99 protein-coding genes, 3 tRNA genes and 1 pseudogene (2 of these 103 cut by a window edge) are annotated in these 115343 nt (G+C 39.7%); 34 read left to right on the top strand and 69 right to left on the bottom strand.

Features of this window, described 5'->3' with window-relative positions; genetic code table 11:
* Positions 1-860 carry the 3' end of a M1 family metallopeptidase gene (locus DQ356_RS04920; protein WP_114303360.1) on the top strand. The gene continues 985 nt to the left of window position 1, outside the view, so only the last 860 of its 1845 coding nucleotides appear in the window; its start codon lies off the left edge, out of view; the stop codon is at positions 858-860.
* Between the two features lie 2 nt (positions 861-862).
* Complete coding sequence (locus DQ356_RS04915) at positions 863-1618, top strand: type III pantothenate kinase (RefSeq protein WP_114303359.1); 756 nt, start codon at positions 863-865, stop codon at positions 1616-1618.
* Positions 1619-1624: 6 nt separating this feature from the next.
* Here the strand turns inward: DQ356_RS04915 and DQ356_RS04910 are convergent, their stop codons facing one another.
* From DQ356_RS04910 to DQ356_RS04900, 3 genes are all read right to left on the bottom strand, one after another.
* Entirely contained in the window at positions 1625-2056 is a 432-nt protein-coding gene (locus DQ356_RS04910) for a nucleoside deaminase (protein ID WP_114303358.1), read from the bottom strand.
* Between the two features lie 28 nt (positions 2057-2084).
* Positions 2085-2783 (bottom strand): C40 family peptidase, encoded by a 699-nt coding sequence (locus tag DQ356_RS04905; protein ID WP_114303357.1) that lies wholly within the window; start codon positions 2781-2783, stop codon positions 2085-2087.
* Positions 2784-3165: 382 nt separating this feature from the next.
* Positions 3166-5367: a glutamine synthetase III family protein gene (locus DQ356_RS04900; protein WP_114303356.1), complete on the bottom strand. Its 2202-nt coding sequence runs from the start codon at positions 5365-5367 to the stop codon at positions 3166-3168.
* 337 nt (positions 5368-5704) lie between these two features.
* Here DQ356_RS04900 and DQ356_RS04895 point away from each other — a divergent pair, with 337 nt between their 5' ends.
* Positions 5705-7381: a DUF6909 family protein gene (locus DQ356_RS04895; RefSeq protein WP_114303355.1), complete on the top strand. Its 1677-nt coding sequence runs from the start codon at positions 5705-5707 to the stop codon at positions 7379-7381.
* 36 nt (positions 7382-7417) lie between these two features.
* On the opposite strand, the gene DQ356_RS04890 is transcribed toward DQ356_RS04895, so the two are convergent.
* The 13 genes from DQ356_RS04890 to DQ356_RS04830 form a co-directional block, all read right to left on the bottom strand.
* On the bottom strand, positions 7418-7945 hold the full coding sequence (locus DQ356_RS04890; protein WP_114303354.1) for a 2'-5' RNA ligase family protein: 528 nt from the start codon (positions 7943-7945) through the stop codon (positions 7418-7420).
* Positions 7946-7960: 15 nt separating this feature from the next.
* The gene (gene ypfJ / locus DQ356_RS04885) at positions 7961-8809 is read right to left on the bottom strand and encodes a KPN_02809 family neutral zinc metallopeptidase (protein WP_114303353.1); all 849 of its coding nucleotides are present in this window, start codon (positions 8807-8809) and stop codon (positions 7961-7963) included.
* A 178-nt stretch (positions 8810-8987) separates the two neighbouring features.
* Complete coding sequence (locus DQ356_RS04880) at positions 8988-11069, bottom strand: LTA synthase family protein (protein WP_114303352.1); 2082 nt, start codon at positions 11067-11069, stop codon at positions 8988-8990.
* Positions 11070-11099: 30 nt separating this feature from the next.
* Entirely contained in the window at positions 11100-11609 is a 510-nt protein-coding gene (gene ribH / locus DQ356_RS04875) for a 6,7-dimethyl-8-ribityllumazine synthase (protein ID WP_114303351.1), read from the bottom strand.
* 15 nt (positions 11610-11624) lie between these two features.
* Positions 11625-12320, bottom strand: coding sequence for a YfgM family protein (locus tag DQ356_RS04870; protein ID WP_114303350.1), 696 nt, complete (start codon positions 12318-12320; stop codon positions 11625-11627).
* A gap of 104 nt (positions 12321-12424) precedes the next feature.
* A complete protein-coding gene (locus tag DQ356_RS04865; protein ID WP_114303349.1) occupies positions 12425-12961 on the bottom strand; it encodes an adenine phosphoribosyltransferase in 537 nt (178 codons plus the stop codon).
* 1 nt (position 12962) lies between these two features.
* A complete protein-coding gene (locus DQ356_RS04860; RefSeq protein WP_114303348.1) occupies positions 12963-14102 on the bottom strand; it encodes a hypothetical protein in 1140 nt (379 codons plus the stop codon).
* A gap of 200 nt (positions 14103-14302) precedes the next feature.
* The gene (locus DQ356_RS04855) at positions 14303-15634 is read right to left on the bottom strand and encodes a quinol:cytochrome C oxidoreductase (RefSeq protein ID WP_114303347.1); all 1332 of its coding nucleotides are present in this window, start codon (positions 15632-15634) and stop codon (positions 14303-14305) included.
* A 15-nt stretch (positions 15635-15649) separates the two neighbouring features.
* On the bottom strand, positions 15650-16357 hold the full coding sequence (locus tag DQ356_RS04850; RefSeq protein WP_114303346.1) for a c-type cytochrome: 708 nt from the start codon (positions 16355-16357) through the stop codon (positions 15650-15652).
* Position 16358: 1 nt separating this feature from the next.
* Positions 16359-16880 (bottom strand): DUF3341 domain-containing protein, encoded by a 522-nt coding sequence (locus DQ356_RS04845; RefSeq protein ID WP_114303345.1) that lies wholly within the window; start codon positions 16878-16880, stop codon positions 16359-16361.
* Positions 16867-18261, bottom strand: a complete 1395-nt coding sequence (gene nrfD, locus DQ356_RS04840; RefSeq protein ID WP_114303344.1) for an NrfD/PsrC family molybdoenzyme membrane anchor subunit — start codon at positions 18259-18261, stop codon at positions 16867-16869. The genes DQ356_RS04845 and nrfD overlap by 14 nt, the downstream gene beginning before the upstream one ends.
* Positions 18262-18279: 18 nt before the next feature.
* Positions 18280-21330: a TAT-variant-translocated molybdopterin oxidoreductase gene (locus tag DQ356_RS04835; RefSeq protein WP_114303343.1), complete on the bottom strand. Its 3051-nt coding sequence runs from the start codon at positions 21328-21330 to the stop codon at positions 18280-18282.
* Between the two features lie 23 nt (positions 21331-21353).
* On the bottom strand, positions 21354-22724 hold the full coding sequence (locus DQ356_RS04830) for a c-type cytochrome (RefSeq protein ID WP_114303342.1): 1371 nt from the start codon (positions 22722-22724) through the stop codon (positions 21354-21356).
* Between the two features lie 196 nt (positions 22725-22920).
* On the opposite strand from DQ356_RS04830, the gene DQ356_RS04825 reads away from it, so the two are divergent.
* Positions 22921-23424 carry an SPOR domain-containing protein gene (locus tag DQ356_RS04825; RefSeq protein WP_114303341.1) on the top strand — a complete coding sequence of 168 codons (504 nt, stop codon included), beginning with the start codon at positions 22921-22923 and terminating at the stop codon, positions 23422-23424.
* A 23-nt stretch (positions 23425-23447) separates the two neighbouring features.
* On the opposite strand, the gene DQ356_RS04820 is transcribed toward DQ356_RS04825, so the two are convergent.
* On the bottom strand, positions 23448-24716 hold the full coding sequence (locus tag DQ356_RS04820; RefSeq protein ID WP_114303467.1) for a DUF6080 domain-containing protein: 1269 nt from the start codon (positions 24714-24716) through the stop codon (positions 23448-23450).
* Between the two features lie 35 nt (positions 24717-24751).
* The gene (locus tag DQ356_RS04815; protein WP_114303340.1) at positions 24752-26293 is read right to left on the bottom strand and encodes a protein adenylyltransferase SelO; all 1542 of its coding nucleotides are present in this window, start codon (positions 26291-26293) and stop codon (positions 24752-24754) included.
* 229 nt (positions 26294-26522) lie between these two features.
* Between DQ356_RS04815 and DQ356_RS04810 the strand changes: the two are divergent.
* A pseudogene (locus tag DQ356_RS04810) lies at positions 26523-26792 on the top strand (HU family DNA-binding protein); the annotation flags it as partial.
* A 36-nt stretch (positions 26793-26828) separates the two neighbouring features.
* On the opposite strand, the gene DQ356_RS04805 reads toward DQ356_RS04810, so the two are convergent.
* The 3 genes from DQ356_RS04805 to DQ356_RS04795 are packed head-to-tail and all read right to left on the bottom strand — an operon-like array spanning position 26829 to position 30965.
* Positions 26829-29204: a transglycosylase domain-containing protein gene (locus DQ356_RS04805; RefSeq protein ID WP_114303338.1), complete on the bottom strand. Its 2376-nt coding sequence runs from the start codon at positions 29202-29204 to the stop codon at positions 26829-26831.
* Positions 29205-29212: 8 nt separating this feature from the next.
* Positions 29213-29677, bottom strand: coding sequence for a gliding motility lipoprotein GldH (locus DQ356_RS04800; protein ID WP_114303337.1), 465 nt, complete (start codon positions 29675-29677; stop codon positions 29213-29215).
* Entirely contained in the window at positions 29670-30965 is a 1296-nt protein-coding gene (locus DQ356_RS04795) for a PSP1 domain-containing protein (RefSeq protein ID WP_114303336.1), read from the bottom strand. The genes DQ356_RS04800 and DQ356_RS04795 overlap by 8 nt, the downstream gene beginning before the upstream one ends.
* Before the next feature lie 210 nt (positions 30966-31175).
* Between DQ356_RS04795 and DQ356_RS04790 the strand changes: the two genes are divergently transcribed.
* The 5 genes from DQ356_RS04790 (at position 31176) to DQ356_RS04770 (ending at position 36970) form a co-directional block, all read left to right on the top strand.
* Complete coding sequence (locus tag DQ356_RS04790; RefSeq protein ID WP_114303335.1) at positions 31176-32408, top strand: OmpP1/FadL family transporter; 1233 nt, start codon at positions 31176-31178, stop codon at positions 32406-32408.
* 6 nt (positions 32409-32414) lie between these two features.
* The gene (locus DQ356_RS04785; protein WP_114303334.1) at positions 32415-33866 is read left to right on the top strand and encodes an SGNH/GDSL hydrolase family protein; all 1452 of its coding nucleotides are present in this window, start codon (positions 32415-32417) and stop codon (positions 33864-33866) included.
* Positions 33867-33956: 90 nt separating this feature from the next.
* Positions 33957-34895 (top strand): ribose-phosphate pyrophosphokinase, encoded by a 939-nt coding sequence (locus tag DQ356_RS04780; protein WP_114303333.1) that lies wholly within the window; start codon positions 33957-33959, stop codon positions 34893-34895.
* Between the two features lie 92 nt (positions 34896-34987).
* A complete protein-coding gene (locus DQ356_RS04775; protein ID WP_114303332.1) occupies positions 34988-35623 on the top strand; it encodes a 50S ribosomal protein L25/general stress protein Ctc in 636 nt (211 codons plus the stop codon).
* A 120-nt stretch (positions 35624-35743) separates the two neighbouring features.
* The gene (locus DQ356_RS04770) at positions 35744-36970 is read left to right on the top strand and encodes an aminotransferase class V-fold PLP-dependent enzyme (protein ID WP_114303331.1); all 1227 of its coding nucleotides are present in this window, start codon (positions 35744-35746) and stop codon (positions 36968-36970) included.
* A gap of 6 nt (positions 36971-36976) precedes the next feature.
* Here DQ356_RS04770 and rodA read toward each other — a convergent pair whose 3' ends face one another.
* The 5 genes from rodA to DQ356_RS04745 are packed head-to-tail and all read right to left on the bottom strand — an operon-like array spanning position 36977 to position 42621.
* Positions 36977-38206, bottom strand: a complete 1230-nt coding sequence (rodA, locus tag DQ356_RS04765; protein ID WP_114303330.1) for a rod shape-determining protein RodA — start codon at positions 38204-38206, stop codon at positions 36977-36979.
* Positions 38203-40221, bottom strand: coding sequence for a peptidoglycan D,D-transpeptidase FtsI family protein (locus tag DQ356_RS04760; RefSeq protein ID WP_114303329.1), 2019 nt, complete (start codon positions 40219-40221; stop codon positions 38203-38205). The genes rodA and DQ356_RS04760 overlap by 4 nt, the downstream gene beginning before the upstream one ends.
* On the bottom strand, positions 40218-40724 hold the full coding sequence (locus tag DQ356_RS04755; protein ID WP_114303328.1) for a rod shape-determining protein MreD: 507 nt from the start codon (positions 40722-40724) through the stop codon (positions 40218-40220). Before DQ356_RS04755 ends, DQ356_RS04760 begins: the two co-directional genes overlap by 4 nt.
* Positions 40717-41571 carry a rod shape-determining protein MreC gene (gene mreC, locus DQ356_RS04750; RefSeq protein ID WP_114303327.1) on the bottom strand — a complete coding sequence of 285 codons (855 nt, stop codon included), beginning with the start codon at positions 41569-41571 and terminating at the stop codon, positions 40717-40719. The genes DQ356_RS04755 and mreC overlap by 8 nt, the downstream gene beginning before the upstream one ends.
* A gap of 24 nt (positions 41572-41595) precedes the next feature.
* The gene (locus DQ356_RS04745) at positions 41596-42621 is read right to left on the bottom strand and encodes a rod shape-determining protein (protein WP_114303326.1); all 1026 of its coding nucleotides are present in this window, start codon (positions 42619-42621) and stop codon (positions 41596-41598) included.
* Between the two features lie 260 nt (positions 42622-42881).
* Between DQ356_RS04745 and hemA the strand changes: the two genes are divergently transcribed.
* From hemA to hemE, 4 genes are read left to right on the top strand one after another with little or no spacing between them, the layout of a single operon-like run.
* The gene (gene hemA / locus DQ356_RS04740) at positions 42882-44156 is read left to right on the top strand and encodes a glutamyl-tRNA reductase (RefSeq protein ID WP_114303325.1); all 1275 of its coding nucleotides are present in this window, start codon (positions 42882-42884) and stop codon (positions 44154-44156) included.
* On the top strand, positions 44143-45054 hold the full coding sequence (hemC, locus tag DQ356_RS04735; RefSeq protein WP_114303324.1) for a hydroxymethylbilane synthase: 912 nt from the start codon (positions 44143-44145) through the stop codon (positions 45052-45054). The genes hemA and hemC overlap by 14 nt, the downstream gene beginning before the upstream one ends.
* 5 nt (positions 45055-45059) lie before the next feature.
* Positions 45060-45752, top strand: a complete 693-nt coding sequence (locus DQ356_RS04730; protein WP_114303323.1) for a uroporphyrinogen-III synthase — start codon at positions 45060-45062, stop codon at positions 45750-45752.
* Positions 45753-45754: 2 nt separating this feature from the next.
* A complete protein-coding gene (hemE, locus tag DQ356_RS04725; protein WP_114303322.1) occupies positions 45755-46780 on the top strand; it encodes a uroporphyrinogen decarboxylase in 1026 nt (341 codons plus the stop codon).
* A 38-nt stretch (positions 46781-46818) separates the two neighbouring features.
* On the opposite strand, the gene DQ356_RS04720 is transcribed toward hemE, so the two are convergent.
* Complete coding sequence (locus DQ356_RS04720) at positions 46819-47223, bottom strand: OsmC family protein (RefSeq protein WP_114303321.1); 405 nt, start codon at positions 47221-47223, stop codon at positions 46819-46821.
* A gap of 20 nt (positions 47224-47243) precedes the next feature.
* Positions 47244-48092: a hydroxymethylglutaryl-CoA lyase gene (locus DQ356_RS04715; protein ID WP_114303320.1), complete on the bottom strand. Its 849-nt coding sequence runs from the start codon at positions 48090-48092 to the stop codon at positions 47244-47246.
* A gap of 184 nt (positions 48093-48276) precedes the next feature.
* Between DQ356_RS04715 and pepT the strand changes: the two genes are divergently transcribed.
* The 3 genes from pepT (at position 48277) to DQ356_RS04700 (ending at position 51671) form a co-directional block, all read left to right on the top strand.
* Positions 48277-49536 carry a peptidase T gene (gene pepT, locus DQ356_RS04710; RefSeq protein WP_114303319.1) on the top strand — a complete coding sequence of 420 codons (1260 nt, stop codon included), beginning with the start codon at positions 48277-48279 and terminating at the stop codon, positions 49534-49536.
* A gap of 115 nt (positions 49537-49651) precedes the next feature.
* The gene (locus tag DQ356_RS04705) at positions 49652-50062 is read left to right on the top strand and encodes a BrxA/BrxB family bacilliredoxin (RefSeq protein ID WP_114303318.1); all 411 of its coding nucleotides are present in this window, start codon (positions 49652-49654) and stop codon (positions 50060-50062) included.
* A gap of 88 nt (positions 50063-50150) precedes the next feature.
* On the top strand, positions 50151-51671 hold the full coding sequence (locus DQ356_RS04700) for a GH3 auxin-responsive promoter family protein (protein ID WP_114303317.1): 1521 nt from the start codon (positions 50151-50153) through the stop codon (positions 51669-51671).
* Between the two features lie 2 nt (positions 51672-51673).
* On the opposite strand, the gene DQ356_RS04695 is transcribed toward DQ356_RS04700, so the two are convergent.
* The 7 genes from DQ356_RS04695 to DQ356_RS04665 form a co-directional block, all read right to left on the bottom strand.
* The gene (locus DQ356_RS04695) at positions 51674-51889 is read right to left on the bottom strand and encodes a hypothetical protein (protein ID WP_114303316.1); all 216 of its coding nucleotides are present in this window, start codon (positions 51887-51889) and stop codon (positions 51674-51676) included.
* On the bottom strand, positions 51886-52869 hold the full coding sequence (locus DQ356_RS04690) for an endonuclease/exonuclease/phosphatase family protein (protein ID WP_114303315.1): 984 nt from the start codon (positions 52867-52869) through the stop codon (positions 51886-51888). The genes DQ356_RS04695 and DQ356_RS04690 overlap by 4 nt, the downstream gene beginning before the upstream one ends.
* Positions 52866-53597, bottom strand: a complete 732-nt coding sequence (locus DQ356_RS04685; protein WP_114303466.1) for a rhomboid family intramembrane serine protease — start codon at positions 53595-53597, stop codon at positions 52866-52868. Before DQ356_RS04685 ends, DQ356_RS04690 begins: the two co-directional genes overlap by 4 nt.
* A gap of 7 nt (positions 53598-53604) precedes the next feature.
* Complete coding sequence (gene mutL / locus DQ356_RS04680) at positions 53605-55374, bottom strand: DNA mismatch repair endonuclease MutL (RefSeq protein WP_114303314.1); 1770 nt, start codon at positions 55372-55374, stop codon at positions 53605-53607.
* A 98-nt stretch (positions 55375-55472) separates the two neighbouring features.
* Positions 55473-55556 (bottom strand) — tRNA-Leu (locus DQ356_RS04675).
* Positions 55557-55568: 12 nt separating this feature from the next.
* Positions 55569-55641: transfer RNA gene (locus tag DQ356_RS04670), tRNA-Gly, on the bottom strand.
* 36 nt (positions 55642-55677) lie between these two features.
* Positions 55678-55759, bottom strand: a tRNA-Leu gene (locus DQ356_RS04665).
* A 162-nt stretch (positions 55760-55921) separates the two neighbouring features.
* On the opposite strand from DQ356_RS04665, the gene DQ356_RS04660 reads away from it, so the two are divergent.
* From DQ356_RS04660 to DQ356_RS04650, 3 genes are all read left to right on the top strand, one after another.
* Positions 55922-56305, top strand: coding sequence for a DUF3127 domain-containing protein (locus tag DQ356_RS04660; protein ID WP_114303313.1), 384 nt, complete (start codon positions 55922-55924; stop codon positions 56303-56305).
* Between the two features lie 62 nt (positions 56306-56367).
* Positions 56368-57012 carry a leucyl/phenylalanyl-tRNA--protein transferase gene (gene aat, locus DQ356_RS04655; RefSeq protein WP_114303312.1) on the top strand — a complete coding sequence of 215 codons (645 nt, stop codon included), beginning with the start codon at positions 56368-56370 and terminating at the stop codon, positions 57010-57012.
* The gene (locus tag DQ356_RS04650) at positions 57009-57890 is read left to right on the top strand and encodes a DMT family transporter (RefSeq protein WP_114303311.1); all 882 of its coding nucleotides are present in this window, start codon (positions 57009-57011) and stop codon (positions 57888-57890) included. The genes aat and DQ356_RS04650 overlap by 4 nt, the downstream gene beginning before the upstream one ends.
* Before the next feature lie 56 nt (positions 57891-57946).
* Here DQ356_RS04650 and DQ356_RS04645 read toward each other — a convergent pair whose 3' ends face one another.
* From DQ356_RS04645 to DQ356_RS04615, 7 genes are all read right to left on the bottom strand, one after another.
* Positions 57947-59317 (bottom strand): tetratricopeptide repeat protein, encoded by a 1371-nt coding sequence (locus DQ356_RS04645; RefSeq protein ID WP_114303310.1) that lies wholly within the window; start codon positions 59315-59317, stop codon positions 57947-57949.
* Between the two features lie 172 nt (positions 59318-59489).
* Positions 59490-60872: a phosphoglucosamine mutase gene (glmM, locus tag DQ356_RS04640; RefSeq protein WP_114303309.1), complete on the bottom strand. Its 1383-nt coding sequence runs from the start codon at positions 60870-60872 to the stop codon at positions 59490-59492.
* A 231-nt stretch (positions 60873-61103) separates the two neighbouring features.
* Positions 61104-63140 carry a ferrous iron transport protein B gene (gene feoB / locus DQ356_RS04635; RefSeq protein ID WP_114303308.1) on the bottom strand — a complete coding sequence of 679 codons (2037 nt, stop codon included), beginning with the start codon at positions 63138-63140 and terminating at the stop codon, positions 61104-61106.
* An 18-nt stretch (positions 63141-63158) separates the two neighbouring features.
* Positions 63159-63389, bottom strand: a complete 231-nt coding sequence (locus tag DQ356_RS04630; RefSeq protein ID WP_114303465.1) for a FeoA family protein — start codon at positions 63387-63389, stop codon at positions 63159-63161.
* A 162-nt stretch (positions 63390-63551) separates the two neighbouring features.
* Positions 63552-64433: a GLPGLI family protein gene (locus tag DQ356_RS04625; protein WP_114303307.1), complete on the bottom strand. Its 882-nt coding sequence runs from the start codon at positions 64431-64433 to the stop codon at positions 63552-63554.
* A 58-nt stretch (positions 64434-64491) separates the two neighbouring features.
* Positions 64492-65376 (bottom strand): GLPGLI family protein, encoded by an 885-nt coding sequence (locus DQ356_RS04620; protein WP_114303306.1) that lies wholly within the window; start codon positions 65374-65376, stop codon positions 64492-64494.
* A 39-nt stretch (positions 65377-65415) separates the two neighbouring features.
* Positions 65416-68076, bottom strand: coding sequence for a TonB-dependent receptor (locus DQ356_RS04615; RefSeq protein ID WP_185123766.1), 2661 nt, complete (start codon positions 68074-68076; stop codon positions 65416-65418).
* 143 nt (positions 68077-68219) lie between these two features.
* On the opposite strand from DQ356_RS04615, the gene DQ356_RS04610 reads away from it, so the two are divergent.
* Positions 68220-69104: a cupin-like domain-containing protein gene (locus DQ356_RS04610; protein WP_114303305.1), complete on the top strand. Its 885-nt coding sequence runs from the start codon at positions 68220-68222 to the stop codon at positions 69102-69104.
* Between the two features lie 8 nt (positions 69105-69112).
* Here the strand turns inward: DQ356_RS04610 and DQ356_RS04605 are convergent, their stop codons facing one another.
* The 5 genes from DQ356_RS04605 to DQ356_RS04585 all read right to left on the bottom strand — a co-directional run bounded on the left by DQ356_RS04605 (position 69113) and on the right by DQ356_RS04585 (position 73091).
* Positions 69113-69400 carry a hypothetical protein gene (locus DQ356_RS04605; protein ID WP_114303304.1) on the bottom strand — a complete coding sequence of 96 codons (288 nt, stop codon included), beginning with the start codon at positions 69398-69400 and terminating at the stop codon, positions 69113-69115.
* 54 nt (positions 69401-69454) lie between these two features.
* Positions 69455-71251, bottom strand: coding sequence for a translation elongation factor 4 (lepA, locus tag DQ356_RS04600; RefSeq protein WP_114303303.1), 1797 nt, complete (start codon positions 71249-71251; stop codon positions 69455-69457).
* A 112-nt stretch (positions 71252-71363) separates the two neighbouring features.
* Positions 71364-71975: a hypothetical protein gene (locus DQ356_RS04595; RefSeq protein WP_114303302.1), complete on the bottom strand. Its 612-nt coding sequence runs from the start codon at positions 71973-71975 to the stop codon at positions 71364-71366.
* Between the two features lie 17 nt (positions 71976-71992).
* Positions 71993-72529: a hypothetical protein gene (locus DQ356_RS04590; protein WP_114303301.1), complete on the bottom strand. Its 537-nt coding sequence runs from the start codon at positions 72527-72529 to the stop codon at positions 71993-71995.
* 10 nt (positions 72530-72539) lie between these two features.
* On the bottom strand, positions 72540-73091 hold the full coding sequence (locus DQ356_RS04585) for an RNA polymerase sigma factor (protein WP_114303300.1): 552 nt from the start codon (positions 73089-73091) through the stop codon (positions 72540-72542).
* Between the two features lie 97 nt (positions 73092-73188).
* Here DQ356_RS04585 and DQ356_RS04580 point away from each other — a divergent pair, with 97 nt between their 5' ends.
* The 4 genes from DQ356_RS04580 to porW all read left to right on the top strand — a co-directional run bounded on the left by DQ356_RS04580 (position 73189) and on the right by porW (position 77636).
* Complete coding sequence (locus DQ356_RS04580) at positions 73189-73938, top strand: Rossmann-like and DUF2520 domain-containing protein (RefSeq protein ID WP_114303299.1); 750 nt, start codon at positions 73189-73191, stop codon at positions 73936-73938.
* Positions 73928-74446 (top strand): KdsC family phosphatase, encoded by a 519-nt coding sequence (locus tag DQ356_RS04575; protein ID WP_114303298.1) that lies wholly within the window; start codon positions 73928-73930, stop codon positions 74444-74446. The genes DQ356_RS04580 and DQ356_RS04575 overlap by 11 nt, the downstream gene beginning before the upstream one ends.
* 27 nt (positions 74447-74473) lie before the next feature.
* Positions 74474-75037 carry a Maf family nucleotide pyrophosphatase gene (locus DQ356_RS04570; RefSeq protein WP_114303297.1) on the top strand — a complete coding sequence of 188 codons (564 nt, stop codon included), beginning with the start codon at positions 74474-74476 and terminating at the stop codon, positions 75035-75037.
* A gap of 88 nt (positions 75038-75125) precedes the next feature.
* Positions 75126-77636, top strand: coding sequence for a type IX secretion system periplasmic lipoprotein PorW/SprE (gene porW, locus DQ356_RS04565; protein ID WP_114303296.1), 2511 nt, complete (start codon positions 75126-75128; stop codon positions 77634-77636).
* 427 nt (positions 77637-78063) lie between these two features.
* Here porW and DQ356_RS04560 read toward each other — a convergent pair whose 3' ends face one another.
* From DQ356_RS04560 to rpiB, 9 genes are all read right to left on the bottom strand, one after another.
* A complete protein-coding gene (locus DQ356_RS04560) occupies positions 78064-79272 on the bottom strand; it encodes a PepSY-associated TM helix domain-containing protein (protein WP_114303295.1) in 1209 nt (402 codons plus the stop codon).
* Between the two features lie 53 nt (positions 79273-79325).
* On the bottom strand, positions 79326-81461 hold the full coding sequence (locus tag DQ356_RS04555) for a TonB-dependent siderophore receptor (RefSeq protein WP_114303294.1): 2136 nt from the start codon (positions 81459-81461) through the stop codon (positions 79326-79328).
* 583 nt (positions 81462-82044) lie between these two features.
* Entirely contained in the window at positions 82045-82713 is a 669-nt protein-coding gene (gene tsaB, locus DQ356_RS04550) for a tRNA (adenosine(37)-N6)-threonylcarbamoyltransferase complex dimerization subunit type 1 TsaB (RefSeq protein WP_114303293.1), read from the bottom strand.
* 59 nt (positions 82714-82772) lie between these two features.
* The gene (locus DQ356_RS04545) at positions 82773-83144 is read right to left on the bottom strand and encodes a YraN family protein (RefSeq protein WP_114303292.1); all 372 of its coding nucleotides are present in this window, start codon (positions 83142-83144) and stop codon (positions 82773-82775) included.
* Positions 83144-84073 (bottom strand): S66 peptidase family protein, encoded by a 930-nt coding sequence (locus DQ356_RS04540; RefSeq protein ID WP_114303291.1) that lies wholly within the window; start codon positions 84071-84073, stop codon positions 83144-83146. The genes DQ356_RS04545 and DQ356_RS04540 overlap by 1 nt, the downstream gene beginning before the upstream one ends.
* Positions 84070-84759: a LysE family translocator gene (locus DQ356_RS04535; RefSeq protein ID WP_114303290.1), complete on the bottom strand. Its 690-nt coding sequence runs from the start codon at positions 84757-84759 to the stop codon at positions 84070-84072. Before DQ356_RS04535 ends, DQ356_RS04540 begins: the two co-directional genes overlap by 4 nt.
* Before the next feature lie 10 nt (positions 84760-84769).
* Positions 84770-85297, bottom strand: a complete 528-nt coding sequence (locus DQ356_RS04530) for a hypothetical protein (protein ID WP_114303289.1) — start codon at positions 85295-85297, stop codon at positions 84770-84772.
* Positions 85298-87451, bottom strand: coding sequence for a ribonuclease R (gene rnr / locus DQ356_RS04525; RefSeq protein ID WP_114303288.1), 2154 nt, complete (start codon positions 87449-87451; stop codon positions 85298-85300).
* Between the two features lie 19 nt (positions 87452-87470).
* Positions 87471-87899, bottom strand: coding sequence for a ribose 5-phosphate isomerase B (rpiB, locus tag DQ356_RS04520; RefSeq protein WP_114303287.1), 429 nt, complete (start codon positions 87897-87899; stop codon positions 87471-87473).
* Between the two features lie 618 nt (positions 87900-88517).
* Between rpiB and DQ356_RS04515 the strand changes: the two genes are divergently transcribed.
* Positions 88518-89708 carry a phosphoglycerate kinase gene (locus DQ356_RS04515; RefSeq protein WP_114303286.1) on the top strand — a complete coding sequence of 397 codons (1191 nt, stop codon included), beginning with the start codon at positions 88518-88520 and terminating at the stop codon, positions 89706-89708.
* A gap of 92 nt (positions 89709-89800) precedes the next feature.
* Here DQ356_RS04515 and DQ356_RS04510 read toward each other — a convergent pair whose 3' ends face one another.
* From DQ356_RS04510 to DQ356_RS04485, 6 genes are read right to left on the bottom strand one after another with little or no spacing between them, the layout of a single operon-like run.
* Positions 89801-90616: a class I SAM-dependent methyltransferase gene (locus DQ356_RS04510; protein ID WP_114303285.1), complete on the bottom strand. Its 816-nt coding sequence runs from the start codon at positions 90614-90616 to the stop codon at positions 89801-89803.
* 39 nt (positions 90617-90655) lie between these two features.
* On the bottom strand, positions 90656-92518 hold the full coding sequence (gene mnmG, locus DQ356_RS04505; protein ID WP_114303284.1) for a tRNA uridine-5-carboxymethylaminomethyl(34) synthesis enzyme MnmG: 1863 nt from the start codon (positions 92516-92518) through the stop codon (positions 90656-90658).
* A 38-nt stretch (positions 92519-92556) separates the two neighbouring features.
* The gene (gene ybeY, locus DQ356_RS04500) at positions 92557-92970 is read right to left on the bottom strand and encodes an rRNA maturation RNase YbeY (protein WP_114303283.1); all 414 of its coding nucleotides are present in this window, start codon (positions 92968-92970) and stop codon (positions 92557-92559) included.
* Between the two features lie 3 nt (positions 92971-92973).
* Positions 92974-95118 carry a patatin-like phospholipase family protein gene (locus tag DQ356_RS04495; RefSeq protein WP_114303282.1) on the bottom strand — a complete coding sequence of 715 codons (2145 nt, stop codon included), beginning with the start codon at positions 95116-95118 and terminating at the stop codon, positions 92974-92976.
* The gene (locus DQ356_RS04490) at positions 95115-97562 is read right to left on the bottom strand and encodes a bifunctional UDP-N-acetylmuramoyl-tripeptide:D-alanyl-D-alanine ligase/alanine racemase (RefSeq protein ID WP_114303281.1); all 2448 of its coding nucleotides are present in this window, start codon (positions 97560-97562) and stop codon (positions 95115-95117) included. Before DQ356_RS04490 ends, DQ356_RS04495 begins: the two co-directional genes overlap by 4 nt.
* Entirely contained in the window at positions 97559-98152 is a 594-nt protein-coding gene (locus DQ356_RS04485; RefSeq protein WP_114303280.1) for a thymidine kinase, read from the bottom strand. Before DQ356_RS04485 ends, DQ356_RS04490 begins: the two co-directional genes overlap by 4 nt.
* Before the next feature lie 59 nt (positions 98153-98211).
* Here DQ356_RS04485 and DQ356_RS04480 point away from each other — a divergent pair, with 59 nt between their 5' ends.
* From DQ356_RS04480 to DQ356_RS04445, 8 genes are all read left to right on the top strand, one after another.
* A complete protein-coding gene (locus DQ356_RS04480; RefSeq protein WP_114303279.1) occupies positions 98212-99126 on the top strand; it encodes a hypothetical protein in 915 nt (304 codons plus the stop codon).
* Between the two features lie 31 nt (positions 99127-99157).
* Positions 99158-100534 (top strand): UDP-N-acetylmuramate--L-alanine ligase, encoded by a 1377-nt coding sequence (locus DQ356_RS04475; RefSeq protein ID WP_114303278.1) that lies wholly within the window; start codon positions 99158-99160, stop codon positions 100532-100534.
* Positions 100534-101208, top strand: a complete 675-nt coding sequence (gene rsmI / locus DQ356_RS04470; RefSeq protein ID WP_114303277.1) for a 16S rRNA (cytidine(1402)-2'-O)-methyltransferase — start codon at positions 100534-100536, stop codon at positions 101206-101208. Before DQ356_RS04475 ends, rsmI begins: the two co-directional genes overlap by 1 nt.
* Before the next feature lie 67 nt (positions 101209-101275).
* Positions 101276-102019 carry a 3-oxoacyl-[acyl-carrier-protein] reductase gene (gene fabG, locus DQ356_RS04465; protein ID WP_114303463.1) on the top strand — a complete coding sequence of 248 codons (744 nt, stop codon included), beginning with the start codon at positions 101276-101278 and terminating at the stop codon, positions 102017-102019.
* Between the two features lie 1383 nt (positions 102020-103402).
* Positions 103403-104806 carry a nucleoside recognition domain-containing protein gene (locus DQ356_RS04460; protein WP_114303276.1) on the top strand — a complete coding sequence of 468 codons (1404 nt, stop codon included), beginning with the start codon at positions 103403-103405 and terminating at the stop codon, positions 104804-104806.
* 88 nt (positions 104807-104894) lie between these two features.
* The gene (locus DQ356_RS04455) at positions 104895-105086 is read left to right on the top strand and encodes a hypothetical protein (protein ID WP_114303275.1); all 192 of its coding nucleotides are present in this window, start codon (positions 104895-104897) and stop codon (positions 105084-105086) included.
* Between the two features lie 107 nt (positions 105087-105193).
* Complete coding sequence (locus DQ356_RS04450; RefSeq protein WP_114303274.1) at positions 105194-106234, top strand: PA0069 family radical SAM protein; 1041 nt, start codon at positions 105194-105196, stop codon at positions 106232-106234.
* Between the two features lie 50 nt (positions 106235-106284).
* The gene (locus DQ356_RS04445; RefSeq protein ID WP_114303273.1) at positions 106285-108117 is read left to right on the top strand and encodes an ABC transporter ATP-binding protein; all 1833 of its coding nucleotides are present in this window, start codon (positions 106285-106287) and stop codon (positions 108115-108117) included.
* A gap of 6 nt (positions 108118-108123) precedes the next feature.
* Here the strand turns inward: DQ356_RS04445 and DQ356_RS04440 are convergent, their stop codons facing one another.
* The 7 genes from DQ356_RS04440 to rsfS all read right to left on the bottom strand — a co-directional run.
* Entirely contained in the window at positions 108124-110262 is a 2139-nt protein-coding gene (locus tag DQ356_RS04440; protein WP_114303272.1) for a cation:proton antiporter, read from the bottom strand.
* A gap of 11 nt (positions 110263-110273) precedes the next feature.
* A complete protein-coding gene (locus tag DQ356_RS04435; protein WP_114303271.1) occupies positions 110274-110843 on the bottom strand; it encodes a hypothetical protein in 570 nt (189 codons plus the stop codon).
* A gap of 74 nt (positions 110844-110917) precedes the next feature.
* Positions 110918-111571 carry a phosphatidylserine decarboxylase family protein gene (locus DQ356_RS04430; RefSeq protein WP_114303270.1) on the bottom strand — a complete coding sequence of 218 codons (654 nt, stop codon included), beginning with the start codon at positions 111569-111571 and terminating at the stop codon, positions 110918-110920.
* Between the two features lie 2 nt (positions 111572-111573).
* On the bottom strand, positions 111574-112446 hold the full coding sequence (locus DQ356_RS04425; RefSeq protein WP_114303269.1) for a phosphatidate cytidylyltransferase: 873 nt from the start codon (positions 112444-112446) through the stop codon (positions 111574-111576).
* Between the two features lie 24 nt (positions 112447-112470).
* Positions 112471-113052 carry an LUD domain-containing protein gene (locus DQ356_RS04420; protein WP_114303268.1) on the bottom strand — a complete coding sequence of 194 codons (582 nt, stop codon included), beginning with the start codon at positions 113050-113052 and terminating at the stop codon, positions 112471-112473.
* Positions 113053-113167: 115 nt separating this feature from the next.
* Positions 113168-115183, bottom strand: a complete 2016-nt coding sequence (gene ftsH / locus DQ356_RS04415; protein ID WP_114303267.1) for an ATP-dependent zinc metalloprotease FtsH — start codon at positions 115181-115183, stop codon at positions 113168-113170.
* A gap of 18 nt (positions 115184-115201) precedes the next feature.
* Positions 115202-115343, bottom strand: the end of a protein-coding gene (gene rsfS, locus DQ356_RS04410; RefSeq protein WP_114303266.1) for a ribosome silencing factor. The gene runs 221 nt beyond the window's last position; 142 of the gene's 363 nt are visible here — the last part of the coding sequence; its start codon lies off the right edge, out of view — the gene reads right to left on this strand; its stop codon occupies positions 115202-115204.

Genomic DNA, 115343 nt, shown 5'->3' with positions numbered 1-115343 from the left:
GAATGGAATATGGAATGACGACCCTGATTCTGGGTGAAGCAAAATCTCTGGAAGGCTTGGTGGGACTCATGTTTCATGAGGCAGGACATATGTGGTTTCAGCAAATGATAGCCACTAATGAAAGCACAAAGCCATGGCTGGACGAAGGCTTCACCAGTTATGCGGAAAACATGATCATGCATCAGCTTTTTCCTCCGGAGACGCCACAACCACATCCTTTTACATCCAGCCTAAACCGTTATATTAATTTTACAAAAACCGGAAAGGAAAGTCCAGCCGTTTGGCTTGCAGATCATCATGACGATGGTGGTGCATACGGAATTGCAAGTTATTATAAAGGTGAACTCTTTCTGGTTCAACTCGGATATATTGTAGGTGAGGAGAATCTTTCTGCTATTTTAAAAGAGTTTTTCCAACAGTGGAAAATGAAACATCCTACCGATCGGGATTTTCTTCATATTGCACAGAAACACACAGGAATGGACTTGAAATGGTTTCATCATTATTGGATCAATACCACAAAAACAATTGATTATGCAGTGAAAAATGTGGAATACGGGTCTAATTCCACTACTGTTACCCTTTCCAACAAAGGTTCCGTTCCGATGCCGATAGATTTCAGTATTTTAACTTCGGATAAAAAAGTAATTAACTATCATATTCCCATGAACATGACCCGGGTATGGAAGAAAAAAGATATTTACGGTGATTTTGAAACCTTGAAATACTGGCCATGGACACAACAGGAATATACTTTCAATATTCCTTATACCAAAGATCAGATTGCGGCTTTAGGAATCGATTTTTCCCAGCGATTGGCCGATGTAAATCCTGAAGATAATTTTGTCGAAAATAAATAGTAATGACTGCTATTGTAATAAACATTGGCAATACCAACATCCGTTTTGGGTTTTTCCAAAACGATGATTGCGATATTTCCTGGGTTTTAAATACCAAACCTTACCGAACCAGCGATGAATTTCAGATACAGTTTATGATGATGTATCAAACTCACAATATTGATCCGGCAAGTATCGACCGTATAATTATGGGTTCTGTAGTTCCGCAACTCACCTACGATGTAGCCAGAGCTATTGAAAAAATTCATAAGAAAAAACCCGTGATTGTCGGCCGGGATACCCCCTCGGATGTTCTGCCGAAATCCAAACAAATGGGAACGGATATTTATGCTAATCTGGTAGCTGCACATCATCTTTATTCCGGCAAAAAAATTGTTTTTGATTTTGGCACCGCGCTTACGGCCAGTTGTATCGATGAAAATGGCGAAACCATTGGAGTCATTATTGCACCCGGAATTATTACGTCTTTAAATTCTCTCATTCAGGACACCGCACAACTTCCTGAAATTGAACTTGTAAAACCGAAAACCGTTTTAGGGTTGGACACGGTATCCTGCATGCAGAGCGGAATGGTATACGGATTCCTCGGAATGGTGGAAGGTTTTATAGACCGGATTAACCGGGAAGTGCAGGACAATTGTTTTGTTATCGCCACGGGCGGCGTGTCGCATGTGTACCAACCTTTAACTGAGAAAATTCACGTTGCAGACCGGCTCCATACGCTGAAAGGGTTGTATTTTCTTGGGAAAAGTTTTTGAGATATTTTACCGTTTAGATTTAAAAAAATCCAGAAGCAACTGCGAGCTTTCATTTTCCAGAATTCCTGTGACAACTTCTGTTTTTGGATGTAGCGAAAGATTCTTGTTGATAAATCCCCGCTTTTCATCTCTTGCACCAATTACCACGCGAGAAATCTGCGCCCAATTCAACGCACCGCAACACATGACACACGGCTCCAAAGTAACGTACAGAGTACAGTCGATTAGATATTTCCCACCCAAATATCCAGCCGCAGAAGTAATCGACTGTATTTCTGCATGAGCTGTTACATCATTCAGGGTTTCGGTTAAATTATGGGAACGGGCGATCACGCGATTGTTGGAAACGATAATGCATCCTACGGGAACCTCATCTTTCTCCAGAGCAGCAACAGCTTCCTGAAGAGCAAGTTTCATGAAATATTCGTCAGTAAACATAGGACTGTTGCTGACCATTTCAGAAAAATTAATTAATAATTGTAGCTAAATTTTCCGGAGCAGACACTGATTCAGGCGTAATAATTCTTTTGGCGAATCTATATCTCGGACCCCAATATTTATCTGTTAAGGAAGAAATCATCACTCCTTTTGAAGTTGCAGCATGGATGAATTTTATTTCACCTTCATCGGTCACTTCTTCAACGATGCCCACATGTGAAATTCTGCTTCTGCCTTGTGAGAAAAACAACAGGTCTCCTCTTTGCAGTTCAGATTTTTCTACTTTTTCTCCTTCGTTGGCTTGGGAAGCAGCTACTCTTGGAAGAGCGATTCCTGCTGCGGAGCTAAAAACAGAAAGTACAAATGCAGAACAGTCGATTCCGTTTCTTGTCATTCCCCCGTAGCGGTAAGGTGTTCCAAGATAGGTTGCAGCTTCTTCCAGAATTCCATCGATTTTCTTAGCAAATCTGATGGCTCTGGCAATTTCAGCGTTCTTTTCAAGTGTGTTGACGGCTGCCATTTTTGCATTGCGTTCTGATGCAAAACTGTTGATTAAAGTTTGTTTATTCTGTTCCAGTCTTTTAAGCTCAGCTACAGAGCTTTTGGCATCTGTTTTGTATTCTTTGTCGAGAATAGATGGTGCAGAAACCGTATAATTCGTAACGCAAGATTGTAAGAAAAATATCGAAGTAATTACAGTCAGATTAATTAAAACTCTTTTCTTCATATATATTGATTATCTGTGTTAATGGGTCTTTGTTATTTACTCAAATGCAAAACAAAAGTAGATAAAACCACTGAAACCGAGCTTTTATAAGAAATTTCTGGCAGGCCTTTTAACACAATTTAACATATTTCTCAAGTATGTTAAAAATTTGTAAGCCGTAAATCCCATTAATAGGGTTTTGCGGCTTCTTATTTCATTAAGAAACATTAACATTTATCGCTGTTATCTATTAATTATATAAAGGTTGATCTATAATTATATAAGGTATTAAGTATCAACGGATTGAATTTTCAAGTGAGTTAAGAAGTGGAGATTTGGGAAAAAAATCAATGGAAAATTACCATATTCATAAAAAATCCCGCTCATTAGCGGGACTTAAAATTTATCTTGTGAAAAGCAATTCTCTGTATTTCGTCATCGGCCAGAGTTCATCGTCCACCATCATTTCCAGCGCATCACTCGCTTCCCTGATTCTATCAAATTTCGGTTTTACTTCATTGCAATAGATCTCAGCCTGCTGTTGGCCTGCATTCATACTCCTCGCTCTTTCTTTGGCCTCCAAAAGTTCGTCTACTCCAGTTTTAATCTGCGACACGTTCTTTGAAATCTCCCTTATCAACTCCATTTGTTCATTGGCCAAAACTTGAAATTCCTCATCTTTAAAAATTTCTTTTAACCCTTTAACATTGTCAATCAGTCTGTTCTGATAGTTCAAGGCGGCAGGAATTATATGATTTCTGGCAATATCTGAAAGTACTTTCGCTTCAATATCAATAACAGTTGCATATTTTTCAAGCTTAATTTCATTTCGAGCTTCAAATTCTCTATGATTGTAAATTCCCAACTCTTCATAAAGCGCAATAAACCTTGGATCGAGCTCTTGTTTCAGAGCTTCAGGCGTCGTTCTCAGATTATTGAGGCCTCTTTTTTTTGCTTCTATCGCCCAGTCTTCAGAATATCCGTCACCTTCAAACATAATGTGTTTGCACTCCTTGATGTATTCTCTAAGAATATTGAATATGGCTTCGTCCTTTTTTAGGTTTTTATTATCTATCAATTGATCTACTTCCGATTTGAAAGTTTTCAACTGCTTTGCCACGATAGCGTTTAGCACCGTCATTGGTTCAGCACAATTGGCAGAAGAACCCACTGCTCGAAATTCAAACTTATTTCCTGTGAAGGCAAAAGGTGAGGTTCTGTTCCTGTCTGTATTATCCAGTAAGATCTCAGGAATTTTACCCACTACGTTCAGTTTCAATTCTGTTTTTTCTTCTGGGGAAAGTTTCCCGTCAGTTACTTTTTCTAGTTCTTCCAGAACGCCGTACAGCTGACTTCCGATAAATGCTGAGATAATAGCAGGCGGCGCTTCGTTAGCTCCCAGTCTGTGATCATTATTTGCGGATGCGATGCTGGCTCGCAAAAGATCAGAATATTCGGAAACTGCTTTTAGGGAATTAACGAAAAAGGTGAGGAACTGTAAATTCTTTTTGGGATTTTTCCCGGGGCTAAGAAGGTTTTCTCCAGTATCTGTGGCCAGCGACCAGTTATTATGTTTCCCACTTCCATTCACCCCTTTGAAAGGTTTTTCATGAAAAAGAATATGAAAGTGATGTTTATGAGCCACCCTTGCCATAATATCCATGAGTAAAGAGTTATGATCCACTGCCACATTGGTCTCTTCAAACATCGGCGCCAGCTCAAACTGATTTGGTGCTACCTCATTATGCCTTGTTGTGACAGGAATTCCCAGTTTCATGCATTCGATTTCCAGTTCCTTCATGAAATTCATCACTCGTGTTGGGATGGAGCCAAAGTAATGGTCGTCTAATTGCTGTCCTTTAGCCGGAGCGTGTCCCAATAATGTTCTCCCGGTGAACACAAGATCCGGCCGGGACTGATACAATGCAGTATCAATGAGAAAATACTCTTGTTCCCAACCTAAAGTTGCTGTTACCTTCGTTACATTTTTATCAAAATATGCTTTACAAACCTCTGTAGCGGCTACATCTACTGCCTGAAGTGCTCTGAGAAGCGGTGTTTTGTAATCAAGCGTTTCCCCGGTGTACGAAATAAAAATGGAGGGAATACAAAGCGTTGTTCCAATAATAAATGCTGGAGAAGTAGGATCCCAAGCTGTATAACCTCTTGCTTCAAACGTATTTCTGATACCTCCGTTAGGAAACGACGATGCATCCGGTTCCTGCTGTATCAACATACTTCCGTTAAATCTTTCAATAGCCCGATCGCTTTCAAAAGGAGTGAAAAAACTGTCGTGTTTCTCTGCTGTCGTACCCGTTAAAGGTTGAAACCAATGGGTATAGTGTGTTGCTCCTTTGGATAATGCCCAGTCTTTCATGGAGACTGCAATTTGATCTGCGATATTCCTTGGCGTTTTTGTACCTCTTTTAATAGCATCCTGTATTGAAGTGAACGCTTCTTTAGTAAGATAATTCCGCATAGTTTCTTCTGAAAAAACATTCTCGCAGAATAGTTCAGAAAGTTTTTTTGGCACATCTACAGCGTTGTCCTTTCTATAATTTCTGAAAGGAAGTTCGGCTAAAGCTTTGAATCGTAATGTTGACATAAGATGAAGATTTATTGTGCAAATTTAAATTATTTATATGTTCAAAAATTAAAATGCATCAAAAATTTTAGGGTAATGACTAAAATTAACATAATTAAATAAAAAACCACCCCCAAATTCACAGGGTAATCTAAAAAGATATGACAAAAGCTCACAAGACTATTTTTTTACGCCAGCACCATTTATAATAAAGCGGAAACTATTATTTGTAAAAGCTGAAATTCCTTACTTTTGTTTTATGACTCCGAAGAACTTTTGAAGTTTGAAATCAAATCAATTTTAATTCGTTAACTTTGTGTGTCATTAATTATATATTCAACAAATACGCACATAATTTATGGCAACAAACTTACGGGCGCGCGAAACCACAGAAGCCATCGAAAGGCTGTATGTAACCATGCGACACCTCTTCTATAGAGGATTCTTCAAACCGGGAGGCGTTTCCGGAGAAACAATAAGAAACCTGCTCATGACGATTTCTCCTGAAATCTACGGATCTATGAGCATTCCCAATAAGATAGAACTTGATGGTTTGCTATACGTCCTGGACAGGCTTCCGGAAGGGATAGAGGAAACCGCTTTTGTGCACCTCACTTCCGACGAAGGTTTTGAAAAGGGCAGTTTTGAAATCATCGTTCCTAAAAAAAGACGAAGAAACTGCTACAGAATTGATGAACACCAGATGAATATTGAGGTTCTACTCGGCCGTTCAGAAATTTACGATATTCTTACCCATCTTACATTTCTTTATATAGAAGCAGATAAAATACGGGAATTAGCCCACAATAAAGATGAGAATTATAAGCCCACCCGAACGTGGAGAATTATAGAGGAAGTAGCCAAAGGCGAACGGAAAATGAGCCGAAAAGAAAAAGAAGTAGCACTCATTCATCTGTCATCACTTTTGGGAAGAACTTTTGATGAAGTCCTGAATGCTTATAACAATTTCGGAAGCGACAAAAATCCAGACAGGCTTTTTAAGATTATTTACTATCTCGGAAATGTAAGCTTAGAGGACATGAAAGGCAACCGCGAACGGGAAATTTTCTTCAGTGCTGTTTTGAGAGAGCGTGTCGGACATCATCTTTTCGGGGAAAAATGGGCCAATAAAGTGAAAGAAGTTTTGGCTGAGAATGATCTCCAAATGCGAAATCTACACATCATTTCAGCGAATATGCATTCTGTGAAAAACATGCTGTTTGCCAATGATGCGATCGGAAAAAGTGCTACCAAGGAAGTGGATTATTCACTTTATGAAGAAATAAGCAATAAAAAAACACTTCAGGAAAAAGTTCTAGATCATTCGTTAAAATCTGGACTTATATATATTAATGATGACAGCGGAAGTAATATTGATGTTCAGATCATTGATTTGAGCAAAACCAACCTGAAGAATACTCCTTTTTCCGGCATAAAATACAGCGGAGATGATGTGATTTTGGTATTTGATTACGCCTTCGGCGAACAAGCTTTTGAGGTGATGGACGAATTGCTTCGACCTTATGAACACAATCAGGAAGTGTACACGATGCACGTGAAATCCATCTCCATTATGGGAAAAGCAGGAATTCTGACCGGAGCTAAAGGTGATATTATGATTCCGACTTCTCATATTTTTGAAGGAACTGCAGATAATTATGTTTTTGAAAACGCTTTGAAGCTGGAAGATTTTGAAGATAATGAAATAAAAGCGTTTGAAGGGCCAATGATTACGGTTCTGGGAACTTCACTTCAGAATAGAGACATTCTCACTTATTTCATGAATACAACATGGAAAGCCGTCGGACTGGAAATGGAAGGAGCTCATTACCAAAAAGCGATACAGGTGGCTTCCAGTATCAGACATCATATTTCCCCCGATCTTTTTCTCTGCTACGGCTATTATGCTTCCGACAATCCTTTGGAAACCGGAGCCACATTATCCTCCGGTGGATTAGGCCTTACCGGAGTAAAACCCACATACATGATTACGCTGAGAATTCTTGAAAAGATTTTAAAATCATCAGATCAATAATAATACAATAAAAGCCATCAGTTTTCTGGTGGTTTTTTACAATATTTTAGATGCTATTTCGTTCCATTTCCTGCCGTCATGCTTATAGAGTTTCACAGCATTCACTTCAAAGCGATCCCGAAAGGTCTTCGTTTGGTATTCCATCCATGATTTTCGGTAGTTTTCCGGTGACAAATCGCGGTATGCCACGGTAAGATGCGGACGAAATTTGGAAACTTTGTAGTCGAAACTTTTCATCGCTGAATTTATTTCGTTAAAAAGTGCTGTGAGTTCAGATTCATTTTCAGGTTTAATGAAAATCGCCGGGTTTTTAGAATGAGGAAACGATCCAAAGCCATTCAGATATATCTTAAAATGTTTTATTGTAAGAGAAATGTTCTTAAATTTTGAAATGAGTGCTGTTTCTTCATCCTCATGAAGAGAAAAAGGCGGGATAATCGTTATATGTGGAAAATTTCTGTACGATTTGGATGAAGAAAACCGCTCGACAAAATCTTTTTGTATCGCCCGGATTTTGTCGATCAATTCGCTATGAGGCTCGACTGCAATGAAATACAGACTCATATTTATGGATAAATTTTATTTCAGTAGTGCGCTGAAAGTATCTCCCTGTGTAATATCGCCGGTATTGTAGCCTTTCATAAACCACTCTCTTCGCTGTGCCGACGAACCGTGTGTAAAACTTTCCTGATTTACATATCCCTGTGACCGCTTCTGAATATTATCATCCCCTACAGCTTCCGCAGCGTTGATGGCAGCCTCCAGATCTCCGGGTTCCAGAAAACGTTCGCGGTTTTCCGTATATTTTGCCCAAAGTCCGGCATAAAAATCCGCCTGCAATTCGGTAGCAACAGAAATTTGATTCATATCAGATTGTGAATATCTGCCGCTCCTTCGTAGCTGTTCGGTTTTATTTAAAGTACCGAGAAGATTCTGAACATGATGTCCCATTTCGTGCGCCATCACATAAGCCACAGAAAATTCCGTTACCTGAGCTCCAAAACGGTTCTGCAATTCTGAAAAGAAACTCATGTCCATATAAACCGTTTGGTCGGAAGGACAATAAAAAGGACCCATCGCAGCCTGAGCAGTTCCACAACCGGATTGTGTAGTTCCTTCAAAAAGTACGACTTTCGCGGGATTATATTCCATTCCGTTTTCTGAGAAAATAGCAGCCCAGGTTTGTTCATTCTCGGCGGTAATCATAGAAATGAATTCTTCTATTCTTTTTTCTTCAGCAGTAAGTGCTCTTTGTTCTGTGGGTGCAGAAGTTCCCATTCCGGAACCTAGAATAGCAGAAGGATCTCCTCCAAGAAAAAAAACAATAGCAGCGATGATCAGCGTTCCCAAACCACCGCCAACCAGCATTCCGCCGCCTTTACCACGACGATCATCGACGTTTCCGCTTCTGTCTCCAGTCCATTTCATAAATTGAAAATTAAATTAAATCTTAATAAATCAAATATCAAAATTAATACAGATTTGTATTTTACAGTTGCGGGCAGCTTCTTTATATAATTTTTCCTTTTGAATTTTAACGTTTGACGAAGAAATTAATGATGGCGTGGAAAATCATTTTACCAGTTATCCGTCTTTTTTCTAAATCTTATTTGTTCAGCATATTATTTTTCAACCAATAGGATGTCGATTGATATACCGAAACACTTTCATTCACCAGATTCTGATCAGGTTTATCCATGAGTGTTTCATTATAATAAACATTGATTCCTATGCTGTTTTCCTCTGATTCACTAAGTTTCAGTGAATATTGCCTTACTCTTTTTGTAGGTGAAATAACGGTAAGGCGGTCATTTTTTATCAAACCTAAATCCTGATAAGTGGCAATATACGCTCTTGGAATGTAGGTTTCCTTGCGAACATCTTGGCCAAGAAATTTAGACGTATAACTAAAGTTCAAAATTCCAAAAAGTGTTGGCATCACATCTATCTGAGACATTAATTGATTAAACTGCTGGGGCTGGATAAATCCTGGCGCATAAATCATTCCCGGGATTCTGTATTTGTCCAGCGGCAATTCAGTCTTTCCAGCACTGGAAGCGCAATGATCTGCCACAATAACGAAGACGGTATTGGAAAACCACGGCTGTTTCCGTGCGAGCTCAAAGAATTTTTTGATGGAATAATCGGTATATTTTACACCGCCATCTCTGGATTTGGCAGTTCCCGGAATGTCAATTCTTCCTTCTGGATAGGTGAACGGTCTGTGGTTAGAAACCGTCATCCAATGATGGAAGAAAGGTTTTCCCGATTTCGCATCCTGATTCATCACCTGAACCGCTTTCCGAGCCATATCTTCATCCGCAACACCCCACACATTGGCAAAACTGATTTCTTCCTGAGTAAAATGATCGCGGTCAATAATGGTATAACCATTTCCTCCAAAGAAATCCTTCATGTTATCAAAATAGCTGTAACCTCCGTAAAGATATTTCACATCATATCCTTTGGATTTAAAAACGCTTCCTGTCGTAAATTTATTCTTGTTATTTTTTCTTTTCACAATACTTTCGCCGGCAGTTGGCGGAATGCACATCGTTAACGCTTCCAGACCTCTTACTGTTCGGTTTCCCGTGGCATACAACTGCGTGAACACCAAGGATTCCTTTGACAAACTATCCAGAAAAGGAGTCACTTTATTCTGATTTCCATACATTTCCATGAAATCCGCGGAAAGGCTTTCTACAGAAATTAACACTACATTTTTTGTGATTTCAGGCTGTTCCGAAATAATATTTCTTTTCAAAGAAGGAGGCTGAAACTGTTGCAGGAAATTGCTTTCCGCTTCATTTTGAGCCAATGTTGGATAAAACTGGAAATAATCAAGTTCCTTCTGAGTGAAGGCTTCATAAAATTTTGGGAAGCCGTTCGCCTGAAGTTCTGTTGCAAAAACATTGTCAGATTTTAATTCTGAAAGTTTAGAAATGAAGAAAATACTCACCAAAAACAAAACGCCATAGCTTGCCAGCAAAACCAGTTTCTTAGGAAAAGAAGGAAGTTGAAGGAGTGAATCTTTGGTTTTTCTGTAAATAAAAATAGTTGCGAGACTGGAAATTATAAAAATTCCTGTGAACAAAGGTGCAACCGGATAACTCTCCATGATATTTCCGATCACCTCATTGGTATAAATCAGATAATCTACCGCGATGAAATTGTAACGAAGCCCGAATTCATTCCAGAAGAAAAATTCGCTGACGGCATTGAAAACAATGGCCAGTACATAAATGAAAAGGGTAATAAAATAGAGAACATTCCGTATGTTTTTGCGATATTTTGGGAGAAAAAGCATCAGCCCAAATAAAAAAGTTTTTAAACCGACAAAGATTCCGGCAATTTCAGGAACCGATCCACCGTATTGTTTGAAAATATTGTTGGGATAGTATAATGTGTAAAGTAAAAAGACTAATAAAATCCCGAAAATAATATATCCGTAAGGTTTGTGATATTTAGAATCGGATAAAAAAAGGAAATAAATTGCCAGAAAAGCACTCGCTACCGTGAATACAAAAACATCATTCAGCATTCCGACGAAAAGAATTCTGATCACTTCCATTACACCGAAATCAGCAGTAGTAATAGGATGTGCGAACAGAACAATCCTTAAAATAAATGAAGCAAGAAGATAGAAAATACCGACATAAAGAAAAGGTTTTATTTTATTCAGGTACATCATGAGAAAAAGGTTTAGTTTTTTTAAGCTTTAAAACCCGATATCGGAAACAGTTCCGGAAAGGTTCTTTTTAAAATCAATCATTTGCAAAGCGGTAACCGCAGCTTCCACCCCTTTATTGCCGAGATTTCCTCCGCTTCGGGCGATGGACTGCTCTTGGGTATCATCCGTGAGGACACAGAAAATAACAGGAACATCCGTTAAAATATTACAATCTTTAATTCCCTGTGCGACAGCACTGCAAACGTACTCAAAATGTGGAGTTTCGCCTCGAATCACGCAACCTATGGTAATCACCGCGTCATATTTCCTTTCTTTGCACAATTGCATTCCTGCATAAATGAGTTCGAATGCGCCGGGAACCTGAAAAGTGGTGATGTTTTCTTTTTTCACGCCTTCCTTTTCCAGAATTTCTATGGCAGCATCGCGAAGATTATGGGTTACAAAACTGTTCCATTCAGAAAACACGATGCCGATGTTGAAATCACCGGCATTCGCAATATGAAGTGGCTTGTAATCCGAAAGATTTACTGTGGCCATAAATTTTAAATTTGATTAGAAGTACTTTACCATTTCTATATAAGCATCCGACATTCCGTTATCGTAATCCTTGAATTTCTGATCGATTGTCGTGAAGTGCTTTTTGGCAACGTCTTTTTTGTTAACCCCTAATGCTACCAATCCTGCTTTTCTGGTGAAATAATAATTGGTATAAGGATCATCAGAAGCCGAAATCGCTTTTTCCAGCAAAGAAAGGGTTTCATCATTTTTGTTGAGATTCGATTGAGCATCTGCCATCGCTCCGTATTTCAGAGCCATCAACACTTTATTATCAGAAGAGAATTTATCCAAAAGATCATAAGCTTCCTGATATTTTCCTTCTTTAAACTTCAAAAGTCCGGCATTATAAGCCGAAAGCTTTCCTACATCCGTTCCGGGATAATTCTCATAAGTACCTAAAAATCCGGGGTTTGCAGCAGACTTACCTCCTAATGCTTCAGCATCTTTACCCTCAGCGAGGTTTTTCTGAGCAATTAGATAGCTTTTTGTGGCTTCTTCATTTTTTGGAGCAACAACAAACTGCTGATACAGGAAAAACCCTAGAACGCCCACCACGAGAGCGCCAAAAATAATTCCTAATAACTTTGCATTCCTTTCCAGAAAACGCTCTGTCTGTAAAGCTTCTTTATCCAGATCTTTAAAGAATTCTACTGTTTCTTTACCTTCCTGCTCGTGATTCTTTTTTGCCATATTTTATGAAAATTGAAGTGCAAATTTAATTGTTTCTGAACGATTTACAAAACTTTTAAGCTGATTATAAAAACTGTTGCTTACTTTCCATCAATCTGTTAATCTCAGAATGTCAATATTTTATAGATTTCTGCGTTGAATTGTTCTAATTTTTGTTCACCTTTCAGACCATTCAGCCCAATTAAGAAGCTGAACTGTGTCGCTTTTGCGCCTTGTTTTTCTACCAGTCTCGCTGCTGCTTCTGTGGTTCCTCCTGTGGCCAAAAGATCGTCATGAATCAGCACTCTTTGCCCGGGTTTCAGGTGTCCTTCCCGCATTTCTACTTCGGACGTTCCGTATTCCAGCTCATATTTTTCAGAAATAAACGGAGGTGGCAGTTTTCCTTTCTTTCTGATGAGAACGAAAGGTACGTCCAGCGCAACAGCGATAGCGATACCAAAAAGGAAACCGCGACTTTCAATTCCGCAAACGGCATCTACTTTTCCGCGACTGAAATGGGCAAGATCCTCGATAACTTCTTCATACAGTTTAGAATTTAAAAATATGGGCGTGATATCTCTGAACAGTATTCCGGGAATCGGGAAATCCGGGATGTTTTCAATCGTTTCGTTGAGTTTCTGAATTAAACTTTCCGATGCCATATTAATTGATTTTATAATTGGATATTTTCCATTCTCCGTTCACGTTTTTCAAACCAAATGTTACGTTCACTGCCGAAGTATTTCCGCTTTTGTCGGTTACATCATACGTTGCATTTACACTCGCATTGGTATCGGTTGTAGAAGCAGACGTAATATTTTTAACTGAAAGACTTTTCACACTGCCAAAACCGGAAGTAGGATTTGAAAACTTTTCATAAGAGCCCCAATTGGGATTATCAGACACGTCAAAAGCAGCCCTGAGATTTTGTGAACTCAGGTTGTTCAAAAATTTCTGCACGGTATTCTTAGGATCTGTAGCTGGTAAAGTGCCATTAGTTAAAGGATCCATATTTTCTGACGGAGGAGGAGAAAGACTGTCTTGAACAATAACCGGCTGAGAAGGCTGCGTCATCGCTTTTTGATTAACAGGCACACCAACCTTCGTCATTTTATACGTTTTTCTGGTCGTTTTCACTGTGACGGTAATATCTATTCTTCCATCATTGATTTTATCCGAGGGCAAATTCGGAAAACGAATAGTAAATCCTGTAAAATTATTATTTTGCATGAGGTTTTTTGAGCTGGAAACGAGGTTTCCGCTGCTGTACACTTCCATTATGGTTTCCAGTGCCGCGCCGGAAAAATCAATATTTTTCCCCGCATTATCTACGAGTCTGGGAATGACTTGAAGTGCTTTGGGACCGAGAATTGTATCCACATCAACGGGTCTCGTGGTGATGCTTAATCCTTCAGCAACTATATCATTGGGATCAGATTCCATTGCCGCAACATTTCCGAAAATATTCATTTCGCCTAAGGATGGCGGCCCGGTACTGGTCCAGTCTATTCCGTTTTCAGCGGCTACGGCATCTGCCATCGCAAAAATTTCGGGTACTTTTTTTCCCTCCAAAAGTTTTGCAAGTGCATTCAGTTCCTGAATATCGCCTTCAGCATCTACACCAAATGTTTTGAGTATATATAAAGCTTCATTGAACTTAATCTGCTGCAAAGTGCTGAGACTGGATGCCATGTCATTGATACTGGACTGGAAAGCCTGCATGCTGGTGCCATCTACAGCATCTTTCTTGCAGCCAGTGAAAACAAACAATGACAAAGCAAAGAGTAAAACATATTTTCTCATATGAAATGATTTGTACAAATTTAAAAAAATATGCGAGAGTAAGAGCGGATCAAAATTCCATGTAATCCGTCAGGAAGTTTGGGCATGGAATCAAAGACCTTGGCACAAAACAGAAAAACGAAAATGAATAAACTGCTTTTCATAAAAAAACTGATTAGGGTTGCTAATCAGTCTTTTAATAGTATGTATTGTTACAGATACTAGAAAGGATATTCAAATATCTTGGATTCTTTTAGGAAAGGATTTCCTTCAGGAATTAACTTCAGTTTAGCGAGTGTCATAAGCGTTGTAAGCATGAACAATCCTGAAATGAAAAGGATAGATCCTAATGTCAACAATAACACTTCCGGAGTTCTCCAATAAGGACCTACGGTTCCGGGCATCACCATATTGAAATAATCCCAAAGGTGTCCGAAAATCACTACGAAAGCCATCGCGGTTACTACTTTATAATTTCTTTTGATGCTGGAGCTTACCATTACCAATAAAGGAATTAGGAAGTTCGGTATTAACATTGGCAGAAATGACTCCTCATAATGTTCAAACCTTCCGAAGAAATAATTGGCTTCTTCCGGTACGTTGGCATACCAATACAACATAAATTGAGCAAACCAAGTATAAGTCCAGAGCATACTGGAAGCGAAAAGGTATTTTGCAAGATCGTGCAGATGATTGTCATTGAACTGAGGAAGGAATCCGTTTTTCTTCAGATACACGCTCAGGATAATAACCACGGCAATTGCACTGGCCAGGCAGCTCACCATAGAATACCAAATGTACATAGTAGAATACCAGTGAGAGTCAATAGACATTAACCAATCCCAAGCCCAAGATGCAGAAGCAAGAGAGAAAAATGCGATATATCCGATAGACCATCTGTACAGGTACTGATATTCTCTTGGAGATTTTGTAACATCCACTTTCTTACTTTGTGCTCTTAGTTTCCATGCGAAGAAGGAAGCTCCCACTACGTAAAGGATGTTTCTGAAAACATAGAAAGGAATATTCAGAAATTTACTTTTTTCATAAAGAATGACATCAAAATCCTCATGATCAGGGTTAATGACGTTTGGATCCATCCAGTGGAACAAGTGTCCGTTATGCGTCACATTCAGCACCATGATAATAAGAACTACGGCACCACCCCATGGAATGAAACCTCCGATAGCTTCCATTACTCTGGAGATAATTACCGGCCAGCCGGCGTGCGCTGCATGTTGGATGCTGTAAAAAAACATCACTGCACAGGCTACTCCAAAGAAGAATACAGATACAAAATGAAGTGAAGCTAACGGTTGATTATGAACCTGATGTTTAGCATGTTTCAGATGAGCTTCGTGATCCTGTGGGCCAACTAACTGGCTGGAATGGGTAGGATTGTTATGTCCTGAAGCATTCACCGCTTCCATCATGTGTTCAATCTTAGTGTCGTCAATCGCATGGTTCATGAAATATCCCACACCAAAAAGAACAAGCCCTGCAACAAGTAGAATTATAGAAACTAATCTTAATTTAGGTGAAAAACTATACATTTTAAATTCTTTTTATTAATTGGTTGCTGTAGAATCTGTGGGTGCGACATTACCTGCAGGTGCAGCGGGAACAGATGATGAGGATCCTCCTCCAGCAGAAACACCACCTTTGAAAGCATTCATCACATACATTGCTACTCTCCAGCGGTCTCCGGGAGTCAGTTGCCCTGCGTAAGATCCCATCGCATTTCTACCGTGAGTGAGCACATAATGTACAGATCCAACGGTTATTTCTCTGTCTGCAAACTTCGGAACGCCAAGATAAGCACCGCTTACTACGATAGATCCTTGCCCATCTCCGCCAGTTCCGTGACAGTTGGCGCAGGTTCTATCATACAAGATTTTCCCTTTTTCTACGTCTTTAGTGAGATTCGCGGCAGTTAGCGGCGCAGAAGTAATTCCTTTAGAAGCATCATAACCGCTGTTATATTCTTCCATGGTCATTCTGCCTGCCATATTGGCTTCTACGATTCCGTCCAGGTTATGTGCTACGGTTCCGTCTACAGGAATTAATCCAGTTGCTCCATTATTTTTAACGAATGCCGGAATTTCATTTTCGTGCTTCGAATAAGCATCTTCAGCTTTTTGCAGCGGATCATAAGCTACCGGAAAATACATATCCGGAAAATAAACTAACGGCGGATTATCCTTAGGTCCGCAAGAATTTAATACAACGGTAGCCAAACCAAAGATTGCTGTTATTTTTAAAATATTTCTTTTCATGTTACGCCTCTTTTACAGTTATTTCTTCAACTCCTGTATCTATCAAAACCTGCTTGATGGCCTCCACATCTTCCGAAACGAACTCCATCAGAAACTTATCATCCGTCGTTCTTGGATCGGGATTCTGCGGCGGAGCCATAGGATACATTTTATTTCTTACTAAAAATGTAAGCGACATCATGTGAGCTGCACAAAATACCATTAATTCAAACATTGGTACTACGAACGCCGGCATATTTTCTGCCCATGTAAATGCAGGTTTTCCTCCGATGTTCATTGGCCAGTCATGGTTCATAGTGTACCACGTGAGTAAACTTCCTACCAGGACTCCGTAAACAGCATAGATAAAAGCTGCATCGGAAAGTCTTGTTTTTCTCAGGCCTAAAGCTTTATCAAGACCATGAACCGGGAATGGTGTATATACTTCGTGAATTTTAATTCCGTTCTCATTACACATTTTTACGGCATGCATCAAATCATCATCATCCGCATAAATTCCATATATTCTTTTAGTGGTGCTCATCTTCTTCTTTTGCTTTATAAGTTTCACCTGAAATTTTCAAAATACTCTTCAATTCAGCCTGTGCAATAACAGGGAATGTTCTGGCATACAAGAGGAATAATACTGAGAAGAATCCAATGGTCCCTAAATACACGCCAACATCAATAACGGATGGCATAAACATCGTCCAGGAACTTGGCAGATAATCTCGGGAAATATTAATAACGATAATATCGAATCTTTCGAACCACATCCCGATATTAATAATCAATGCGATAATAAAGGTTGCGATAATATTTGTCCTTATCTTTTTGAACCAGAATAATGCAGGAATGACCAGGTTACAGATAATCAATGCCCAGAATGCCCACCAGTAAGGCCCTGTAGCTGCTCCCGGCGATAAATATACAAAGTCTTCGTATCGTGAACCGGAGTACCAGGCGATGAAATATTCACAAGCGTAGGCTACGGTTACCATTCCACCCGTTACGATAATAACGATGTTCATGATTTCAATATGATACAAAGTAATATAATCTTCCAGATGTGCTACTTTTCTTGCAACAAGAAGAAGGGTTTGTACCATGGCAAATCCCGAGAAAATTGCACCGGCCACAAAGTAAGGCGGATAGATGGTAGAGTGCCAACCTTTGATAACAGACGTTGCAAAGTCAAAAGATACCGTCGTGTGTACAGAGAATACAAGCGGGGTGGCTAAACCAGCCAAAACAAGGGAAAGTTCTTCAAACCTTTGCCAGTGTTTGGCTTTTCCTCCCCATCCGAAAGACAGAAGTGTATAGATTTTCTTGGTCCAGGGAGTTTTCGCTCTGTCACGAATCATAGCAAAGTCAGGAATTAATCCCATAAACCAGAACACGGTGGATACCGAGAAATAAGTAGAAATTGCAAATACGTCCCAAAGAAGAGGTGAGTTAAAGTTCGTCCAGAGAGAACCATATTGATTTGGAATCGGGAAAACCCAATATCCTACCCAAACTCTACCCATGTGAATCACTGGGAAAATCGCTGCCTGAACAACCGCAAAGATGGTCATCGCTTCTGCAGAACGGTTTACGGACATCCTCCATCGCTGTCTAAATAATAATAAAACTGCAGAAATCAGTGTACCGGCGTGGCCAATACCTACCCACCAAACGAAATTGGTGATATCCCATCCCCAGTTATTGGTTCTGTTCAAACCCCATGCTCCAATACCGGTACCGATAGTGTAAGCAATGCAGCCGAATCCATAGATGAAAAGAACAAGTGCAGCGTAGAAAGAAATCCACCATAGTTTTCCTGCTCTTTCCTCGATAGGTTTTGCGATATCTACTGTGATATCATGATAGGTTTTGTGACCAATAATTAAAGGTTCCCGAATCGGGGCTTCGTAATGTGACATTTTTTACCTTATTATTATTTATACTTTGTTTTCTTCTTTTCTGTTTCTCACCTTCACATGATAGAACACGTTAGGTTTGGTGCCGATTTCCTCCAGAAGCGTATATCTTCTGTTGCTATTATAGAGTTTCCGGACTTTCGAAGATTGATCATTCATGTCACCAAACTGTAGAGCCCCTGTAGCACAAGCTGCTGAACAAGCCGTTTTGAATTCTCCGTCTTTTACTTTTCTGCCCTCTTTTTTAGCCTGAAGAATCGTGTCCTGAGTCATCTGGATACAAAGTGAACATTTCTCCATCACCCCTCTTGTACGCACTACTACATCAGGATTCAACACCATTCTGCCCAGATCATTATTCATATTGAAATCGAACTTATCGTTCTGAGCATAATTAAACCAATTGAATCTTCTTACTTTATACGGACAGTTGTTCGCACAATATCTTGTACCTACACATCTATTGTACGCCATTTGGTTCTGTCCCTGCTTACCGTGAGATGTAGCCGCAACCGGACATACCGTTTCACAAGGAGCATGGTTACAGTGCTGACACATAACAGGCTGGAAGATTACATCAGGATTCTTTGCCGGATCAATCAAAATATCATAAACCTGCGGCACATTTAATCCTCTTTCCACTTGTTCTTGTGGATGAATCGTCTCTCTGGAAGAATAGTAGCGGTCAATTCTTAACCAATACATATCCCTTGACATTCTGATTTCTTCTTTACCCACTACAGGAACGTTGTTCTCTGCCTGACAGGCAATAATACAAGCTCCACAGCCGGTACACGCGTTCAAATCTACAGAAAGATTGAAGTGTGGCCCGTCGGTATCGTCAAATTCATCCCAAAGCGAGATTTTTCCTGCGGGTAAAGAACCATTGTAGGTATGATATTCCAGAGGTTTGTTCCATCCTTTTAATTTGTCATCGAAAGGAATATTGATAAAATCTTCTAAAGGTACTTCGCGGGCAATTTCATAACGTCCCATCAACGTATTCTGAAGCTGAATTCCTGCAAACTCGTGAGTTCCGGAAACTTTTTCGATACTCACATTGGAAAGCGCAGTATTCACACCATCAAATAACGGATAAGCGTTAATTCCGGTTGCTGCTACTTTTCCTGAATCTTTTTTTCCATATCCTAATGCAAGCCCGAAAGATCCGCTAGCTTGGCCTGGTTGTACGAATACCGGAACATCTTTAATTGTTGTTCCATTTACAGTAATATTCACGATAGAACCGTTCAGCTGCATTCTGCCGTTCAGATCATTGTCTAATCCTAAGTTTTTGGCATCTTCAGGAGAAACGGTAAGATAATTATCCCAGGCAAGTCTGGTAATAGGATCCGGAAGTTCCTGTAACCAAGGGTTATTGGCTTGAGTTCCGTCTCCAATGGAAGTTTTGGTATAAAGAACAAGTTCCAGATCTGAAGCTTTAAATCTTCCCAATTCTGCCACAGCCTGTGCCGCATTTCCGCCGGTATAAGATAAGTTAAAAGCTTCTGTTGCAACGGGATTCAATCCGTTGTATAATGCCTGGTTGAAACTGGTCCCGCCTAAAATTCCTGTAGCATTTGCTTTCAGGTATTCGTAATAGTTATTCGAAGGACTGTTTTTACCATTGATCCAAACCAACAGCGATTCCTCGATTTGTCTGGATTTATAAATTTTTTGAATCGTAGGCTGCATCAGCGCATATACGCCGGATTGTGGCGTGAGATCGCCCCAGCTTTCCATCCAGTTGGCCACAGGAATTACTGCTTTTGCGGCTTTATAAATTTCATTTTTCTTGTCAGCAACAGCAACAACCGCATTTACTTTGCTTAATGCTGCCTTGAAAGCTTCGCCTTTATTGGATGAATAGATCGGATCAACATTGTTGGTGATCAGTACACCTACCTGTCCGGCATTCATCCAACTCAGGAATTCCTGATATCTGGCATGATCATATTCTTTCAGAAGATTCGTTCTTCCTGTAAAAGCTGTAGATCCTAATTTTTGATTAATTAAATGTGCAAGAACATGTGCCGCTTTAGAACCGTCTGCGAATACAACCGCATTGCTTCCTTTCGCTTGGAGTTCTTTCACAATAGCTGCTGCAACCGCATTAGAAGTTCCGCCACCATTCAGTGCGTTGTAAACTTCTGTCAAAGTTTTATTTACTTCGCTTGGTTTCTGTGGAATTCTTGTATCTGCATTGGCTCCGGTAAGCGTCATATTGGATTCTACCTGAATATGTCTCAGCATCGTTGCACCGGGTGCTTTGCCCAATGCATACGATGTTTCTAAACCGCCACCGTTGTAATCTCCTAAGAAATCAGCCTGAAATGAAACAACAAGTTGAGTTTTGCTTAAATCATAAACGGGAAGTGCTCTCTGGCCAAATACTTCCTGAGCAGCTTCCAAAGCCGCAGTGTGAGGATACGCATCATAAGTAACCAGTTCTGCGGAAGGATATTTTGCTTTGAAATCAGCAAATAATTTTTTGAAAGTGGGAGAAGCGAAAGAATGGGAAAGAAGAACAATCCTCTTCCCTGAGTTTTGAGCAGTTGTCAGCGCATTCAGCACATAATCATCTACCTTGTCAAAAGTCTCATCCTTACCATTCAGCTTAGGTTGTTTAATTTTATCATTGTCGTACAGAGAAAGCACGCTCGCTTGTGCTCTGGCACTTGTTTTACCAAGTTCTCCTGCGGCAGGATTTGGTTCTATTTTGATAGGCCTTCCTTCTCTTGTTTTTACCAAAACACTGGCGAAATCAAACCCGTCAAAATAAGTAGTCGCATAATAATTGGGAACTCCGGGAATGATGCTGTGGGGTTTCACCACATACGGAATTGTTTTAATAACCGGTGCTTCACAAGCTGCTAAAGTAACAGCAGCTGTAGAAAAACCTAACAGTTTCAGGAAATCTCTTCTGGAAGTTCCTCCGCTCTCCTGATTTTCATCTGCCAGAATCTCATCCACCGGAATTTCATTCTGAAACTCTTTCTGAGCCAGCTTTTGCGTCAAAGCCGGATCTTTAAGCTCATGAATACTTCTGAATTGTATTTTGTTTGAAGCCATTTATACTTCGAATTTTTTAGTTATTAATAATGACATTTACCACACTCAAGCCCTCCGATTGCATCCACTGTAATTTTTCCTTCTTTCGATGGATACTGTTGTTTCAGTTTCTCGTGCAAATTTTGGAAGTATTCCTTATTATATGTATTGTTCATATCTACTTCTGTCGTTCTGTGACATTCGATACACCAACCCATGGTAAAATCATTCGCCATGGTAACCACATTCATGGTATCAACAGCACCGTGACAGGCTTTACAAACTACGTCAATTTTGTTGTTGGGGTTTTTCTTATTATGGGAACTGATGATAGCCTGTTCACCAGCAACCACGTGTTGCGCGTGATTAAAGTAAACAAAATCCGGCATATTGTGAATTCTCACCCATTCTACCGGTTCTGTTTTTCCGGTATATTGCTGTGATGCAGGATCCCAGCCTGTAGCTTTATAGATTTTTTGAATTTCAGCATCATAGAACGCTTTGTCTCTTCCCGGTTCAAAATAAGATCCGTTGTATTCAGAGATATTTCTGTGACAGTTCATACATACGTTCATAGAAGGAATTTCAGAAACCTTACCGTATTTCGCTGAAGAGTGACACATCTGACAGTCGATCTTATTATCGCCGGCATGTATTTTATGAGAGAAATGAATGGGCTGTTCGGGCTGATAACCTTTGTAAACACCAATCCACATCAGCCAGTTCCAGACACCATAGAATGCAAGAAGCCCCAGAATTCCCAATGCTATTTTCCCTATATAGTTGTATTTCTGATAAAGTTCGCTGAAAGAGGCAACTCTGGTTTCGTTCAATCCGGAAAGCTCTTCTGTTTGCTGAAGCTTAACCAACTGTCTCAGTTTCAACAAAAGCCAAATCAAAAGACCGCCGATCACCAGAAGGGAAATAAGAATAATTGTTGAATTGATTCTTTCCGCTCTGGCTTTCTCCAAATCCGCTACTGTGGTTTGGCCTGCATCAGCACCTGTTGCCGCAGCCGCAGCTGTTTCTGCTACAGGAGGATTGGTCGTATATTCTAAAATATCATCAATATCCTGATCCGACAGATTCGGAAAAGTGTTCATCGGGGCTTTATTGAACTTCTCGAATACCTCATTGGCATAGGCATCACCGGAACTTCGCAGTGCTTCGTTATCTTTAATCCATTGATGAAGCCAATCGATGTCCAGATTTTGTTCAGTTTTCAGCCTTTCTACAACACCTCCAAGTGCTGGCCCCACCATTTGCTTGTCCAAAGCGTGGCAGGCGGCACAATTCGCCTTAAAGAGTTCTTCGCCCTTTTTAGCATCGCCCTGTGCATAAACAGAAGCACCGGTTGAAAGCAATAATGCAAACGCTAACAACCCTTTTTTGTAATGCTTTTTCCAACTAATCATTTAAATAAACTTGTGTTAGTACTAATTTCTATAATTCAGAGAAATATAATCAGTCCCGCAAAAATAAGACTTTTAACACAATCTTAACGGCGCATTTCAGATACCTGTAGCCTTTTAAGTTAATTTATAATTGTTCTAAATAATAGATTTGGAATAATTTTTTCTTTAGCCTAATTTTGCCACAAATTACTTTTTAATGAAAAACACGTTGTTAGCACTATTCTTCCTCATCAGTTCTTCTTTTTATTATATTGATGCGCAACAAATTGTGAAAACCGATACTTTATCCGGAACGAAACTCACTCTTTCAATGGACAATAGAATTGATAAAGCACTGAGCGAATTGGAAGAATGTTCAAGAGAAACCCCTACGGAATCTGCAGGCACCAGAATTCTCGTTCCTTCCCGGGAACTGAGTACCGCAGAGATTTGTAGAAGAAATCCGCGCATACAAGGGTTTAAAATACAAATCAGTGTTGTGAAAAGCAATGCAGAAGCCAATGAAGTGAAAACAGAATTCCGAAGAAAATTTCCTCAGCTCAAGGTGTTAACTGATGCTTCTTTAAGGCCAAATTATAAATTGTTGGCAGGAAGTTATTTCACAAGACAAAGCGCAGCAGCGGATTTGTCCAGAATAAGACAGCACTTTCCGACTGCAGTTGCCGTTCCTTACAGTATTTTCTGTGTAGAAGGCAAGTAGATTCTAAAAAAATAGACCTGATGTCATCGATAAAATCTCTCAAGGAAATTGAAAAATTCATGCATCCTGAAAATATTATTCAGCAGGAGATATATCATCACTATCAAAAGAATACCGTAAAAAATTGAAATCATCTTTGCAGAATTCCTGTAACCGTAAAAGAGCCAGCCCAGCATCAGCGGGACAACGAATATAAAATGTCCTCCATATATATAAGAGGTGTGAAGCCCGAACTTCAGCACACAATGGATCAAAATATCCACAAAAAAGGAAATCATCACCATCTGAACCCATCGGTTTCTGAAGTTTTTTACATAAGACCACAGCATCAAAACCACTATTAATCCAACAAAAACATAAGAATACGCACTACTGTAAGTATCCATGAACAGGGCTTTGTATTCAAAACCTTTTTTATTGTGATAATCCCGCAATACAAAACCCGGGAACAGCATATTTCCTCCTAAAAACCATGAGCAGATCATGTCCCAAAGAGGCGTAACCTTCGGATTTGAAAACTTCTCGTATTGTTGCTCAGTTTTGGAAAAGATTCTTCCCAATTCAAAGTTCATCCGGTTCAGATATAACAGTAGAAATACCGCTACCGAAAGAACAACGCGAAACAGTACATTTCCAATTTTCTTCCAGTTCCAAAAAAGTTTTCGTTCAAAAAGCAAAGGAATATATACTTTTATAATATTCGTAATGGTGAGTCCGCCAATGGTAACTCCGGCTAAGGTAAGTGCGGTTACCGGGATTTTCCGGTCTTTTTTAAGCATCAAAGCAGAATAATACTGAAACAACACCAGCAAAAATAATGTGTAAGTATAAGTTTCCGGAGTGAAAGACAGCAATATATTAGTGGAAAAGAACGAGAAGAAAAGTACAATGGTCACTGCAAGAATTACGGGAAGCTCAATAATATTTCGCAGATATTTATAGACCTGCACCAGACTCAGACTCATGGTTACGATGCTGAACCATGCTAAAACCAGCCGGAATTTTCGGTCAAATTTACCATCGGAAACCCATAACGCCACTCCGCGTAGCTGATCAAAAAAATAATTGGACAGTGGATGCCGTTCAAATCCGCCGCCCGTCATCACAATAGCACGGTTATCAAAACTGAAATACGCATCCCAGGGAATCCGGTTGTCGAAGATAATCCGGTAATGGTACGCAATATAACTGCCCAAAATCCCGTATCCCAAAACAAAAAAGAGAAAGAGCAACAGTTCAGGCCATGCAGACGGAAAAACAAGTTTCAGCAGGCTTGTGAATTTAGATTTCAGTTTCAATCGTGAATTTTCCACAAAAGTAAAAAAAATCAGGAACTGCAGGAAAGCTGGCTGCAACCCGGCGTCCCGTCATATTCTTCAGGGCGTTTTCGGGAAAACTCCGGGTGCTTTTCTTCATAAGGACTTTGCAAAGCATCCAACAGCTGGTAAAGTTTCTCTTTATTTCCATTGTTCAAATCTTCAATGCATTCATATAAAAGATAATTTCTTAGAATGAATTTGGGATTGTTTTTCCTCATTAAAGCAAGGGATTGCTCTTTTGAAAAAGTATTTTCACCGATTCTCTTCTCATATAAACCTAGGAAATTTCGAAGATCTTCTTCATGTTTGGGTTCATAGCGCAAGTAAGAAACTTCCTGAAGAAAACGGGAAACTTCTCTCTCTTCATGAGGTTTTTCGAGCCAATGGAAAAATAAAGTATAATCCATCCTCAGGCGAATCATCATTTCCTGCCAGTGTTGGAAAAAATTTGCATCTTCTTCTAATAACTCCTCGAAACCGAACTTATCCGCCATCATTCTGTCATGTTTTTGCCAAAAGTACTGGCTGAAATCATCCAACGTCTGCTCCAAAAACTCGGCATCTTTTATTAATGGGAATAAAGCATTCGCCAGTTGCCACAGGTTCCACTGGGCAATTTGAGGCTGTTTCCCGAAGGCATATCTGCGGCCGGGCAAATCCGTTGTGTTGGGTGTGAAGTTTAAATCAAAATCATCCATCATCGAAAACGGGCCATAGTCAATACTTAATCCCAAAATCGACATATTATCCGTATTCATTACCCCATGCACAAAGCCAACACGAAACCAGGCTACCATCAAATCGGCAGTGTTTTTTACAATCTTTTGAAAGAACTCATGGTACTTTTTCGGGCTGTTTTCGTCAATTTCTTTGAAATAATTTTTGATGGCAAAATCGGCTAAAGCCTGCAAAGTAGCGGTTTCTTTCTGTGCAGAAAGCAGTTCGAAATGCCCGAATCTCAGGAAACTTTCGGCGGTTCGGATGATGACCGCACCTTTTTCAGCCTCTGGATTCCCGTCGTACATCATGTCACGTACTACCTCTTCCCCCGTGAAACACAAGCTAAGCGCTCTTGTAGTGGGCACTCCGAGGTGATGCATGGCTTCGCTGATCAGGTATTCGCGAACGGAAGACCGAAGCACTGCGCGACCATCGGCAAAGCGGGAATAAGGCGTGGCTCCGGCACCTTTCCATTGAATTTCGGTGATTTTGCCTTCAGCGTTGGTGATTTCCCCTGCATAAATCGCCCTTCCGTCGCCCAACTGCCCTGCCCAATTGCCAAACTGGTGGCCTGCGTAGGCCGTAGCGTAGGTTTGAATGCTATCAGACAGGCGGTTTCCCACAAGAAAATCCAAGTCTGTTTCAGTAAAACTGCCTAAACCGATTTCTTCGGAAAGCTGGTCATTAAACAAAATCAGTTCAGGGTTTTGAAAACCTACCGGTTTCACGGTGGAGAAAAGCACCTTGGGCGTTTGCCGCTGTATGGTGTTGCCCGAGAAATCTCCCGGAAAGAGTTTAAGATATTGTTGCGTAATATTTTGAACGTTCATCAGGTTAAGATATAAAAATTAAAACAAAATGAGTCCCAAGATGGGTTATTTTCCTGTGCAAAAACCCTGCAAAATAATGATATAAGAACGGTTTAAACAAATCTCTGCAAACCGGCTGTGAGAAGTAGTTTCAAGGGATCATATTAACAATGTTCTTATCATTATTAAAAAACGTCCTGATCTTTTTATAAAAACGTCCTGACGTTTTCAGTAAGATGATCTTGCGAAGCACGCTGCATCAGTTTCTACCGTTTCCAAGGCCGACATTCTGGCGGTGCTGGAGAGTACTTTCACGAAGATTGCTGAAGACATCGCAGAAGGAAAAATTGTATACGTCGGCGAATATTTCACCGTTCAGGCGGGCGGTTCCAGCGAAGGAATGGACACTCCTGAAGCTGTGACCGCATCCAGCATCAAGGCCATTCGCACCATCTTCCGGCCCGGAAAGATGATTAAAGACGCCCTGAAACTGGCTTCTTACAGACGGAAATCGTCCTAAACTAAAGAGGCTGCCTTCATTGGGCAGCCTCTTTTCTTATTTATTGAAATCAATATCTTCTCCTTTATTGATCTTCTCGTTGACGTTTTCTTCCTTTCGGGCGGTGCCTTCTGCGGGAACTTCAATTCTTGGGGTTCTGAGTTCCTCGATGGTCTGAAGATTTCCTTCGTCGCCATATCCGCCGCCCATCCCGTGAAGCCCGGAGCAACCATCGGTCCATTCGGATGGTTTGATGAATTTATCGTCAGGCGTGATACCGAGGGATTTATCTGCCCATACTTTCTTCATAAATATCGCCCAGATAGGAAGCGCCATCTTGGCACCCTGCCCTTCGCCGGTACTTCGGAAGTGTGTGGCACGATCTTCCCAGCCTACCCAAACTCCGGTAGCCAGGTTGGGGGTAATTCCTATGAACCACCCGTCGGAATTGTTCTGTGTGGTTCCTGTTTTGGCGGCTATTTCCACTGCTTTACTGATGCCTCTTCTGCCGAGTTCACCGGAAGCGGTACCAAATTCTGCGACGCCTTTCATAAGTTCGATCATGGTGTAGGCATATTTTTCATTCATTACTTCCTTCATATCGCTTTCCACTTCTTTGATGACGCGCCCGTTGGCATCCTCAATTCTCCAGATCATTTCCGGCTTCATATAATTACCATAGTTGGCAAAAGTGCTGTACGCACCCAGCATTTCATAAATAGTAATATCTGATGAACCCAATGCTACGGCCAATTGTCCTCTCGGGATTTCCTGAGTTACACCCAGATCGCGGGCCAATTGAATAACTTTATCTGTGCCCACCATATCCATCAATCGCACTGCTACCGGGTTCCTTGAATAGGCAAGAGCGTTTTTCAATGTCGGAGTGCCGCCGGTTCCTGAAACGCGATATCCGCGTTCGTTGAAAGTGGCGTTGGAAACCGTGGTGCAAGGCGTCATGCCCAGATTCATAATGGCTGCGGCATACACAAACGGTTTGAATGTGGAACCTACCTGTCTTTTCCCTTGTTTAATATGATCATACTGGAAGTGTTGCCAGTTGATTCCCCCTACCCACGCTTTAATTTCACCCGTTCCCGGAACCATAGACATGAGGCCGGCCTGTGCAATGTGCTTGTGATATCGGATAGAATCCCAGGGCGACATTTCCACTTCCTCCTCACCATTCCAGGTAAACCTCGAAGTTTGTATAGGTGTTTTGAACTCGATCATGATAGAATCTTCGGACACACCAGCAGCTTTGAGCTGTTTGTAGCGGCCGGTTCGCTTCACGGCGGCCATCATAATATTGTCGATTTCTTTCGGGGTAATGTAATAAAAAGGCGCATCTTTTCTACCTCTCTGTTCTCTATCGAAGCTTTTCTGAAGTTCCGTCATGTGTTCCTTAATAGATTCCTCGGCAAACTTCTGCATTTTGGAATCTAAAGTTACATAAATCTTGAGGCCATCTTTGAAAAGGTTCAGCTCCTTTCCTGTCTTTTTCTCATATTCTTTCAGGTAACCATCTATTTCTTTTCTGAGATAGAATTTATAATAAGCAGAATAGCCTTCATCAATAGATTTAACAGGCTGATAGTCTAATTTTATTGGCGTATCAATAGCCTGCTGATGCGTCTCTGCATCAATATATCCCGTTTTCAGCATCTGATCCAGCACGAGATCTCTTCTTCTTTTTGCTCTTTCGGGATTTCTCATGGGATTGTTTCCCACAGGTGCTTCCAGCATGGCTACAAACATCGCCGATTCGGGAAGGGTAAGTTCTTTGGCTGTCTTGTTGAAATAGATCTTGGAAGCCATTTCAATACCGTTGGCATTATAAAGAAAATCAAATTTATTGAAGTATTTCTCGATGATTTCTTCCTTCGTATATCTTTTTTCCAGGCTGACCGCTACTACCCATTCTTTAATTTTCTGAATAACGGCTTTCGCTTTGTTGTTGGATCTTTTCCCTGTGAAAAGCAGCTTCGCCAACTGTTGGGTGATGGTACTTCCGCCGCCTCTTTCGCCCCGAAATGCTACAGCACGCATGACAGCCTGCAGGTCGATCCCAGAATGTTCCTTGAATCGTTCGTCTTCTTTGGCCTGAAGCGCATATACCAAATGCGGAGGCAAGTCCCGGAAATAAACAGGTTGTGTTTTTTCTTTTTCAAATTTCCCTAATAGAACATTATCCGCCGAATAAATCTCTGAAGCGACATAGATATCAGGGTTCTCAAGATCTTTCACATCGGGCATCTCGCCCAAAAATCCTTGTGAAGCACCGAAGAATATCGCCGCGATGCCGATTATTCCTGCAATAAGGGCCATCCAAATGAATCGCACCCATCTCTTCCAGCCAGAATTCCTTTTCTTTTTCGGCGGAAGCGGGAATGTTTTATTGGTGTTTTTTCCTGTATTTTTTTTATTTTCCATAAGAAATGTTATGGTTTTACGGGTTCTACTCTTATTCCAATATCTTCAATTCCGCGAAGCGTATCGTGTCGCATGGCTTGTATCATCCCTATTTTATAGGCTCCGTTCTGCGGGAATTTATAATTCATTCTATACTGGAACAGTGTTTCTTTTGTTTCCCCAAAACCGGTTCCAATCCATTCGCCATTAGGTTTTGCGAGAATATAATTCAGTGTATCGGTCTCTTTTTTCTTGTTTTTAACATCCTCAAAATTGACGATGAGCCTGATATTGCTGTAAGGATAACTGTTATTGTTCCTTACGACAAATATAAGATTTTTAGGATTCTGCGCGTCTTGAATATCAATATCGAAGACCTGTTCCGCTTTCTTATTCCAATTTCCGTTCAAAGGCTTCATCTGCACTTCTCCGGAAGAGGGAATACAGCTGGCCACGGACAGTGAGACTCCAAACAAAAGCAATAATCTATGCATTATCATCCCGTTTCGGTGAGGGTTTTTTCTTGAATTTCTTCTTATGGACTGGTTGTGCTGCACCTTCTTTTGCGATTGGTTTTTCTGTTCTGTTATTGGGCTTTTTATTTCCACGAAACGGTTTTTCTGTGGAATTATTTCTATTTTCCTGAGGTTTCTTCTGCTCCGGTTTCCGGTTTTTACTTTTGCCCCGGTTTTTTCTTTCAAAGCGATCTACACTGCTTTCCTGAATCAAGTCTGTGTTTTTAGATAAAGATTCCGGATGAGCGAGCCTTAATTCCTCTAAAGGCTTGGCTTTCTCTCCTCTTTTATTCAGTGAGATCATTTTTTTCACATCCATGATATCCAGATCGTACCACGCCATGGAACTGTCTACATAAGCAAACCACATTTTCTTTTTGAATACATCGATTTTAATGCAGAAAGCTCTGCCTTTTTCAGTATCCAACATGGTAGAAGTGGAAGGAAAATCATGTAGCGCATCCAAATAACTGTCGAGTTCATAATTCAGACAGCACTTAAGTTTCCCGCATTGTCCGGCCAGTTTTTGTGGATTAATACTCAATTGCTGATAACGTGCTGCATTGGTATTTACCGAACGGAAATCCGTAAGCCAGGTGGAGCAGCAAAGTTCGCGTCCGCAGGAACCTATCCCGCCGATTTTAGCTGCTTCCTGTCGGAAACCGATTTGTTTCATATCAATTTTAGTCCGGAAGGTTCCCGCTAGATCTTTAATCAACTGGCGGAAATCTATTCTGTTTTCCGCTGTATAATAGAAAGTTACTTTCCCGGCATCACCCTGATATTCTACATCTGTTATTTTCATCTGTAGCGAAAGATTCTGCGCAATTCTTCGGGCTTCTATTTTTACGGAATCTTCTTTTTTTCTTGCTTCCTGCCAAACTTCGATATCTCTCTGATTGGCCAATCTGTATATTTTTAAAACGCTCTCCTCGGGAAAATGTTTCTTTTTCATTTGGATTCTTACCAGTTCGCCGGTAAGGCTTACGACTCCTACATCGTGTCCGGAATTTGATTCTACTGTTACGATGCTTCCAATGTGCAGTGGCAAACTATGTACATTCTTAAAAAAGCACTTCCGGTCATTCTTAAATCTCACTTCTACAAAATCACATTTTTGTGAAGAAGGATTCTGAACGTTGGAAAGCCAGTCAAAAACACTTAATTTATAGCTATTACCACAGGTATCTACATTTTCGCAACCGTTTGCGGATTTCGTGCCGCAGTTATGAGCAGAATCTCCGGATGTTTTGCATCCGCAACTCATATTTCTATTGTTTTATATTTGTTAATCTGCAAATTTAGAATAATTTTATTTCTCTTGCAGAAAGATCATGTATTGATTCGGTTTGAAACGCACAACTTATGGCTTTGTATTATTTTCAGCATAATTAAAATATTGTTATTCATCAAAAATATTAAGAAAAATTAACATGGTGTGTAAATATATTTTATATTTGAATACTAAATCTAGTTTATGAAAAGAATTTTAATTTCCACAGCGTTATTAGCAGGTGTTTGCACCTACGCCGGCGGTTTCAGAGTTTCGCTACAAGGCGTGAAACAACTGGCTATGGCTCACACGAGTGCACATGCTGAAGACGCAAGTATAGCGTTCTTCAATCCGGCAGGGATTTCATTTATCCCATCAAAATTAAGTGTTGCAGCAGGTGGTTTTGGTGCCATCTCTTCTGTTACTTACCAAAACTTTGATACTCGACAGACATATGAGACTGATAATCCCATCGGGACTCCTCTGTATGCTGCGGTTGCATATAAAGTATTGGACAATGTTTCTGTAGGTTTCAGTTTCACTACACCTTTCGGAAGTACTATTCAATGGCCTGAAGATTGGGCTGGAAGAGAAATTGTACAGAAAATGTCGTTGAAATCTATGTATTTTCAGCCTATGGTTTCTGTAAAGCTTGCGCCTTGGGCTTCTGTAGGCGTAAGTTACATTTATGCTACAGGCTCTGTAGATTGGGACAAAGCGGTGACAGGATTCAGCGGAACACTTAATATTAAAGACGAAAAAGCGACAGGACATGGATTCGGGATGGGATTCTATTTCCGGCCGGAAGATAATCTGGATCTGAGTATCGCGTATCGCTCTCCTGTGAATATGAAAGCGGAAAACGGGACAGCCACTTTCAATGTAAGTCAGGCAATTTATCCTCTATTAGGCCTGAATGCTAACGGACAAGACAAATTTACTGCTACTCTTCCTTTAGCCGAAGAATATACTTTGGGCGCTACCTATAAAGTAACTCCAAATTGGAAAATTTCGGCCGAAATGAACTATACGGGCTGGGAAAAGTATGAAAAACTGACTCTGGATTTTGAAAACGCACCGGCCGGCAACCAAACAGATCCTACGGTTTTGGTAAATCCTAAAAACTTCCACAATACCCGAACTTACAGACTGGGAACGGAGTATAAATTCAATTCGATGATCGCAGGAAGACTGGGTTGGTACTATGATGAATCACCTTACGAAGACAACAATTTTATTCCGGAAACTCCTTCTTTCGACGCGAATGTAGCAACGGGTGGTATTGGACTGAATTTCGGAAACCTGGGTGTAGATTTAGCGGCTGCCGTATCTTTCCCAAAAAGCCGGACCTTTAACAATCAAAATATTCATTTTGCCGGACAGGCGAAAGCCAGAACTTATTATTTTGGTTTAGGAGTTAATTATAATTTAAATTAAAAAAGCATGAAAAAAATATTCATATCCACCCTCGCGGTATCCCTGATGCTGTTTTCATACAGTTGCGATACTGACTTTGAAAATGACCTGACCCAGATTCCTGTAACCAGCGGCAGTGCCGATTTCAGCAGATATGTTGCATTAGGAAACTCACTTACAGCCGGATACAGAGACGGGGCATTATATATCGACGGGCAAAACGAATCCTACCCTTCTATTGTAGCATCACAAATGAAACTCGCAGGTGGAGGAGATTTCCGGCAGCCTTTGATGGCCGATAACTTAGGGGGAATTCCCTCGGTGGGATTTTCCAATAAGAGAATCCTTACTTCTACCATGGAACTCACCATTGCGCCAGGAGTGGGAGCAACCACTTTAGCCAATATTTTTAGTTCCGGACCTTATCACAATATGGGAGTTCCGGGTGCGAAATCTTTCCACCTTGGAATTGCAGGCTACGGAAATCCTGCCAATTTGCCCAATGCCGCAAATCCTTACTTTATAAGATTTGCTAAAAATCCTACCACTTCTTCCGTATTAACTGATGCGTTAGAATTAAACCCCACATTCTTTTCCTTATGGATTGGGAATAATGATATTCTTTCTTACGCAACAAGTGGAGGTGCGGGTGTAGACCAAAAAGGAAATATGAATCCGGCAACTTATGGCTCGAATGATATTACAGATCCCACCGTATTCGCTTCGGTAATCAATAATTATGTTAATGCACTTACCGCAAACGGAGCCAAAGGCGTTATTGCCAATATTCCCAGTGTTACTTCAATCCCGTTTTTTACAAGAGTTCCCGCAATGCCTATTGCCGGACTGAACGACGCTCAGGTAACTCAATTGAATGGAGGCTACGCACAATATAACAACGCATTGGCACAGGCGAAATCTTTTGCTTTGATTACCGATGCTGAATATCAAAAAAGATTGATAAAATTTGAAACAGGAATCGCCAACGGAGCCGTGATTGTAGATAAAGATCTTACGAATCTTACCGCAATGCAGATCCCTTCTTACCGTCAAACCACTGCGAATGATCTTATTCTGCTCACTGCTTCTGCCGTTCTTACCCCATCAGCAGGAGGAGGTACTTCAGTTCCTCTAAGTGACCAATATGTTCTTACTGAAATGGAAGCAAACAAAGTAACCACAGCTACCACTGCTTATAACGCTTCTTTAAGTACGATTGCACAATCTAAAGGCCTCGCTTTTGTAGATGCGCATTCAAAAATGGTAGAACTGTCCTCAATATCAGGAATACGTTGGAATAATGTGAAATACACTGCAGAGTTCGTTACCGGAGGAACCTTTTCTCTGGACGGAGTACATCTTACCGGAAGAGGAGCGGGGCTGATTGCTAACGAATTTATTAAAGCAATTAATGCAAAATATGGTTCTAATTTACCACTCACGGACATCAACAAATATTCCGGAGTTGCATTTCCATAACGGCCGATTAATTTAATAATTTTAAAAACCATCTGAAATCCCTCAGGTGGTTTTATTTTTTTTAAATTTGCATCATATAAAAAAGTAAAAATGGCTGAACAGTTAAGTTATCTGTTTTCTACACGAACGAGTAAAGATCTTGCCGATAAAATTGCTAAGCATTATGGGCAGGAAATGGGGAAAATAAACTTTCAGGAATTCAGTGACGGCGAATTCGAACCCGTATTGGATGAGTCTGTGCGTGGAGGGCGCGTTTTCCTGATCGGCTCCACTTTTCCTCCGGCAGACAATCTTTTGGAACTCCTTCTCATGATTGATGCTGCAAAACGGGCTTCTGCAAAAAGCATCACGGTGGTACTTCCTTATTACGGGCTTGCCAGACAGGACAGAAAGGACAAACCTCGCGCACCAATTGGAGCAAAACTGGTGGCCAATCTTCTTACAGCTGCCGGTGCAACACGAATCATGACGATGGATCTACACGCCGACCAAATTCAGGGTTTCTTCGAGATTCCAGTGGATCATCTTTACGCTTCTACTATTTTTGTGGATTATATTCATTCTTTAAATCTGGATAATCTCACCATTGCATCTCCGGATATGGGAGGTGCCAAAAGGGCAAAAAATTATGCAGGGTATCTGGGAGCCGAGGTGGTAATCGCCTATAAAGAAAGAAAAAAAGCCAATGTTGTGGAAGAAATGCTCCTGATTGGAGATGTAACCGGCCGCAATGTTATTCTTATTGATGATATGATTGATACTGCAGGAACCCTATGTAAAGCTGCGGAAATACTGATGAAAAACGGCGCAAAATCCGTCAGGGCAATGGCCACACATCCTGTACTTTCGGGGAAAGCGTATGAAAACATTGAAAATTCAGCACTTTCTGAAGTTATTGTTACTGATACTATTCCTGTAAAAACAGAACTTTCATCAAAAATTAAAGTGCTCTCCTGTGCATCCCTTTTTGCCGATGTAATGAAAATGGTACACGAACACAAATCCATCAGCGATAAATTTATAATTTAAAAATAACGAACCTTCTTCATAAAAAAGTAGGTTTTTTTTTGTCGCAAATATTATTATCTTTGCAACCTTAAAAAAATCAAACATTTTATCTAATGAAATCTATTACAATTCAAGGTGCAAAAAGAGAAAGCGTGGGCAAAAAGTCTACAAAAGCTTTACGTGATGCTGAATTAGTTCCTTGTGTTGTTTACGGAGGTAATGGACCTTTGAATTTCTCTGCAGAAGAGAAGGCATTCAAAAATCTGGTATATACCCCTGAAGCACACACGGTAGAACTGGTTATTGACGGAGAAACGATTCCGGCAGTACTTCAGGACATTCAGTTTCATCCGATTACCGATCAAATTCTTCATGCAGACTTCTATCAATTATCTGAAGACAAGCCGGTAGTTATAGACGTTCCTGTTCGTATTACAGGACGTGCAAAAGGTGTTGTTGCGGGTGGTGTGTTGCGTCAAACCTTCAGAAAACTGAAGCTGAAAGCGATTCCTGCTAACTTACCGGATGAGATCGTTGTGGATGTTACTCCTCTCAAAATAGGAAATAAGCTGTACATCGGCGATATCAAAAACGAAAACTATACATTCATGCATCCTGACAATGCAGTTATAGTTGCTGTGAGAATGTCCAGAACTGCTCTGAAAGGTGGTGCTGTGAATGATGAGGATGAAGAAGAAACAACTGCAGAAGGCGAAGTTCCTGCAACTGAGCAAGCTGCTGCAGAATAATTCTTTCTAAAAAAGTAAATATTGCCCGCTGATTTCAGCGGGTTTTTTGTTTCTGTAAATTGCAGCTGAGACGACCAGTCATAAAAAAAGCGTAAATTTGAACCTTTCTAAATAAGTATCATGTTCGACATTTTTCATATTCGTAAACAGTTCCCAATTCTTAATACCAAAGTGAATGGCCATCCTCTAATTTATCTGGATAATGCCGCCACTTCTCAAAAACCAGCTTCCGTTATTGAAACTGAAAAAAAATATTATGAAGAACTGAATGCCAATGTTCACAGAGGAATACATTCGCTGAGCCAGCTAGCAACCACAGAAATGGAAAATGCGAGAAAAAAGATTCAAACTTTCATTAACGCTCAACACGATTACGAAATCATCTTCACCCGCGGAACGACAGAAGGAATCAATCTTTTGGCCTATGCAATCTCCAATTCCCGGCTTTTGAAGGAAGGCGACGAAATTATTATTTCTCATCTGGAACATCATTCTAATATTGTTCCGTGGCAAATGTTATGCGAGAGGACCGGTGCTGTTCTGAAGGTAATTCCAATGGATGAAAACGGACTACTGCAGTTGGATTTTTTAGAGAAAAACCTCAGTGAAAAAACAAAAGTAGCTTCTTTCAATTATGTTTCCAACGCTCTTGGAATTGTGAATCCAATAAAAGAAATGATTTCAATGATCCGGAAAAATTCGGGGGCTTTCATTATTATTGACGGAGCGCAGGCGGTTCCTCATTTTAAAATTGACGTCCAGGAACTGGACTGCGATTTTTTCGTGTTTTCCGGACATAAAATGTACGCCCCTACAGGAACCGGAATCTTGTATGGAAAGGAAGAAATCCTCAATTCCCTTCAGCCTTTTCATGGTGGTGGCGAAATGATAGAAACCTGTTCTTTTGCCAAAACCAGCTATGCCGCTTTGCCATTTAAATTTGAAGCAGGGACGCCAAATATTGCCGGGAACATTGCATTAGGCGCTGCTGTGGATTTCATGAACTCGGTAGGTATTGAGAATATTCAAACGCATGAAAATAAATTATTAGCATCTGCTCAGCAGAAACTTCTGGACATCGGAAATTTAAAAATATATGGCGAGAAAGCTCCCCGAACCGGAGTAGTTTCCTTCACGCTCAATAGCGCAGGAATCGCTTCTGATGCCGGAATGATTCTTGATAAACTGGGAATTGCCGTTAGAACCGGGCATCACTGTACGCAACCCATTATGGATTTTTATAATATTGCCGGAACCATACGGGCGAGTTTTGCAGTTTACAATACATTGGAAGAAATTGATATTTTCGCGGAAGGAATTGTCAAAGCTCAAAGAATGTTAAGATAAACACCTTTAAACCAATGAATTGCGATCGTTGTAATTCAATTTAAAAAATATAAAAGCCATAATAGAAAACGCCAGAAGCGAACTTCCACCATAACTGAAATACGGCAGCGGAATTCCCACAGTGGGGAAAAGTCCCATGACCATTCCGATATTAATGGCAAAATGCACGAAAAGAATGGAAGCGAAACAGTATCCGAACACCCGATTGAAAGCGGTTTTCTGCCTTTCAGCAAGATAATAAATGCGGGCAATAAAAATAGTGTACGCCAGAATCAACAAAGTGCTCCCTACAAATCCCCACTCTTCTCCCACGGTACAGAAAATGTAATCAGTTTCCTGTTCAGGCACAAATTTCCCCTGGGTTACAGAACCTTGCTGATATCCTTTTCCTGAAAAACCACCGGAACCGATAGCGGTTTTGGAATACAAAAGATTATATCCTGAAGTATCCCGAAATGCTCTTTCGCCTTTATAAAGAACTTCAATCCGTTCCCGCTGATGCTTCGGTAGTTTCTCCAGAATTACAGGCCCGGCAAAAGCAATACCGCACAATATTCCCACAGATCCGACCAACATTCCGATGCTGATGACATTCCATGAGATTTTCCGATAATTCAGAAAAACAAAAATCCCCCCTATTAACAAGACCGTAATCGCAATATAGAGCGGATCTATAGCCAACGAAAGCAAAAAAACGCTCACCAGCAAAAGACCAATACCGAAAAGCCAGCCGCTCAGCCCTTCTCTATATAACGCAATAAGAAAAGCGGAAAACACGAGCAGTGATCCCACATCGGGAATAGCCAACACGATAATCGCTGGAATACCAATAATAAAAAAAGCAGTTCGCAGTGATTTTTTATGTTTCAGATTAAAATCAGGGCCGGAAACATAGTTGGAAAGCATGAGGGCTGTTCCGATTTTAGCAAACTCTACTGGCTGCATCGTGAAACCACCGAATTTATACCAATTTTTTTGTCCGAGAATTTCCGTTCCAAAAGGAAATAATCCTAATAACAATAAAACCCCGAGAATATAAAATATCCCTGAAAAATTTTCAAAAAAATTACTTCTTGAAAGAAAAATAACAATTCCTACAAAAAGAGAAATCATGAAAAAGAAGAACTGTTTCTGCCCCAAAGCCTGATCCACACTATAGATATTCGCTACAGCAAAAGAACAGATGAGGAGATACAGCCCCAAACTTAATTTATCTATTCCCGCGGCCCACTTCATTGGTTTTGTTGTTTAGTTTTTGTGTTCCTCATTTTCGATTGGAGAGAATCTCTTTTCTGAAGAAGTTTGTTTCTCACCGGTTCACTTTTGATAAATCTAAGGCTATCCTTTATTTCTAAAAGTCGAATCGAATCCTTGTCAGGTTCCTTATACAAGCCTTTTCTCTTCAAATCTGCAATCCATTGTCTGCGGTATTCAGGCATAAAACTGGCGTTGACGAGTTTATTATAAAGATGTTCCCGTTTCAGATCTCCGGTCAGGTATTTTTCGGCAATTACCGTAGCAGCAGGACCTGCCCAAGTTGATCCAAAACCTGCATGTTCCATCAAGGCAACCACAACAATTTTCGGTTTATCAGCAGGTGCAATGAGCACAAAAACAGAATTGTCTTTTCCCTGCGGAACTTGTGCTGTACCCGTTTTGGCCAATTGAGTAAAATCGTTGGATTTCAGTCCGCGCGCTGTTCCGGCGAGAACTACCGCTTCCATACCCTTCAAAATAGGTTCGTAATGTTTTGCATCAACCAGTGTTTTATGCTTCACCTTAAATCTGGGATCCGGATTGGGTTTTCCATCGATTAGTTTTACAATATGGGGAGTATAAAACCAGCCTTTATTGGCAATTGCAGCAACGCCATTGGCCAATTGCAAAGGTGTCAGCATCACATCACCCTGTCCCATTCCATTGAAAACGGAGCCGTTTCTGGTAATATCAGAAAACCAGTCTTTTTTTCCGCTTCTTTTTTCATAAAATTTTCCATCAGGAATTCTGCCTCTCACTCCTGTAGCCAAGTCATTATTCAGAAAAACACCGAATCCGAAACTTTCCATAATGGCTTTCCATTCGTCAATAGCTTTGGAAGGATTTCCCGGATATTTATTCATAATGGCAATAAATGCATAAGAGAAATAGCAGTTGCTGGAAACCCGTATTGACGGAACCAGCGGATCTGCACCGCCATGTCCTTTTATTCGCAATCCTTTATAATTAAATCCACGTCCGCACGGGAAAATGGTATTTTCATCCATCACGCCCATTTGCATTCCGGCAAGTGCGGTAAACATTTTAAAGGTAGAACCGGGCATATGAGCAGACTGTATGGATCGGTCGAACATCGGCATATTAAACAAATCTTTCTGCAGATTGTAGAGATTTTTAGATTTGTCGGGGCCGGTAAAAAGATTGGGATCGATATCGGGGCCGGAAGCTAGCACCAGAATTTCGCCCGTATTGGGGTCCAATGCTACAATGCCGCCTCTTTTATTTACCATCATTTCCTCGGCTATTCTCTGCAAATCATAGTCAATGGTAAGGGTAATATCTTCTCCCGAAACTTCTTCTTTGTCCAGTTTTCCATCCTTGTAAGAACCGATGCTTCTCAACTTGATGTCTTTTTGGATGTATTTCAGTCCTTTTTCACCGCGAAGGTGTTTTTCATAAGATTTTTCAACTCCGGATTTTCCAATAAAATCTCCGGGAAGATAATAGAGGGAATCTTTTTTAATGTCATTTTCGTTTACCTCATTGGTATAACCCAAAAGATTGCCCGAAGTAGAAACTTCATACTGTCTCTGCGGTCTGGAAACAATACTGAACGCGGGATATTTAAAAATAATTTCCTGAATCTTGGCCATTTTTTCCCTGCTCAGATTCTTCATAAAAGTCATCGGAGTAAGGCGGGAATAATATTTTTCCTTGCTGATTTGTTCGATACGTTTTACAAAGTCACTTTTACTGATTTCCATTAAATTGCAAAAACCGATGGTGTCAAAATCCGGGCGCATCAGAGCTTGTGTAAAAGAGATTTCATAAGCCGGCTGATTTCCTACCAAAATTCTTCCGTTTCGGTCAAAAATAACGCCTCTCTGTGGAATGACATATTCTATTTTTATGGAAGTATTGGCTGCATTCAGCGCATAACGATCTGTGAACAGCTGCAAATACGCCAGCCTTGCTATAAAAATTACAGCAAGAATTCCTAAAACGATGATTATTTTTAAAAATTGTGGTTTCAAATCCTTTGTTTGATTTTAAAAATCAAAGCATACAAAACGATAAATATAAAAGAAATAATGCTGGAAATCAACACATTCAGCAATATATCGAAAATACGGCTGAGTTTGAAGAACTCAATAAACTGAACCAGAAGCTGATGAAAGAAAATACTGGTAAGGATAAACAATAAAAATTGTGGCCATTGCAACGAACTGAAAGAGAAAAAATCGGTCGTGGTATCAGTTGACGTTCTGAAAATAAGAGTCCTGAAATAAGCAATAGCGGTGGTAGCAAATGCATTGATTCCCCAGGTTCCTAAAAAAGCGTCGATACAAAGCCCAAGCAAAAAACTGAGCGCCAAAAATTGATACCTGTTTCTGAAAAAAGGATAGAACATGACAAACACCGGATACAGCACCGGCGTATATTCGCTGGAAACGGTAATTCTGTTCAGCACGAAAACCTGAAGCGCCACCAGAAAGGCAATCAGTAAAAAATCAGTAAGAAGTGTTCTGCTAATCATTCTCTCGATCTATTGTAGCTTGCAACGTATCCTGAATTTTTTGGATTTCCAATTTTTTCAGATTTTTCACTACATATATTTTGCTCAATGTTCCCATTTTCTCACTCAGTTCCACGGAAATATCCCAAAACCCGGTTTTGCTGTCTACTTCATATCCGGCAACAGTACCAATCATAATGCCCTGAGGGAAAATAGCTGACTTCCCGTCTGTTACTACGGTATCACCTACATTCAGCGGAACATATTTCGGAATATCGGCGAGATGCATAATTCTGGAATTTTCACCCTTCCAAATCAGCGTACCGAAATAACCGGAATTTTTCAGTGAGGCGTTCAGTCTTATTTTATTGGTACTCAGCACCGATTGTACAAGGGCGTAACTATTGGTCGCATTAATGACAATTCCCGCAATTCCATTGGGAGCAATAACGCCCATTTTAGGAAGTACGCCGTCTCTTTTTCCGCGGTTGATGGTAAAATAGTTGTCTTTCCTGTTGATGCTATTGAAAATGATTTCACCGTCAACGAAAGTATAAATCTGTCCGCCACCTAGGGTATCATGAACTTTTCTGAATTCAGGTTTTTCATGACTCTCTTTTCCATAAAGTTCCTCCATAAGAACTTTATTCTGAGCTACCAGATCCTCGTTAATTTGCTTCAGTTTCAAATAAGAAGTTCCTTCATCAATATATCCGGACACCCAGGAATTGAATGCCGCTGTTTGTGCAGCAAACCACGATTGTTGCATTGAATTTCGGGTGAAAATGAGAATCAATGCAATAATTTGCAATAGTAAAAAGAACATGAAAAAACTGTTCTTTGAAAATAATCTCATCAAAAACCCCATTCCCTAAAACAAAGAAATTTAAACTTATTTTATAAGGAAATTGAATTTATCCATATTTTTAAGCGCAATACCTGTACCACGAACTACCGCTCTCAGTGGATCTTCCGCAACAAATACTGGAAGACCTGTCTTTCTGTGAAGTCTGTCGGATAAACCCCTCAGCAGTGCACCGCCACCAGCAAGGTAAATTCCGGTTTTATAAATATCTGCTGCCAATTCCGGAGGTGTAAGTGAAAGCGTTTCCATTACGGCATCTTCAATTCTGATAATAGATTTGTCCAGTGCTCGTGCAATTTCCTTGTAGCCCACCATAATTTCTTTTGGTTTTCCTGTGATCAGGTCGCGTCCCTGCACCGGGATATCCTCCATGTCCATATCCAATTCTTCCACTGCAGATCCAACTTCAATTTTCACTCTTTCCGCAGTTCTTTCTCCGATATAAAGATTGTGATGGGTTCTCAAATAATAGGCAATATCACTGGTAAACACATCTCCTGCAATTTTCACAGATTTGTCACAAACGATACCGCCCAAAGCTACGACTGCGATTTCTGTAGTTCCGCCACCGATATCAATAATCATATTTCCTTCAGGTTTCTGAACATCAATGCCAACTCCTATTGCCGCTGCCATTGGCTCATAAATAAGACGAACTTCTTTCGCATTCACTTTTTGGGCACTGTCCCGAACGGCACGTTTCTCAACTTCTGTAATTCCTGATGGAATACAAATCACAATTCTGAGCGCAGGCTGTATTAATTTTCCTTTAATTCCGGGAATTTTTTTGATAAATTCCTTGATCATGTGTTCGGAAGCATGAAAATCTGCAATAACTCCGTCCTTCAGCGGGCGGATGGTTTTAATATCTTCGTGGGTTTTTCCCTGCATGTGCTTTGCCTGTTCACCTACCGCGATGGGTTTTCCTGTGGAGCGTTCGATGGCGACAATAGAGGGTTGGTCTATAACGATTTTATTATTGTGGATAATCAATGTGTTAGCTGTTCCGAGGTCAATCGCGATTTCCTGCGTGAACATATCAAATAAACCCATATTTTTTTTTGATTTTTAAGTAGAAATTAAGTTTACAAAGATATAAATTTAGAAACATCTCAGGGATTTAAGTATCTTGAAATTTGGTTAAAGTTTTATTAAATTTACCTTGGTGAAAACAACATCAATTTTAAACCGGAAACCAGAAGATTTTCCCGAAAAAAAGGTCTTTTTAAGGTTTTATGGACAACCGGCTTAGGTTTTATGAATGACTTTAATCATAGGCCTTTAAATTAAAAATCAGTACTTTTGCGTTTGCTATGAAACAGCACCCTGAAATACACAAAACCGCTAATTTTGCCGTGTTAAGCGTGAGCTACGAAAAAGCTGATGCAGAAACCCGGAGCAAGTTTGCGTTCTTTGATGAACACATCAAGGATTTTGTACACTCCATTCACGAGGGGAATATGGGAGACGCATTTGTGGTTTCCACGTGTAACCGTACTGAAATATATACAACCTCGCACAATTATCTGTTGGTAGCCGAAGAGTTCTGCAAAACTACAGGCGTAGCACTCACGGATTTTATCAAATATGCCAATATCTTTACAAGAGAGGAAGCGCTGAATCATCTATTTCGGGTAGCTGCCGGACTGGAAAGCCAGATTATTGGTGATTTTGAAATTATCGGACAGATCAAAAACGCTTACAACAGGTTCAAAAAAGAGAAAAAAAACAGCAATCCCTATCTGGAACGGGCCATTAATTCTTCCATTCAGATTTCTAAAAAAATAAAAAACGAAACCGGGATTTCTAACGGAGCGGCCTCAGTTTCTTATGCTGCGGTACATTATATTTTGAATCATCAGAAACAAATTTCTGATAAGAATATCCTCCTCCTCGGAACCGGAGAAATTGGCCAGAATACAGTTGAAAATTTGGTAAAACACATCTACAAACCGAGAATAAAAGTAATGAACCGTACTTCAGAAAAGGCGGAAAAAATCGCGGAAAAATATAAAATTCCTCACATTGCTTTTAGCGATTTGGAAACTGAACTTAAGAACACCGATATTCTGATTGTCGCAACCGGAGCGGCACATCCTATCATTCATCAAAATCATTTCCCGAACGGAAAAGAGACTCTTGTTATAGATCTTTCTATTCCCAATAATGTTGAAAAAAATATTACCACAAACCCTAATGTAAATTTGGTAGACGTAGATGAACTTTCTGCACATATCAGCAATACAATGGAGCAGCGGAAAAAAGAAATTCCGAAAGCCGAAAAAATCATTAAAGAAATGACCAAGGATTTCACGGAATGGGAAAAGAAAAGAAAACTGGCTCCGAAAATTCATCATTTTAAAGCTGTTTTAAAGAATATGGAGCGCAATGAAATGCACAATATTCACAAAAAACACAAGTATGTGGATGTACATGATATGGTGCTTTCAGAAAAACTGGTGCAGAAAATTACCAATCGGTTTGCAAAATATATTATCGATCATCCCTGGAAAGCAGAGGAAATCAGCCAGTTGATGCACGAAATTTTAGTAGAACACCCCAATAACGAATTTAATGAAAAGCATTAGAATCGGCACCCGAAATTCACCTTTGGCGCTATGGCAGGCCCGTGAAGTGGCAAGACATCTTCAGAATCTGAATTATACTACTGAAATAATTCCCATTATTTCTACCGGCGATCAGAACCTGACCCAGCCTTTGTATGCGATGGGAATCACAGGGATTTTCACCAAAGATCTGGATATTGCCCTTTTAAATAAAGAAATAGATATTGCAGTTCATTCTCTGAAAGACGTTCCTACACAGTTGCCAGATCAAATAAAGATTGTCAGTTATTTACAGAGAGATTTTCATCAGGACGTTCTGGTAAGAAAACAATCCGCACAAACCCTTGACCTCAAAGATCTTAAAATTGCCACCAGCAGTCTTCGCAGAAGAGCTTTCTGGCTGAAGGAATTTCCGGATACTGAATTTTCAGATATTCGTGGCAATGTACAAACCCGTCTTCGGAAATTGGAAGAACAGGATTTTGATGCTACAATTTTCTCCCTGGCAGGACTTAAAAGAATCAATATCAATATTTCTCATGAGGAAATTCCAGGCATGATCTCAGCTGCATCGCAAGGCGTGGTAGCCGTTGCAGGACATGAAGAAAATGCAGAAATTAACGAAGTTCTGACACGGATCAACCATCGGGAAACCCAAATATGTGTAGAAATAGAACGTAATTTCCTGAAAACTTTGGAAGGTGGATGTACCGCCCCTATCGGTGCATTTGCTGAGTATGAAGATGGAAAAATCCGTTTCATCGGAAGACTCTGTTCTCTGGACGGCAAAAACTGTATTCAAACAGATGAAATTTTTGAGTACAAAGAAAACAAAAACTTCGGCGAAGAACTGGCGCAAAAAATCCTGAATAACGGCGGAAAAGCCGTAATGGAAGAAATAAAACAACAAATGGGCTGAAGACAATGAAGGTTCTGTTCACAAAAAATAATCTGGACACCGAAATTATTTCTGAAAAAATCGGAGACCATTTTTCTTATGATTTCGTCGAAGTAATCGAGATAAAACCTTTGTCTGTCCCACATTTTGACCTGAAAGATTCTTCGCTTATATTCACAAGTGTCAATGCTGTGGAAAGTTTTTTCCAAAACGGATTCCTTCCAAATGAAGATTTCACCAGCAAAAATTTCAACAAAATATATTGTGTAGGACAGAAAACAAAAAAACGGATTCGGGATTATGGTTTTGGAACTTTCAAAGTGAAAAAACACGCCCGTGAACTCTGTGATTTTATCATTGAACATTCTGGAAAAGAACGCTTTCTGCACTTCTGCGGAAATCTGGCACTGGATGTTCTGGACAAAGCGCTTCCGTTGCAAAACATTTCTTATCGGAAGATTTGTATGTATGAAACTACGCTGCTCTACCCCAAAATTGAGAACAATTACGATGCTGTTGTTTTTTTCAGCCCGAGCGGCGTGCGAAGTTTTATAAAACACAACAGTTTAGAAAGCAAAAAGATATTTTCAATCGGATTGACCACTTCCGAAGAAATTGAAAAGCACACCGACAGCAAAATAATTACCAGCAAGGAAATCAGCCTGGATGATGTTTTGAAACTGATTTCAAAAGAAGCTGAAAAGCAAAACAAAAATTGATTATGATTAAAAACGATTTATATTTACGGGCGTTAAAAGGAGAGACGGTGGAACGTCCTCCCGTATGGATGATGCGTCAGGCAGGACGATATCTTCCTGAGTTCATGGAAATTAGAAAAGAATATGATTTTTTTACCCGATGCCAAACTCCTGAACTGGCTTCAGAAATCACTGTACAACCGATCCGGAGATTTCCTCTGGATGCGGCCATTTTGTTTTCAGATATTCTCGTGGTACCACAAGCGATGGGAATTGATTTTAAAATGAAAGAAAATACCGGACCTTGGCTTGATGATCCAATTCGTACGGCGGAGCAGGTTCAGAACGTTATAGTTCCCGATGTAAATGATACTTTAGGCTACGTTTTTGATGCCATCGAACTTACTTTGGAAAAACTGGACAACGAAATTCCGCTAATCGGATTTGCCGGTTCTCCTTGGACAATCCTTTGTTATTGCGTTGAAGGAAAGGGCTCCAAAGCTTTTGATATTGCCAAATCTTTCTGTTTTCAACAGCTGGAAGCAGCACATCAGCTTTTACAGAAAATTACCGATACTACAATTGCTTACCTGAAAAGAAAGGTAGAAAAAGGCGTTTCAGCTGTTCAGATTTTTGACAGTTGGGGCGGAATGCTTTCACCTGAAGATTATCAGGAATTTTCATGGAAATATATCGACCAGATCGTTGAAGCTTTAAGCCCGCTTACTCATGTGGTGGTTTTCGGGAAAGGATGTTGGTTTGCGCTGGAAGAAATGAGCCGTTCCAAAGTATCCGCCTTGGGTGTCGACTGGACAGTTTCTCCTGAATTTGCAAGAAAAACTACGGGAGGTAAAATGACGCTGCAAGGGAATTTTGATCCTGCAAGATTGCATTCATCGCCGGAAACCATCAGAAAAATGGTTCATGAAATGATTAACAGATTTGGAAAAGACCAATATATTGTGAATTTAGGCCATGGGATATTGCCCAATATTCCTGTTGAAAATGCGGAAGCTTTCATCCGGGCCGTTACAGAATGGAAAGGATAAAATAGGAAACCGTCTCAAAAAATAATTGAGGCGGTTTTTTATTTTCCGAATTTAAACCTCATCGTTTGTTTCAGATCGGGATGCAGGCTTTTTGCGACCGGACAATTCTGAGCTGTAGTTTCGATAAATGCTATCTCATCATCAGAAAATTCACCCGGAAAATCAAAATAACAGATAATTTCCCCAATTCTTCTGGGCTCTGAAAGCATGATTTTTTGAAGTTCACAAGTAGCCCCTTCAATGTTTAAATCCTGAGATTTTCCTAAAATGGCAATTGTTGTGAGTGCACATTCTGCCAAAGATGTGGCACATAAATCCGTCGGAGAAAATTTCTCGCCTTTCCCGTGGTTATCGGTGGGAGCATCCGTCATCATTACCGTTCCGCTTTGCAGATGTTCCGCTTCACATCTGAGATCGCCAATATATTTTATTTTTGATGTCATATTTTTTAAATTTAATTTATTTAGAAATTAAATATTCTTTTCGCCTGATTGTATGCACTTTCAAAATTGAGAAGGTGAAGGCGATGGGGAATTTTTTCCGAAGCCATAAAATTAATCACTTGTTCTGTAGGCATATTTCCAACCAGTTCGTCCTTTGCCATCGGGCAACCGCCTATTCCTTTTATTGCGCTGTCAAAACTTCTGCATCCGCTGTCATAGGTAGCTTTCAGCTTTCCATAGCTGTCTTCATATCGGTTGTGAAAATGTGCACCAAAAGTAATTTCGGGGTATTTAGGAGGAATTTCTTTAAAAATTTGCGTAATCAGATCCGGCGTTGCAACTCCGGTTGTATCTGAAAGCAAAATATTCCGAATGCCTATTTCATTAAAGCGCTGTGCCCAATATCCCACTTCTTCCAGACTCCACGTTTCTCCATACGGATTTCCAAAGGCCATTGAAAAATAGACATTTAAAGCTTTATTCTGACTTTTGGCTAATTCAAAAATCTCTGCGATTTCATTAAAAGCTTCTTCTCTTTTTTTATTGGTATTACGGTATTGAAAAGTTTCAGAAATAGAAAACGGGAAACCCAGTATATCGACATTGTCGTGTTTCAAAGCCAATTCAGCACCCAAAACATTTGCCACGATAACCGACAATTTCGTAGAGGAAAGCGACTTGTCAATATGATCCAGAACTTCGCCACTGTCCGCCATTTGAGGAATTGCTTTCGGGGAAACGAAACTTCCACAATCCAGGACATCAAAATTTACTTCCATCAGCGCATTGATGTAATCAATTTTTGTTTGTGTCGGGATCATTTCGCCCCAACCTTGCATCGCATCCCGCGGACATTCGGTGAGAAACATTTTAAAATTTTTGGTTTTTCAAATATAAGTTTTTTGATCGGAAGCCGAAAACAAGGTTTATTGATGATTCTAAAATGAAAGTAAATTCGTTTATTATTTGTGAAACATAGGAAATGTAGAGTCAAATCTCTTTTCCCGTTTCCGACTGAAACCGTATCTTTGTTATAATCAAATATCTTACAAAATGCAGACAATAGAATTCAATCTGGAATGGAAGTTAAAACTTCAGAACCGTTTCCTGAATTATGTAAAAATATATTCTACCAGCGATCCTGAGAGCGAAAGCACGCCTTCCACAGCACAACAGTGGAATATCGCAAAATATATTTTTGAAGAACTTCAAAACTTAGGATTGGAGAACGTAGAACTGGACGGCAACGGCTATATTTATGCATTTATTCCCTCCAATCTGGAAAATGATGACGAACCTACCATTGGATTTATTGCGCATTATGATACTTCTCCTGATTTTAACGGTGAAAATGTAAAACCACAAATTTGGGACGATTATGACGGTGGCGATCTTGTTTTGAATAAAGAAACAGGATTTACCCTATCTCCTTCAAAATTTGAAAATCTGAAACAATATGTTGGAAGAACCCTGATTACTACTGATGGAACCACACTTTTGGGAGCTGATGATAAAGCAGGAGTTGCAGAAATTGTAACAGCAGCAGAATACCTTTTGGCACATCCGGAAATAAAACACGGAAGAATTGCCATTGGTTTTACACCGGATGAGGAAATCGGAAGAGGCGCCCATAAATTTGACGTGGAAAAATTCGGTGCTGAATGGGCTTACACGATGGACGGCAGCGAGGCCGGCGAACTGGAATATGAAAATTTCAATGCTGCCGGTGCAGTGGTGAACATTCATGGTTTGAGTGTACACCCCGGATATGCGTTTGGCAAAATGGTGAACGCGGGACTTTTGGCTGCGGAATTTGTAAGTATGCTTCCACAAAACGAAACACCTTCTACGACAAAAGGTTACGACGGCTTCTATCATCTGACCGAACTTCAAGCCAATGTTTCTGAAGCCAAACTTCAGTACATTATTCGTGATCATGATGCTGAAAAATTTGAAGCCAGAAAACAATTGATGGTCAGCAAAGTTGAAGAACTGAACGAAAAACACGGTTCCGGAATTGCCGAAATTGAAATCAAAGAACAATACCGCAATATGAAGCAGCAGTTTGAAGGAAAAATGCACATCATTGATATTGCAGCACAAGCGATGCGGGACGCCAATGTAGAGCCGAAAATAAAAGCCATCCGTGGCGGAACCGACGGCGCACAACTTTCTTACATGGGACTTCCCTGCCCTAATATTTTTGCGGGAGGAATGAATTTTCACGGACCTTATGAATATGTTGCTTTAGAAACCATGGAGAAAGCAGTAAAAGTAATTATCAATATTGCCAAAGCAGTAAAGAAAAAATAACAGCCATTTTGTCATTTCATTTTTGTTGGAATGATATTGATGCAGCTATATAAGACTTTAACATCCTTTTTAAAAAGACAGAATTAATTTATTTTTAAACTAAAATCGAAATATTATGTATCCAGAAGATTTAGTAATGCCAATGAAGGCTGAACTTACCGATAAAGGTTTCCAAGACCTTACAACTCCCGAAGAAGTAAGCAGTGCAATAAAGAAAGAAGGAACCACACTGGTGATGGTGAATTCCGTGTGTGGATGTGCCGCCGGTGCAGCAAGGCCTGGAGTTGTTTTTTCACTTACAGGAGATAAAAAGCCGGATCATCTTGTCACCGTGTTTGCCGGATATGATGGCGATGCTGTAGCTGAAGCAAGAAAGTATATGGCTCCTTTTCCTCCGAGCTCTCCAAGTATTGCGCTTTTCAAAGACGGCGAACTTGTGCACATGTTGGAAAGACACCATATTGAAGGAAATCCTGCAGGTGCAATTGCTGCAAACCTTCAGGCTGCTTATAACGAATATTGCTAAAATTTAACATTTAGTAGATCTTATTCCGTTCAGAGTCTGGGCGGAATTTTTTTTGTTTTTCTGGAACGAATTACTATTTTTGCTTTCGATGGCGAACAAACCCTTTTTTAATTCTTTAGTCAACTGGTTTATTAAGCAAAGGATCAGTCAGATTCAGAATTTTATCAATGAGCCGATCAACACTCAAAACGGAATTCTTTTTTCGCAACTGTTTCATGCGGAAACCACAGAATACGGCAAAATTCATGGCTTCAGCTCCATTTCTTCATATCAGGATTTCAAAAACAGAGTTCCCATCACAACGTATGAAGATTTTGAACCTTATATAGAAAGAGCGAGGAAAGGCGAAAAAGATGTATTCTGGCCCGGACAAATTCGCCATTTTGCCAAATCCTCAGGAACGACGAATGCAAAAAGTAAGTACATCCCTATTACAGACGATAGCCTGAATGATTGTCATTTCAAAGCCGGTAAAGATTTAATTTCTATTTACGCCAACAATCATCCTGATAATCTGCTTTTTTCCAACAAAAACCTCCGTTTGGGTGGAAGTGCAGAAATGTATGAACAATTCAACACCAAATTTGGCGATCTTTCAGCAATATTGATTGACAATCTTCCCTTTTGGGTAGAACTTACCACTGTTCCCAGCAGAAAAGTTTCGCTGATGTCGGAATGGGAAAGTAAACTTCAAGCCATAATTTCAGAAGTAAAAAATGAAGATGTCGGCAGTCTTACCGGAGTTCCGAGCTGGATGATGGTACTGTTGCAAAGAGTACTGAAAGAAACCGGTGTAGGTACTATTTCGGAAATCTGGCCTCATTTGGAAGTGTTTTTTCACGGCGGGATCAGTTTCAAACCTTACAGGGAACAATATCGGGAAGTTATTGGAAAAGACATCAATTATTACGAAATATACAATGCTTCTGAAGGCTTTTTCGGAATACAGGACCGAAGCGACAGTGATGAAATGCTGTTAATGCTTGATTATGGTATTTTCTATGAATTTATTCCGATGGATACTTTTGGAAAGTCGGAACCGAATGCGATTCCGCTGGAAGAAGTACAAAAAGGTGTAAACTATGCCGTTGTGCTGACAACCAACGGTGGATTGTGGCGTTATTTGATAGGCGATACAGTGATCTTTACTTCCCTGGATCCTTTCAGAATAAAAATCTCAGGACGAACTAAGCATTACATCAATGCTTTCGGCGAAGAACTGATGATCGGGAATGTAGAAACGGCAATTACACAAGCGTGTCAGGCCAGCAACGCAAGTATTGGTGATTTTACAGGAGCTCCGGTTTTTATGAAAGGAAATGAAAGCGGCGCGCACGAATGGATTTTTGAATTTAATAAATTCCCATCCGATCTTGATCTTTTCGTTGATTCTTTTGATAATTGTCTGAAATCTATCAACTCAGATTATGAAGCCAAGCGTTACAATAATATGACCCTAAAAAGACCGATTGTACATTGTGCAAAGCCCAATCTTTTTTATCACTGGATGGAATCCCGGGGCAAATTGGGCGGACAGAATAAAGTTCCGAGACTCAGCAATGACAGGGAATATATTGATCCTCTTCTGGAATTAAATCAGAAACTTTAAATTTAATTACGAACTTTTTTCTTTAAAGAATCAGAAAGGAGGGTTTTCGGTTTCGTCAAAACTGAAGAAGACGCACCGACTGAAAAGGAATCGATTGCCACGGTATCATAAGGCGCAGGAAGATCTGCATCAGGTTCCGGTTGCGATTTTCGGTTGCTTTTCTCACAGGAATATATCATAAAAAGAATTAGCAAAAAGAAAATGACTTTCAATCTCATGGATTTTTGATTTTAAACTCTGCAATAACAGGATAATGATCTGAAAGCTTTACAGAACGGTCGATTTGGTAACTGACCGGTTGCAAACTTTCTGACGCAAAGATATAATCTATTCTTATCGGAATTTTATAATCATGAAAACTGGTGCCGTTTCCATTTCCAACAGCTACGAAAACATCCTGCAATCCGGCTGAAAGTTGGTAATATTCATAAGAATTCGGAACCGCATTAAAATCTCCGGTCAAAATCACAGGATAGGGCGACTTCTGAATCACTTCCCGAATTTTTTCTACCTCGTCCTGATGCCTTTTGAAATTCGGAATCAGCTGTTTCAAAATATATTTTGATTTGGCTTTATTTTCTTCAAAATCATCTGCCGGTTTTACTTTCTGTTTCTCAAAAGAAAAAGGATGCAGATACACGGTTATAAAGCGGATGATTTGTCCATTAATTTTAATATCTGCAAAAAGAGCACTTCCGGGATAAGAATCCATTTCAATTTTTCCATGCTCGAGAATTTTGGATTTTGAAGTAACAGCCACAATATTATGATGGGCAGAATAGTCATATCCATTTACAGGAAACTCACCGCCAAATTCCTGAACTAAAACCACATCAGCATCCTGAGCTTTAAGATAATCCTGAGTTTCAACTAATCCATATTCCGTTCCTTTCACATTGATTGTGAGCACTTTCAAGTTTCCTGCTTCTGTTTTTTCACTTGTAAAATTTATCCATCTTTTCGCCGGTTGTAAAAGAAAAAGCGTAAGAAATAAGAACAAAAAAGCCCTTTTTTTCCAGCTGACAATCCATACGAGACACAATAAAAGGTGAAGAATAAACAACCCGGGAAATGCCAGTGACAGCAGATTGAGATAAGGGAAAATTCGTGGCGGAACGTAGGCATTCAACATGGTTCCGAAAAGCATCAACACCACTGCAAGATGAGCCAACATCAACATTGCCCGGAAAATCCTCATCTGAATCTGTTAAAATTTTGCTTGTTCTTCCAGTTTCTTATCCAGAGAAATCCGATTAACGCGCCGCCAAGATGAGCAAAATGAGCAATGTTATCGCCTTCAAACTGCCTGAATCCTAAGAATAACGATCCTAAAATTATGACGGGCAAAAGATATTTTGCTTTCACCGGAAAAGGGATGAACATGAAAAAGAGCTCGGCATTGGGAAACAATATCGCAAATGCCGTAACCACCCCGAAGATGGCGCCTGAAGCTCCTACCATGGGTGTAGAAAGCAAATTAAAAAGATGTTGCTCTGCGCCGGAAAGTGAATTATAATAGGCTGGATTAAAATTAAAAAAATCGGCATTGGCAAAAATCGCTGCCGGATTGATTCCTGATTCCAATAATGCATTTGCCGCTTCCTGAACCAGAAAATAATTCCAGATATTGTAGATGACAAAGGAACCAAGGCCACAAATCAGGTAAAAACTTATAAACTTCCTGTCTCCGAGAACTTTTTCTAAAACAGGACCGAAACTCAGTAAAGTGAACATATTGAACAGCAAATGCATCCAGCCACCATGAGCAAACATGTGGGTGATGATCTGCCAGATTTTAAAACTTTGGGAAAAAGGATAATATGCCGCCAAATGATACATCAAATTCGGCAGCAAAAAAGAAAGCAAAAAAACAATTACATTGATAATGATGATTGTTTTCGTAACGGGAGTGATATTTTGAAACATATTCTTTTTAAAATTTATTTTTGAGTTCTTCCAGCGGAAGTTCCGAAAAGCATCTTTTGCCATTGGGAAGGTATTCCGGGAAACCCAGTTCAGAAAATTCACGAATCAGCTGTTCTGCATCGATTTTGTAGATGAAATCAAACCGCGACTTGCTCTGTATCTTATTCCATTGGTTTTCATAGAAATTCATAAAATCATCCTCGGTCCGGTATTCCAGAATTTCAAATATATTTTCAAAAAATTTCATTACCTGCGTCTCTTTCAGGCCTTCCGGTACTGCATCAATCCTAAGGACATTTTCATGAGCGATTTTAATATCAAAACCCAAATCCGGCAGGTACTTTTTGATGGATCTGTATTTATTTTTCTCAATTTCATTCATGTGATATTCTAGGGAAAACAGCAGTGAACTGGAATTTCTGTTTTGTTTCTTGTTTTTATTTTTCTCTGAAACAATCAACCGGTGCATTCTTCCCAGATCCAACATCAGCGTTTTTTCACCTTTGTTGAAGAGCCAATATCCGTTCGGGAGCCTCATCAGATCTTCGTCAAAATCTTCATCTTCAAATAAATTGATTTTGGACGGAGCCGCTGAAATATTCTGATGGTACATTTCGGAAAGATTCTGAATTTCCGCTTGTTTCACCTTTTTTTCTTCCAGAAAAGGATTGTAATTTCTATCAACCACCACATCAGGCATTTTGAAATTTCCTCCACTGTTCGCTTTTGAAGCTTTAAACATTTCATCCACCTGCGGATCCCGATCAAAATCAAGGCTTGGTGCAATGTTATAAATTCCAAGAGATTTTTTAATGGTAGAACGGAACAAAGCAAAAATAAGATGTTCATCCTCAAACTTAACTTCTGTTTTCTGAGGATGAATATTGACGTCAATCTTACCCGGATCCAACTCCAGATACAGGAAAAATGTGGGAATATATCCGGGAAGCAGCAAGCCTTCAAACGCTTCCTGAACCGCCTTATTCAAATAAGGGCTTCGGAAAAACCTTCCATTCACAAAAAGAAATTGTTCACCACGCACTTTTTTGGCACCTTCCGGTTTTGCTACGTAACCGTTCAGTTGTACCCAACCCAAATCTTCTTTAATCGGAATGAGAAGTGGTTGCAATTTCCTGCCGAAAATCTCTAAAATCCGTTGAATTTGTGTTCCTTTTCTCAACTTGAAAACAGGTTCATCATCATGAAATAATGAAAACTCAACATTTTCATGCGCAAGCGCAACCCTTTGAAATTCATCAATAATATGTCGAAATTCTACATTGTTGTTTTTCAGGAACTTTCGTCTTGCCGGGACATTATAAAAAAGATTTTTGACCTGAAAATTGGAACCTTCGGCCGTTTGCACAGGTTCCTGAAATTGCAATCCGCCACCTTCGATATAGATGTTGGTTCCAATGACAACTTCGCTTTTCCGCGTTTTCAGCTCTACTTGCGCTACGGCTGCAATGGAAGCCAAAGCTTCGCCACGAAAACCTTTGGTTGCAATTTTGAAAATATCTTCTGTAGTTCGGATTTTAGAAGTAGCATGCCGTTCAAAAGCCATTCTGGCATCAGTTTCAGACATTCCGATTCCGTCATCCACTACTTGTATTAAATTTTTTCCTGCTTCCCGAACAATGAGTTCAATTTTTTGCGCCTTGGCATCTATGGCATTTTCCAACAGTTCTTTTACGATAGATGCAGGCCGCTGCACCACTTCGCCGGCGGCGATCTGATTGGCGACATGATCCGGTAAAAGCTGAATAATATCTGACATATCCTCCTAATTGCTACAAAAATACTCGAATTTTTTGGAAGTATTGTATTTGCCCAAAATAACAAAACGCAGCCAATCCATGATTGCTGCGTTTCGAGTACCCCAGACGGGACTTGAACCCGTACGTCCTTGCGGACACAGGATTTTAAGTCCTGCGTGTCTACCAATTCCACCACCAGGGCAAAGTAGAACAGAGCGAAAAACGGGACTCGAACCCGCGACCCCGACCTTGGCAAGGTCGTGCTCTACCAACTGAGCTATTTTCGCGAAAATTTCTGAATTTATATTCAGAAATATAAGATGTGCGGATGAAGGGACTCGAACCCCCACGCCTCTCGGCACCAGATCCTAAGTCTGGCGTGGCTACCAATTACACCACATCCGCAAGTGATAAAGAACTACTTTTCTTTTTTGTGAGTGCAAATATAATACAATTTTAGCTTTCCAAAAGAATTAAACGCGAAAAATATTTTTTTGTGATAATTGTAAGTTTTCATTCGCTTACTATTTTTCATTTTATTACTTTTACACTTTTAATAATAAAGGTATGGAATTACAAGGAACAGTAAAGAAAGTGTTTGAAACTCAAACTTTTGCAAGTGGATTTCAGAAAAGGGAAATGATTCTTCTTACCCAAGAGCAATATCCCCAACCCATCAGCATCGAGTTTCTTTCTGAGAAAATAAATCTTCTTGATAATGTTTCAGAGGGCGAACAAGTGAAAGTAGGCATCAATATACGGGGAAGAGAATGGACTGCGCCAGACGGTGTGACCAAATATTTTAACAGCATTACCGGTTGGAGACTGGAAAAAGTTCACGAAAACAGCAATGCAGAGCCTACCCAAGCCTCACCATCCTCCCAACCTTCCGCTTCATCCAGCAATGAAAACCCATTCTCTGAGGACGAGGATGATGATTTGCCATTTTAATTCATGCACACAACAATTTCAAAATCCTGCTTTTTCAAAAAAAGTAGGATTTATTTTTCGCCATGATTCAGCTTCAGAAGGATGAGATTTCATTTCCCGATCCTGCTTTCTATCATCCTATAGGTGGATTGATTGCGCAGGGCGGCGACTTATCTGTGGATCGCGTTCTTTTGGCGTATCAACATGGCATTTTTCCTTGGTACAATCCAGGTGAGAAAATTCTGTGGTGGTGCCCCGATCCGAGGTTTGTACTTTTCCCTGATGAATTAAAAATATCCAAATCGATGCGGAAAATAATGGCAAGAGATAGTTTCCGGTTTACTGAAAACAGGTGTTTTGCAGAGGTAATGCAACAATGCAAAAATACCAATCGAAAAGATCAAAATGATACCTGGATTTCTGATGAGCTGATCGAAACTTTTGTCCAATTGCACAACAAAGGAATTGCGAAAAGCGTAGAAGTGTGGCAGAATGACGAATTGGTTGGTGGATTTTACGGGCTGCAAATCGGAGATGTTTTCTGTGGCGAGAGCATGTTTTCAAAAGTGAGCAATGCTTCCAAAGCGGGATTTATCTATTTTGTGTCAGAACATCAGCACGAACTGAGCCTGATTGACTGTCAGGTGTATACCGACCATTTGAAAAGCCTTGGCGCAAGAATGATTTCCAAAATTGATTATTTATATTATCTCAAATCTACGCTATGAATCCTGAAAAAGAAAAATGGATTTTGCTTATTGTACTGACGCTTATCTGGGGTTCATCTTTTATTCTGATCAAAAAAGGACTGGAACATTTTGACCCTTATCAAGTAGGAGCTTTGCGCGTGCTGATTGCTGGAGTGTTGCTTTCGCCATTAGCCATTATTCACAGAAAAAAATTCCCGAGAAAAAGAATAAAATGGTTGGTTTTGGCGGCCTTTTCCGGAAACTTCATCCCGATGTTTCTTTTTCCTATTGCGGAAACGCAGATCAGCAGCAGTGTTGCAGGAATCATCAATTCCATGATGCCTATTTTCGTGATTATTGTGGGTGGATTATTCTGGAAATCTGCAACTACGGGAAGACAGATCTTGGGAGTCAGCATCAGTTTTTCGGGTGCGTGTCTGCTGATGTTGGGTTCGCAGGGAGAAACCGGAATCAAGTTTTTTCCCATCCTTTTATTGTTGATTGCTACCTTTCTTTACGCCATAAGTATGACTACGGTAAAAGCCAAGCTGAATGACATATCTTCACAAGTGCTATCGGGATTTGTGTTCTTCTATGTCCTTTTTCTGCCTTCTCTTTTGGCTCTTATATCGACAGGATTTTTCGGTGAATTTAAAGGAACATCTTCTGAATTTCTAGGATTGGGATATGTGAGTTTGCTTTCTATCTTCGGAACCGGACTGGCCATGCTGCTGAACTATCGGCTTTTGAAAATTTCAAGTCCATTATTCGCTTCTACCGTTACTTTGCTAATGCCAATAGTTGCGGTACTTTGGGGCGTTTTAGACGGCGAAAGACTTACGGCCATTCAGTTTACCGGCGGACTGATTATTATTGGCGGATTGATATTTTTGAGGAGCAAGCCAATAAAACAGTGAGGAAGAAAAACAAAAAACCGAAGCACAAATACTTCGGTTTCAATATAAAATAAAATTTACTTCTTTTTAGTCTTAGATTTTTTCACCGCTTCTTTGATGTAGGGATATTTTTTTCCCATATCTTCCACGATGGTGGCGTCTAATTCCAAGGCATGATCTAAGAATTTCTTGCCTTTTGCTGAATCTTTTAGATGGTACCAGCAATTGCTCATTTGGTAATATAATTCCGCTCTGTGATGCAGGATCACGGCTTCTTCCAAAACCTCCAGTGCATCACTGAATTCACCCAAAATCATGAGAACTTCAATGTACGCATACCAGTTGTAGAACAAATCGGGTTCTTTCTGAACCATTTTTTTCAGGCACTGTTCACTTTCTTCCATTTCTCCCATCTGAATACTGAGATAAGCCAGACGTTTCAGAAATTCAACATTATTCTCGTTGTAAGAAGCCGCTTCTTTTGCAAAATGCAAAGCCTCTTTCATTCCACCAAGTTCTTCGTAAACAATACTTTGCTCTATCATCGCATGATAAAACTGAGGATCTTCAATCAGCGTTTTCTGGAAATGTGCAAGCGCAGGAACCAGTTGTTTCAATTCTTTGTAACATAGTCCTATTTTATAAAATGTGAAAGCTTTGGTATGTTCCAGTTCCAACATTTCTTCATACACTTTTATCGCTTTCTCCCAGTCTTTCAGTGCTTCGTAACAAGCTGCCTTATTTCCGTAAACACCTACAGCACCGGAATTGATGGCCAGCAAATAATCAAATCCCTTGATGGCTTCTTCGTAATTTTTTCGGTTGTAAAAATATTGTCCGTATTCATACCAAGCGGTTTCTGAGAAAGGAAACTGATCCAGATAATTGTTCAGAAAGCTCAATGCTTCTTCATATTTTTTCAAACTATAGAAACAATGAAGGCAGTTTTCAAATGAATATTCATCATTCGGATCAAACTTCAATGCTTTTTTGTAGTTTTTTAAAGCGTTAAACGGGTCGCCCAGATTGACATATTCGTCTGCAATAAAATTGTGCAGGAAATTTTCTTCTTCTCCTAATGCCAAAGCTTTTTCGCAATAAGCGATTGATTTTGAAGGATTTCCAAGATTAGAATAATATTTGGCACAGCACACCAGGAAATCGGTATGTTCTTCAGAAGCATGTTTCAGTTCATCAATAAGATGTTTGGCCTGATGATAGTCTTCCAATTCCAAAAGCACCTCCAGCTTTTTAATTTTAATTTCGGTAGACTGAGGATGGATTTTCAACCCATATGTCACCGCAAGATCTGCGTAGGAAATATCTCCCAGCTCCAGATAATAGATAATGATGTCTTCTAATTCTTCGGTATCGAAATAAAATTCATCATTGTTTTCAATCATTTCTTCGAACTTTTTAGCAAGTTCATTGTCAAAAAAATCTTCCAATAGTGTATCTCAAAGTCTCTTCAATGCAGGAAAAATATATCCCAACTTTGAAAAAACATATAAATTATAAATTATCCTTTAGCTATCTTCACATAAGCGTTCTTTAACTTTTCCGCAAAAGACCGGCTGTTAAAAAGATTCAAATAAACTGACTAAATATAAATAAAAAAATCTAAATCAAACTTTTTATTTTTGCAATCATATCATCGCCTAATTGATCCGCTTCTTCCTGAGATTTGGCTTCAGTATAAATTCTGATAATCGGTTCAGTATTTGATTTTCTAAAATGAACCCAGCTTTCAGAGAAATCAATTTTCACGCCGTCTACGGTAGAAATCTCTTCATTTTGATATAGGTTTTCCATTTTTGTTAAAAGTTCATCTACATTAATTTCTGGTGTCAGTTCTATCTTCTTTTTGCCCATGAAATAAGCAGGATAGGTGGTCCGAAGTTCGGAAACAGTCTTATTTTCATGAGCCAAATGCGTTAAGAAAAGTGCAGCTCCCACCAAAGAATCTCTTCCGTAGTGAAGGTCAGGATAGATAATTCCTCCGTTTCCTTCGCCACCAATAACGGCATTTTTCTCTTTCATAAGGGTTACAACATTCACCTCGCCAACAGCACTTGCAAAATATTCGGAATTGTGCTTTTCAGCGACATCCCGCAACGCACGGCTGGACGAAAGATTGGAAACAGCAGCACCTTTTTTATGTTTCAAAAGATAGTCTGCAACCGCAACCAGAGTGTATTCTTCACCGAACATTTCTCCGTTTTCATCAATGATCGCTAATCTGTCCACATCGGGATCCACCACGATTCCAAGATCAGCTTTTTCTTTTCTCACCAGTTCGCAAATGTCGGAAAGATGCTCCTTCAGCGGTTCGGGATTGTGTGGAAAATGACCGTTGGGTTCACAATATAATTTCACCACTTCACAACCCAACTGTTCCAGAAGCGGCGGAATAGAAATTCCTCCAGTTGAATTCACAGCATCCAGCACTACTTTGAACTTCTTCGCTTTCACGGCTTCAGCATCTACCATCGGCAAAGCCAGGATTTTACTGATGTGAATATCGAATCCATCAGAACGGGTTTCATATTTTCCTAAATCATCAACTTCAGCAAAATCAAAGTCTTCATTATCTGCAATTCGCAGCACTTCCGCACCATTTTCGCCATTGATGAATTCACCGTTTTCGTTCAGGAGTTTCAGCGCGTTCCATTGTTTTGGATTATGGGAAGCAGTAAGAATAATTCCACCGTCTGCATTCAGTTCCGGTACCATCACTTCTACTGTTGGCGTTGTAGAAAGTCCGAGATCAATAACATTTATTCCCAAACCCTGAAGCGTACCTGTCACCAGAGAGTTCACCATTTCACCGGAAATTCTCGCATCACGACCAATCACCAAAGTAAGATTTTCTTTGTTATGATTCCGCTGAAGCCACGTTCCGAAAGCTGCAGCAAATTTTACGACATCTACGGGAGTCAGGTTATCATTTACTTTTCCGCCAATGGTTCCGCGGATGCCGGAAATGGATTTAATTAATGACATAATTCTCTCAAAATTTAGGTATTAGATTTTTTTTAATTGCTGCAAAAATACGAATTAATCCGTTTCTACGAACAGCATTTGCTGCTACAGCCATTGTCATTATCCTTAAATTTCTTCGGTGAAAAATTCTTTTTAAAGATTTTGAAAATGGAATAGCAAGCTGCCAAAACCAAAACCGCTATAATGATATATTGTATTAAAAGTGATGTGTCCATTTCATTTGAATTTTGATTATTTAAAAAACTGGTAAACTAAAAAAGCTGCGATATAGGCCAGTCCGGTCATTCCCACCAGTTGAAGGGTCGTCCATTTGATGCTGCGGGTTTCGCGATACACCACAGCAATAGTAGAGACGCACTGCATGGCAAAAGCATAATATACCAATACGGAAAGTCCCGTCGCCAGCGTAAAAACTTTCTCGCCATTAGGTTTCACGTCGTTTCTCATTTTTTCTACAATCGGGCCTTCTTCCACATCATCATCCAAGCTGTACAAAGTGGCCATGGTTCCTACAAAAACTTCCCTTGCTGCAAAGCTTGAGATAATAGATACTCCCATTTTCCAGTCGTAGCCTAAAGGCGCAACAACAGGTTCTATCGCTTTCCCCATTTTTGCCAGGTAAGAATCATGAAGATGAACATCGGTAGCCACATACTGATCAGGATTTTGTTTCGGGCCTAAGTAACTCAGAAACCACAGAATGATACTCACTGCCAAAATCACCCTTCCTGCTCCGTTGATAAATTCCCACACCTTTCCCAACATCAGCTTGAAATCATATCCGAAAAGGGGCTTCTTGTAAGGCGGAAGTTCCATAATCAGGAAACTTTTGGTTTTTTGCTTAATGGTTTTTTTTAGAATTAAAGCAGAAACCAGTGCCGTAACGAATCCCAGCAGATACATGCCTAATAATGCAATGGCACGATAATCAATACCCATAAATTTCTTCGCGGGAATGACCAAAGCGATGATGATGGTATACACCGGAAGCCGCGCTGCACACGTCATAAAGGGCGTTACCAGAATGGTAATGAGTCTTTCTTTTACATTTTCAATATTTCTGGTGGACATAATTGCCGGAATAGCACACGCTACTCCGGAAATTAACGGAACAATACTTTTTCCGTTCAGTCCAAAAACCTTCAACCAGCGGTCCATTAAAAAAACTACTCTCGCCATATATCCGGAATCTTCCAGCAAATAAAGAAAATATAATAATATTCCGATCTGAGGCGCAAAAATGACTATTCCACCAATCCCGGGAATAATTCCGTCGCCGATGAGGCTGCCGAGCGGGCCCTCAGGAAGGATATTTTTTACATTTTCAGCGAGCCAAGCAAATCCCGCGTCGATCCAGTTCATTGGATATTCTGCCATGAAAAACACCATCTGGAAAATAAACAGCAAAATAACCGCAAAGAAGACATATCCCCAGAAAGGGTGAACTAAAAGTTTGTCTGCTTTTTCGGTAAGAAGCTCTTTGAACTGTGGTTTTTTCGTAATTACTTTAGGAAGAATTTTATCAATTTCCTGATACCTTCTGATGGTTTCCTGTGTTTGAAGCCTTTTCGGAACAATACATTTTCTGTCATGATCCGTCAGCTGTTCATGTACCGATTCTAGTTTTCCTAAGTATTTTTCAGACGATAGAAGTGTCCAGACTTTGTAAGGGTTTTTCTCATTTGCCTGAGAAGAAATCCGGTGCACAATTTCTTTTTGCTCCAACGGAATTTCAAAAGAAATACTTTCAGATTTTGTAAAGCAATTTTGGTGAACTGCTTCGCGCAATTCGTCCAGGCCTATTTTTTCTTTGGCATTGGTCTGGATTATTTTGGTATTCAGCTGCTGTGAAAGAAGTTCAAAATCAATATGAATTCCTCGTTTTTCCGCTTCATCAATCTGATTTACCACCAATAAAAGCGGTGTTCCTAAATCCTGAATTTGCTGGAAAAGCAACAAACCTCTTTTCAGGTTCATAGCATCCAGAATATAAATCGCACCTGAATATTGATTTTGCTCTTGTATCAAGAATTTTGAAAAAATCGCTTCGTCTTCAGAGTCGGGATAAATGCTGTAAGAACCCGGAAGATCTATAATTTCTATCTCGCGCTCTTTATAAACATACGTCCCGGAATGGCTGGCCACAGTAACTCCGGCGTAGTTTCCGGTTTTCTGTTTTTTGTTGCAAAGGGCGTTGAAAATAGTTGATTTTCCTACATTGGGATTTCCTACCAAAAGGATCTGAGTACGGTTTTTTGCCATTTTCATTTTTTAAAAACCTCCGTATTAGCGGATCTGTTCTACAATTAAATATTCTGCTTCTTCTTTCCGAAGCGCAATTCTGCTGTTTTCTTTACCAAACTCAATATATAACGGCCCGCCGAACGGAGCCTGATACAAAATTTTAAAAATGGTTTCCGGCAGCAGTCCCATCTCGATAATCTTGTTGGGCATCATCAGTCTATTGTTGTCATAATCTAGAATTTTCCCAGATTGGTTCAGTGGAAACCTGCTCATTTTAATGAAGTTACTTCTTTTCACATCGTACATTTTTCATTGGCAAATATACGTTATTTAAATTGAATCTAAATAAGATTTTAGCGAATAAATTGCTGTTTTCCATAGCAAAAAGAGGCGTCCGAATTGGCAGCCTCTTTTAATATAACTAAATATGGAATGTTATTTCTTTTTCTTCGTATCCGGAATCTCAATGGGATTATTATTGCTTCCAAAGAAGTCTTTTAACAATTTTTCTTGTTCTTTCATCATTTCGCCAAACGTTTTGCTAGATCCGGGCATGGTTCTGTTCAGGAATTCCGGTGTCATGTAAGGTCGTGCTTCCGCTAATGGATCTGCTTTGAAATTCTCGTAAGATTTAGTAAATTTTTCCTTCGTGGTAGCTACCGCAGTGTTGCTCATGCCATATTTGGTATTGGCTTTCTCTGCAAAAGAAAATTCTTCCCAGTTCTCTACATTTTTATTTCCTTGTAATGTCCATGAATAATTTTTTCCGTCATCCTCTACTTTCACGATAAGGCCGGGAAGTCCGTGAAATTTATAAGGTCCATCCTGAAAAGGCAGTTCGGTGGAGAACCACGCTGTCCATTTTCTGCCGCCAAATTCAGTGGTTGCTTTTTGAGTATTGTAAGCACCAATTTTTTCTTTATCAGGAAGTATTTTCCAATTAAAAGTAACTGGATCGTCATATTTGAACAGTTTGGTACTGATTCTATCCATATAACTAACCGTCATATCCGGGTACGTTTTATAAATTTTAAACGAAAACTTGGGCATCTTAATGCTTTTGGACATGTCTTTCCAGGTGCCGCTTTTCTCCATGGCTTCTATTTCCATTTTGATGATCGAATCCTGTGCTGGAACGGTGAAATCCTGATAAATGGATTTATCCTTGGTAATATCAAGGCTTGTCATTACTTTTTCGGTTTCCGGCTTTTCTTTTTTCGGCTTAAAAGTAAGTTCATAGAAAAATCTGTTTGCTGTTTGTTGCGCATTCAGTGCTAAAAATGACAAAACAAGGAATGTAGAAAGGTATTTTTTCATTGAATTTTTATGTTGAGTTCTTTCAATTAGTACGTTATTTTATGGATTTGTTACACTATTAATAGAGATTGAGCTCTATTCTGTTGTTGTTCTTTTTTTCGTTTTCCTTCACAGATTTTTCCATCATTTTTGCCATTTCATTCATATCCGAAATTTCTCTCCCGTCGGCAGTTCTCATACGGATGACGGTGCTTACATTGGAGCCTGAATTGTTCATCATCTGGCGCATATTTTTAGCGGGATCTTTCACATAATCGCGGTATACCTTGGTAAACTGTGCTTCGGATACCGGTATTTCCTTTTCCATGAGAATGGGAATTTCAGTATTGGCATCTGAAATCTTAGCCTGAGGCAGCGTTTTATTTCCGGCCAATGCCATTATATGAGAACCCGTATTGTCTTCTACATGCACAATAAGTCCCGGCAATCCATAAAATTTATAGGGCCCGTCCTGAAATGGCAATTCCTGAGAAAACCACGCAATCCAACTTCTTCCACCAAATTCGGCAGTCGCTTTTTGGGTTTTATATTTCCCGATCTGTTTCACTTCAGGGTCTATTTTCCAGTTTATTTTTTCATTTTCAGAAATTTTATATCGGTCTCTTCCTACTCTTTCATGAAGAAAAATAGTATATTCAGGATAATCTTTGGTCACTCTATAACCGATGCTGTTTCTTAAATTATTTCGGCTGGTAAAGTTAAAATTGCCGCCACGTCTTCCGGACATTTTGCTGATTTCGGCCTGCATGATAGAATCCGCTTCAAGTTTCCCCATACTTTGATACACGGATCCTTTGGCGTCTATGTCCAAAACCATCAATTCTTTTTTAATAGAATCTTTCTCGTGGATATTGGGAATGAAAGTGTATTCATAAATAAAACGGTTCACCTGAGCGAAGGCCAGCATAGGAATACACAATAACAGCGTGAGGAAAACTTTCATATCGTACGGTTTTTAAGATTACGGATTGGATCTCAAGGATTATTTAAAGTTAAATTTCACGGTGAACATTACTTGGCTTGGTCGAATTTTAATGCGTTGTAAGGTAATATACGTTGCACTGTCGTTCAGCGTTTCAAATGTTTTCTGATTGGCGATATTCATCCATTTCAGTTCAAAATCGATTTTCTTAGAAGCCCATGCAAACTGATACGTCAGGTCATAAAACCCATTATTATACTGCTCTCCCGCCTGCGAATAATTAATCTGATCCCAGTTCAGCGCAATAGAATGATTTTCAACAGGGAAGAGTGTCAATCCTAGATTATGGTTGTACTGCGATGATGTCGTTTTCCCGAAAATACTGGTGTTGGAACTCCATCCTTTTGTGAAATTATAATCCAGTGTCATCCAGGAAAAAAGCGCATTATTCAGTTTGAAAGAGAGATTTTGTGCATCATTTTCGTTCACGAAGAAAGTTCCGTTTCTGAAGTTATCGGAAGAATTATCAGAATTTCGGAAAGAAACCGAAGCGTTGGATTTGAACTTAGGAAAGTATTTTCCAATTTCCACACTTGCCGTATTTCCTGTACTGGAATTGTCCATCAGCCTGTATTTCATTCCTCCGAAACCCGTTCCGTCATCTTCAAAATCTTCGATCAAGTTTCTGGTAGATCCCGATAAACTATAATTTACGTTAAAGAAAAGATTGTTCAGTGGATTCCGGTATTCTACACGGGCTCCTACTCTTCTGGCTTCCCTTTCCAAAATAGGATTATCAGCATCCATCGCATTCAGGAAGGTAGGATTGGTCATAATAAAACCTGAATACAGATTATCAACAGATGAAAAACTGTTGCTCATATTTCCTGAAACCGCCGCTTTCCAGAAGGAAGCGAAGGAATACTGGATAAAACCTGAAGGTTCAAACGTCACTCTTGTGAAATCCTGATTCACCATTCTTTCCTGATCTTCCGCCTGAATGTTGTTTAAATTAACCGGCAACTGTATTCCTACGGACCAGTTTTCGTTCTTAAAATTCACGCCCAGTCCCGCATAAGGAACCGTATTGATAAATTTCAAGTCGTTCTGGAATTGGTTTCCAAAAGTGCTTACAAAACTATTCTGAACTCCAAAAAGCTCCGAATCCAATCCGTTTCTGGAATATTTCAAACCAATCTCCGGGGTGAAAGTCCAGAACTTTTTAGTAAATCCCATGGTTGCAGAATGATTGGCTTCAAAAGTGGTCAAGTTAAATTGTTGCCGCACCTCATCAAATCCCGGTGCAAGTCCGGCAAAATATGAAGCGGGAATCAGGCGCAGTTCCTGATGATCATCCTGATATGATATATATGACATTACATTTACCATTCTGGATTTCCAGGGAATAATGGTGCTGAGAGAGTTGACAAAATTGGTTGTAGGAGATTCCACAGACTGTCCGGAATTCCGGCCTGCAGCACCTACAGCGATATTGGCAGTTGCGCGATCTGCATTCCAAAACTGATTGAATGTCGTCGTGTTTTTGAAAAATCCCTCTTTGGCATTCTTACTGAAAACCATCTCACCCTTTGCGCGGTTAGTGTACAATCGATTGTCTCTATAAACTGTGGAACGAATGTCCAGTTGCTTATTATACTGCTCGCTGTAGGATTCTCTTTCAACAGCATTATTCGTATAACTGGCGTTGGCTTTCAGTTCCCATTCCTTATTTTTAAACGGATTGGTCAAAATATTGGCTGACAGAAAATGCACATTGTTCATTAAATATCTTTTTTCCGGAAGATTGGGGATAGATGCTTTTTCCACGCTCAACCAACCGGCCTGAGATGCGTTTCCTCTTCGTCCTTCCCAACGGTTTCCGAAAGCAAAAATATTGCCTTCATTTTCTACCGTTTCGCCCATATTATTGGTCTTATAATTGACGACCCACTGATTTTTTTGTCCGAAAAACATCGGAGTAAGTTTTATATTCCACAAGGCCGGATCTGCAATTCCGCCGCCTACTTCTCCTCTGCCCGTCATGGTGACTTGCTTTTTCAGCTTAATATTAATTGCCGCCTGATCAGAAGGAACTTTATCCTGAAGGATTTTCACCGGTTGGTGATTTTCAAGAACCTCAACTTTTTGTACAGCATCTTTGGGCAAGGCATTATTCACCACTCCATATCCGCCTTCCATAAGGTCTTTCCCGTTCACATAAAATTTGGAAAGTGGCTGTCCTTGATACAGAATAGAACCATCTTTGTTCACTTCGATTCCAGGCATTCGTTTCAGAACATCTGCCAAAGTACGATCGTTTTTCGTATCAAATGACTTCAGGTCATAACTGATAGTATCTCCTTTTTTGGTAATCAGTCTCGTTTTTAGGCGCACTTCCTCTATTTCGGTGGCCTGTAAAGAAAGCGTGAAATCCAGGTTTTGCGTACTGTTCTTGATACTTTTGGTTGTGGTTTGATGATTAAAAGCTTTTACCTTCAGATCTACCTGCGCTTCAGAACTCGTAAAAGTTACTTTATATTCGCCTTTTGAATTGGTAATAGCATAAGCGATAATAGCATCTTTGCCGGGCTCTTCCACGGTTACACTGGCATTAGCCACCCATTCTCCATCGGTGTTTTTTACTTTTCCGGAAACGCTTTGTTGCGCATATACGAAAGAAGCGACAATAAAAAGAATAAGAAAAGAAAGTCTGGTGATCATGTAATTGTTTCAAAGATTAGTAACTTCCTCAGCTGAATTGTTACAGCCAAACTGCACATCATCGGGGTAATGAAAAAAATCAATGACTAATGTTGATTATGATGAAAATAAATTAATAATTTTGCTCACAAATTTTAAATAAAATGGGAATCATCCTAAGTCCAATTGATGTAGTGGAAGACATTTCCAGAGAAGATTTCTATGAGAATTATCTGAAGAAAAGAAAACCTGTTGTAATTCGGAATATGGCCAGAAAATGGCCTGCCTATCAGAAATGGACTATGGATTATATGAAGGAAATGGTAGGAGATATTGAGGTTCCTTTATATGATTCTTCCAAAGCAGATCCTGCGGCTCCCATCAATACTGCAGCGGCAAAAATGAAATTCACCGAATATATCGACCTTATCAAAGAAACGCCAACGGATTTGAGAATTTTTTTCTTTGATCCCATCAAAGCGGCTCCCCAATTGCTGAACGATTACATTTTCCCGAAGGATCTCATGGGTGGTTTTCTTGATAAATATCCCAGCATGTTTTTCGGCGGTAAAGGTTCTGTCACTTTCATGCATTTTGATATTGATATGTCGCATATTTTTCATACCCATTTTAATGGAAGAAAACATATTCTGCTCTTCGACTATAAATGGAAAGAACGCCTGTACAAACTTCCGTTCGCTACCTATGCATTAGAAGATTATGATATAGAACATCCTGATTTTGAGAAATTTCCCGCATTAGACGGCATTGAAGGCATCGAATGTTATTTGGAACATGGCGATACTCTTTTCATGCCTACAGGATGGTGGCACTGGATGAAATATCTGGACGGCAGTTTCTCCATTTCGCTGCGTGCCTGGGACAAAAGCTGGGCTGTAAAAGCGCATTCTCTTTGGAACTTAACTGCACAAAGAGGTTTTGATAATTTCATGAAAGCAAGATTCAAGGGAAAATATATGGACTGGAAAGAGAAAAAAGCGATTGAGCGTGCCCATCGTGCATTAGCCAAAGGCCTTCCGAAACGCTAAAACCAATTCTAAAGATCTTGGATAGTCATCAGGATAATCAATAGTAAAGCGACTAAAGAAATCAGAAATGCGTAGAGTGATTCTGATTTTTTTTTGAACCCTTCTCGGATCCACAAAACACCAAAAAGAACCGTGAGCACCGGCACCAAAAAGAACACAGGAATTGCTGTCATTTCATACAACGCTCCGAATATAATTCCCGCTACTCCTGGAATTATCAGCTGAAACTGCCACATTACTATTATAAACAAAATATAAAGCAGCGCCAGAATGCTGATTAAAACTTTGATTTTCATGATACTAAATAACAAAAAAACTTCCGTTGCCGAAAGTTTGTTGTGAATTCTAGTTTAGTCATTCAGTTTCAATACCGCCATGAAAGCAGATTGCGGAACTTCTACCCGCCCGATCTGTTTCATTTTCTTTTTTCCTTCTTTTTGTTTTTCCAAAAGCTTTCTTTTTCTGGAAATATCACCACCGTAGCATTTCGCAGTAACATCTTTTCTTAATGCTTTAATGGTTTCTCTGGCGATCACTTTTGCTCCCAGTGCGGCCTGAACGGCAATATCAAACTGCTGTCTCGGGATCAATTCCCGGAGTTTCTCACACATTCTTTTACCGATGTAATAGGCGTTACTATCGTGAATCAGTGATGAAAGCGCATCCACCATATCGCCATTGATCAGAATATCCATTTTCACCAACTTGGAAGCACGGAAACCGATCGGATGATAATCGAAGGATGCGTAACCTTTAGAGATAGACTTTAAACGGTCGTAAAAATCAAAAACAACTTCTGCCAAAGGCATGTTGAAAACCATTTCCACGCGATCTGCTGTTAAATAGTTTTGCGTAACAATTTCGCCCCTTTTTTCGATACATAGCGTCATTACAGGACCCACGAAATCAGATTTTGTAATGATGGAAGCTTTGATGAAAGGTTCTTCAACGCGATCGAGTAACATTGGATCAGTCATTTCGGACGGGTTATTGATGAGGATCACTTTCTCAGGATCTTTTTTGGTATAACCATGATAAGAAACGTTCGGAACCGTGGTGATCACGTCCATATTAAATTCTCGGTCGAGTCTTTCCTGCACGATCTCCATGTGCAGCATTCCTAGGAATCCACAACGGAAACCGAAACCCAAAGCGGCGGAACTTTCCGGTTCGAAAACCAGAGAAGCATCGTTAAGCCTTAGTTTTTCTAGAGAGAATCTCAATTCTTCAAAATCCTCTGCTTCAATAGGGTAAATTCCTGCGAAAACCATCGGCTTTACTTCTTCAAAACCCTCAATAGCAGCTGCAGCACCATTTTCATAAGTGGTAATCGTGTCGCCCACCTTTACTTCGCGCGCATCTTTAATACCGGAAATAATATAGCCTACGTCTCCGGTTTTTATTTCCTTTTTTGGTGCCTGTTTCAGTTTCAGCGTTCCCACTTCATCTGCTTCATACATTTTTCCGGTGGCCATAAATTTAATTCTCTGGCCCTTTTTGATGCTTCCGTTCACTACTTTGAAATAAGCCTCAATACCGCGAAACGGGTTATACACAGAGTCGAATACAAGCGCCTGAAGCGGTGCGTTCTCGTCGCCGACTGGTGCCGGAACTCTTTTTACGATCTGCTCCAGCAATTCATGCACTCCTTCTCCGGTTTTCCCGGATACCCGCAGTACATCCTCATATTCGCAACCGATAAGTTCCATAATCTCGTCCGTCACCTCTTCCGGATTGGCAGAAGGCAGATCAATTTTATTAAGAATCGGGATAATGGTCAGGTCGTTTTCAAGCGCGAGGTAAAGATTGCTTATGGTTTGTGCCTGAATGCTTTGCGCTGCATCCACGATGAGCAATGCGCCTTCGCAGGCTGCAATAGAACGGGAAACTTCGTAAGAGAAATCTACGTGTCCGGGTGTATCGATCAGATTCAGAACATAGTGTTCGCCATTCAATTCATAATCCATCTGAATGGCGTGGGATTTTATGGTGATGCCCCTTTCTTTCTCCAGATCCATATCATCTAGGGTTTGAGACTGCAACTCCCTCTGTGTGACTGTATTGGTATACTCCAACAGCCGGTCTGCAAGTGTTGATTTCCCGTGGTCGATATGAGCAATAATGCAAAAATTGCGTATGTTTTTCATCTAAAATATTAAGTAGTTTGCAAATTTAGTGTTTTTCGTCTGATTGTTATAAAAAAAGACAACCTCTGCATTGTGATGCAAAGGTCGTCCAAACATTTAAAAAAATAAACTATTATGGTCGTCTGCTCTGGCTATTCGCCCCGTTATTGTTTCTTGGGTTTCTGATTCCTGAAGATTCGGTATTAATTTTCCGTGTTTCTCCGCTGTTTCTCATTTCTCCTGTTTTCGTCGGCCTTCTCTGCTGATTATCAGACTTACGATCGATTACTCTGTTTCTCATTTTTCCTTCACTCTGAAACATTTCTAACACCTGTTGCGGTTTTACTACTTTCTGAAACTTCTCAGCATATTTCTTTCTGTTATTCAAGAGTTCCTGTCCTACGATGAAACTTTTTTCGAGTTCAGCTTTAGCTTCCTGATCCGTCATGGTATTGTAATTGGGGTTGGGCTGAAACTTGCCTTTTATTTTGGTTTGGCTTTCCTGATATTCGTCGTACAGCGTTTTGAACTCTTCCTGCTTCGCTTCCGGAACTTCCAACTCATCGATCATCATTCTCTGCCTGAATGTTTTCAAAAGGTTAATTTTTTCTTCTGAACTCATTTTATTGATTAGTTCCTGTCGTTGCTCCGGCTTCATGGAACGCCAATTTTTTAGGTCCTGAGCCTTCAGGAATCCGATAAATCCTATCAATGCGATGCTGATCAAGTTTCTTACTATTCTCATTTTTTACCGATTCTCAGTTAATTATATAAATCTAAGTAAATATCTTGTTCTGTATTCTGTGCCAGCGAGGCAATTTCTTCTGCCGTCAATACATCCAGAATCTGTTCGATCTGCTGTGCTCCGGTGAAAGTTATTTCCGCTCGTTGGTCGGGTATCTCCTTGATTTTTGTTGCGGGTTGTTTTTCTTTTTGATGAACCTCAGCTGCGATAGTTAAATCGTTTGCTAATGCGATATAATTTTCAGTTTCCGGTTTCGGCATATTCTGGATTTGGGTTGGAGGGTTTATCGTTTCCCGTATATCATTATTTCTAACAATATTATTAGCTTCTTCTGAAGGAATGCTGCTAAAAAGCCAGGCCGCACCTGCTAATAAAACCAATGAGGCTGCTGCATACCACCAGTTTCCGTTGGTTTTTCTCCCAATCTGTGGCTGCTGCTGATTTTGGTTCTCAGAAAAATCTTTCATTACATTTTCCTGGATCTTTTCAAAAAAATGATCTGGTGTTTTGTAAATGTTTTTTCTCTCGAGTTGTTCTATATCTAAATGTTTCATTTTGACAACTTTATTCTTGATAATTTTCTTTTATGTAGCTTTCTATTTTCTGTTTTGCGTAATGATAGTTGGTTTTCAAAGTCCCTACTGACATGTCCACAATATTTGAAATTTCCTCGTAAGGTAAATCGTCATAATACCTCATCATAAATACCAGTTTCTGCTTTTCAGGCAGTGTTTGTATCGCTTTTTGCAACAGCACTTGAATTTCGTCGGCTTCTGTGGAAATGTTATCCGCCACCATGTTAACGAGGTGATATTCAGGATCTTCATCCGTTCTGTTCATTCTCTTGAGCTTATTGAGCTGTTGCAATGCTTCATTGGTAGCAATCCGATAAAGCCAGGTATAGAGCTTACTTTCCTGCTTAAATTGATGAAAATTCTGGTATACTTTGATGAAGGTGTCCTGTAAAACATCCTGAGCCAAATCGTGATCCACAATCATTCTTCTGATATGCCAGTACAATCTGCTTTGGTAGGTATCCATCAAAACCCGAAGCCCTTTTTCCTGACTTCGTTCTTCCTGCATCATTGCAATAATTTCAGCGTCGGTTATCTTCATACAGATGCTTCATTCTTTGGATGGACAATATAATTAAAAGTTAAAAATTATTACTCCAATTTTTAGTCCAAAGCGTGAAAACAGTATATTTGTGTCTATGAACATTGTTATTATTGGTTCTGGAAATGTTGCTTATCACCTGTCGAAAGCTTTTACTCAGCAGGATATCCCGATTTCTCAAATCTTCGGGAGAAATGACGAAAAACTTCAAGGAATTTCGGAAGAACTGGGCATTCCTTATTCCACACATCAGCTAGCGGAGGCAGATCTTTACCTCATTGCGGTGAGTGATCATGCTATTGAAGAAGTGTCAGAATTGATCAAGAATCCAGAAGCTTTGGTGGCCCATACCTCAGGATCGCTTCCGAGAGAAATGCTGAAAGGCCCTTATCGAAAAGCTTGTTTCTATCCCCTACAAACTTTTTCGCTACATCAGGATTTGGATTACCGGAAGATTCCTTTTTTTCTGGAAGCGGAAAATGAAAACGATTTGGACTTGCTAACAACCCTTGCAAGTTCCATTTCTGATAACGTGATGGAAAGTTCTTATGAAAAAAGAAAATACATTCATCTTACTGCGGTTTTCGCCTGTAATTTTGTGAACCATCTTTTTGCCAGAGCACAGGAAATATCGAACTCTCAGGAGATCCCATTCAGTTATTTTTTACCTTTGATTCACGAAACCGTAGATAAAATAAACACTCTTCCGCCGAAAGATGCACAAACCGGACCTGCTGTCAGAAATGATTTCAGAGTACTGCAGCTTCACGAAAAATTACTAAAGGGAACTCCACTTGAAATTTATAAAACTTTGAACCAGTCTATAAAAGAAATGTATGAGCTATAAAGAACGTTTAAAAAATATAAAAGCATTTGTATTCGATGTGGACGGTGTTTTTACTGACGGAAGCGTCTATCTCCTGCCGGAAGGAAACATGTGCCGTGTTATGAATGTTTTAGACGGTTATGCGGTGGTGAAAGCGGTAAAAAACCAATATCCGATTGCCGTGATTACAGGGGGAGATGATCCGGGCGTGAAGCACAGAATCCAGTATCTGGGCATTCAGGATTATTATCCCAAATCGGCTGACAAGCTGGTTGATTTTGAACTTTTTAAATCCAAATATAATTTGCGGAATGATGAAATTCTGATGATGGGAGATGATCTACCCGATCTGGCGATGATGAGAATGGTGGCTATCGCTGCTTGTCCTGCGAATGCAGTTCCCGAAGTGAAGGCGATTTCGGATTACATTTCTCCCGTTTTTGGAGGCCATGGCGCGGTAAGAGATGCCATTGAACAGGTGATGAAAATACAGGGAAAATGGCATGAAGACAATACCCAGTCGGTTTAAAATCTCCTCTAAAAGAACACTGATCTGATGAAACTTCTCCTTGCTTCCCAGTCGCCACGCCGTAAAGAACTCCTGCACAAATTGGGATATGAATTTGAGACGGTATCGCTGAACTGCGAGGAAATATATCCAGAAGATATGGATGCCAATGCTGTTGCCGGATATTTGTCTGCTTTGAAAGCGCAGTCGTTCCGGATTCTCCAAAACGATGAAGTGTTGCTGACCGCGGATACCATTGTTGCTTTGGATCAGGAGATTTTAGGCAAACCCCAGAATGCTGAAGAAGCTTTTGAAATGCTGATGAAACTTTCGGGAAAAACACATCAGGTATTCACAGGAATTACGGTTCGTACTGTACATGAGCAAAAAACAGCAACCGATGTCGCTGCGGTGAGTTTCAAAAATATTACTCCCAATGAAGCGCGCTGGTATATTGAACATTTCAAACCTTTCGACAAAGCCGGAAGTTATGGTATTCAGGAATGGCTGGGCATGGCAAAAGTTGAAAGAATTGAGGGAAGTTATTACACCATTATGGGCCTTCCCACTCATCTGGTTTACAGCCTGATCAACGAAATTCAGCTTCATTAATTCTTCGGAATCAAATTTTACTTATTTTTACACCATTAATTCACTGCTTTTTACAATAAAATGCAGATTATCATGTTATAATGAAGCAATGAAAAAAACGATATTCTCTCTTTTTCTGATCCTGTTCTTAGCTGCCTGTGCTACTAAAAAGCCGGAGAAGCGGTCCCGTTTCATGAAAGGGTTTTTCACGCAGTACAACACGCTTTTTAATGCTCAGGATGCCCTAAACACGGAATTCGACGAAAGAACAAAAGCCCATAAAGACAACTTTTACGCTCCCTATATTCATCTTCTCACTTACGAAGAACAACCCTTGGGCAGCGAAATCGGACAGGCTGCTGCTTTTTCGGAAACCGCCACTCCGGCCAGCAGAAATACCTTGTCACGGTCTGCTGGCAACCTCCCTGCGATGCCAGGAGCAAATGACGGGCTGAGTGATGCCAAAGGAGCTACAACACTGGAAATTGCTGAAGCTAAAGCCTTGAAAAGCATTGACAAATATTCTGTAATCCGTGACGGACAGGAGAAAAACAGCAGTATTTTCGATGCTTATATTACCCTCGCACAAGCGAGGATTTATATGGGAAAACCTCTCGCTGCACTGGATGCCCTAAATACCGTTTTCATTAAAATGAAAGATGACAAAAGGCTTCCTCTTGCTAAAATTTATCAGGGATTGGCCTATGCCAAAATGAAAGATTACTTTAAAGCCAATGCGATTTTCGCGGACTTAAAAAAAGAAAAACTTAAAAAAGATTATCAAAAACTGCTCAGCATTCATTATTCAGAAGCTCTTCTGGAAGCCGGAAATAAAGAGGCTGCCGTTGCAGAACTTGCCCATGCTTTTGAAGTGAATAGCAATCGGAAAATGAAAAGCAGAATTGCCTTCCTCCGCGGCCAGATTCTTGCCGATTTGGGCAAAGGGCAACAGGCCAGAGAAAGCTTTGCCTCTGCATACAAGTACGCCAATGATTTTGAATTTGAAGTAAAGTCTCAAATTGAGATTGCGAAAACATACAACAGCAAAGATGACTACAGCGGAGCCAGAAAATACCTGGAAGACATCAGCAAAAAAGGAACTTATGCATCCCGAAAGAATGAATTTTATTACGCTTTAGGATTGATGGCCAACAAAGCCGGAAAGAAAACGGAAGCTCAGGATTTCTTCAGAAAATCGCTGGCCGAAAAAGTTTCTGACCCACAAATCCGCGGACTGAGTTATTTTGAAATCGGGAAAGGCTATCTTGAGGAAGACGATTATATCAAAGCAGGTGCCTACTACGATTCTGCCATTGCAGTCATGACGTATGAGCCTACTAAAATTGCTCTTCAAAACCAATCCAGTAATATTAAAAAAATTGCGGCCAACTATTATCTGATAAAGAAAAATGACAGTATTCTTGCTCTTGCGAAAATGAGTGAAGGCGAGCGAATTGCGTATTTCAACAGCCATATTGAAAAAATGAAAGCCAAAGAAGATGCCGAAGAACGGGCGCGAATACGGGAAGAAAGAAGCAAAGGATTTGACACCGGAGATTATTCAGCCAATTCGGTATTCGCCGGAAAATCCAATATGTTTCAGGATTTCACAGGCGGTTCCAAAGGGTTTTATTTTTCCAATACCTCTTCTGTTTCCCGTGGTTCTACAGATTTTAAACAAATCTGGGGAAACCGAGCACTTTCAGATAACTGGCGGTATTCTGCCCGAATGGCCACTATGCAGGATCCCAAAAGTGCTGCGCTGGGCGTGGTTTCCACTGCGGATCCGCGAAGATTTGAACCCGCTTTTTATATTGAAAAAATTCCCAGAGATGCCGCCACTCTGGATCTGTTGAAAAAGAGCAGAGACACGGCCACCTTGGGGATGGGAATGATGTATGACGACTTCTTCTCAGACACGCCATTGGCTACCCAAACGCTGTACGATCTTGTGGATAACCAGCCGGAAGAAAAGGTAATGCTGCTCTCACTTTACGAAATATTTGTAATGAATTATGAAAATAATCCAGCAGCTGCAGAACGTGCCAAACAAATATTGCTGAATGATTATCCTTATACTTCGTATGCTGAATTTGCCCGCAACCCGCGCAACAAAAGTTTTGTGAAATCAGCACCAGAAGCCGAAAGAGCTTACAGAACCGCTTTTGCTTATTATGAAAATGAAAAATTTACGGAAAGCCAAGCGATTATCCACGATGCATTAGAACAGCACAAAAACGATGCATTAGTTCCGAAGTTTGCCTTGCTGAATGCCCTGAATGCCGGCAAACTGAGCGGAAAAGAAGTGATGATTCTACAGCTGGAACAAATCGCTCTGAACTATGACAAAACTATGGAAGGAGAAAAGGCAAAAGAAATGCTGAACTGGCTAAAAAGCGATCTCAAGGTTCAAATGCGGGATGAAAAAGGGAATGTTATTCAGAAAAACCCAACACCGACTGCTCCTGTGAAAAAGACTGAAACGCCTATCAATACTGCACCTTCCAATGTTCTTCAGAAACAGCAAAACGATGCTGCCAGAAAAGCGGAAGAAAGATCTTTAGAACAGGCTCAGGAAAATCCTCTCGCTCCGCCCACTTTACCGAAACAAAGAAAGTAACTCTGCTGATATTAATGAGAATTGGTTAATCCGGTTAAATTGTTAAACTGTTTAACGAAACGCATTTATTCCTCACATATATCAGGGATTAGCAAAGATTTTAATGCTGATTCTTAAATGGTTGAAGGAAGAACACAGGCTCATTTCAGCAGAGTGGCGAGTAAAGTTCTCTCAGTTTATTTGCAACGGCACTCAGATCAAAAAATTTCAGGATGTTATTCACGAATGCTTGTTTGCTTCTTATTCGGATATTTGCACATGAAAGAGGCTTCTATCTGACAATAATTTCTATCTTGGTATGTGCGCATTTTTTTTCATTTACAACCTGTCTTTGCCATTGCCATGATCTTTATCCGGACAAAAAACTCAACCAGCGACGGGATCTAAATTCCGGTTTTTAAAATCTGTCATGAAAAGGCGAAACGTATTAGCGTTTCGCTTTATTTCTTCTTCCCCACCACACCATGAAGCCGGTGACGGGCAGACTCGCGCAAACTAAACTTGAAATTAACGCCAGAATTTTACCGAATGTTCCCAGAATTGCTCCTACGTGAATGTCATAATTGGCAGCAACATATTTCTCTCCAAAATCCCGCTTTTCATAAGGCCGGTTCAGTAGGAGTTTGCCGGAGTTTTCATCAAAAACCATCTCACTGTAGATATAGTATTTATCTTCCAGACCCCGCACATACACGGTGAAATTTTCGTGTTCGTGATCATCAATATGCTCATGTCCCAAATCGATGGTATACGCCGAATAATCGGGATAATGCTGTTCTACCTGCATTGCTATTTTATCGATGGTCGCTGCCGTTTTCATTTCCACCGGATCTTCGGTCTGTATATGCGCAAACTCAGGATATACGGTATTTCCTCCGGAAAAAACGAAGTACATAAAAGCCTGGATAAAAACGAAAGAATAAAACAAGCCTGTAATTGCAACGATAAGTGCAATAAATGATGCATAAAAGCCTAAAATACTGTGTAAATCGTAATTTTTCCGTTTCCAGTTTCTGATGTTTTTCCACTGAAACCAAAACCGCTGTTTTCTGGCGGCCTTATTTCTGGGCCACCACAAAATAATGCCGGAAATCAACATAAATAGAAAAATAAGTACCGGAATTCCGACCACATATTTTCCCCAATCAGAATTCAGCAGAAAACTCCAGTGGATAAATTTTACAATATTAAAAAATCCGTTTTTTTCATCCTCTATTGAGAGTACTTCTCCTGAAAAAGGGTTGACATAAACAGATTTGTAGATGGGGAATTCATCAAAATAATTCCATGCATCGGGATCTCGTTCATAATAATAAAATTTGTAAGATTTAGTTTTGTCCAAAGGAATTTCCACCCAATGCAAAGGATACTTCTCGGGATTCTGCTCGTTAATTTTCTCCTCCAGCACTTTCAGGGGTAGAGTTTTCTTTTCGGAAATATTTTTTTCGGAATGCGTGATGAAATCTTTTCTGAGAACATACTGTATGTCTTCTTTAAAAACATATAACGCCCCGGTAATGCTTACAATAAAAACAATAAGCCCGATGGAAAGCCCGAACCAAAGATGCAGCCTCTTAATCCACTTTTTGAATGCCGGTTTTCGATTTTTAATACGTTGTTCGTGTCTTTTTCTCATCCTTTATTATTAAAGAAGTCAATACAATATTTTGCAGTGTTGTAAGAAAAACATCAGAAATTAAACCCTAATGCCAAAGAAAGCGTTCGTAATCTTTGTGGCGTCACCGTGCTCCAACCCGAGTAATATCTGGTGTTTCCAATATTGTCCATTTTCAGGGAAATACTATAATTTTCAGGATGATAGCCAATCATGGCATTGGCAACGGTGTACTCCGGAAGTGTGAAGGTTCCGATTCCTGTTCTGTTGAGGGTTTTATGCTCGGAAGCGTGACTAAAACCAAAACCTGCTACGAAATTTCTAAGAATTCCATTCGGGATTTTATAATTTGCCCAGAAGTTGATCAGCATTTCGGGACCTGCTTCTTCTGGCCTCAGTCCGTTATAAGCCTCATCACCGCTGATTTGTTCACTTTTATTTTTGCTAAATCCTGCAATGACATTCAGCCCTTCCACCGGATTTCCTACGACACTGATTTCAAATCCTTTGCTGAAAACTTCACCGCCCTGTATCGAATTGTTGATGTTCGCCGGATCTGCCATTATTTTATTGGATACTTTTATATCGTAATAACTTGCGGTAAGGGATAGTGTGTTATCAATAAGATTCGCTTTTGCGCCTACTTCCCATTGGTTAGCTCTTTCCGGATCAAATATTTTTATTGACGGATTGTTGCTGCTCGCATCGGTCACTTTTTGCGGTGTCAGGTACTGAAATCCGTTCATATAATTTGCAAAAAGAGACAGTTTATTAAGTATCGGTTGATACACCAGCCCAATTTTTGGCGAAAATGTGGCTTGGCTTTCAATCTCTTCTGTAGACCACTGGGTTGGTTTTCCGCTGAACTGATCGATTCGCAAACTCACCATTGCTGCCAGTTGTGGGAGAATATTCAGAACATTGGAGAAATAGGCACTCTTAATATTGGTTTCCGCTGTAGCAGGAATTACTTTAGCATCCAATAAGGCTGCATCTGCACCTTGGCTGGTTAATGGGGAAGTATCGGCCTGATTTTTAAGAGAAACCGTTCCAAAAGTTCTCCATTCCGAATCATTATTGATGACTTTAGTATTTAGATAATCTAAACCTACAACCAGTCTGTTTCTCATATTTCCTAAAGTAAAATCGCCAATAAAATTCTGCTGAATTCCTGTGGCCAATGTTTCACTATTGGCTTTTGAGATAAAACGGGTAAACTCGTCGCCATTCGAACTATCCCACAAATATTGATAATAACCTGTCGCTTTGCTTGAACTTCCGGCCACCTGCGTTTGAGAGGTCCATTTGTCGGACAGTTTATAAATCATCTGCGACTGCAAATTAAAAGTCGGGTTTTGTGTGGTGAGGTTATTGCTGGTGTAAGACTTTTCGTAACCGGCATCAAAAACATCCATTGAATTGAACGAAAGCGGCGCATACCTGCTCAGGAAAATCATGGGTGCATTGGCTGTTTCATTGCTTTTAAATTCGGAATTTACCAAAAAGGTGAGTCTTTCGCTTGCCACAAATTTTAAAGAAGGTGCGATAAAAAATGATTTATAAAACCCCGCATCCTGAAAAGAATTTTCGGTGTGATACGCAGAATTCAGCCTTAAAAACAATCCGTTTTTTACAGGAGTATTTACGTCCAGAGTGACTCTGTTGAGGGCATTGCTTCCGAGGATATAATTTATTTCCCCGCCTAATTTATCGTAGGGCTTTTTGGTCTGGATATTTACCAAACCTCCATAAGACACAAGGCTACCGCCGTACAGCGTTCCCGAAGGCCCTTTAATCACATCAATATTCTCGATATTGGCAGGATCGAGGCCGCCATTATTGAAACTCGCCATTCCGTTTACCAACCGTGACTGTGTAGAAAAACCACGCATGGTATAATATTCTGCTCCGTCTCCACCTCTGGAAGTGCTTTCCCAAAGTCGCGTAATTCCTGTAGCATTGGATATTACATTATTAAAATTTGTAGAAACCTGATCTTTCAGTATGGCTTTCGGAATACTGTTGTATACCTGTGGATTTTCAATGTCTTTCAAATTTAGTTTAGAAACTGCAAAAGCATTATCATTCTTATATTTCTTGGTATGGTTTATAATAACTTCAGTTATATTTTCGATTTTTAAACTATCTGACTGTCCATAAACTCCGGACAATGAACCCAATAAAATTACAGGCAATACAGTTTTCTTCATAAAATTTATTTAGAATGATTTAAAATAATGACGCAAATATATATAATTTGTAATCTTTCTAAATAACAAATCGTGTTTTTTTTTAAATTATGGAACAACTCTTTTACTATTTTATTTTTCTATTCACTTTTTTATATAAATTTAGCAAAGAAAAAACAGCTTTTGTTGTGACGTACATGAGTAAGGACAAGCATGCAGTAGAAGACGAAAGTAATTATCGATTCACTTCTGCAAAAGATTTGAAAAATCTAATTTAAATGAATTAGAGTTTACTTGATCTCAGTTTGCCCAAATGAAATCACGAGATATTTCTATTACTATAAACATAAAGCAAGCCTACAAGCAAAGGCGATTGTCCGTGAATTTTTGACAAAACGCTACAACTTGATAGGCTTCTCCAGATAGGACGATCTAAAAGTTTTCAATTGGCAGACCGTAGAAATCCCAATATTTGCTCTAGTAATTACAAAAATATTATTATCTACGAAAAACATCGAGAATGGTTATCTTAGAAGTCTTTGAAGCTAAAAAGGATCCTGAAAAATCAAGGAAAAGGAATTATTCCTAAATATGGATACTCACCTTATTTCTTCTTCACTCCCTGAAAATCCTTGAGATAATAGGGTTCGAAATATGCAATATCTTCGAAGTTCTGAGCTTCAAATTTATCGGCCGCTTTTCCGATAAGGTATTGTGCAGAAGGCAAAACTCCGGCGTTGAAGGTTGCATCAGGCAGTTGTAATATCTCTTTCGCTTTCCTTGCTCCATCTCCTGCAAACAGCACTTTTTTATCGCTCAATTCCTGAAAGGAAGTTTCATCCAGTACTTTCGCTTCAGTTTCTGTGATCACTTGGCCATTGTTGCCGTCATACACGGAGCAATATACTTCCATTCTGCGTGCGTCGGCCATTGGAATCACCAAATCAAAATCTGTGGCTAAAAAGGGTGCCGCTAGGGTTTCTAAGGAATTTACGGCAATAAGTGGAATATTCAGTCCATAACAAAAACCTTTGGCAGCAGAAGCGCCGATTCTGAGGCCTGTATATGATCCTGGACCCGCTCCCAATGACACTGCGTCCAGTTCCTTCAGCGAAATTTGGGCTCCTTCAATTGCCCATTTTACAAACGTATGCAGCAACTCCGATTGCTTGTAATTTTCCGATGTTTCTTCACAAAGACAAAGCAACTTTTTACCTTCGGAGATGGCTACAGAACAATTTTTGGATGAGGTTTCAAGATGAAGAATTTTCATACTGCAAAGGTGATGATTTTAAATTTATATTTCCAAAAAAACCGGTCGTTTGCAGGACATCAGTTTGCATCGTAGGGTTCGAAAGCGTTTTCAATATGAATGATCTTCATGGCTCCTTGCTGTTGCGGCACTACGGAAACAATATCAAAACGCACTTCCTCAGTCCTATTGTTGGCTTGCAAAAATTCGTCTGCAGCACTAATGAGCAAACGCATTTTTCTTTTATTCACCGCTTCCTGCGGTTCTATAAAAATAGCGTTCGTTCGGGCTTTTACCTCAACAATGATGATCATTCCGAGATGCTCCGCAATAATGTCGATTTCCGCTTTTTGCCAACGGAAATTCCGCGCAATCACAGTGTATCCTTTCTCCTGAAGAAATTCTACGGCCTTATCTTCTGCCTGTTTCCCTAATTCGTTATGCTCTGCCATCAGCGTTCCATTTGTATTGAACTTTCCTTTGAGCCAACGATCAGCCGCATTTTCATTCCGATGATGAGCGGCAAATTGTGCTCAATATGTCCGTTGGGAAACTGAAAAACTACTGGAAAATGATAACTTTGAACTCTTTCCATAATCAGCTGATTGGCAAAAGGATCAAAACTTTCCGTGTAATGTTGGTTGTCTGCTTCCTTGCCCATATTGGTCATTCCGCCCACAACCAAACCTTTAATTTTGTTGAAAACACCGCCCATTTCCAAGCTCATCAGCATCCGATCGAGCGCATAATACTGTTCTCCAATTTCTTCTATAAAGAGAATTTTATCCTGAAAATCAAAGGAATTTTCTGTTCCTAACAAGGCATAAATCAGTGCCAAATTTCCTCCTACCAAAATACCTTCTGTCTCTCCGACCCTATTATAAGGATGATTTTGAATGGTATATTGAGGAATATTTCCTTTTAAAATATCAAATATATGCTGATAACTTTCTTCAGAAACCCCGAAAGAAGATGTTTTGATGGTTTGCCCGTGAATAGAGGGAATATCATTTTTCAGCAGACCACTTTGTATCACAGTATTGTCTGAGTACCCGATATACCATTTCGGATTTTTTGATACAAAAGACCAATCTAGGTGTTGCACCAGATGTTGGCAACCGTATCCACCGCGGGAAGCCCAAACTGCAGCAATTTCAGGATCATTCAAAGCCCAATTCAAGTCCGCTATGCGCTGTTGTTCCGTTCCGGAATACACAAAACCATGGTCATATTTCCCATAAACGTGATTTCCCAACACAGGCTGATAACCGTGAGATTCGATCAAGGAAAGGGTAGAGGCGAGCTGGCTTTCTTCCACCGCACCTGCTGGTGAAACAACAGCAATTTTATCTCCTTTTCTTACATTTTTCGGGAACTTCATTGTTTCATTTTTAAGTGTTTTGGTTCCTGTTTCTCAGCATGTTCTAGTTGTTTGTCGAAGCGGTTGTATTTTTTGATACTTTGCAGAAAAATAAAAATACTGAATATCACGAGAATCGCTCCGACTGCTTTCCGGATACTGTTGGCCACTTTATACGTCAGTTTATCATGGAACATTTTGGCCAAATAAATTTTAAAAAGATCAATAAGAAAATAGGTCAGAATAACAATGCTAATATAAAGGACAAATTCTGGTATTTCAGGATAATTTTTCCGCGCGGTAATGACGGTAACCAACCAAAAGAGCAACACGCCGATGTTGAGTAAATTGAGCAGAAAACCATTCAGAAATGTTTTTAGGTAATTTTGGCTGATGAGTCTTTTCTCTCCGGGAAGATGCATTTTGGTTTTAGAAATGAACATAAAAATCCCATACACTAGAATGATGAGTGCTGTAATCCTATAGAATCCAGGATGTTGATCGATAAGATGGATGATATCCGCACTGGCATAATAGGCAGCAACAATACATAAAATATCTGCTGCCACCACGCCAAGATCTAATGCCAGAGCGCTTTTAGGTCCTCTTAAAAAGCTGGTTTCAATCAATAGAAAAAAAATAGGCCCGATAAATACCAAACTCAGCATGAATCCCAGTACGATGGCTGAGAAGATCAGTTCAAACATACGCTATTAATTATTCAAAAATAACATTATCATTTGAAAACCGGTAATTTTTGATCACTTTTAATCCTAATAATCCTTCTTCAAAGGTATATTCAATGACATTTTTTCCCCTAATTTTATCATAATCCACAAAGGTTCTTATGAAATAAAAATCTCCGTATGCATTGTTTTCCAAAAGGATCGTAGTAGAATTTCCGTGAACAGGAACGTTATCTGATGTGGTTCCGATTCTGCCCGAAGAGGTATTTGAAAATATGTAAGTTTCCGTTTGCGGATGATGAGAAAATACGAAATTGAGGAAGAAGAATAAATGAAATATCAACGGAACAAGAAACCCGAAATAATCGGATTTCTCAAAAAGAATTTCCCAGTTGGGCCTTATCCAGCGGTAGATGAACACTGAAAACAAGGCATAAATTCCTGCAATAATGATCAATTGCCACACCGAAATTACGGTATTAAGAATGATGGTAAAAAAAATCAGCAGATTGGCAAGGATGATGAGCACCCGAAACAGGTACCGGTACTGATAAAACATTTATTCCACAATTTTAAAATCTAACTGTTTCTGTATAAGATTGGCTTTCATCACTTTTATTTTCACCTGATCGCCTAATTGGTATTGATTTCCGGTTCTGGATCCGTACACTGCGTGGGCTTTTGCATCGTAATTATAGCTGTCATCAACAAGGTCTCTAAGTTTGATAAGTCCTTCGGCTCCATTTTCAGGAATGGCCACCCAAAATCCGAATTCTGCAACACCTGAAATCACGCCTTCAAAAACTTCACCTAAATGCTTCTCCATGAATTTTACCTGCATGAATTTGATACTATCACGCTCTGCATCTGCGGCCAAGCGTTCCATAGCAGAACAGTGTTTGGATTTTTCTTCAATTTCGTTTCGGTTTGGCGATTTTCCACCGTCAAGATAATGTTGCAACAAACGATGTGCAATAAGGTCAGGATATCTTCGGATAGGAGAGGTAAAGTGGGAATAATATTCGAATCCCAAACCGTAATGTCCGATAGGATTGGTAGAATAAACCGCTTTGCTCATGGATCGCATTGCCAGGGTTTCGATCATATTTTCTTCCGGTTTTCCCTGAACTCCTTGCAGAAGCGCGTTCATGCTTTCCGCTACTTTTTTTGTATTGGCAAGGTTCATTTTATACCCGAAGGTGGAAACAAAATCACGAAGTGCTTCCAGTTTTACAGGATCGGGATCGTCATGAATCCTGTAAATAAAGGTATTGTTGGTGTATTCTCCTTTGCGGGTCAGCGAAATATATTCAGAAACTTTTCTGTTCGCCAAAAGCATAAATTCCTCTATAAGGTGATTGGAATCTTTACTTACTTTAAAATAAACGCCAATAGGTTCGTTGTTTTCATCCAGATTAAAGCGGACTTCGCTTCTGTCGAATGTGATGGCTCCATTTTTTATTCTCTGTGAACGCATGATTTTTGCGAGCCTGTTCAGGGTCAGAATCTCATCCGCCAGATCACCGGTTTCGGATTCTATTCGTTCCTGCGCTTCTTCGTAGGTGAATCTTCTGTCAGAATGAATTACGGTTCGGCCGAACCACTCTTTGTGAATATGAGCTTCATCATCCATCTCAAAAACCGCAGAAAAAGTATATTTATCTTCATTCGGACGCAGCGAACAAACGCCGTTACTCAACACTTCCGGAAGCATAGGAACTACTCTGTCAACCAGATACACAGAAGTTGCACGCTGATAAGCCTCTTCATCAATTAACGAACCGGGAGTGACATAATGGGAAACATCGGCAATATGAACCCCGATTTCCCAGTTTCCGTTGCTGAGTTTCCGGATGGAAAGTGCATCATCAAAATCTTTAGCATCTTTTGGATCTATGGTGAAAGTGAGTACTTCCCGCATGTCCCAACGTTTTTTTACTTCATGCTCATGAATTTCTCTATCGATTTTATCCGCTTCTTTTTCTACTTCTTCAGGAAAATGATAGGGGAGACCATATTCTGCCAGAATGGAATGAATCTCGGTTTCGTGTTCTCCGGGAGCGCCCAAAACCTGAATAATTTCACCTTCAGGATTTTTGTCCCCTTTTCTCCAACCCAGCATTTTTACCACAACCTTATCTCCGGGATTGGCACCGTGAAAGTTTTCTTTTTTCACGAAAATATCAGTATGAATAATCTTTTTATCAGCGACTACAAAGCCAAATTCTTTATGGTCAATATAATCTAAAGTTCCTACAAACTCGGTTTTATTTCTCTCCAATACCTGTACTACCGAACCTTCCAGTTTCTTTCCTTTAAAATTATAGGTGACAATCATTACTTTATCACCCTGCAAGGCATCTTTCACATTTTTGGAATGAATAAAAATATCATCCGCTATCCCTTCTACATTCACATAGGCATTTCCGGACTGGTTAAAATCGATAATTCCTGTTAAAGTTCCTTGGATTTTAAGATTTAAAATATATTTTCCTTTATCTGTTTCCTTAATTTTATCGTCCGCTAAAAGCTGATGCAAAGCCTGAATAACCATTTCGCGCTGTCGGGGATTAACGTAACCAATTCCGTCAGCGATCTGTTTATAATTGTAGATTTTGCTGGATTTCTGATTCATGAAAGCAAGAACTTTCTTTCCGATGTCTTGCAATTTCTGATGGTTTTTCTGGCTGAAATATTTTGATTTTTTTGGCATACATTCTTGGTTATTTGGGTTAGCAGCTTATTTTATCCACTCTTTTCTGATGTCTGCCACCTTCAAAATCTGTATTCAAAAATCTTTCCACAATTTCCAGAGCCAGTTCCTTGGCGATAAATCTCGCAGGAATGGCGATCATATTACAGTCGTTATGCTGTCTGGAAAGCATGGCTAATTCGGGCATCCAACATAACGCACACCGGATTCCTGTGTGTTTGTTGGCGCTTAGCTGTACTCCTTGTCCGCTTCCACAAATCAAAATTCCTGCTTCATTTTCCCCATTTTCTACTGAGGCAGCTGCAGGATGTACAAAATCCGGGTAATCTACACTGTCTGCGGAATGGGTTCCGTAATCGGTGATTTCATAAGAACCTTCCAGTTGTTTTTTCAGATATTCTTTGTATTCGAAACCGGCATGATCGGCTGCTATTGCTATTTTTTTCATGTTCGTCTATCAGAGTTTCTACAAATTTAAGGTTTATGAACTGATAATCATTTTTATTAACAAGCTTATTTTCTGTTTCAACCTTTTTTCAGTCAGAAATTATGTGTTCGAAGTACCTGTATTGTGGTTTTGCGAAAGTAATTCATCAACATTCCTTGTGAATATATGAGCAATTTCTATCAAACTGATGTGGATAAGTCTGACAAAGTTTTTCTTTCATTTTTCAGTTAAAAAGGCTAATGCTTTTTTATTGTTGAAATTCTGTAGCATAGTTTTACTTATTTGTTCTTGGAAATTGGAAAGTTCTCCATAGACGTATATTCCGCAACATATTTTACAACAAGTTATTCATAATTGTTAATATCTCTTGTTAAATATTAAAAATTAGGCGTTTATAATGTTAACTAAATCTTAAAACCGTAACGTTTCCTTGTTATTAAATCTGCTAAAAAACTTATCCATACTTTCCCGAACACTCAACAACAACATCACTCAAATCTTTTATTATAATTAAAAAAAATTAAAATGAATGTTAATGACAGGTGTGGGATAAAATTGTTTCGACAAAATTTTTTATCGGGTTTTTTAATCTTAAATTTGTAGGTATATAATTTCACTATGAAAACTGTAAATGATTTTAATTTCAAGGACAAAAAAACACTGGTAAGGGTAGATTTCAACGTGCCTCAAAGCGCAGATTTAAAAGTAACGGACAACACCAGGATTGTTGCTGCAAAGCCTACGATTGATAAAATACTTAACGATGGCGGATCGGTGATTTTAATGACGCATTTGGGAAGGCCTAAAGGTAAGAAGACGGAAGAATTTTCACTGAAAAATCTGGTTAATGAAATTGAAAATGTTATGGGAAGAACCGTCTTGTTCTGCCACGATTGTATCGGAGAAGATGCCGAGAATATGACCAAAGACCTGAAGCCTGGTGAAATTTTGCTTTTGGAAAATCTCCGATTTTATGATGAGGAAGAAAAGGGTGATGTAACTTTCGCTAAAAATCTCGCCAAATATGCAGACGCTTATGTAAATGACGCTTTCGGAACAGCGCACAGAGCCCACGCTTCTACTGCGATTATTGCTCAGTATTTTCCTGAAACTAAATTTTTCGGTTTACTGATGGCAAAAGAACTTGAAGCTATTGATAAAGTTCTTAAAAATGGGGAAAAACCTGTGACAGCGATAATTGGAGGTTCTAAAGTTTCTTCTAAAATTACCATCATAGAGAACATGCTTCCCGCTATTGACCATCTGATCATCGGCGGTGGAATGGCATTTACATTTATTAAAGCATTGGGTGGAAATATAGGAAATTCGCTGGTAGAGGTGGATAAGATGGACCTTGCTCTTGAAATTATTGCGAAAGCTAAATCGATGAATGTAAGAATTTGCCTTCCTGTGGACGTTATTGCTGCAGATGAATTTAATAATGATGCTGAACGAAAAGAATCAGATGCCTACCAAATTCCTGAAAACTGGATGGGGCTTGATGTAGGACCAAGAACCCGAAAGCTTTTTCATGATATTATTATGAATTCACGGACGATATTGTGGAATGGTCCGGTAGGTGTTTTTGAAATGCCGAATTTTGCCGCAGGAACGATCCGTTTAGGTGATAGTATTGCGGAAGCAACCCGGCTTGGTGCTTTTTCTTTAGTAGGAGGTGGCGATAGTGTAGCGTTTGTGAAACAGAACGGATATGAATCAAAAGTTTCTTATGTTTCAACCGGAGGTGGTGCTATGTTGGAAAGTTTGGAAGGAAAAGAACTTCCCGGGATTGCCGCCATCAATGATTAATATAGAAAAAGTTACCGCTTTGGTAACTTTTTTTATTTCTTATACAACATGATCAAAAATTGGCTTTTAGAAACAGGGTTAATTTGAAAGATCTATTTTTTTTCGATAATATATATCAAACTAGAAAATTCGCCGGTTTTTGATGCTTTAAAATTAGAAATCGCTCCGATGAATCCTCCTTTTAATAAAAAGAGAGGATTTTTTTTATATTTTTCACTCAAAATCGAAATATAGAAAGCATCCAGAAAAAGAGGTTTTATTTTTTTAAGTTTCCATTCGTGGGTGTTAAAAATCTGTTCCATTCCTTTTTTTGAAAAATGGTACAGATGTCTTGGCACGTCATACGCTGCCCAAAATTCCTTATAATATTTTGCATCATAAGACGCATAGTTCGGAACTGCGATGATCAGTTTACCATTTTCTTTCAGTTTTTGATGGAATACTTTTAAAATTGTTTCCTGATCTTCTATATGTTCCAGTACGTGCCATAATGTGATGACATCTAAAGAATTATCCAGACTATTAATATCATCAATAATCTGTGCTTTGCTTGTTTTTCGTGTAGCAGAGGAGCGGGCAGAAGCATTAGGTTCGTATCCAAACGTAGTAAATTCATCTTCAATATATTTCACAAATTCACCGGCACCGCAGCCATAATCCAATACGTGTGCATTACGGAAGGTTTCCGCAACCAGAGTATTTCTTTTGTAATTCAAATTAAAATATTGTGCGAACTTATAGAGTTTATCTTTGAAACTGTTGCTATCCTGATGATGGGAGATATATTGTTCAGATTCATAATATTTCTCAATATTCGATGGAACTGGAGTGGTTTTTAAAATTCCAGGAACTGGAGTTTCTGCGAGCATAAACTCCTCCTGCGTTAAAAATAAATCTTTAATTTTCATTTGAATATTTAACAATGTTTCACGTGAAACAATCAGTACCTATCTTCCCAGATAGATTAAAAGAACATTGATATCTGCAGGAGAAACACCACTGATTCGGGAAGCTTGAGCAATGGTTTTAGGTTTTACTGCATTCATTTTTATTTTCGCTTCCGCAGATAGTGATGCAATTTTGGTAAAGTCAAAATCTTCAGGAATTTTAATATTTTCCATACGGTGAAGTTTGGATACATTTTCCCTTTCCTTATCAATATACCCTTTGTATTTGATGTTAATTTCTGCCTGTTCCCGAACTTCGGTAGTATATTCTTTCGATTTATTTTCAATAAAATCAATACGATCTAGTGTATTTAAATTAATGTTTGGGCGGGTAAGAATTTGCGCGGCTTTATACGCCTGATCTACAGGGCTGCTTTCCATTTCCTGTAGAATAGGGTTGATGATGGCAGGTTTCAGCGAAGTTTCTCTGAGAAATGTTTCTAACTCCTTTGATTTGAATATTTTTTCTTCTGTTTTTCTTAACCTTTCTTCTGTTGCAAGGCCTATTTTGTACGATTTTTCTGTCAGTCTTATATCCGCATTATCCTGTCTTAAAAGGAGGCGGTATTCAGCTCTAGAAGTAAACATCCGGTAAGGTTCGTCGGTACCTTTGGTAATCAGATCGTCGATAAGTACACCAATGTAGGCTTCATCTCTGTTCAGAATGAATTCCTCTTTTCCGTGAACTTTATTGTGCGCATTGATTCCGGCAATTAATCCCTGTCCTGCAGCTTCTTCGTAACCGGTAGTGCCGTTAATTTGCCCTGCAAAATACAGGTTTTCTATCAGTTTTGTTTCCAATGAATGCTGTAGTTGGGTAGGAGGGAAATAGTCATATTCGATTGCATAACCGGGTCTGAATACTTTTACATTTGTGAAGCCCGGTATTTCGCGTAAGGCCCGTATCTGTACGTCTTCCGGAAGGGAAGAGCTGAATCCGTTGACATACACTTCCACCGTTTTCCAGCCTTCAGGTTCTACAAATAACTGGTGTCGGTTTCGCTCTGCAAAACGGTTGATCTTATCTTCAATACTTGGACAATAGCGGGGCCCAAGACTTTGTATTGTCCCATTAAACATAGGGCTTCTGTCGAATCCTTCCCGCAGAATATCATGGACTTTTTCATTTGTATAAACGATATGACAGCTGCGTTGTTCTTTCAATAAAGGCGTATCCAGAAACGAGAATTTTCCAGGATTTTCATCGCCTTTTTGTTCCTCCATCTGTGAATAATCCAGTGTTCTCCCGTCAATTCTTGGCGGTGTACCGGTTTTCATTCTTCCTGCTTCGAAACCCAGAGAAGTGAGTTGTTCTGTAATTCCGAAAGATCGTGGTTCGCCCATTCTTCCTCCGCCTAACTGCTTGTCTCCCACGTGAATTAACCCGTTGAGAAAAGTACCGTTCGTCAAAATAACGGATTTGGCTTTTATTTCAATTCCCAGAGAGGTGATGATCCCTTTGACGGTGTGATTTTCAACAATAAGGTTTTTAACCATATCCTGAAAAAAGTCAAGATTTGGTGTATTTTCCAGAGCTAATCTCCATTCTTCGGCGAACAGCATTCTGTCATTTTGCGTACGGGGAGACCACATTGCGGGGCCTTTTGAAAGGTTGAGCATTTTAAACTGGATTGCAGATTTATCGGCAATGATACCGGAGTATCCACCCATAGCATCTATTTCCCTAACAATTTGTCCCTTTGCAATACCGCCCATAGCAGGATTGCAGCTCATTTGTCCGATGGTTTGCATATTCATGGTCACCAGAAGCGTTTTGGAGCCTAAATTGGCTGCGGCAGCAGCAGCTTCGCAACCGGCATGTCCGCCTCCAACAACGATTACATCATATATTTCGCTAATCATTCATTTGAATTTAAAGTGAAATGTTTCACGTGAAACATTTATAAAGGAAATGTTTTTAAGTAGTAATTTTCCTTGCTTCGCATTTCATTTATTTCAGCTTCAGTCTTATCATGATATCCGCAAAGATGCAGAATACCGTGAACCAACACTCGTTTTAGTTCTTCTTCAAAACCTGAATCAAACTGTGAGGCATTCTCTGAAATGCGCTGCAAAGATACGAAAATATCACCGCTAATGATTTTACCCTTGGTGTAATCGAAGGAAATAATATCGGTAAAGTAATCATGCTGAAGGTACTGCCGGTTGATTTCGAGCAGGTAGGCATCATTACATAAAATGAAATTCAGAATTCCGGGTTTTTTATTCTCGCTTATTATTACTTCCTTCAACCAGCTTATTATGTCCGGATTAAGTGCGATCTCGTCGGTATTTTCAAAGAAAAACTGTATCATAATTTAAAACCAATGTCCGAGCATGATATTGAAAATTCCACTTTTTTTCTTATTAATCATCATGCTATAATTAATTTTTACCGGCCCCAAAGGAGAGCGGTATCCTACAGACAACCCGCCTGAAATATAATGAATATGCAACATATCTCTAATTCGGACTTCATCAAAAACAGTGAGCATATTGAAATTACCTGCAATAAAAAAGTTTTTTTGAAATCGGAATTGGGCCGTTTGAGATACACTCATCATATTATCATTACTTATTTCAGCCAGTTTCATTCCTGGAAATGAGGTAAAATTTCCTAATTCCTGCTCAAAAATTCCACCTGCTCTATACTTATAATATGGCGAAATTTCTTTGTTTGCAGTGATGCCTCCAAAGAAGCTTAACTGATATGTTAAACTTTGTGTTAGTGGAAAGTTAAAATTAAGCAGTGCTTTAGTTTGAAAAGTTTTTTTCTCGGGATTGTCATTAAAGAAATCCAGATATTTTCCATTAATATCCATAAAAAACCCTCGTGAAGGGAAATTTCTGTCGTCCCGGGTATCACTTTTTATAAAAACATAAGGATTGATAAAGTTCCCTGTACTATGCAGATTGGTTTTGAAGTATTCATGATTAAAACCTCCGCCGACAGCAAACTTATCTCTCCACACTGATTGAATAAAAACATCGTTTCTAAACCAATTCCATGATATATTTTCGTTATTTCCGTCTGCGAAATCAAATGACATTCCTGACGAGTACACTCCAAATCCCGGAATATAACCGTTGTCGATAAAATAATTAAAATAATAACGAGGTTTATCTCCCACAATTAAATCTAGAGAAATAATCGAATTTTTAAATAAGAGCCTTTTTATAGTGGCATTCAGCAGAAGTCCGGTTTTGAAAACTTCATCATAATGCAGTCCTGCTTTCAGGAAAAACCGGGTGTCTACTTCACTTAGAATTAACTTTAAATGATTCTCGTTATTCTGTTGAATGATATCGTAATTGATCGTATAATAATTGTTTGTAGCATAGAGTTTACCGATCATTTTATTAATGCTTCCATACGTTTGAAGAGACGGCAATTTTAGGTTCATTTTACCTTGTATGTAATTTTGATCGAAAATGTTATTATTTTCAAGAATCAGCTGATCAATTTTATACACATTGGAAAACACCGAATGCACGGAACTTCTCAGTGGTGATTCCCGTTTCGGAAGTTTGCTCAAAACAGAGGCGTATTTCAATGTTTCATAATATCCTGACTGGAGAATTTTTTCTTTATCGCTATAGCTTGTTGCTGAGAGTCCGGAAAGATCGGGCTTTATGGTAATATCAGTAAACTCATATTGTCTTTTATTTTCTTTTTTAATCCCAAAATCAATGATCTGGTTGAAGATAGCAAGAACTGAATTTAACTGTTCTTTCGGAGTAAGTGGCTGGCTGAGATCCACCCCGATAACGATATCTATTCCTTTTTTTTTCAAAGGTTCCGAAGGTAAATTGAGCGTCATGGCTCCATCTATGTAAAGGCTGTCATTGATCTGAACCGGATCCATCAAAGAAGGAAAGGCCGAACTGGCCATAATCGCACTCACCAGATCGCCTTCCTCAAAAATTTCCATTTTTCCGTTTTCGAGATTGGTGGCTATACATAAAAAAGGGATCGGAAGTTCAGAAAAATCCGTAATATGGGAAACATTCTTGAACAGTTCTTCCAGAACGTAAATGTTTTTCTGGCCTGTAGAAATAGCTTTTGGCAGTACATTCACTTTCCCGTTTTTAATAGGCAAGGTGAGAAGATATTTGTCCGTAGTTTTATAAAAGAACGGTGTTTCCTGACGCGTTTTTTCATTGGCGATAAGGGTGTAAAAGTCAGTCTTCATCACGAATTTTTCAATCTCATCCGCTCTATATCCCGCAGCATATAATCCACCGATAATAGCACCCATGCTGGTTCCGGAAATATAATCTATTTTGATGCCCAATGAATCTATTACTTTTAGAACACCGATATGCGCAAAACCTTTCGCGCCGCCACCAGACAATGAAAGCCCAATTTTAGGATTCTCTGGCAGAACAAATCCCTCCTTCACCTGGCTTTTACCAAAAGAGCAGATGAGAAGAAATGTGAACCAGAGAATTTTTCGTGTCATTTTTTGATATAAATTCTTTTTACCCGTCGGGATATTGAGGTTAAAACTTCGTAAGGTATTGTATTGCAATATTTTGAAAACTCTTCCAGGCTTGGATTAGAATTAAAAATAATCACTTCATCGCCTTCCTGTATATCGTCAGCATCCTGAAGATCCACCATCATCATATCCATACAAATATTTCCGACGATAGGATAAAGCCTGTCTTTGATTCCCACAAAACCAACGCTGTTTCCTATTAATCTTGGAATTCCGTCAGCATAACCAACAGGAATGGTCGCGATTAATGTGTCTTTTGGAGTTTTATGATTTCTGTTGTAACCTACGCTTTCGCCTTTTTTAACCTTCGAAATCTGAGAAATCACGGTCTTTAATACCACAGCACTTTGTAGTTGTTTTTTAATTTCAGGCTGAGACGAAATTCCCATCATTCCGATTCCAATTCTTACCATATCCAACTGATATTCAGGAAAATTCGTGATTCCGGATGAATTCAGAATATGACGAATAGGTTGATCTTTAATTCCGGCAATCAGGTAATCAGAAGTGGTGATAAAGGTATTAATCTGCTGCAAGGTAAACTTTTTTTCTTCTTCTGCATCGGCTGATGACAAATGACTGAAAATACTGGCTACCTTCAGATTCATTTGATTTAGTTTCTCAATAAGTTCGTCTAATTCATGCGCATGAAAACCCAGTCTTTGCATTCCGGTTTCTAATTTGATATGAACGGGATAATTTCTGTCCGCTCCCTTTTCCTGCAGGGTTTTATAGAACAGTTCCAACACCCTGAAACTGTAGATTTCCGGTTCTAAATTGTAATCAATCACTGCATTATAGCTGTGCTGCTCTGGATTCATCACGATGATGGGCGTGGTAATTCCCTTTTTCCTGAGCTCAGCGCCTTCGTCTGCATACGCAACACCAAGATAATCAATGTGGTGATGTTGTAGAAACTCCGCAATTTCATAGCCACCAAGTCCGTAGGAATACGCTTTTACCATCGCCATAATTTTCGTTTCGGGTTTTAGTAGTGTTCGGTGCACATTGATATTGTTGAGAATTGCATGCAGATTGACCTCCATCACTGTATCATGTTTCTGCAATTCAAGAATATTTTTCAGTTTCTCAATTTCAAATTTCCTCGCTCCTTTCAAAAGGATAAGGGAATTATATATCTTCAAAATCTCCTGACTTTCAATTAATTGCTCAGTTGTATTAAAAGTAGAGGTTTCAGTATGAAACAGTTCACTAAATTTTGATATTCCTTCGCCAATAAGAAAAACCTTGTGGAATTTCTGTTCATTCACCAATCGTGCTGCCTCGGTATAAATTCCTTCCGGATCTTCCCGTGCTTCTACAATATCCGTCAAGACCAGTATTTTTTTATCTTTATTATATTCGTTGATGAACTGGAAAGCAATTTTAAGAGAGTCCAGATCCAGATTGTAAGAATCGTTAATGATTAAATTATCATGAATTCCGTTGATGCTTTCCAGCCTCATTTCTACCGATTTCAGTGCATTCAGCTTCTCAATAATCTGCTGGTTACTGAATTTTAATTCTTTTAAAACAGCGATAATGGCCAATGCATTCGTGAGTGTGGCTTCATCGGTTGCCTGAACAGGAAATGAAAATATACTACCGGCAAATGACACTGTAATTTGGTGCGAGCCAGGCTCGGAAATTATGTGAAGGTCATTATGTTGGCAAAGGCCATACGATATTAATTTCTTACTTGAGTAAACCTGATGTATTTTATTGTAAACGTTTTCTTTATCTCCATTAAATATAATGATACCGGAATGCTGAAATAACTTTATTTTTTCATCGATTAATTGTTCTTCAGAATCAAAATGAGCAGAATGTGCGGTTCCGATATGCGTGAGAATACCGATTTCAGGAGAAAAAATCGCTTCTAGTTTTTCCATCTCTCCCGGTTTGGAAATTCCCGCTTCAAAAATTCCCAACTGATGCCGTTCATCTATTTGCAATAAAGAAACCGGTAATCCTATTTGAGAATTGAAACTTTTCGGACTTTTTACAGTACTGAATTCGCTACAAAGACACTGATACAGCCACTCTTTTACAATCGTTTTCCCATTGCTACCGGTGATTCCGATGGTTTTTAAACCCGGAAACTGCTGCAGATGATATTTCGCCAATTTTTGCAGGAATGTTATGGAATTTTCTGTGATGATTAGCGTAACAGATTTGTTGACCGGGACTTCATGTTCAGAGATAATTACTTGTACTCCAGCTTCCACAGCAGTGTTGATATACTTCTCGCCGCTGTTTTTTGAAGTATTAATGGCGATGAATGCCGTCTGCTGTACCGAAAACAATATTCTGCTGTCGAAAGCAATGTTCTGCACCATTCGTCCTCCGTCTCCTATCAGTTGACTTCCAGTAATAGAGGCCATTTGTCTCGCAGTATAGTTCATGGTGTGGGATTGTTTTTCAGTATTTCTTCCACAAAAACGCGTCTGCTTACCGCTTCATAACTTTCTGTTTCCCCAAGTTCCACAAGATCTTTTCCTTGGCTGATTGTCAAAGAGTAATTGGCGAGATTTCCCGTGCGTTTGCAGATGGCGTGTACTTTGGTTACATACTCTGCTGTCGCCATGAGATTAGGCATTGAACCAAACGGGCGTCCCAGAAAATCCATATCCAATCCGGCGATCACCACTCGGACGCCTTCATTCGCCAGTGCATTGGCTACTTCTACAATTCCGGAATCGAAAAACTGTGCTTCATCAATCCCAACGACATCGCAGGTAGAACCGAGAAGCAGAATTTCGTTGGAACTTTCTACGGGCGTGCTTCTGATTTTATTAAGATTATGGGATACTACTTCTATTTCGTCATATCGGGTATCCAGTTTAGGCTTGAAAATTTCCACATTCTGGCCTGCCATTTCTGCCCTGCGCAACCTGCGGATAAGCTCCTCGGTTTTGCCGGAAAACATAGATCCGCAGATCACTTCCATCCATCCGCTCTGTCTGGAATGATTTATTGTATTTTCTAAAAACATTTGCTATTTTAGCCGTGAATATAATTTCAAAAATAAGCAAAATTTAATAAGGAATTGCTATGCAAAGTGCGACAGAAATTCAGGAGTCCGTTTTTCAGGATGCGAAGAAAATCGTTGAAAAATTAATGAGCCAATCAACAGCAGAAGCGTTGGCCAACAGTGAAAAAGATATTCTGAAACTTCAGGAACTTGCTGCTTTTCTAAAAATCTCGATTCAATATTCATCAGTACAGGAAGAAAAAGATCACAAAAATGTAAAAGAACTTCCCGATGGAGAAACTGATTTTGAAAACCATACCGAAAAATATCATGCTGAGGAAGAAGTGATTTTTAACAACGAACTGAATCAGATCGATCAATCAGAAATTGATCATCCGGAATATGATGAAAATTTAGAGGAAGAAGCTGTTTTCAATAATGAACTGAACGAAATAGAAGAAATTCTATCCGAAGATGAAGAAAATGAAGAAATACAGTTGGCTGTTGAAGAATCTGAACCGAATGAAAACCGAGGAAAAATAGTAGAAATTTCCAAACAAGAAAGATTACAGCAGTTAAATGAAGTTGCCGAAGAACTTCAGGAACTACATCATGAAGAGAAAAAAATACGGCTTGCCAACATTAAAGGCCTGAAAAAAATACAGTCGCTTTTCGATGATGAACTTACTCCGGAAGAAGACCCAAAACCTGAATCTTCCAGTTTACTTAAAACGAATGTTCCCGTTGATTTTATGGAGGCCGGAAAGCCAAAGCCTGAATTTAAACTGGATTTAAATGATAAAATTGCTTTTTCAAAAATGCTTTTTAAAGGCAGCCAATCAGAAATGAATGAAACTATTCATCAGCTCAACAGCTTTTCTACGCTGGAAGAAGCCAAAGAATTTTTAAGTGATATCTATTACCGTAAAGGCTGGGAAAAAGCCGATGAATACGCACAAAGATTATGGAGTCTCGTAGAAAATAAGTTTCAGTAATTCATACTCATTCAGCGAGGAAATACATTTTATGAGTCAAAATATCTCAGATTTTCAGAATATTTTTTTTATCGGAATTGCCGGTGCAGGAATGAGTGCCCTAGCGCAATACCTGAAAGGAACGGGGAAAGAAGTCTCCGGCAGCGACCGGTATTTCACACCCGATACTTTCAATAAAACTAAAGAACAACTGGAAGCCGATGGAATACACTGTTTTCTTCAGGACGGCAGCGGAATTACAGAGAAAACGGATTTGGTAGTCGTGTCTACGGCGATTGAAAATACCGTAGCAGAAGTGGTAAAAGCTCAGGAACTCAATATTCCTGTCATTAAAAGAAGTGAACTTCTGGCGATGATTTGTGACAGCAAGAAAACCATTGCTATCGCAGGAACTTCAGGTAAATCTACAACTGCCGCGATGCTATATCACATTTTGGCGGAAGCACGGTTGGAACCCGGAATTATTACCGGAGCAGGTTTGACTTCATTAATAAAAAAAGGAAAAATTGGAAACGCAGCCGTTGGAAAGGGAGAATGGCTCATTATAGAAGCAGATGAAAGTGACGGTTCTGTGGTACAATACAGGCCTGAAATCGGCGTACTGCTGAATGTAGATAAAGACCATCAGGAAATGGAAGAACTGATGCAGCTTTTTACCCTTTTTAAAAATAATACAAAAGGAAAATTTATCGTTAATCAGTCGAATATGAAGGCTGCTTTGCTGTCTGAGAATTTAGAAACTGATTTTGGATTTGAGAATAAAATTGCAAAATATAACGCTACAGATTTCCAGCAAAAAGGTTTTGAACTGACTTTTCAGGTTCTAGGACAAACCATAAAGATGAATGCCGTAGGGAGGCACAGCGTGGAGAATGCCACTGCGGCCATTGCCGTAGCCCATCAAATTGGAGTCGATTTAAAAACCTGTGCTGAAAGCCTTTCTAATTATGAAGGAATCTATCGTAGGCATCAGATTTTAGGAAACAAAAACGGCATTTGGGTCATTGATGATTACGCCCATAATCCGGCGAAATGCGCGGCCTCCATCAAAGCCTGTCAGCCGCTCGCAGATAAAGTGGTGGCTTGGTTTCAGCCTCACGGCTATGGTCCTACCCGTTTTTTGAAAGACGATTTTATAGAAGAAATTTCTGCTGCGCTACGGCCTCAGGATGAAATATGGATGAGCGAAATTTTCTATGCAGGCGGTACGGCCACGAAAGATATTTCGGCAGAAGAGCTGATTGAAGGCATCAAAGCAAAAGGAAAAAAAGCTTTTTTTGTTGCAGAAAGAACGCAGTTTCTGGAGAAGGCTAGACCGTCTTTGTCGGAAAGTGCTATATTGCTGCTGATGGGAGCGAGAGACCCAGGATTAGAAGAATTCTCGAAAATTATTTTTGAACAGCTTTAATGAGTGGAATTCTTTATTTTGTTCCGACTCCGATAGGAAATATGGAGGACATGACCTTCAGGGCGATTAAAGTTCTGAAGGAAGTAGATTATATTCTGTGTGAAGATACCCGAACTTCCGGTGTTTTGCTGAAACATTATGAAATTTCTAAACCCACCAGGTCCTATCATCTCCATAATGAGCATCATGTTACAGAAAAAATCATTCAACAGCTGAAAGATGGGGATAATATTGCGCTGATCACAGATGCAGGGACACCCGGTATTTCCGATCCCGGTTATCTACTGGCAAAAGCCGGTGTAGAAGCCGGAATTGAAATGATATGTCTTCCTGGTGCTACTGCGTTTGTGCCTGCATTGGTGGTTTCGGGATTGCCGAATAACGAATTTCTTTTTGCCGGATTCCTTCCGCAAAAGAAAGGACGTCAAACCAAACTGAGCCAACTTGCGGCAGAGAAAAAAACCATTGTTTTGTACGAAAGTCCGCACAAGATCAATACGACTCTTGAGCAGATAAAAGAAATATTTGGGGAAGACACCCGAGTGAGCCTTAGCCGTGAGATATCCAAGAAGTTTGAAGAAACTAAAAGAGGAAATATCAATGAGTTAATTGAATTCTCCAAAAGCAAAACTTTAAAGGGAGAAATTGTATTGGTGATTAATAATGTGACTTAAGCATTACAGTTTAAGGTGGTTTTAAATCTTAACCTTACTCTATAAAAAGAACTTGAAAAATAAAAATATGAAACTATTAGAAGGAAAAGTAGCGCTGATTACGGGCGGAACAAGAGGTATAGGGAAAGGAATTGTGGAAGTTTTTGCAGCTCAGGGCGCGAAGATCGCTTTCACGTATGCAGGATCTGTCGAGAAGGCTCGGGATCTTGAAAGTACTTTAGGTTCATCTACTCAAATTAAAGCTTATCAGTCAGATGCATCCGATTATGATGCAGCTCAAAAGCTGGTCGATGATGTGATGGCAGAGTTCGGGAAGATCGATATTCTGATTAACAACGCCGGTATCACCCGGGATAATCTGATGCTGAGAATGTCTAAAGAAGACTGGGATACCATCATTAAAGTTAATCTCGATTCCGTATTCAATCTTACCAAAGCGGTAATCAAACCAATGATGAAGGCCAAATCGGGATCTATTATCAACATGACTTCCGTGGTGGGTGTGAAAGGAAATGCCGGACAGGCAAATTATGCCGCATCCAAAGCCGGTGTTATCGGATTTACAAAGTCAGTCGCGTTGGAACTGGGATCCAGAAATATCCGTTGCAACGCTATTGCTCCTGGTTTTATTGAAACGGAAATGACCGCAGCTCTGGATGAGAAAACCGTTCAGGGATGGAGAGAAGCCATTCCTTTGAAACGAGGCGGAAAGCCAGAGGATGTAGCGAATGCTTGTGTGTTCTTTGGAAGTGATTGGTCAGGATATATCACAGGACAGGTAATGAATGTGGATGGCGGAATGCTTACCTAAAAGAAGGCAAGTGTTGAATCAGTGAGTTGGTTAGGAAATGAGGATTAGCTTACTACGAGCCTGTTTAAATTTTACAATTTTATACCTGTACTAAAAATATTTTGTTAAAATTTAAACTGGCTCTAGCTCCTTCACTAAATTCTTAAGCCTGTAATTGTTTAATCGGTTAGCGAATGTTCTTCTTTCTCATCATCTTCTTCGCTTGAAACGGTTTTGCTCGGATGTTGTTCGGATGTTGTTCGGGTCGTGTTCGGTAAACCTTCGGTAAAACCCCCATTTTACCGAACACGATCCGAAGGAGACCCGAACCGTACCCGAAGAAAAGGAGTATGCTGGTTAATCGCTTAATCGGTTAATTATTTAGAAAAAGTAAATGTTTTCCCTCCAGTACAAAAGAGGTTGGAAATATTCCCCTCCTCCGGAGGGGTGGCAGCCGACGAAGGAGGATGACGGGGTGGTTCCTCGGTTTCGGCTAAAATTGGCGTTAAATGGTGGTGAAAATCCGTTTCTTGGCTTCCTTAAAACCACTAAAACAGGCACTTTGATTACCTCAAAATTTCTACCTCCATACTTCACCCGTACATACCCCGTAGTTACCCTATGTCCAACTTAGGGCAATATAACAAGTCGAAATTTCAAAAGAAGCAACCTGGTTTAGAGAAGCAAATTTGCTTTTTCGCTTATTAGCGAATTTGCCTGTTAGGGGTTAATTGATTAATCGGTTAATTGTTTAGTAATAGCGAATTTGCTCATTTGCTCATTCGCTCATTCGCTTTTCTGCTTATTTGCCTAAAAGTTGAGATGCTTACAACATGACAAAAAAGGCGTAGGTCATGACTGGATAAGATTTATCGCACCGCAGGAGCTATCCTTGCTGTTCATTTTGCGGAATCTCACCAGATATATTTTCAAAGCTGACCAGCCTTTTTAAAAAGCTGACCAGCTTTTTACAAAAACATAGGAAGAAAAACCGAAAACCTGACCAGCATTTTTGGAAACCTGACCAAGTTTTCAGGAAAATGGACTAAGAAAAATCAACATCCTGACTAGGTTTATAAGAATTCTTTCTTTCATCTCCTGTTTCCGCTAGAAGACGCTGGGAATAAGGCTCATTTTATGAGAAAAAATTTCGATGCGTAAGGAATGAAATTGATGTTCTGAACGGATATGGCACGGAGTTCAATTTTAGATTTTAAATCCGTTTGTCTCCGGAGCTGAACAAAAAAATATATCTTTGAATAATCATTTCAAATTATCTTCTATGAAAAATTTTTCAGTTCCTGTTTTGTTTTTATGGTTCGGTGTCACTTCTTGGGATTCATGAAGAAAAGATTTGATTCAGTTATGTGTCGTATTTTCCATTTCAATTTCCAAATTTAAAACATGGTACTGAGCAGAATTTGGTCGGCTTTTATTATTGTTGCAATTGTACTGGCCAGCATAAAATATATTTTTTCGCCTAATTATCAAGCGATTTATAATGATATGGTGGTGGGGAGAAGTGGTGATACCATAGCGATTGCGACACAACCTTTCCATGAATTGAATACCGGTATGCAACAGGAATTACTGAAAAATCCGGAGTTTCAGGAAGGAACGGTGCACTACCGTACGGATTCACTAAGGCAGAGCGTTGAGGTCTATCGCATTCAAACTGCTGACGGCGTTATCGGTACCTCAGAAACCGCAGTTAAAATCTGTCTTGGACTTATCGGAATAATGACCCTTTTCATGGGATTTATGGGAATTGCAGAAAAAGCAGGAGGGATTAATCTGCTTTCCAGAATGATACAGCCTTTTTTCTCCCGGCTGTTTCCCGAAGTCCCAAAAAATCATCCATCTTTTGGACACATGATGCTGAATTTCAGTGCTAATTTATTGGGACTGGATAATGCTGCTACTCCTTTCGGCCTGAAGGCGATGGAAAGCCTGCAAACCCTGAACCCTTCCAAAGATACCGCCAGTAATGCACAGGTAATGTTTCTCTGCCTTCACGCCAGCGGACTTACCTTGATTCCAGTTTCCATTATTGCCATCCGGGCCAGTATGGGATCTGAAACGCCAACGGATATTTTTCTTCCTTGTCTGATTGCCACTTTCGCTGCCACCATGGCGGCCCTGATTATTGTTTCATTTAAACAAAAAATTAATTTATTCCAACCTGTTGTTCTGGCCTATATTGGAGGGATTTCTGCGATTATAGCCGGCTTGGTAGTTTTTCTGGTTCAGCTGAGCAAAGAAGAACTGGACGGCTTCAGCAAGGTGCTGAGCAACGGAATTATTCTTCTTATTTTCTTCGCTATTGTTGCCGGAGGTGTGTATAAAAAAATTAATGTGTTCGATGCTTTTATTGAAGGAGCCAAGGAAGGATTCTGGACCTGTGTTAAAATTATCCCTTATTTGGTAGGAATGTTGATCGCTATTTCACTGCTAAGAACTTCCGGGATTTTTGAAATTATCATAGACGGGATGAAATTCCTTGCCAGTGTTTCCGGAGCCGATACCCGTTTTGTAGATGGCTTACCTACTGCGTTAATCAAGCCTCTTTCCGGATCCGGAGCCCGCGGAATGATGGTAGATACTATGGCGACTTTTGGTGCCGACAGTTTTCAGGGAAGGCTTGCGGGAGTTCTACAGGGAAGTTCGGATACGACCTTTTATGTGATTGCCGTTTATTTTGGCGCTGTCGGAATCAGAAATACACGATATACTGTGGGAGCCATGTTGCTGGCAGATCTTGTAGGCATTATCACGTCCATTACCCTTGCCTATTTGTTCTTCGGATAAAAATTGATATTTAATTCATATTGAAAAAGAAATATCGGCATAGAAAGGAACAGATTTTGTAATTTCCGAAAGAGCAAAATCAATTTTTATGAAAAAAGAAACAGGAGTTATTATTGCAGGGATATTCGGCTTTTTCGCAGTTATGGGATTCACATTAGTCAAGCGCTTGCTCTCCAATAAAGATTATGATTCTGAATATTCGGACTACCACCGACATCTTTATGATGATGATGAAAATTCGGATTTACACCACGGAATCGAATATCTGGCTTTGAAATAACCATAAGGCAATACAGAATTTGCCGGTTGTCTTACGCCGGCTTTTTTTGTGGAAAACTTCTTTTTGGAAAGTCACTTTATTAATTTTGTGCGCCTTAATTTTACTGCATGGAAGATCAAAATTTTATAAAAGGACAAGGTGCGCAGCAGAACGTTATCAACCGTTTTGATCGCTATACGTTTGAACCTGATGATCATCCTGACACTGTAAAAACGAGTTTCACAGAAATATTCCCGAAGACGATTGTCAATAAAGTCAAAAGCCCGGATCTTTCTTTTGAATATTCCATGAATCCTTATCAGGGCTGCGAACACGGCTGTTCCTATTGTTTTGCCCGGCCTACACATGAATTTTGGGGATTTTCCGCAGGAGTAGATTTTGAAAGGAAAATCATGGTGAAAAAATCAGCACCCGACCTTCTTGAAAAATTCTTTCAGAAGAAAGGATATATCCCCCAAACCATTCTGATGTCCGGCAATACCGACTGTTATCAACCCATAGAACGGCAGTTGCAGATTACCAGAAAGTTGCTGGAATTGTGCAGAGATTACCGTCATCCCGTAAGTATTATCACTAAAAACGCACTGGTCCTCAGAGATCTGGATATTTTAAAACCGATGGCTGAGCAAAACCTTGTTCGTGTTTCTCTAAGCATTCCTACTTTAAATGAAGACATTCGCCGCACCATGGAACCCAGAACTTCTTCTGCCAGAAACAAACTGAAAGCCATAGAAATTCTTTCGGAAAACGGAATTCCTGTGAATGTGATGGTCGCTCCCGTTATTCCAGGCCTTACGAGCGACGAAAGCCTCAGCATTCTTAAAAGCGTGTCGGATGCAGGTGCATTGTCGTTCGGGTATGTTTTAGTTCGGCTTAACGATACGGTCGAACCGGTTTTTGTAAAATGGATTGAAACAGCATTCCCGGATCGCGCTCAGAAAGTGCTCAACCTGATCCGATCAATGAGAGGCGGAAACTTGGGCGAAAAACGGTTTTTTGAACGGTATCAGGGCCAGGGAAATATCGCAGATATGATTCATCAAACCTTTGCTTTGGGTAATAAAAAATTCTTTGCTGGAAAAAAAATGCCTGCTTTATCTACAGAACATTTTACCGGAACCAAAGCCCGGCAATTAAAACTTTTTTGAGATCAACCGTTTGTACTATTTTCCTTAATTTTGTGCATCAAAATCTCTCAATGAATTATTATAAACGGGCGATCCAGTATATCCTGCCGTACAAAGGCAGTTTGGCTGCCGGTATTTTTTTCAATATCCTGTATGCAGTTTTCAACATTTTTGCGATGCTGTTTTTCATTCCTGTTTTGAATATTCTTTTTGATAAAAAAACGCCGAGAATTGAAGCAAAACCCGAGTTTGACGGTTCTCTTTTTAATATCGCCACCTATCTTAAAGACAGTTTTAATTATTTCATTCAGAATCTGGAAGAAACCCGTGGTGCAGAATACGTTCTGCTGATTACCTGTATTATTTTTATCAGTATGTTTCTGTTCAGAAATATATTCAGTTACTTTTCAGAGTTCTATCTCACCTACTCCAGAACCGGTGTTTCCCGGGATTTCCGGAGCAATATGCACGACAAAATTCTGGACTTGCCTGTGGCTTTTTTTTCAGACACAAGAAAAGGAGATGTTTTCGCCAGAATCACTTCAGACGTTGGTGAAATAGAAGGCAATATATTGAACAGCCTTATTGATATTATCCGTTCGCCTATTGTGATTATCCTTACCATGGGTTATTTGTTGTATTCCAATTTTCAGCTGACAGTTTTTACGCTCATCGTTTTTCCAATTATGGGAACCCTGATCTCGCTTATTGGCAAAAGCCTGAAAAAAGATACCGGAGAAGCCCAAAACGAGCTCGGGAAAATGTATTCTTATGTGGACGAATCTTTGGTAGGGTTAAAAATCATTAAAATATTCAATGCTTCGGATCAGATTAAGGCGAGGTTCGACCAAACCTTGAATTCCATCCGGCGACTTTCCTTGAGGCTTTTCAAGAAAAAAGCGCTGGCTTCACCTGTGAGTGAGCTGCTGGGAGCGATAACCATCGGAATGATTGTTTATTTCGGCGGAAAACTCGCTTTGCAGGGGAAAGGGCTGAGTGGAGCTGAATTTATTGTTTATATTTCTTTATTCTATACCATTCTGGATCCATTAAAAAGACTCTCCAATTCGATTTCCAATTTCCAGAAAGGTGAAGTTTCGGCGAAAAGGGTTTTTGAAATTCTGGATGCTGAATATCAAATCAGGGAAGATGAAAACGCATTCGAAATTAAAGGTTTTAATGATAAAATTGAATTTAAAAATGTAAGTTTTTCTTATGAAGACCGAAGAGTACTTCACAATTTTTCCCTTACGATTCCCAAAGGAAAAACAATAGCATTAGTAGGGCAAAGCGGAAGTGGAAAAAGCACCGTTGCCAATCTGATTACCCGATTTTACGATGTTCAGGAAGGCGAGATTTTCATTGACGGACATAATATCAAGAATTTAAAACTTTCCAGTTACCGCCGTCTTTTCGGGCTTGTAACACAGGATAATATTCTTTTCAATGACAGCATTGCCAATAATATTGCATTGGGAAATCTGCAGGCAGGCAAAGAAAAGATAGAACACGCTGCAAAGGTCGCCAATGCGCATGAATTTATCATTGATCAACCAAAAGGGTATGAAACTGGAATAGGCGAAGCGGGAGGCAAACTCTCAGGCGGACAAAAACAACGCATTTCTATTGCCAGAGCAGTGCTGAAAAACCCTCCGATTATGATTTTGGACGAAGCTACTTCCGCACTGGATACAGAATCTGAAAGATTTGTGCAGGATGCTCTGGAAAAAATGATGGAAAACCGTACTTCACTCGTTATTGCTCACCGCCTTTCCACCATTCAAAAAGCGGATCTTATCGTCGTGATGGAACGTGGCAGAATCGTAGAGCAAGGGAATCATAACGATCTCTATGATAAAGGCGGAATTTACCGTAAACTGGTAGATCTTCAGAACTTTGAATGAAATAAATTACCTGAAAATATTTCCAATTAATTTACCGATTTCCGCAAAATCATCAGGGTTATTGAAACTCCGGGTGTGCAGTCCATAGCTATCCTCCTGTTTTCCTACCATAGCCGGATAGACGAGTAAGTAATTTTTATCTTTGAAATTACGGTCCAGATACAGCGGAACATGACGCATTTCCGGACGGTAAGATTTCATTCCCCGCTTGGCCATGATCAGAATTAACGCCTCATCCGTCTTCATTTTATTCGCAATTTCCGGCAATTCATTCCAGTTGCTCAAAGGTATAAATACCGCATCGACTGTGGCTTTTTTCTGAATATTTTCCAGCATTTTCAGGGTATTCTCTTCAGCATAAAAGATAATTTTCGCTCCCGAATTTCTGGAGATATTCCAAATGGTGAGCAATGCTTTGAAAAATCCTGATTCTTTATGTGCGTTATCCGGAATTAATACATGATACACTTCTACCGTGGAAACAGGCTGTACAGAATGGTACACCAACACATTGGTCGATTCACTGTTCAGGTATCCGTTGTACAGATTGTACATAAACGCCGACGAAAATCCTTTTTTATTATCGACCCCAATAATCAAATCGGTGATTTTATGTTCTTTTATTTCATTGTTAATTCCGTTGACAATATCGGAATCATGCCTTTTCAGAACATTCAGTTTCAGATCCGCAGCGGCGGCTATTTCTGTGGCTGTTTTCAGAAGTTTCTCTGCATTTTTTTCCGAAGATTCGTTCTGTTCTTCATTGATGATGTTCAGCGCGTACACCTGGTCTGTATTTTTCTTGGATTTGGTAACTAATGCTAAATTGGTCATCGGTTCCACGGTTTCGGGATAATTGATGGCCAACATCAGTTTTTCTTCTTCATCATTTCCTTCCGAAAGGCTGTTTTCATTTTCTTCTTCAGCAATATTTTTCGCACTTTTTTGAGATACGAAAGACGATACCGTACAAGAAACCAAAATCAGCAAAATACTGCCGTTCAGAACACTCTCGTTGAGTAATCTAATCGGTTCGCCATTTTCAGTTTCACCAATAATGACGTTATATCCCACCATAACGGCTGCCAGTGTAGCTGCTGCAGAAGCAGAGGATAGTCCGAACATCAGGTTGCCTTCATCGTCCGTCAGCCTGAAGGTTTTTTTAGTTGCCATCGCCGCTAGATATTTGGTTCCGATTCCGAGAATCGTCATAATAAGTGCGACTTTTATGGTTTCAAAATCTTTAATAAAAGCATTAAAATCGATAATCATCCCGACGCTGATCAGGAAAAAAGGTATAAATATAGCGTTGCCCACAAAATCGATCCGGTTCATCAGTCCAGAAGTGTGAGGGATGAGTTTATTCAGTGCCAATCCTGCAAGGAACGCTCCGATGATGGCTTCAATTCCGGCTAATTCTGCAAATAATGCTGCCAGATAAATCATCACCATCACAAAAATGAAATGGGAAACTTTATCGCTTACATTTTTAAAAAACCAGCGCGCAATAATCGGGAATCCGAAAAGCACTACGCTTCCAAAAATCAAAATAGAAATTCCCAGACGTATCCAAAATGTTGTGGTGACTTCTCCCTGCGCCATCCCTACACACACTGCCAAAACCAATAATGCCAACACATCCGTAATCATGGTTCCGCCAACGGTAATATTCACTGCCCTGTTTTTGGAAATCCCTAATTTGCTGACCAAAGGATAGGAAATAAGGGTGTGGGATGAAAATAAACTTGCAAAAAGCACGGCCACCAAGATAGAATATCCTAAAATATAATATCCTGAAAGAATCCCGAAAAATAATGGGATAGAAAACGTGAACATACCAAATCCCAGGCTTTTCCATTTGTTTTTTTTGAATTCTGTCAGGTCTATTTCCAGGCCGGCAAGAAACATGATGAAAAGCAATCCTGTGGTTCCTATAACAACTACGCTGGAATCTCTGGGAAGAATATTAAACCCGTTAGGCCCGATGACGGCTCCGGCAATAATGAGCCCGATGAGATGAGGGACCTTTATTTTGTTGAGCAAAATAGGAGCGAACAGGATAATCACGAGAATCACCAGAAACTTTAAAACCGGATCTTCCAGAGGAAGCGAAAAGTGTTTCGAGGCGCTTAAAATCGTCAGCATACAAAAAATGGTTATCGTGAAAGTTCAATCGTGAATTTGGAGAGACAGGAATTGTCCACACGGATTTCCCGGAATCCAGAAAGTTTTTTCTCCGTCATCGTGGTAAATTCAATTTTAAAGTGACGGGTTTTCGGTGAGGTAGGTTCGCTCTCGGAAAACAACTGGATCGAGTTTCCTTCATATTTCCCGGTATATACCCTTATTACACCGACTTTGTTGATGTTTTTTGCAATGATGTTGCCCTTATCTTCGCTTATTTCCCATTCGTCCATTCTCACATCTCCCACTACATAATCGGTACAGTTGGATTCGGTGCATACCAGTTTTCCGTTCCATCTTCCCTGAATATCTATCGGAAGAACATGTACACTGATGCTGTCCTGTATGGAAATAATACTATCTCGCATTTTTTGAAGTTTCAGATAATCTGATTCGATCAGCGCAATACTTTTTTCTTTTTGCAGAACAGCCTGTTCCCGTTTCTGTATTTCGAGTTCTTTCCTTTTCATATTTTCATTGCAGGAGGAAAACAGAAAAAGGATCGTGGCCGCAGCAAAAATATATTTGGCAAATTTCATCATAATCAAAATATTTGGCAAAATATACAAATAAATCCGGGGAAACCGGACTTTTTTTGCTGTTTTTTATTGAAAAATCATTCTTTCATCCGGGCAATAACATCAATTCCGCCTTTCGTTTTATCACCTATTTTACAAAGAATTTCAGTGTCTAAGGGGAGAAAAACGTCCATTCTGGAACCGAATTTTATGAAACCATACTCATGTCCTGCTTTAGCGGTATCCCCTTCATTGCAGTAAAAAACAATCCTCCGGGCTACATATCCTGCAATTTGTCGGAAAACCACTTTATGATGCGTAAGGCTTTCCACGGCCATGGTAGTTCTTTCGTTTTCTGTCGAAGATTTTTCATGCCATGCCACCAGATATTTTCCCGGATGGTACTTTTTATAAATTACCTTTCCTGAAACCGGAAACCTACAAATGTGAACATTCAGCGGCGACATAAAGATAGAAACCTGAATGGCTTTTTCTTTTAAAAACTCATTTTCCATCACTTCTTTTATCATAACTACTTTCCCATCTACCGGAGCGATGACCTGCTCTTTATGATCCAGAATTTCACGGTTCGGTACCCGGAAAAACCAAAAAATAAGTCCATAGACAACCAGCAAAGGAATCAGGATGAGTAAGGACCAGACCTGCAGAAAATAAATGGCCAGAAATGCCACAACAGCAAACGCAACGCTGGCAACCACAATAGTTCCCTTGGATTCTTTATGAAGTTTCATAGTCAGATTAACTTTTCTAAAATAAAGTACAAATATACAACGGGCGCGCAAATAATAAAACTGTCCAGCCGATCGAGAATTCCGCCGTGTCCTGGGATGATATTTCCGCTGTCTTTCACGCCGAAACTTCTTTTCAATTGGCTTTCTACCAAATCACCGAAGGGAGCAAATACGGATACCAAAAAGCCCACTACCATCCAGTTTCCGCGCAACCCCGGATTGTATTTTTCTATAAAAAACGCCAGAATAATGGTCAGAATTACTCCGCCGGCAAAGCCTTCCCAGGTTTTTTTGGGAGAAACTTTAGGCGCCATTTTATGTTTGCCAAAGAATTTTCCGGTGAGATAAGCAAAGGTGTCACTGCTCCAGATCAAAATAAAGAGGAAGAAAACTTCCAGGCTGAAGGTATTTTCATAAGCTGAATATCTGGGTAACCCTAAAGCAAAACCGAAAGGAAGTGCTGTATAAATAACTGTAAAAATCAGTTTTCCGCTGTCGTAATACAGCTCGTTTGTAGATCTGAAAAGCGTCACCACAGCGATTAAAATAAGGGAAAGTGCCAGAATTTCAGTCAGCCGGAAATTGAAAAAGAAATCGTGATAAAAAAATCTTTTTGAAAACAGATAGAATATGAAAATGGCCAAGGGAAATACAATCCATTTTTCGTAACCGCCTCCGAATTTCATGATCCGCATGCATTCCCAGGCTCCGGCCAAAAAGAAAAATGACATTAAACCATAGAAAAGGTAATGCTGTTTTATCGTTAACGGCAAAATGTTATTGAGCGTTTCAGCTCCGATAGGATGCACGCAAGCGATCAGTATCACGGCATAGATAAAACCTGATAAAACACGCTGAAGGAAATTTCTGTCCAAAATAATTAGTTAAAAATGATGAGATTAATCTTCCAGCAGAAGAAGGAAAAGCTTGGTATTGTTTTTAGACGGTGCGTCCAGTTTATTCTGGCTTCCGCTGATAGAAGTGAGGTTTTTCACATTTCCGTTTCTTTTGATTTTGCTCATGGCTTCGTTCAGGTTGGAAACAATCTGTGAAATATTAGCCATTACGATTACTTTTTCCGGAAGACGAGATGAGTGAAAATGCTTGATATTATTATGCGAAAGCATGATTCTGCCGTCGAACGCAATTAAATATTCACAAGTAATGAATGCCGCATCATTATACAGTTCCAGATCGTTCGTGTACTGAGTTTTTACAACATCCAAAAAACTACGCAATTCCTTGTCACAACAAAAAATGGAACGAATCCCTTCAATTTTAATGATTTGGTTCAGGGTCTGAAGAGCTTCGGCTTCATCGGCACAATAATTAAAAAAACCACCGGAATGGGTGAAAAGCTGCGCAAATTTATAGTCCAGATCAGCATTTCTAAGCGAATCTCCCAGTTTTTCCAGGCTTTGGCTTTCCTCGTCCTCAGGCTGGTTCATTATTTTGCTGACTATTTTTTTAAATAAGCTCAACTTTTATTAGGTTTTTAAGATGAATACAAAAATAGAAAATAATTTAAATTTTCATGAAAATGAACTTTAAAATATAAAAAAATCCGATATTTTAAGTAATATCGGACTTATTATATTAAAGCTGATCTCCGCCTCCGCTTTCCGGAGACGCTATACTATTTTTTTCCTCCTGCTTCTGATCCTCCACAGTGACTTCTTCTACAAGTTTATTTTCCTTGTTGCTCACCGGAGTTTCGGTCAGTTCAGGATCCCAGGCTCTTTTTCCGAAAATCTCTTCAAGGTCTTCGCGGAAAATAACTTCTTTTTCAAGGAGTTTTTGAGCCAGCGCATCCAGTTTGTCCCGATTTGTTGCCAGAATTTCCAAAGCTCTTACATATTGATGTTCAATAATTTTGGATATTTCACTATCGATCAGTTTGGCCGTCTCGTTAGAATATGGTTTTCCGAAATTATATTCGCTTTGTCCGGAGCTGTCGTAATAGGAAATATTTCCAATTTTATCGTTTAATCCGTAGATGGTCACCATAGCCTGAGCCTGTTTTGTCACTCTTTCCAAATCGGAAAGTGCACCGGTAGAAATGTTACCAAAAACGGTTTGTTCTGCAGCTCTTCCGCCTAAGGTGGCGCAAATCTCGTCGTACATTTGTTCTGTTGTGGTCAGGGATCTTTCTTCCGGTAAATACCAAGCTGCACCCAATGATCTTCCTCTCGGCACGATCGTTACTTTCAATAACGGAGCTGCATGTTCTACCAACCATGAAATGGCGGCATGACCAGCTTCGTGATAGGCAACTCTTCTTTTTTCAGAAGGTTTTATGGCTTTATTTTTCTTCTCTAAACCTCCAATAATCCGATCAACCGCATCTAGGAAATCTTGTTTGGTTACGGTTTCATGATTGTTTCTTGCTGCTATTAAGGCTGCTTCATTACACAGATTGGCGATGTCTGCACCGCTAAATCCGGGAGTTTGTTTGGCGAGAAAATCTCTGTCTACATTATCGTCCAATTTAATTTTTGATAAATGCACATCCAGAATTTGTCGCCTTTCGTGAAGTTCCGGCAAATCAACATAAATGGATCTGTCAAAACGGCCAGCCCGCATCAAGGCTTTGTCCAGAATATCTGCACGGTTGGTAGCCGCCATTACGATAACATTGGTATCCGTTCCGAAGCCGTCCATTTCTGTAAGAAGCTGGTTCAGTGTGTTTTCTCTTTCGTCATTTCCGCCTGTGAAATTTCCTTTACCTCTGGCTCTTCCGATGGCATCTATTTCATCAATAAAAATAATGGCGGGAGATTTCGCTTTTGCCTGTGCAAATAAATCGCGAACTCTGGAAGCACCGACACCTACAAACATTTCAACAAAATCTGATCCCGAAAGAGAGAAGAAAGGTACTTTTGCTTCGCCGGCAACAGCTTTTGCCAATAAGGTTTTTCCCGTTCCCGGAGGACCTACTAAAAGCACGCCTTTTGGAATTTTGCCTCCCAATTTGGTGTATTTCTCTGAATTTTTCAGGAAATCTACTACTTCCTGAACCTCTTCTTTTGCACCTTCCAGTCCGGCAACATCTTTGAAAGTCACATTTATTTTATCTTTTTCATCAAAAAGCTTGGCTCTTGATTTCCCGATAGAGAAAATTTGTCCGCCAGGGCCACCAGGTCCTGCCATTCTTCTGAAGAAAACGAAATAAATGATGAACATGATGAAAAGCCCGATGCCGATTTGAATCAGTATTTCCTGCATCGCCGATCCTGCACGGTCTACATTTTTAGTAGTGGTGAGTTGAGGATTTTCTGCTTTTATCTTGTCAAATTTTTCTAAAAAAAGGCGAAGGTCACCATATTTCAGTGTATAATCTGCGCTGGGCGCCGGATTGAGCCCGGAAAACGGACTTTTTTGTTCATTGGTTTTGGCTAATTCTTTTTTAGCTGTAGCCGTAAGAAAAACATCGGCAGTATAATTGTCCCGGTAAGCTTTCACATTCTGAACCTTTCCTTCTTGCATCAAGGTGAAATATTCTTCTTCTGTGATTTCCTGTATATCGGAAGACCCGAAAAAGCCCATCGCGAAATACAGTATAATTCCCATAATTGCAATGGGAAAAAACCAGTTAAATCCTTTATTGTTCATTAAGTTTGTTCTTTAAGATTAAGCTTCGATTTTTGTGATTTTGGCATCACCCCAGAGTTCTTCGATTTCGTAATACTCCCGAACTTCTTTTTGGAATATATGAACGACTACGGATACATAATCTACTAATACCCAAAGGGCATTTTCGGAGCCTTCTACA

The organism is Chryseobacterium lacus (assembly GCF_003336205.1).
In the GTDB taxonomy this organism is placed as follows: domain Bacteria; phylum Bacteroidota; class Bacteroidia; order Flavobacteriales; family Weeksellaceae; genus Chryseobacterium_A; species Chryseobacterium_A lacus.
This window is presented reverse-complemented; position numbering and strand designations above follow the sequence as displayed.

Excerpts from the sequence above, each read along its gene's own strand:
- DQ356_RS04915 (WP_114303359.1), top strand. The coding sequence starts at position 863 with ATGACTGCTATTGTAATAAACATTGGCAATACCAACATCCGTTTTGGG.
- DQ356_RS04910 (WP_114303358.1), bottom strand. The coding sequence starts at position 2,056 with ATGTTTACTGACGAATATTTCATGAAACTTGCTCTTCAGGAAGCTGTT.
- DQ356_RS04905 (WP_114303357.1), bottom strand. The coding sequence starts at position 2,783 with ATGAAGAAAAGAGTTTTAATTAATCTGACTGTAATTACTTCGATATTT.
- DQ356_RS04900 (WP_114303356.1), bottom strand. The coding sequence starts at position 5,367 with ATGTCAACATTACGATTCAAAGCTTTAGCCGAACTTCCTTTCAGAAAT.
- DQ356_RS04895 (WP_114303355.1), top strand. The coding sequence starts at position 5,705 with ATGGCAACAAACTTACGGGCGCGCGAAACCACAGAAGCCATCGAAAGG.
- DQ356_RS04890 (WP_114303354.1), bottom strand. The coding sequence starts at position 7,945 with ATGAGTCTGTATTTCATTGCAGTCGAGCCTCATAGCGAATTGATCGAC.
- ypfJ (WP_114303353.1), bottom strand. The coding sequence starts at position 8,809 with ATGAAATGGACTGGAGACAGAAGCGGAAACGTCGATGATCGTCGTGGT.
- DQ356_RS04880 (WP_114303352.1), bottom strand. The coding sequence starts at position 11,069 with ATGTACCTGAATAAAATAAAACCTTTTCTTTATGTCGGTATTTTCTAT.
- ribH (WP_114303351.1), bottom strand. The coding sequence starts at position 11,609 with ATGGCCACAGTAAATCTTTCGGATTACAAGCCACTTCATATTGCGAAT.
- DQ356_RS04870 (WP_114303350.1), bottom strand. The coding sequence starts at position 12,320 with ATGGCAAAAAAGAATCACGAGCAGGAAGGTAAAGAAACAGTAGAATTC.
- DQ356_RS04865 (WP_114303349.1), bottom strand. The coding sequence starts at position 12,961 with ATGGCATCGGAAAGTTTAATTCAGAAACTCAACGAAACGATTGAAAAC.
- DQ356_RS04860 (WP_114303348.1), bottom strand. The coding sequence starts at position 14,102 with ATGAGAAAATATGTTTTACTCTTTGCTTTGTCATTGTTTGTTTTCACT.
- DQ356_RS04855 (WP_114303347.1), bottom strand. The coding sequence starts at position 15,634 with ATGTATAGTTTTTCACCTAAATTAAGATTAGTTTCTATAATTCTACTT.
- DQ356_RS04850 (WP_114303346.1), bottom strand. The coding sequence starts at position 16,357 with ATGAAAAGAAATATTTTAAAAATAACAGCAATCTTTGGTTTGGCTACC.
- DQ356_RS04845 (WP_114303345.1), bottom strand. The coding sequence starts at position 16,880 with ATGAGCACCACTAAAAGAATATATGGAATTTATGCGGATGATGATGAT.
- nrfD (WP_114303344.1), bottom strand. The coding sequence starts at position 18,261 with ATGTCACATTACGAAGCCCCGATTCGGGAACCTTTAATTATTGGTCAC.
- DQ356_RS04835 (WP_114303343.1), bottom strand. The coding sequence starts at position 21,330 with ATGGCTTCAAACAAAATACAATTCAGAAGTATTCATGAGCTTAAAGAT.
- DQ356_RS04830 (WP_114303342.1), bottom strand. The coding sequence starts at position 22,724 with ATGATTAGTTGGAAAAAGCATTACAAAAAAGGGTTGTTAGCGTTTGCA.
- DQ356_RS04825 (WP_114303341.1), top strand. The coding sequence starts at position 22,921 with ATGAAAAACACGTTGTTAGCACTATTCTTCCTCATCAGTTCTTCTTTT.
- DQ356_RS04815 (WP_114303340.1), bottom strand. The coding sequence starts at position 26,293 with ATGAACGTTCAAAATATTACGCAACAATATCTTAAACTCTTTCCGGGA.
- DQ356_RS04805 (WP_114303338.1), bottom strand. The coding sequence starts at position 29,204 with ATGGAAAATAAAAAAAATACAGGAAAAAACACCAATAAAACATTCCCG.
- DQ356_RS04800 (WP_114303337.1), bottom strand. The coding sequence starts at position 29,677 with ATGCATAGATTATTGCTTTTGTTTGGAGTCTCACTGTCCGTGGCCAGC.
- DQ356_RS04795 (WP_114303336.1), bottom strand. The coding sequence starts at position 30,965 with ATGAGTTGCGGATGCAAAACATCCGGAGATTCTGCTCATAACTGCGGC.
- DQ356_RS04790 (WP_114303335.1), top strand. The coding sequence starts at position 31,176 with ATGAAAAGAATTTTAATTTCCACAGCGTTATTAGCAGGTGTTTGCACC.
- DQ356_RS04785 (WP_114303334.1), top strand. The coding sequence starts at position 32,415 with ATGAAAAAAATATTCATATCCACCCTCGCGGTATCCCTGATGCTGTTT.
- DQ356_RS04780 (WP_114303333.1), top strand. The coding sequence starts at position 33,957 with ATGGCTGAACAGTTAAGTTATCTGTTTTCTACACGAACGAGTAAAGAT.
- DQ356_RS04775 (WP_114303332.1), top strand. The coding sequence starts at position 34,988 with ATGAAATCTATTACAATTCAAGGTGCAAAAAGAGAAAGCGTGGGCAAA.
- DQ356_RS04770 (WP_114303331.1), top strand. The coding sequence starts at position 35,744 with ATGTTCGACATTTTTCATATTCGTAAACAGTTCCCAATTCTTAATACC.
- rodA (WP_114303330.1), bottom strand. The coding sequence starts at position 38,206 with ATGAAGTGGGCCGCGGGAATAGATAAATTAAGTTTGGGGCTGTATCTC.
- DQ356_RS04755 (WP_114303328.1), bottom strand. The coding sequence starts at position 40,724 with ATGATTAGCAGAACACTTCTTACTGATTTTTTACTGATTGCCTTTCTG.
- mreC (WP_114303327.1), bottom strand. The coding sequence starts at position 41,571 with ATGGGGTTTTTGATGAGATTATTTTCAAAGAACAGTTTTTTCATGTTC.
- DQ356_RS04745 (WP_114303326.1), bottom strand. The coding sequence starts at position 42,621 with ATGGGTTTATTTGATATGTTCACGCAGGAAATCGCGATTGACCTCGGA.
- hemA (WP_114303325.1), top strand. The coding sequence starts at position 42,882 with ATGAAACAGCACCCTGAAATACACAAAACCGCTAATTTTGCCGTGTTA.
- hemC (WP_114303324.1), top strand. The coding sequence starts at position 44,143 with ATGAAAAGCATTAGAATCGGCACCCGAAATTCACCTTTGGCGCTATGG.
- DQ356_RS04730 (WP_114303323.1), top strand. The coding sequence starts at position 45,060 with ATGAAGGTTCTGTTCACAAAAAATAATCTGGACACCGAAATTATTTCT.
- hemE (WP_114303322.1), top strand. The coding sequence starts at position 45,755 with ATGATTAAAAACGATTTATATTTACGGGCGTTAAAAGGAGAGACGGTG.
- DQ356_RS04720 (WP_114303321.1), bottom strand. The coding sequence starts at position 47,223 with ATGACATCAAAAATAAAATATATTGGCGATCTCAGATGTGAAGCGGAA.
- DQ356_RS04715 (WP_114303320.1), bottom strand. The coding sequence starts at position 48,092 with ATGTTTCTCACCGAATGTCCGCGGGATGCGATGCAAGGTTGGGGCGAA.
- pepT (WP_114303319.1), top strand. The coding sequence starts at position 48,277 with ATGCAGACAATAGAATTCAATCTGGAATGGAAGTTAAAACTTCAGAAC.
- DQ356_RS04705 (WP_114303318.1), top strand. The coding sequence starts at position 49,652 with ATGTATCCAGAAGATTTAGTAATGCCAATGAAGGCTGAACTTACCGAT.
- DQ356_RS04700 (WP_114303317.1), top strand. The coding sequence starts at position 50,151 with ATGGCGAACAAACCCTTTTTTAATTCTTTAGTCAACTGGTTTATTAAG.
- DQ356_RS04695 (WP_114303316.1), bottom strand. The coding sequence starts at position 51,889 with ATGAGATTGAAAGTCATTTTCTTTTTGCTAATTCTTTTTATGATATAT.
- DQ356_RS04690 (WP_114303315.1), bottom strand. The coding sequence starts at position 52,869 with ATGAGGATTTTCCGGGCAATGTTGATGTTGGCTCATCTTGCAGTGGTG.
- DQ356_RS04685 (WP_114303466.1), bottom strand. The coding sequence starts at position 53,597 with ATGTTTCAAAATATCACTCCCGTTACGAAAACAATCATCATTATCAAT.
- mutL (WP_114303314.1), bottom strand. The coding sequence starts at position 55,374 with ATGTCAGATATTATTCAGCTTTTACCGGATCATGTCGCCAATCAGATC.
- DQ356_RS04660 (WP_114303313.1), top strand. The coding sequence starts at position 55,922 with ATGGAATTACAAGGAACAGTAAAGAAAGTGTTTGAAACTCAAACTTTT.
- aat (WP_114303312.1), top strand. The coding sequence starts at position 56,368 with ATGATTCAGCTTCAGAAGGATGAGATTTCATTTCCCGATCCTGCTTTC.
- DQ356_RS04650 (WP_114303311.1), top strand. The coding sequence starts at position 57,009 with ATGAATCCTGAAAAAGAAAAATGGATTTTGCTTATTGTACTGACGCTT.
- glmM (WP_114303309.1), bottom strand. The coding sequence starts at position 60,872 with ATGTCATTAATTAAATCCATTTCCGGCATCCGCGGAACCATTGGCGGA.
- feoB (WP_114303308.1), bottom strand. The coding sequence starts at position 63,140 with ATGAAAATGGCAAAAAACCGTACTCAGATCCTTTTGGTAGGAAATCCC.
- DQ356_RS04630 (WP_114303465.1), bottom strand. The coding sequence starts at position 63,389 with ATGAGCAGGTTTCCACTGAACCAATCTGGGAAAATTCTAGATTATGAC.
- DQ356_RS04625 (WP_114303307.1), bottom strand. The coding sequence starts at position 64,433 with ATGAAAAAATACCTTTCTACATTCCTTGTTTTGTCATTTTTAGCACTG.
- DQ356_RS04620 (WP_114303306.1), bottom strand. The coding sequence starts at position 65,376 with ATGAAAGTTTTCCTCACGCTGTTATTGTGTATTCCTATGCTGGCCTTC.
- DQ356_RS04615 (WP_185123766.1), bottom strand. The coding sequence starts at position 68,076 with ATGATCACCAGACTTTCTTTTCTTATTCTTTTTATTGTCGCTTCTTTC.
- DQ356_RS04610 (WP_114303305.1), top strand. The coding sequence starts at position 68,220 with ATGGGAATCATCCTAAGTCCAATTGATGTAGTGGAAGACATTTCCAGA.
- DQ356_RS04605 (WP_114303304.1), bottom strand. The coding sequence starts at position 69,400 with ATGAAAATCAAAGTTTTAATCAGCATTCTGGCGCTGCTTTATATTTTG.
- lepA (WP_114303303.1), bottom strand. The coding sequence starts at position 71,251 with ATGAAAAACATACGCAATTTTTGCATTATTGCTCATATCGACCACGGG.
- DQ356_RS04595 (WP_114303302.1), bottom strand. The coding sequence starts at position 71,975 with ATGAGAATAGTAAGAAACTTGATCAGCATCGCATTGATAGGATTTATC.
- DQ356_RS04590 (WP_114303301.1), bottom strand. The coding sequence starts at position 72,529 with ATGAAACATTTAGATATAGAACAACTCGAGAGAAAAAACATTTACAAA.
- DQ356_RS04585 (WP_114303300.1), bottom strand. The coding sequence starts at position 73,091 with ATGAAGATAACCGACGCTGAAATTATTGCAATGATGCAGGAAGAACGA.
- DQ356_RS04580 (WP_114303299.1), top strand. The coding sequence starts at position 73,189 with ATGAACATTGTTATTATTGGTTCTGGAAATGTTGCTTATCACCTGTCG.
- DQ356_RS04575 (WP_114303298.1), top strand. The coding sequence starts at position 73,928 with ATGAGCTATAAAGAACGTTTAAAAAATATAAAAGCATTTGTATTCGAT.
- DQ356_RS04570 (WP_114303297.1), top strand. The coding sequence starts at position 74,474 with ATGAAACTTCTCCTTGCTTCCCAGTCGCCACGCCGTAAAGAACTCCTG.
- porW (WP_114303296.1), top strand. The coding sequence starts at position 75,126 with ATGAAAAAAACGATATTCTCTCTTTTTCTGATCCTGTTCTTAGCTGCC.
- DQ356_RS04560 (WP_114303295.1), bottom strand. The coding sequence starts at position 79,272 with ATGAGAAAAAGACACGAACAACGTATTAAAAATCGAAAACCGGCATTC.
- DQ356_RS04555 (WP_114303294.1), bottom strand. The coding sequence starts at position 81,461 with ATGAAGAAAACTGTATTGCCTGTAATTTTATTGGGTTCATTGTCCGGA.
- tsaB (WP_114303293.1), bottom strand. The coding sequence starts at position 82,713 with ATGAAAATTCTTCATCTTGAAACCTCATCCAAAAATTGTTCTGTAGCC.
- DQ356_RS04545 (WP_114303292.1), bottom strand. The coding sequence starts at position 83,144 with ATGGCAGAGCATAACGAATTAGGGAAACAGGCAGAAGATAAGGCCGTA.
- DQ356_RS04540 (WP_114303291.1), bottom strand. The coding sequence starts at position 84,073 with ATGAAGTTCCCGAAAAATGTAAGAAAAGGAGATAAAATTGCTGTTGTT.
- DQ356_RS04535 (WP_114303290.1), bottom strand. The coding sequence starts at position 84,759 with ATGTTTGAACTGATCTTCTCAGCCATCGTACTGGGATTCATGCTGAGT.
- DQ356_RS04530 (WP_114303289.1), bottom strand. The coding sequence starts at position 85,297 with ATGTTTTATCAGTACCGGTACCTGTTTCGGGTGCTCATCATCCTTGCC.
- rnr (WP_114303288.1), bottom strand. The coding sequence starts at position 87,451 with ATGCCAAAAAAATCAAAATATTTCAGCCAGAAAAACCATCAGAAATTG.
- rpiB (WP_114303287.1), bottom strand. The coding sequence starts at position 87,899 with ATGAAAAAAATAGCAATAGCAGCCGATCATGCCGGTTTCGAATACAAA.
- DQ356_RS04515 (WP_114303286.1), top strand. The coding sequence starts at position 88,518 with ATGAAAACTGTAAATGATTTTAATTTCAAGGACAAAAAAACACTGGTA.
- DQ356_RS04510 (WP_114303285.1), bottom strand. The coding sequence starts at position 90,616 with ATGAAAATTAAAGATTTATTTTTAACGCAGGAGGAGTTTATGCTCGCA.
- mnmG (WP_114303284.1), bottom strand. The coding sequence starts at position 92,518 with ATGATTAGCGAAATATATGATGTAATCGTTGTTGGAGGCGGACATGCC.
- ybeY (WP_114303283.1), bottom strand. The coding sequence starts at position 92,970 with ATGATACAGTTTTTCTTTGAAAATACCGACGAGATCGCACTTAATCCG.
- DQ356_RS04495 (WP_114303282.1), bottom strand. The coding sequence starts at position 95,118 with ATGACACGAAAAATTCTCTGGTTCACATTTCTTCTCATCTGCTCTTTT.
- DQ356_RS04490 (WP_114303281.1), bottom strand. The coding sequence starts at position 97,562 with ATGAACTATACTGCGAGACAAATGGCCTCTATTACTGGAAGTCAACTG.
- DQ356_RS04485 (WP_114303280.1), bottom strand. The coding sequence starts at position 98,152 with ATGTTTTTAGAAAATACAATAAATCATTCCAGACAGAGCGGATGGATG.
- DQ356_RS04480 (WP_114303279.1), top strand. The coding sequence starts at position 98,212 with ATGCAAAGTGCGACAGAAATTCAGGAGTCCGTTTTTCAGGATGCGAAG.
- DQ356_RS04475 (WP_114303278.1), top strand. The coding sequence starts at position 99,158 with ATGAGTCAAAATATCTCAGATTTTCAGAATATTTTTTTTATCGGAATT.
- rsmI (WP_114303277.1), top strand. The coding sequence starts at position 100,534 with ATGAGTGGAATTCTTTATTTTGTTCCGACTCCGATAGGAAATATGGAG.
- fabG (WP_114303463.1), top strand. The coding sequence starts at position 101,276 with ATGAAACTATTAGAAGGAAAAGTAGCGCTGATTACGGGCGGAACAAGA.
- DQ356_RS04460 (WP_114303276.1), top strand. The coding sequence starts at position 103,403 with ATGGTACTGAGCAGAATTTGGTCGGCTTTTATTATTGTTGCAATTGTA.
- DQ356_RS04455 (WP_114303275.1), top strand. The coding sequence starts at position 104,895 with ATGAAAAAAGAAACAGGAGTTATTATTGCAGGGATATTCGGCTTTTTC.
- DQ356_RS04450 (WP_114303274.1), top strand. The coding sequence starts at position 105,194 with ATGGAAGATCAAAATTTTATAAAAGGACAAGGTGCGCAGCAGAACGTT.
- DQ356_RS04445 (WP_114303273.1), top strand. The coding sequence starts at position 106,285 with ATGAATTATTATAAACGGGCGATCCAGTATATCCTGCCGTACAAAGGC.
- DQ356_RS04440 (WP_114303272.1), bottom strand. The coding sequence starts at position 110,262 with ATGCTGACGATTTTAAGCGCCTCGAAACACTTTTCGCTTCCTCTGGAA.
- DQ356_RS04435 (WP_114303271.1), bottom strand. The coding sequence starts at position 110,843 with ATGATGAAATTTGCCAAATATATTTTTGCTGCGGCCACGATCCTTTTT.
- DQ356_RS04430 (WP_114303270.1), bottom strand. The coding sequence starts at position 111,571 with ATGAAACTTCATAAAGAATCCAAGGGAACTATTGTGGTTGCCAGCGTT.
- ftsH (WP_114303267.1), bottom strand. The coding sequence starts at position 115,183 with ATGAACAATAAAGGATTTAACTGGTTTTTTCCCATTGCAATTATGGGA.